The organism is Nonomuraea sp. NPDC049695, assembly GCF_040674955.1.
Taxonomy (GTDB): domain Bacteria; phylum Actinomycetota; class Actinomycetes; order Streptosporangiales; family Streptosporangiaceae; genus Nonomuraea; species Nonomuraea helvata.
In genome coordinates this window covers 1-84,355 of the sequence record NZ_JBFANV010000044.1, presented here as the reverse complement: position 1 = coordinate 84,355, position 84,355 = coordinate 1, and the positions used below count along the sequence as shown (strand labels likewise).

At 69.1% G+C, this 84,355-nt stretch carries 90 protein-coding genes and 1 tRNA gene; 30 read left to right on the top strand and 61 right to left on the bottom strand.

Annotated elements, in window-relative coordinates:
- Nucleotides 1–566: 566 nt before the first annotated feature.
- From AB0J64_RS32305 to AB0J64_RS32290, 4 genes are all read right to left on the bottom strand, one after another.
- The gene (locus tag AB0J64_RS32305) at nucleotides 567–1,064 is read right to left on the bottom strand and encodes a hypothetical protein (RefSeq protein ID WP_364035223.1); all 498 of its coding nucleotides are present in this window, start codon (nucleotides 1,062–1,064) and stop codon (nucleotides 567–569) included.
- Entirely contained in the window at nucleotides 1,061–1,561 is a 501-nt protein-coding gene (locus tag AB0J64_RS32300; protein ID WP_364035220.1) for a hypothetical protein, read from the bottom strand. The genes AB0J64_RS32305 and AB0J64_RS32300 overlap by 4 nt, the downstream gene beginning before the upstream one ends.
- Nucleotides 1,562–1,774: 213 nt before the next feature.
- On the bottom strand, nucleotides 1,775–2,776 hold the full coding sequence (locus AB0J64_RS32295; RefSeq protein ID WP_364035217.1) for an ABC transporter ATP-binding protein: 1,002 nt from the start codon (nucleotides 2,774–2,776) through the stop codon (nucleotides 1,775–1,777).
- A gap of 106 nt (nucleotides 2,777–2,882) precedes the next feature.
- Nucleotides 2,883–3,410, bottom strand: a complete 528-nt coding sequence (locus AB0J64_RS32290; protein ID WP_364035214.1) for a TetR family transcriptional regulator — start codon at nucleotides 3,408–3,410, stop codon at nucleotides 2,883–2,885.
- Nucleotides 3,411–3,554: 144 nt separating this feature from the next.
- Here AB0J64_RS32290 and AB0J64_RS32285 point away from each other — a divergent pair, with 144 nt between their 5' ends.
- Nucleotides 3,555–3,950 (top strand): nuclear transport factor 2 family protein, encoded by a 396-nt coding sequence (locus tag AB0J64_RS32285; protein ID WP_364035211.1) that lies wholly within the window; start codon nucleotides 3,555–3,557, stop codon nucleotides 3,948–3,950.
- A 43-nt stretch (nucleotides 3,951–3,993) separates the two neighbouring features.
- On the opposite strand, the gene AB0J64_RS32280 is transcribed toward AB0J64_RS32285, so the two are convergent.
- The 9 genes from AB0J64_RS32280 to AB0J64_RS32240 all read right to left on the bottom strand — a co-directional run bounded on the left by AB0J64_RS32280 (nucleotide 3,994) and on the right by AB0J64_RS32240 (nucleotide 10,897).
- Nucleotides 3,994–5,931 carry a glycosyltransferase family 39 protein gene (locus AB0J64_RS32280; RefSeq protein WP_364035208.1) on the bottom strand — a complete coding sequence of 646 codons (1,938 nt, stop codon included), beginning with the start codon at nucleotides 5,929–5,931 and terminating at the stop codon, nucleotides 3,994–3,996.
- A gap of 151 nt (nucleotides 5,932–6,082) precedes the next feature.
- Nucleotides 6,083–6,475 carry a 50S ribosomal protein L7/L12 gene (rplL, locus tag AB0J64_RS32275; protein WP_364035205.1) on the bottom strand — a complete coding sequence of 131 codons (393 nt, stop codon included), beginning with the start codon at nucleotides 6,473–6,475 and terminating at the stop codon, nucleotides 6,083–6,085.
- Between the two features lie 72 nt (nucleotides 6,476–6,547).
- Nucleotides 6,548–7,072: a 50S ribosomal protein L10 gene (rplJ, locus tag AB0J64_RS32270; RefSeq protein ID WP_364035202.1), complete on the bottom strand. Its 525-nt coding sequence runs from the start codon at nucleotides 7,070–7,072 to the stop codon at nucleotides 6,548–6,550.
- Between the two features lie 236 nt (nucleotides 7,073–7,308).
- Complete coding sequence (locus tag AB0J64_RS32265; RefSeq protein WP_364035199.1) at nucleotides 7,309–8,130, bottom strand: LppX_LprAFG lipoprotein; 822 nt, start codon at nucleotides 8,128–8,130, stop codon at nucleotides 7,309–7,311.
- 183 nt (nucleotides 8,131–8,313) lie between these two features.
- Complete coding sequence (gene rplA / locus AB0J64_RS32260; protein ID WP_364035196.1) at nucleotides 8,314–9,033, bottom strand: 50S ribosomal protein L1; 720 nt, start codon at nucleotides 9,031–9,033, stop codon at nucleotides 8,314–8,316.
- Nucleotides 9,034–9,094: 61 nt separating this feature from the next.
- Nucleotides 9,095–9,526 (bottom strand): 50S ribosomal protein L11, encoded by a 432-nt coding sequence (gene rplK, locus AB0J64_RS32255; RefSeq protein WP_127939574.1) that lies wholly within the window; start codon nucleotides 9,524–9,526, stop codon nucleotides 9,095–9,097.
- Nucleotides 9,527–9,651: 125 nt separating this feature from the next.
- A complete protein-coding gene (gene nusG / locus AB0J64_RS32250) occupies nucleotides 9,652–10,416 on the bottom strand; it encodes a transcription termination/antitermination protein NusG (RefSeq protein ID WP_364035193.1) in 765 nt (254 codons plus the stop codon).
- A gap of 83 nt (nucleotides 10,417–10,499) precedes the next feature.
- The gene (gene secE / locus AB0J64_RS32245) at nucleotides 10,500–10,745 is read right to left on the bottom strand and encodes a preprotein translocase subunit SecE (RefSeq protein WP_344997633.1); all 246 of its coding nucleotides are present in this window, start codon (nucleotides 10,743–10,745) and stop codon (nucleotides 10,500–10,502) included.
- A gap of 79 nt (nucleotides 10,746–10,824) precedes the next feature.
- Nucleotides 10,825–10,897 (bottom strand) — tRNA-Trp (locus AB0J64_RS32240).
- Nucleotides 10,898–11,068: 171 nt separating this feature from the next.
- Between AB0J64_RS32240 and AB0J64_RS32235 the strand changes: the two genes are divergently transcribed.
- Complete coding sequence (locus AB0J64_RS32235; RefSeq protein ID WP_364035189.1) at nucleotides 11,069–12,277, top strand: pyridoxal phosphate-dependent aminotransferase; 1,209 nt, start codon at nucleotides 11,069–11,071, stop codon at nucleotides 12,275–12,277.
- A gap of 15 nt (nucleotides 12,278–12,292) precedes the next feature.
- Here the strand turns inward: AB0J64_RS32235 and AB0J64_RS32230 are convergent, their stop codons facing one another.
- Genes AB0J64_RS32230 through AB0J64_RS32215 form a run of 4 tightly spaced genes read right to left on the bottom strand, consistent with a single transcriptional unit; the run spans nucleotide 12,293 to nucleotide 14,792 of the window.
- Nucleotides 12,293–12,820, bottom strand: a complete 528-nt coding sequence (locus AB0J64_RS32230) for a hypothetical protein (protein ID WP_364035186.1) — start codon at nucleotides 12,818–12,820, stop codon at nucleotides 12,293–12,295.
- A 10-nt stretch (nucleotides 12,821–12,830) separates the two neighbouring features.
- Nucleotides 12,831–13,361 (bottom strand): hypothetical protein, encoded by a 531-nt coding sequence (locus AB0J64_RS32225; protein WP_364035183.1) that lies wholly within the window; start codon nucleotides 13,359–13,361, stop codon nucleotides 12,831–12,833.
- A gap of 43 nt (nucleotides 13,362–13,404) precedes the next feature.
- Nucleotides 13,405–14,295 carry a PASTA domain-containing protein gene (locus AB0J64_RS32220; protein WP_364035180.1) on the bottom strand — a complete coding sequence of 297 codons (891 nt, stop codon included), beginning with the start codon at nucleotides 14,293–14,295 and terminating at the stop codon, nucleotides 13,405–13,407.
- The gene (locus AB0J64_RS32215; protein WP_364035177.1) at nucleotides 14,292–14,792 is read right to left on the bottom strand and encodes a SigE family RNA polymerase sigma factor; all 501 of its coding nucleotides are present in this window, start codon (nucleotides 14,790–14,792) and stop codon (nucleotides 14,292–14,294) included. The genes AB0J64_RS32220 and AB0J64_RS32215 overlap by 4 nt, the downstream gene beginning before the upstream one ends.
- 69 nt (nucleotides 14,793–14,861) lie before the next feature.
- Here AB0J64_RS32215 and AB0J64_RS32210 point away from each other — a divergent pair, with 69 nt between their 5' ends.
- Nucleotides 14,862–15,884 (top strand): adenosine deaminase, encoded by a 1,023-nt coding sequence (locus tag AB0J64_RS32210; RefSeq protein ID WP_364035174.1) that lies wholly within the window; start codon nucleotides 14,862–14,864, stop codon nucleotides 15,882–15,884.
- On the opposite strand, the gene AB0J64_RS32205 is transcribed toward AB0J64_RS32210, so the two are convergent.
- Nucleotides 15,873–16,640, bottom strand: coding sequence for a hypothetical protein (locus AB0J64_RS32205; protein ID WP_364035171.1), 768 nt, complete (start codon nucleotides 16,638–16,640; stop codon nucleotides 15,873–15,875). The genes AB0J64_RS32210 and AB0J64_RS32205 overlap by 12 nt on opposite strands.
- A complete protein-coding gene (locus tag AB0J64_RS32200; RefSeq protein ID WP_364035169.1) occupies nucleotides 16,627–17,166 on the bottom strand; it encodes an RNA polymerase sigma factor in 540 nt (179 codons plus the stop codon). The genes AB0J64_RS32205 and AB0J64_RS32200 overlap by 14 nt, the downstream gene beginning before the upstream one ends.
- Nucleotides 17,167–17,343: 177 nt before the next feature.
- Between AB0J64_RS32200 and AB0J64_RS32195 the strand changes: the two genes are divergently transcribed.
- On the top strand, nucleotides 17,344–18,036 hold the full coding sequence (locus tag AB0J64_RS32195; protein WP_364035166.1) for a methyltransferase domain-containing protein: 693 nt from the start codon (nucleotides 17,344–17,346) through the stop codon (nucleotides 18,034–18,036).
- 3 nt (nucleotides 18,037–18,039) lie between these two features.
- Here AB0J64_RS32195 and AB0J64_RS32190 read toward each other — a convergent pair whose 3' ends face one another.
- The 5 genes from AB0J64_RS32190 to AB0J64_RS32170 form a co-directional block, all read right to left on the bottom strand.
- Nucleotides 18,040–18,921, bottom strand: coding sequence for a carbohydrate ABC transporter permease (locus AB0J64_RS32190; RefSeq protein ID WP_364035163.1), 882 nt, complete (start codon nucleotides 18,919–18,921; stop codon nucleotides 18,040–18,042).
- Entirely contained in the window at nucleotides 18,921–19,805 is an 885-nt protein-coding gene (locus AB0J64_RS32185) for a sugar ABC transporter permease (RefSeq protein ID WP_364035160.1), read from the bottom strand. The genes AB0J64_RS32190 and AB0J64_RS32185 overlap by 1 nt, the downstream gene beginning before the upstream one ends.
- Before the next feature lie 66 nt (nucleotides 19,806–19,871).
- On the bottom strand, nucleotides 19,872–21,149 hold the full coding sequence (locus AB0J64_RS32180; RefSeq protein ID WP_364035229.1) for an extracellular solute-binding protein: 1,278 nt from the start codon (nucleotides 21,147–21,149) through the stop codon (nucleotides 19,872–19,874).
- Nucleotides 21,150–21,355: 206 nt separating this feature from the next.
- Nucleotides 21,356–23,227 carry an acyl-CoA dehydrogenase family protein gene (locus AB0J64_RS32175; RefSeq protein ID WP_364035157.1) on the bottom strand — a complete coding sequence of 624 codons (1,872 nt, stop codon included), beginning with the start codon at nucleotides 23,225–23,227 and terminating at the stop codon, nucleotides 21,356–21,358.
- Nucleotides 23,228–23,293: 66 nt separating this feature from the next.
- Nucleotides 23,294–24,523, bottom strand: a complete 1,230-nt coding sequence (locus AB0J64_RS32170) for an amino acid permease (protein WP_364035154.1) — start codon at nucleotides 24,521–24,523, stop codon at nucleotides 23,294–23,296.
- Nucleotides 24,524–24,604: 81 nt separating this feature from the next.
- On the opposite strand from AB0J64_RS32170, the gene AB0J64_RS32165 reads away from it, so the two are divergent.
- The 4 genes from AB0J64_RS32165 to AB0J64_RS32150 all read left to right on the top strand — a co-directional run bounded on the left by AB0J64_RS32165 (nucleotide 24,605) and on the right by AB0J64_RS32150 (nucleotide 27,564).
- Entirely contained in the window at nucleotides 24,605–25,060 is a 456-nt protein-coding gene (locus tag AB0J64_RS32165) for an Lrp/AsnC family transcriptional regulator (RefSeq protein WP_344997661.1), read from the top strand.
- Nucleotides 25,061–25,129: 69 nt separating this feature from the next.
- Nucleotides 25,130–26,521, top strand: coding sequence for a serine hydrolase domain-containing protein (locus AB0J64_RS32160; protein ID WP_364035151.1), 1,392 nt, complete (start codon nucleotides 25,130–25,132; stop codon nucleotides 26,519–26,521).
- Between the two features lie 9 nt (nucleotides 26,522–26,530).
- Entirely contained in the window at nucleotides 26,531–26,962 is a 432-nt protein-coding gene (locus AB0J64_RS32155; RefSeq protein WP_364035148.1) for a hypothetical protein, read from the top strand.
- Nucleotides 26,959–27,564 (top strand): TetR family transcriptional regulator, encoded by a 606-nt coding sequence (locus AB0J64_RS32150; protein ID WP_364035145.1) that lies wholly within the window; start codon nucleotides 26,959–26,961, stop codon nucleotides 27,562–27,564. Before AB0J64_RS32155 ends, AB0J64_RS32150 begins: the two co-directional genes overlap by 4 nt.
- Before the next feature lie 75 nt (nucleotides 27,565–27,639).
- On the opposite strand, the gene AB0J64_RS32145 is transcribed toward AB0J64_RS32150, so the two are convergent.
- The 6 genes from AB0J64_RS32145 to AB0J64_RS32120 all read right to left on the bottom strand — a co-directional run bounded on the left by AB0J64_RS32145 (nucleotide 27,640) and on the right by AB0J64_RS32120 (nucleotide 33,910).
- Entirely contained in the window at nucleotides 27,640–28,785 is a 1,146-nt protein-coding gene (locus tag AB0J64_RS32145; protein ID WP_364035142.1) for an acetyl-CoA C-acetyltransferase, read from the bottom strand.
- An 81-nt stretch (nucleotides 28,786–28,866) separates the two neighbouring features.
- Entirely contained in the window at nucleotides 28,867–29,520 is a 654-nt protein-coding gene (locus AB0J64_RS32140) for a hypothetical protein (RefSeq protein ID WP_364035139.1), read from the bottom strand.
- A 34-nt stretch (nucleotides 29,521–29,554) separates the two neighbouring features.
- Nucleotides 29,555–30,310, bottom strand: a complete 756-nt coding sequence (locus tag AB0J64_RS32135) for a class F sortase (RefSeq protein WP_364035136.1) — start codon at nucleotides 30,308–30,310, stop codon at nucleotides 29,555–29,557.
- 5 nt (nucleotides 30,311–30,315) lie between these two features.
- Nucleotides 30,316–31,626: a hypothetical protein gene (locus tag AB0J64_RS32130; RefSeq protein ID WP_364035133.1), complete on the bottom strand. Its 1,311-nt coding sequence runs from the start codon at nucleotides 31,624–31,626 to the stop codon at nucleotides 30,316–30,318.
- Nucleotides 31,627–31,766: 140 nt separating this feature from the next.
- The gene (locus tag AB0J64_RS32125; RefSeq protein ID WP_364035130.1) at nucleotides 31,767–32,552 is read right to left on the bottom strand and encodes a class F sortase; all 786 of its coding nucleotides are present in this window, start codon (nucleotides 32,550–32,552) and stop codon (nucleotides 31,767–31,769) included.
- On the bottom strand, nucleotides 32,552–33,910 hold the full coding sequence (locus AB0J64_RS32120) for a hypothetical protein (RefSeq protein ID WP_364035127.1): 1,359 nt from the start codon (nucleotides 33,908–33,910) through the stop codon (nucleotides 32,552–32,554). The genes AB0J64_RS32125 and AB0J64_RS32120 overlap by 1 nt, the downstream gene beginning before the upstream one ends.
- Nucleotides 33,911–34,096: 186 nt before the next feature.
- Between AB0J64_RS32120 and AB0J64_RS32115 the strand changes: the two genes are divergently transcribed.
- A complete protein-coding gene (locus AB0J64_RS32115) occupies nucleotides 34,097–35,242 on the top strand; it encodes an acyl-CoA dehydrogenase family protein (RefSeq protein WP_364035124.1) in 1,146 nt (381 codons plus the stop codon).
- 31 nt (nucleotides 35,243–35,273) lie between these two features.
- On the opposite strand, the gene AB0J64_RS32110 is transcribed toward AB0J64_RS32115, so the two are convergent.
- Together AB0J64_RS32110 and AB0J64_RS32105 are read right to left on the bottom strand one after the other, a co-directional pair.
- Entirely contained in the window at nucleotides 35,274–35,918 is a 645-nt protein-coding gene (locus tag AB0J64_RS32110) for an SDR family oxidoreductase (RefSeq protein WP_364035121.1), read from the bottom strand.
- On the bottom strand, nucleotides 35,915–36,613 hold the full coding sequence (locus AB0J64_RS32105) for a TetR/AcrR family transcriptional regulator C-terminal domain-containing protein (RefSeq protein WP_364035118.1): 699 nt from the start codon (nucleotides 36,611–36,613) through the stop codon (nucleotides 35,915–35,917). Before AB0J64_RS32105 ends, AB0J64_RS32110 begins: the two co-directional genes overlap by 4 nt.
- Before the next feature lie 98 nt (nucleotides 36,614–36,711).
- Between AB0J64_RS32105 and AB0J64_RS32100 the strand changes: the two genes are divergently transcribed.
- On the top strand, nucleotides 36,712–36,873 hold the full coding sequence (locus tag AB0J64_RS32100; RefSeq protein WP_357595755.1) for a hypothetical protein: 162 nt from the start codon (nucleotides 36,712–36,714) through the stop codon (nucleotides 36,871–36,873).
- On the opposite strand, the gene AB0J64_RS32095 is transcribed toward AB0J64_RS32100, so the two are convergent.
- Nucleotides 36,870–37,298, bottom strand: a complete 429-nt coding sequence (locus AB0J64_RS32095) for a MarR family transcriptional regulator (protein WP_364035115.1) — start codon at nucleotides 37,296–37,298, stop codon at nucleotides 36,870–36,872. The two genes, AB0J64_RS32100 and AB0J64_RS32095, sit on opposite strands and share 4 nt — an antisense overlap.
- A 20-nt stretch (nucleotides 37,299–37,318) precedes the next feature.
- On the opposite strand from AB0J64_RS32095, the gene AB0J64_RS32090 reads away from it, so the two are divergent.
- Nucleotides 37,319–37,669 (top strand): MarR family transcriptional regulator, encoded by a 351-nt coding sequence (locus tag AB0J64_RS32090; protein WP_364035112.1) that lies wholly within the window; start codon nucleotides 37,319–37,321, stop codon nucleotides 37,667–37,669.
- Here the strand turns inward: AB0J64_RS32090 and AB0J64_RS32085 are convergent.
- The 3 genes from AB0J64_RS32085 to AB0J64_RS32075 form a co-directional block, all read right to left on the bottom strand.
- Nucleotides 37,659–38,411, bottom strand: a complete 753-nt coding sequence (locus AB0J64_RS32085) for an alpha/beta fold hydrolase (RefSeq protein WP_364035109.1) — start codon at nucleotides 38,409–38,411, stop codon at nucleotides 37,659–37,661. The two genes, AB0J64_RS32090 and AB0J64_RS32085, sit on opposite strands and share 11 nt — an antisense overlap.
- A 16-nt stretch (nucleotides 38,412–38,427) precedes the next feature.
- Nucleotides 38,428–40,644: a SpoIIE family protein phosphatase gene (locus AB0J64_RS32080; protein WP_364035106.1), complete on the bottom strand. Its 2,217-nt coding sequence runs from the start codon at nucleotides 40,642–40,644 to the stop codon at nucleotides 38,428–38,430.
- Between the two features lie 123 nt (nucleotides 40,645–40,767).
- The gene (locus tag AB0J64_RS32075; RefSeq protein WP_364035103.1) at nucleotides 40,768–41,472 is read right to left on the bottom strand and encodes a metal-dependent transcriptional regulator; all 705 of its coding nucleotides are present in this window, start codon (nucleotides 41,470–41,472) and stop codon (nucleotides 40,768–40,770) included.
- Between the two features lie 101 nt (nucleotides 41,473–41,573).
- Between AB0J64_RS32075 and AB0J64_RS32070 the strand changes: the two genes are divergently transcribed.
- On the top strand, nucleotides 41,574–42,191 hold the full coding sequence (locus AB0J64_RS32070) for a UdgX family uracil-DNA binding protein (protein WP_364035100.1): 618 nt from the start codon (nucleotides 41,574–41,576) through the stop codon (nucleotides 42,189–42,191).
- Nucleotides 42,192–42,211: 20 nt separating this feature from the next.
- Here the strand turns inward: AB0J64_RS32070 and AB0J64_RS32065 are convergent, their stop codons facing one another.
- Nucleotides 42,212–43,393, bottom strand: coding sequence for an MFS transporter (locus AB0J64_RS32065; protein ID WP_364035097.1), 1,182 nt, complete (start codon nucleotides 43,391–43,393; stop codon nucleotides 42,212–42,214).
- A gap of 64 nt (nucleotides 43,394–43,457) precedes the next feature.
- A complete protein-coding gene (gene pdxH / locus AB0J64_RS32060) occupies nucleotides 43,458–44,111 on the bottom strand; it encodes a pyridoxamine 5'-phosphate oxidase (protein WP_344997710.1) in 654 nt (217 codons plus the stop codon).
- 183 nt (nucleotides 44,112–44,294) lie between these two features.
- Here pdxH and AB0J64_RS32055 point away from each other — a divergent pair, with 183 nt between their 5' ends.
- Nucleotides 44,295–45,401: a citrate synthase 2 gene (locus AB0J64_RS32055; RefSeq protein WP_364035093.1), complete on the top strand. Its 1,107-nt coding sequence runs from the start codon at nucleotides 44,295–44,297 to the stop codon at nucleotides 45,399–45,401.
- Between the two features lie 19 nt (nucleotides 45,402–45,420).
- Here AB0J64_RS32055 and AB0J64_RS32050 read toward each other — a convergent pair whose 3' ends face one another.
- Complete coding sequence (locus AB0J64_RS32050; protein WP_364035090.1) at nucleotides 45,421–48,033, bottom strand: hypothetical protein; 2,613 nt, start codon at nucleotides 48,031–48,033, stop codon at nucleotides 45,421–45,423.
- A gap of 145 nt (nucleotides 48,034–48,178) precedes the next feature.
- Here AB0J64_RS32050 and serC point away from each other — a divergent pair, with 145 nt between their 5' ends.
- A complete protein-coding gene (gene serC, locus AB0J64_RS32045) occupies nucleotides 48,179–49,291 on the top strand; it encodes a phosphoserine transaminase (protein WP_364035087.1) in 1,113 nt (370 codons plus the stop codon).
- A gap of 131 nt (nucleotides 49,292–49,422) precedes the next feature.
- The gene (locus AB0J64_RS32040) at nucleotides 49,423–50,031 is read left to right on the top strand and encodes a TIGR00645 family protein (RefSeq protein WP_364035226.1); all 609 of its coding nucleotides are present in this window, start codon (nucleotides 49,423–49,425) and stop codon (nucleotides 50,029–50,031) included.
- On the opposite strand, the gene AB0J64_RS32035 is transcribed toward AB0J64_RS32040, so the two are convergent.
- From AB0J64_RS32035 to AB0J64_RS32000, 8 genes are all read right to left on the bottom strand, one after another.
- The gene (locus AB0J64_RS32035) at nucleotides 50,032–50,652 is read right to left on the bottom strand and encodes a rhomboid family intramembrane serine protease (RefSeq protein WP_364035084.1); all 621 of its coding nucleotides are present in this window, start codon (nucleotides 50,650–50,652) and stop codon (nucleotides 50,032–50,034) included.
- Between the two features lie 153 nt (nucleotides 50,653–50,805).
- Complete coding sequence (locus AB0J64_RS32030) at nucleotides 50,806–51,570, bottom strand: crotonase/enoyl-CoA hydratase family protein (RefSeq protein WP_364035081.1); 765 nt, start codon at nucleotides 51,568–51,570, stop codon at nucleotides 50,806–50,808.
- A 7-nt stretch (nucleotides 51,571–51,577) separates the two neighbouring features.
- A complete protein-coding gene (locus tag AB0J64_RS32025) occupies nucleotides 51,578–52,351 on the bottom strand; it encodes an SDR family NAD(P)-dependent oxidoreductase (RefSeq protein ID WP_364035078.1) in 774 nt (257 codons plus the stop codon).
- A 49-nt stretch (nucleotides 52,352–52,400) separates the two neighbouring features.
- Entirely contained in the window at nucleotides 52,401–52,739 is a 339-nt protein-coding gene (locus AB0J64_RS32020; RefSeq protein ID WP_051112646.1) for an STAS domain-containing protein, read from the bottom strand.
- 95 nt (nucleotides 52,740–52,834) lie between these two features.
- Nucleotides 52,835–53,584, bottom strand: a complete 750-nt coding sequence (locus tag AB0J64_RS32015; RefSeq protein ID WP_364035075.1) for an ABC transporter ATP-binding protein — start codon at nucleotides 53,582–53,584, stop codon at nucleotides 52,835–52,837.
- Nucleotides 53,566–54,321 carry a cobalt ECF transporter T component CbiQ gene (cbiQ, locus tag AB0J64_RS32010; RefSeq protein WP_364035072.1) on the bottom strand — a complete coding sequence of 252 codons (756 nt, stop codon included), beginning with the start codon at nucleotides 54,319–54,321 and terminating at the stop codon, nucleotides 53,566–53,568. Before cbiQ ends, AB0J64_RS32015 begins: the two co-directional genes overlap by 19 nt.
- 3 nt (nucleotides 54,322–54,324) lie before the next feature.
- Nucleotides 54,325–55,326: an energy-coupling factor ABC transporter permease gene (locus AB0J64_RS32005; protein ID WP_364035069.1), complete on the bottom strand. Its 1,002-nt coding sequence runs from the start codon at nucleotides 55,324–55,326 to the stop codon at nucleotides 54,325–54,327.
- Between the two features lie 71 nt (nucleotides 55,327–55,397).
- Nucleotides 55,398–57,176: a glycosyltransferase family 2 protein gene (locus tag AB0J64_RS32000; RefSeq protein ID WP_364035066.1), complete on the bottom strand. Its 1,779-nt coding sequence runs from the start codon at nucleotides 57,174–57,176 to the stop codon at nucleotides 55,398–55,400.
- Nucleotides 57,177–57,529: 353 nt separating this feature from the next.
- On the opposite strand from AB0J64_RS32000, the gene AB0J64_RS31995 reads away from it, so the two are divergent.
- From AB0J64_RS31995 to AB0J64_RS31980, 4 genes are read left to right on the top strand one after another with little or no spacing between them, the layout of a single operon-like run.
- On the top strand, nucleotides 57,530–57,871 hold the full coding sequence (locus AB0J64_RS31995; RefSeq protein ID WP_364035063.1) for a hypothetical protein: 342 nt from the start codon (nucleotides 57,530–57,532) through the stop codon (nucleotides 57,869–57,871).
- Nucleotides 57,872–57,889: 18 nt separating this feature from the next.
- Nucleotides 57,890–58,255: a ClpX C4-type zinc finger protein gene (locus tag AB0J64_RS31990; RefSeq protein WP_364035060.1), complete on the top strand. Its 366-nt coding sequence runs from the start codon at nucleotides 57,890–57,892 to the stop codon at nucleotides 58,253–58,255.
- A 51-nt stretch (nucleotides 58,256–58,306) separates the two neighbouring features.
- Nucleotides 58,307–58,453 (top strand): hypothetical protein, encoded by a 147-nt coding sequence (locus AB0J64_RS31985; RefSeq protein ID WP_364035057.1) that lies wholly within the window; start codon nucleotides 58,307–58,309, stop codon nucleotides 58,451–58,453.
- A 34-nt stretch (nucleotides 58,454–58,487) separates the two neighbouring features.
- On the top strand, nucleotides 58,488–59,432 hold the full coding sequence (locus tag AB0J64_RS31980; protein WP_364035054.1) for a D-2-hydroxyacid dehydrogenase family protein: 945 nt from the start codon (nucleotides 58,488–58,490) through the stop codon (nucleotides 59,430–59,432).
- Nucleotides 59,433–59,524: 92 nt separating this feature from the next.
- Here AB0J64_RS31980 and AB0J64_RS31975 read toward each other — a convergent pair whose 3' ends face one another.
- Complete coding sequence (locus AB0J64_RS31975) at nucleotides 59,525–60,091, bottom strand: CGNR zinc finger domain-containing protein (RefSeq protein ID WP_364035051.1); 567 nt, start codon at nucleotides 60,089–60,091, stop codon at nucleotides 59,525–59,527.
- 72 nt (nucleotides 60,092–60,163) lie between these two features.
- Here AB0J64_RS31975 and AB0J64_RS31970 point away from each other — a divergent pair, with 72 nt between their 5' ends.
- The 4 genes from AB0J64_RS31970 to AB0J64_RS31955 all read left to right on the top strand — a co-directional run bounded on the left by AB0J64_RS31970 (nucleotide 60,164) and on the right by AB0J64_RS31955 (nucleotide 64,217).
- A complete protein-coding gene (locus tag AB0J64_RS31970; protein WP_364035048.1) occupies nucleotides 60,164–60,922 on the top strand; it encodes a methyltransferase domain-containing protein in 759 nt (252 codons plus the stop codon).
- Nucleotides 60,923–60,961: 39 nt separating this feature from the next.
- The gene (locus AB0J64_RS31965) at nucleotides 60,962–62,020 is read left to right on the top strand and encodes a dihydrodipicolinate reductase (protein ID WP_364035045.1); all 1,059 of its coding nucleotides are present in this window, start codon (nucleotides 60,962–60,964) and stop codon (nucleotides 62,018–62,020) included.
- Nucleotides 62,017–62,514: a carboxymuconolactone decarboxylase family protein gene (locus AB0J64_RS31960; protein WP_364035042.1), complete on the top strand. Its 498-nt coding sequence runs from the start codon at nucleotides 62,017–62,019 to the stop codon at nucleotides 62,512–62,514. The genes AB0J64_RS31965 and AB0J64_RS31960 overlap by 4 nt, the downstream gene beginning before the upstream one ends.
- Before the next feature lie 86 nt (nucleotides 62,515–62,600).
- Nucleotides 62,601–64,217, top strand: coding sequence for a GMC oxidoreductase (locus tag AB0J64_RS31955; protein ID WP_364035039.1), 1,617 nt, complete (start codon nucleotides 62,601–62,603; stop codon nucleotides 64,215–64,217).
- Nucleotides 64,218–64,230: 13 nt separating this feature from the next.
- Here AB0J64_RS31955 and AB0J64_RS31950 read toward each other — a convergent pair whose 3' ends face one another.
- Together AB0J64_RS31950 and AB0J64_RS31945 are read right to left on the bottom strand one after the other, a co-directional pair.
- Nucleotides 64,231–64,551, bottom strand: a complete 321-nt coding sequence (locus tag AB0J64_RS31950; RefSeq protein ID WP_364035036.1) for a multidrug efflux SMR transporter — start codon at nucleotides 64,549–64,551, stop codon at nucleotides 64,231–64,233.
- 30 nt (nucleotides 64,552–64,581) lie between these two features.
- Nucleotides 64,582–64,926 carry a multidrug efflux SMR transporter gene (locus AB0J64_RS31945; protein ID WP_364035033.1) on the bottom strand — a complete coding sequence of 115 codons (345 nt, stop codon included), beginning with the start codon at nucleotides 64,924–64,926 and terminating at the stop codon, nucleotides 64,582–64,584.
- A gap of 106 nt (nucleotides 64,927–65,032) precedes the next feature.
- On the opposite strand from AB0J64_RS31945, the gene AB0J64_RS31940 reads away from it, so the two are divergent.
- Entirely contained in the window at nucleotides 65,033–65,497 is a 465-nt protein-coding gene (locus AB0J64_RS31940) for a MarR family transcriptional regulator (RefSeq protein ID WP_364035030.1), read from the top strand.
- On the opposite strand, the gene AB0J64_RS31935 is transcribed toward AB0J64_RS31940, so the two are convergent.
- The gene (locus AB0J64_RS31935) at nucleotides 65,494–66,159 is read right to left on the bottom strand and encodes an alpha/beta fold hydrolase (protein WP_364035027.1); all 666 of its coding nucleotides are present in this window, start codon (nucleotides 66,157–66,159) and stop codon (nucleotides 65,494–65,496) included. The two genes, AB0J64_RS31940 and AB0J64_RS31935, sit on opposite strands and share 4 nt — an antisense overlap.
- A 72-nt stretch (nucleotides 66,160–66,231) precedes the next feature.
- On the opposite strand from AB0J64_RS31935, the gene AB0J64_RS31930 reads away from it, so the two are divergent.
- Entirely contained in the window at nucleotides 66,232–66,852 is a 621-nt protein-coding gene (locus tag AB0J64_RS31930; RefSeq protein ID WP_364035024.1) for a TetR/AcrR family transcriptional regulator, read from the top strand.
- Here AB0J64_RS31930 and AB0J64_RS31925 read toward each other — a convergent pair.
- From AB0J64_RS31925 to AB0J64_RS31915, 3 genes are all read right to left on the bottom strand, one after another.
- Entirely contained in the window at nucleotides 66,807–68,150 is a 1,344-nt protein-coding gene (locus AB0J64_RS31925) for a hypothetical protein (protein WP_364035021.1), read from the bottom strand. The genes AB0J64_RS31930 and AB0J64_RS31925 overlap by 46 nt on opposite strands.
- The gene (locus tag AB0J64_RS31920) at nucleotides 68,147–68,461 is read right to left on the bottom strand and encodes a hypothetical protein (RefSeq protein ID WP_364035018.1); all 315 of its coding nucleotides are present in this window, start codon (nucleotides 68,459–68,461) and stop codon (nucleotides 68,147–68,149) included. The genes AB0J64_RS31925 and AB0J64_RS31920 overlap by 4 nt, the downstream gene beginning before the upstream one ends.
- A 66-nt stretch (nucleotides 68,462–68,527) precedes the next feature.
- Complete coding sequence (locus AB0J64_RS31915) at nucleotides 68,528–69,799, bottom strand: hypothetical protein (RefSeq protein ID WP_364035015.1); 1,272 nt, start codon at nucleotides 69,797–69,799, stop codon at nucleotides 68,528–68,530.
- Nucleotides 69,800–69,979: 180 nt separating this feature from the next.
- On the opposite strand from AB0J64_RS31915, the gene AB0J64_RS31910 reads away from it, so the two are divergent.
- The 3 genes from AB0J64_RS31910 (at nucleotide 69,980) to AB0J64_RS31900 (ending at nucleotide 72,290) form a co-directional block, all read left to right on the top strand.
- A complete protein-coding gene (locus tag AB0J64_RS31910; protein WP_364035012.1) occupies nucleotides 69,980–70,462 on the top strand; it encodes a sigma-70 family RNA polymerase sigma factor in 483 nt (160 codons plus the stop codon).
- Nucleotides 70,459–70,911, top strand: a complete 453-nt coding sequence (locus AB0J64_RS31905; RefSeq protein ID WP_364035009.1) for a hypothetical protein — start codon at nucleotides 70,459–70,461, stop codon at nucleotides 70,909–70,911. The genes AB0J64_RS31910 and AB0J64_RS31905 overlap by 4 nt, the downstream gene beginning before the upstream one ends.
- 170 nt (nucleotides 70,912–71,081) lie before the next feature.
- Nucleotides 71,082–72,290 carry an SGNH/GDSL hydrolase family protein gene (locus tag AB0J64_RS31900; RefSeq protein ID WP_364035006.1) on the top strand — a complete coding sequence of 403 codons (1,209 nt, stop codon included), beginning with the start codon at nucleotides 71,082–71,084 and terminating at the stop codon, nucleotides 72,288–72,290.
- A 67-nt stretch (nucleotides 72,291–72,357) separates the two neighbouring features.
- Here AB0J64_RS31900 and AB0J64_RS31895 read toward each other — a convergent pair whose 3' ends face one another.
- From AB0J64_RS31895 to AB0J64_RS31875, 5 genes are all read right to left on the bottom strand, one after another.
- Entirely contained in the window at nucleotides 72,358–72,696 is a 339-nt protein-coding gene (locus tag AB0J64_RS31895) for a DUF6300 family protein (protein WP_364035003.1), read from the bottom strand.
- Entirely contained in the window at nucleotides 72,693–76,247 is a 3,555-nt protein-coding gene (dnaE, locus tag AB0J64_RS31890; protein ID WP_364035000.1) for a DNA polymerase III subunit alpha, read from the bottom strand. The genes AB0J64_RS31895 and dnaE overlap by 4 nt, the downstream gene beginning before the upstream one ends.
- A 220-nt stretch (nucleotides 76,248–76,467) precedes the next feature.
- Entirely contained in the window at nucleotides 76,468–77,547 is a 1,080-nt protein-coding gene (locus tag AB0J64_RS31885; protein ID WP_364034997.1) for an ABC transporter substrate-binding protein, read from the bottom strand.
- Nucleotides 77,544–78,077, bottom strand: coding sequence for a SigE family RNA polymerase sigma factor (locus AB0J64_RS31880; RefSeq protein ID WP_364034994.1), 534 nt, complete (start codon nucleotides 78,075–78,077; stop codon nucleotides 77,544–77,546). The genes AB0J64_RS31885 and AB0J64_RS31880 overlap by 4 nt, the downstream gene beginning before the upstream one ends.
- A 123-nt stretch (nucleotides 78,078–78,200) precedes the next feature.
- Nucleotides 78,201–79,403, bottom strand: a complete 1,203-nt coding sequence (locus AB0J64_RS31875; protein WP_364034991.1) for an MFS transporter — start codon at nucleotides 79,401–79,403, stop codon at nucleotides 78,201–78,203.
- 223 nt (nucleotides 79,404–79,626) lie between these two features.
- On the opposite strand from AB0J64_RS31875, the gene AB0J64_RS31870 reads away from it, so the two are divergent.
- Together AB0J64_RS31870 and murJ are read left to right on the top strand one after the other, a co-directional pair.
- Nucleotides 79,627–80,151, top strand: a complete 525-nt coding sequence (locus tag AB0J64_RS31870) for a protein kinase (RefSeq protein ID WP_364034988.1) — start codon at nucleotides 79,627–79,629, stop codon at nucleotides 80,149–80,151.
- 106 nt (nucleotides 80,152–80,257) lie between these two features.
- Complete coding sequence (murJ, locus tag AB0J64_RS31865) at nucleotides 80,258–81,853, top strand: murein biosynthesis integral membrane protein MurJ (protein ID WP_364034985.1); 1,596 nt, start codon at nucleotides 80,258–80,260, stop codon at nucleotides 81,851–81,853.
- A gap of 446 nt (nucleotides 81,854–82,299) precedes the next feature.
- Here the strand turns inward: murJ and AB0J64_RS31860 are convergent, their stop codons facing one another.
- Together AB0J64_RS31860 and AB0J64_RS31855 are read right to left on the bottom strand one after the other, a co-directional pair.
- Nucleotides 82,300–83,541: a serine hydrolase domain-containing protein gene (locus AB0J64_RS31860; protein ID WP_364034982.1), complete on the bottom strand. Its 1,242-nt coding sequence runs from the start codon at nucleotides 83,539–83,541 to the stop codon at nucleotides 82,300–82,302.
- A gap of 148 nt (nucleotides 83,542–83,689) precedes the next feature.
- On the bottom strand, nucleotides 83,690–84,355 hold a 666-nt coding region (locus AB0J64_RS31855; RefSeq protein ID WP_364034979.1), incomplete at its 5' end, for a serine hydrolase domain-containing protein.

The window sequence follows — 84,355 nt, the reverse complement described above, 5'->3', positions numbered from 1 at the left end:
CCGAGCAGCCAGTCGAAAGACTCGGTCTGCAGGGCCAGAAGGTCAGGAACTTCGAGGGGCTCCTGGATACGCGCGAAAGAGACGCGACGGGGACCAGCGGGTACGGCGGAGGCGTTGCGCGAGGCTGCCAACAGATGTCCTTCCGAGGGCTCGCGGCGGACTGACTACACGCACGCCAGACAACCTCGCAACGTGAGCAAGCGGAGCGGGTCGTCAAAGGGCAGCGCAAAGGGGCAGTGTAGCCGAACGGCACACGCCTGTCCACTTCGCTCTCTCTGCATGCTCCACGTTGGTCGCAGCATCGCCCGTTCAGACGGAAACGTCAAGCCCACAACCCCGACTTTTAGCCGACTAGGGGGCCGGACGCTGGGTTTTCTCCCCTGCGTGACTGGTCGCCTACCGCCAGGCCCAAGACGATACCCGCGAACGGGGGCGGTTAACGCTCCGTCACACCGGGGGTCGAACCGATGCCGACAACCGGTGTAGCTGTGACTGAGGTACCCGTTCCAAAGGCTTCGCTAAACCTGATTTTTGGTAACAATTGAAGGAAGCGGCGCGCTGAGGGGTCAAGCGGTGCCGAGGAGCGTCGACATGTCGGCCACCAGCCAGCGCGAATCTTGCCGGACCATGACGAACCTGGCCCGGTTCTGGGTGAACTGTTGCTCGAGCCCGGTCTTGCCCGCGTCCTGCTTGACCGTACCCGTGTTCACGAAAAGCAGAACCTCTACCCGGTCGGGCTCGGCCCGCTCGACTCCCACGCCCGCCACGGACACGGTCTGCACGATCTTCTGCGCCTTGGCCCTGGACACCAGGGACGTGGTGAGCTCCTTGTAGTGCTTGGTCAACTCGCCGGTCGTGTGCGTGCCGGCCCGCGCCAGGTCCGCCTCCACCGTCCGGTAGTCGTACGAGAGCAGATCGGGTGCCACCTCCTTGGCCGCCGTCATCGCCTCCGCCCCGGCCGCGTCCGCCGCGCGCAGGTCGCGCAGGTTGAACCACATCGTCGGCACCAGCACGCCCGCCGCGACCACGAGGACGCCCAGCAGCACGATCGTGAACGTCCTCACTTCACCTGCACCGCCTTCGACACCAGCCAGACGCCGCCGACCTTGGTCACCTCCATCGACCACCGGTAGTACCGCTCCTGCGGCGGGCTCTTGGAGCCGTCCCAGCGGATCTCCACGTCGGCCACCACCAGCACCTTCGCCGTGGCGCCTGCCATGGAGACCAGCCCCGTCGCGCGCAGCACGCCGTGCTGGATCACCTTGTTGCCGACCGTGGTGGACTTGAGCCTGGCCTCGTTGGCCTCGTACTCCGCCCTGGCCGTCCCGGTCGAGGTGTCGAGGATGCGCTTCACGTCGGCGTCGACGGTCTTGTAGTCGAGCGAGACCAGGTTCTTCGCGTGGGTCCCCGCGGCCAGGAGCGCTGCCTGCTTGTCGCCTGCCCTGCCCTGCTCCTCGCGCGCCTGCGCGGCGATCCACACGCCTGAGCCGACCAGCACCGCGAGCACTCCGCTGAGCGCGGCGATCAGGATGCGGGCGGGCCGGGCGGCGAGTCCTGCCACGTCTGCTCACCCCCCACTCGGCCGGTCCGCCGGGATCATAACGCGCTGTCCGGTCCTGGAGCCCCCGAATCAACCGAGGCGGTAGAGAACTCTGGGCAAATTCGGTCAAGTTGCCTAGATCTCCGTAAATGCCTTCAGACGGCTCTCAGAGGCTCGCTGAGCGTCCGGCGCCGGTTCTGGGGGTGAAAGACCGGGCAGCGCGCTCAGGAGGCTTCAGCGGGTGCCGTGGAGGTACGCGTTGACGAGCCGGGGGTACTCCTCCAGCCAGTTACGACCGCGTTCGTCCACGAACGACCCCGGCGGCGGGATCACCCCGTTGGCTGCCAGCCACGTGCCCGGAGGCTGCTGGGTACGGCGGATCCGGTTGCCGGTCGGCATGAGCTGCGGCGGGATCGGCGGCAGCATGCCCGGGTCGAGCCCCATCTGAGCCTCGGCCTCCAGCTCGGAGAGGTCCTTCTCCTCCGACATCCCGATCGGGCCGTGCCTCCTGGCGTTGAGGAACTGCCGCACCACCGGCTCCTCGCTCGACAGCAGCATCTCGCGCGGGCCGAACATGACCAGCTCGCGCCGGAACAGCATCCCGATGCTGTCGGGGACCGTACGGGCGGTGTTGATGTCGTGCGTCACGATCAGGAACGTCGCCTCGATGTCGGCGTTGAGGTCGACGATGGTCTGGTTGAGCAGCGCGGTGCGGACCGGGTCGAGGCCGGAGTCGGGCTCGTCGAACAGGATGATCTCCGGATCCAGCACCAGCGCCCTGGCCAGCCCCGCACGCTTGCGCATGCCACCGGAGATCTCCCCGGGCAGCTTGGACTCGGAGCCGAGCAGGCCGACCAGCTCGACCTTCTCCATCACGATCTGGCGGATCTGCGACTCGCTCTTCTTGGTGTGCTCGCGCAGCGGGAAGGCGATGTTGTCGTAGAGGTTGAGCGAGCCGAACAGCGCGCCGTCCTGGAAGAGCACGCCGAACAGCCGGCGCAGCTCGTACAGCTTGTTCTCGTTGCAGTTGGCCAGGTCGTAGCCGTCGATCCAGATGTGACCGCGATCAGGCCGCAGCAGGCCGACCAGCGTCTTGAGGAAGACCGACTTTCCGGTGCCTGAAGGGCCGAGCAGGACGGAGATCTCGCCCGCGGGCAGCGTGAGCGAGACGTCCTCCCAGATGACCTGCCGGCCGAACGACTTGGTCAACCCGTCGACCACGACTTCGACTCCCACTGGACACCTTCCGATCGCAGTGAGTATCCGCCGGATAACGTGACGTCCTCACCGTAATCGGGTTCGGCCGCAGGGGAACCCGTCCCCATAACTTGTTACTGCCCGGTTATGAAACCGCCGGCCCGCGCTCCTCCTGGGCGCCGGTCAGCGCCCGCAGGCTGGGCCGCAGGAGTCGCGCGATCTCGTCCTGCGGCACCTCGCGCAGCTCTTCGAGCTCCAGCAGCTGGTGCCCGACGGCGATGCCGAGCATGATCGTGGTCATCAGCGCCGCGCGCAGCCGCGCGTCCTCCGCGGGAATGGCCTCAGCCAGCCGGTCGATCTGGCTCCCCAGCACCTGCCGCGCCGACGCGGCCGCCTCGGGGTGGGTGAGCATGGACCGCATCATCGCCAGCGAGCTCTGCGGCAGCGCGCCCATCTTCACGTTGAGCGTGCCGAGCAGCTGTTCGACGAGCTCCTCGGCGGTCAGCTCGCCGTCGCCGACCGGGGTCACCCGTACGGCCTGCTGGAAGAGCTGCTGTTTGCTGCCGAAGTACTGCATCACGAGCGCGGGGTCGACCTCGGCCGCCTTGGCGACGGCCCTGATGGTGGTCCGCTCGAAGCCCAGCTCGGCGAAGAGCGCCCGGGCAGCGTCCAAGATCTTTCCTTCGGTACGGCGCCGCCTCTCGGCCCGCGGAAGCACTCTCTCGCCCACGCTGCCGACTCTACACGCGTTGACCGAACCTTCCCTTTCGCTCTACGCTCGTTGAGTCAACACCTGTTGAGCGAAAGGGTTGCTCCCATGTCCATCGAGGAGATCGTCACCGCCTATCACGCGGCCATGCTGCACAAATCCGCCGACGAGCTGGCCGACCTCTACGCGGAGGACGGGCTGCACGAGTTCCCGTTCGGGGGGCTGGCGCCGTACAAGGGGAGGGAGGAGATCCGCGCGGGTTACCGCGCGAGGTGGGGCGCGACCGCGTTCGAGGCCCAGGAGGTGCGGCGCGTGTCGCTCTACCGGACGACGGACCCGGAGGTCGTGGTGGTGGAGCAGAACGTGTTCGTCGCGGCCGGCGACCAGCGGATCACCGTCCCCGGCCTTCTGGTGCTGCGGGTCAGGAACGGCCGGATCGTCCACGCCAGGGACTACATGGACACCAGCGCCGTGACCCAGGTCCGAGCCGCCGCTGCCTCCTGATCTCCCCCGCGCCCCCGCCCGATCGGCGGAGATGTTCAGGGGGTCAGGGCTGGGTGAGGTCGAAGATGGTCGTACCGCCGACGGTGGTGCCGGTGAAGGTGTCCTGGACCCAGGCCGCGATCTGGGCCGCGTCATCGCTGCCTCCCGTGCTGCCACGCCCTTCGCCCATGCCGGTGCCGATGAAGTAGTGGATCTTCTTCGCGGCGACGTACTGCTTGAACTGCTCGAGTGTGGGCGCCGGATCGGTGCCGTTGAACCCGCCCACCGCCATCACCGGCTGACCGCCGGCCAGCTGGTATCCGGCCGCGTTGTTGGAGCCCACCGTCGCCGCCGCCCACGTGTAGGCGGAGGCCCCGGTCTTCAGCAGCGCGGTCAGCTCGGCGGCCGGGGTGCCCGCGTTGAGCAGCCCGCCCATGCCCATCCCGCCACGTCCCATGCCACGGCCGCCGAACCCGGCGCCGCCCTGCCCCTGCGTGCCGCCCGGCGGTTGCCGCAGCGCCTGGCCGCCTCCAGGTTGCTGACCCGTACCTGCACCCCATCCAGGCAGCTGGCGGAACGGCCGGCCGCCTCCCCCGCCCGGACGCGGGAACCCGCCGCCGAAGCCGCCGGTGGAAGGCCCGGCGGTCGGGATCGCCCCGGTGTGCGGGGACGCGGCCGTGTCGACGGCGTAGGCCGCCGGACCAGCCAGAGCCGCCAGGCATGCCACCGAGGCCACGGCCACCACGGCCAGGGCCCGGCGCGCGAACAGCATCGCCAGCGCCGCCCCCAGCCCCGCCACCAGCACGACCACGCCCAGCCAGGAGTTCCAGTCCGCGCTGCGCGACAGCAGCACGTACGACCACACCGCCGTCCCCGCCGTCACCATGGCCAGAAATCGGAACGAGCGCCGCTCCCACAGCATGGCCGCCCCCATGCCCACCAGCACCGCGATGGCCGGGGCGAGCGCCACCGTGTAGTACGCGTGGAAGATCCCCTGCATCAGGCTGAAGACCAGCCCGGTCACGACCAGCCAGCTCCCCCACACCCAGAAGGCGGCACGGACCGGATCGACCCGCGGCGCCCGACGGGTGAGCCAGGTGGCGGCGGCCAGGAGCACCAGCGCCGACGGGAGCAGCCAGGAGATCTGCCCGCCCGCCTCCGTGTCGAACATCCGCAGCCATCCGGCCTGCTGGTTGAGATTGCCCAGCCCGCCGTAGTCGGCGCCGTTGAGCCGCCCGATCCCGTTGTAGCCGAGCGCCAGCTCCAGCACGCTGTTGGTCTGCGACCCCCCGATGTACGGCCGCTCCGACGCGGGCACCAGCGCCACCGCCAGGAGCCACCACCCGGCCGAGACCACCATGGCCGCGCCGGCCAGCAGCAACTGCCGCACCCGCCGCCAGAACGCCACCGGCGCGGTGATCAGATAGACCAGCGCGAAGCCGGGCAGGACCAGGAACGCCTGCAGCATCTTCGCCAGGAACGCGAACCCGATCGCGGTCCCCGCCAGCACCAGCCACCGGGTGGCCCCACGTTCCTGCGCCCGCACCACGCAGTACCCGGCGGCCGTCAGCAGCAGGACGAGCAGCGCGTCCGGGTTGTTGAACCTGAACATCAACACGGCCACCGGGGTGAGCGCCATCACGGCCCCCGCCAGCAGCCCGGCCCAGACGGTGAACAACCTGCGCACCGACGCGTACACCAGCGCCACCGCACCGACGCCCATGAGCGCCTGGGGAACGAGCATGGCCCAGGAGTTGAGCCCGAACAGCCGCACGCTGAGCACCATCGGCCACAAGGAGGCCGGGGTCTTGTCGACGGTTATGGCGTTGGCGGCGTCGGAGGATCCGAAGAAGAACGCCTTCCAGCTCTGGCTGCCCGCCTGTACGGCCGCCGCGTAGAAGGAGTTGGCCCATCCGGAGGCGCCCAGGCCCCAGACGTACAGCACCGCGGTGCCCAGGAGGAGGGCAGCCGGCGCCCATCGAGACTTAGCTTCGGTAACCACACCCCGCACGCTAGGCAGGCCGGTTGGCGAGGCGATGAGACGAACATGAGAATCTCCTGAGCCGTACAGGCCCGGGAACGCGAAAAGAGGCGGCACACCCGGCACCAGGGTGTATCCGCCTCTTCCCGAAGAGCTCGCGTGAAGGGGAAAGTTACTTCACGGTCACGGTGGCGCCGGCGCCCTCGAGGGCAGCCTTGGCCTTCTCCGCCTGCTCCTTGTTGACCTTGCCGTCGAAGACGGGCTTGGGAGCGCCGTCCACCAGGTCCTTGGCCTCCTTGAGGCCCAGGGACGTGAGGGCGCGGATCTCCTTGATGACCTGGATCTTCTTGTCGCCGGCGGCCTCGAGGATGACGTCGAACTCGTCCTGCTCCTCAACGGCGGCGGCCTCGCCACCGCCACCGGCGGCGGGGGCGGCGGCAACCGCGACGGGGGCGGCGGCCTTGACGTCGAAGACCTCTTCGAACTGCTTCACGAACTCGGACAGCTCGAGGAGGGTCATCTCCTTGAACGAGTCGAGCAGCTCGTCGGTGCTGAGCTTCGCCATGATCTTTTCCTTACGTTTAGGACTTGCAGAAAACTAGGAACGGGACCGCGGTATGTTGCGGCAACCCCCGTGTTACTCGCCCGACTCTTCGCGCTTCGCGCGGAGAGCGTCGGCCAGCTGAGCCATCTGCGTGGGCAGCGCGGCGAACATAGCGGCAGCAGCGCTCTGCTTCGCCTTGAGCGCGCCAGCAAGCTTCGCGAGGAGGACCTCGCGGGACTCGAGGTCGGCGAGCTTGGTGATCTCGGTGGCGTCGAGCGTCTTGCCCTCGAGGACACCGCCCTTGATCACCAGAAGGGGATTGGCCTTGGCGAAGTCACGCAGACCCTTGGCCGCCTCGACGACGTCGCCCTTGACGAAGGCGACGGCGGTCGGGCCGAGCAGCAGGTCGTCCAGACCCGTCACGCCTGCCTCATTGGCGGCGATCTTGGTCAGGGTGTTCTTCGCCACGGCGAACTTCGCATTCTCACCGAGAGAGGTGCGCAGCTCCTTGAGCTGCGCGACGGTGAGACCGCGGTACTCGGTCAGAACGGCGGCGCTGCTGCCTTCGAACTCGCTCTTGAGCTCGGCAACCGCTGTCGCCTTATCCGCCCTCGCCATGGGCCTCCTTCCAGATGTGCCACCGGCGAAGGCCCAGAAATGAGAACAGCCCCGGCGCAGGGGCGCACGGGGCTCACACATGGATCAGACCATATGGGAAACTCGCATCACACCTGCGCAGGCCGTCCACATGACGTGGATCCTTCGGTCGCCAGGCATTTGAGGCACCTGACGACGACCGGCGGTCTTCGGCAACGACCAGAGTACGTGCTGGCCGCCGAGTTTCCAAATCGTTCTCAGTTGGTCGTGCCCTTGGGCAGCTCTCCCACCTGGTCGGCGGGCGGGGCCTCGATCGTGACCGGCTGGTTGAAGCCCTTGAAGAGCAGGGTGGCGTCGAGCGTGGCGCCTTCCTTGGAGCCGTTCAGCACGAGCTTGCGCGGCAGGCCGTCGGCGGCCACCCAGATGTCGAACTTGACGTCCTTGAGCTCGGCCAGGTTCGTACGGGCCTGCTCCTGCTTGTCGGCGGGCAGCAGCTGCACGGCCGCGTCGACGGGGAACGTGCCGGTGTAGTGCGTGGTGTCCTCACCGTTGACGCTCTCGTTGCCGGCCGACTTGACGTCCTTGGAGGCCGTGACGAGCTTGGTCACATTGCCGAGGTCGAACTGCTGGATCTGGCTCAGGTACTGGTTCACCTGGCCGGAGTCGCCCATCTCGCTGAGCGGCACCTTGATCCACGGCTTGGTGGCCCCGAGGAGGTCCTTGAGCGCCTCGACCTTGACGTAGACGGTGTCGCCCTGCAGAACGGCGTGCACGCCGCCCGGCAGGCTCTTCCCGCCCATGTCCACGGTGTCCAGGGTGAGGTCCACGGCGAGCTGGGGCTTGCTCTGGTAGAGCATGCGCCCCTGCACCTTGCCGTTGCCCTCCTGAGGCTGCGTGACGTTGACGACGGCGTCGACGGTGTAGCTGGTGACCTCTGCGGTCTTCTGCGCGGCCTGCGCGAGCACCTCTGAGGCGGCCAGGTTGACCTGGATGGGCTGTGCGTTCGATCCGCACCCGGCAACCGCCGCTACGACGAGCGCGGCACTGGCCGCGGTGAGACTTATCGTGCGCTTCAGCATGTCTTGACCCTACTTTTAGGTTTCGCCGCTGTAGCGACTTCCCCGCACAATTAGGGGAAAACCCAGGGTTCTCCCCCACACACTTCACACATTCCCTGCACAACCCGGCCTGACGCCGCGGAAGCCCAGGACACGCAAGAGCCCCGCCCGGGAACCGGGCGGGGCTCTTTTCGCAAAGAGAGGTCAGGCCTCGAGCTCAGCGGTGAGGCCACGGGTGACGTTGGGGTCGACCGGGACGCCCGGGCCCATCGTCGTGGAGAACGTGACCTTCTTCAGGTAACGCCCCTTGGCCGCGGACGGCTTGAGACGCAGCACCTCGTCAAGGGCGGCGGCGTAGTTCTCGATGAGCTGGCGCTCGGGGAACGACGTCTTGCCGATGATGAAGTGCAGGTTGGCCTGGCGGTCGGTGCGGAACTCGATCTTGCCGCCCTTGATCTCCGTCACGGCCTTGGCGACGTCGGGCGTCACCGTGCCGGTCTTGGGGTTGGGCATGAGACCGCGCGGACCGAGCACGCGGCCCAGGCGACCCACCTTGCCCATCAGGTCGGGCGTGGCCACCACGGCGTCGAACTCGTTGAGCCGGTTGCCCTTGGAGATCTCGTCGATCAGCTCGTCGGCGCCGACGATGTCGGCGCCCGCCTCGCGGGCTGCCTCGGCACGGTCACCGGTCGCGAAGACCAGGACCCGGGCGGTCTTGCCGGTGCCGTGCGGGAGGTTGACCGTGCCGCGCACGATCTGGTCGGCCTTGCGAGGGTCGACGCCCAGCCGCAGCGCGACCTCCACGGTGGCGTCGAACTTGGTGGTCGACGTCTCCTTGGCCAGCTTCGCGGCCTCGACGGGCGTGTAGAGCTTGTCGCGGTCGACCTTGGCGGCCGCGTCCTTGTGCGCCTTGCTGCGCTTCATTGCTTTGACTCCTAGTGGTCTGCGGGCCCGAGGGCCCTCCCACGATGTCTGGGAAAGGGTGTTACTCGGCGACGGTGATGCCCATCGACCGGGCGGTGCCGGCGATGATCTTCTCGGCCGCCTCGATGTCGTTGGCGTTGAGGTCGGGCATCTTCGTCTCGGCGATGCTGCGCAGCTGCTCGCGGCTGAGCTTGCCCACCTTGTCGCGGTGCGGGACCGCGCTGCCCTTGTCGAGACCGAGGGCCTTCTTGATCAGCTCCGGCGCCGGCGGCGTCTTCGTGATGAAGGTGAAGCTGCGGTCCTCGAAAATGGTGATCTCAACGGGGATGATGTTGCCCCGCTGGGCCTCCGTCGCAGCGTTGTACTGCTTGACGAAGTCCATGATGTTGACGCCGTGGGGACCGAGCGCGGTACCCACCGGCGGCGCCGGGGTGGCCTGGCCAGCGGGGAGCTGGACCTTCACCAACGCGGCGATCTTCTTCTTCGGAGGCATTTGTCCTTCTCCGGGTCCTGATTGCGATGCCTGTCAGGACCGCGGATTGCGGCCCTGACATGTCGGAGGCCGCCCAGCCAAAAGCGACAGGCGGCCGACCGAACGTCTAAGTGTATGTGATCGTCCTAGATCTTCGAGACCTGGTTGAACGAGAGCTCGACCGGAGTCTCGCGACCGAAGATCGAGACGAGCACCTTGAGCTTCTGCGACTCGGGGCTGATCTCGCTCACCGAGGCGGGCAGCGTCGCGAACGGGCCGTCCATGACCGTGACGGACTCGCCGATCTCGAACTCGACCGCCGGGCCCGTGGCCGTCTTGGCCGCGGCCTTCTTGGTCTCCTCGGTCGGCTCGGGCGCCAGCAGCTTGGCGACCTCGTCGAGGCTGAGCGGGCTCGGCTTGTTGGACAGGCCGACGAAGCCGGTCACGCCGGGCGTGTTACGCACGGCGGCCCAGGACTCGTCGGTGAGCTCCATGCGCACCAGCACGTAGCCGGGCAGCACGCGCTCCTTGACCGGCACCTTCTTGCCGCTCTTGAACTCCTGGACGGTGTGCGTCGGCACCTCGACCTGGTAGATGTAGTCCTCCATGTTGAGCGAGACGTTGCGGCTCTCGATGTTGGACTTCACGCGGTTCTCGTAACCGGCGTAGGAGTGAATGACGTACCACTCGCCGGGAAGGCCGCGAAGCGAGCTCTTGAACTCCTCGACGGGGTCGACGTCAGGAAGAATCTCACCGTCTTCGACGGCGGAAGCCTCGACATCGGCTGCCTCGTCGCTCTCCGCGACCTCGGCCTCCTGGAGCGCCGACTCGGCGGCCTCCTCAGTGGCCTCTTCCAGCTCGTCGCCCCACTCCTCGCGGGACTCGTCCGCCGGAACTGAAGGATCGGACACGGTGACTCTTCCTCTTTCGTCTCTTCGCGATTCGGCTCGTATCGGATGGCGATCCCGTCAAGCGACACCGACTGACGGCTGGATCAGCCGCCGCCGAAGACCTTGAGGATCACCCATCCCAGCGCGGTGTCAAACCCGTACACGATCCCGACCATGATCAGAACGAATACCAGGACGACCGTGGTATAGGTGATGAGGTCCTTGCGTGTCGGCCAGATGACCTTGCGAAGCTCGTTGACGACCTGCCGGTAGAAAAGGGCAGGTGAAGTGCGTGTCTTCTTCTCGCCACTCGGCTTGCCTGCGGTCTCGCCGCGCGTGTCGATCGCCACAGTCCTCACCCGAAATCTGTCGTATCCAACGCAGTTTTGCGGCGCGCTTACACGCCCATTATTGCGCGGACCGCACTCGCAGGGCACGAGGGACTCGAACCCCCAACCGCCGGTTTTGGAGACCGGTGCGCTACCAATTGCGCCAGTGCCCTATGTCGTTAGACCAGACTACCCTGATCGACCCACTGCCCGGACCGAACCGCTCGCCGACATGCTGTGCGGAAGGACCAGCCGAAAGCATACGGGGGATTGCCCGGCACGTCGAACCGAATACCCATCGCCCAGGTCACGACCGCGCAACGGTCGCGTGGGAGCATGGACGCATGTCCACCCGACCTCGTATCTCCGCAAGAATTTCCGCGATTTCCGAGTCCGCCACGCTCGCCGTGGACGCCAAGGCCAAGGCGATGAAGGCGGAGGGCCGTCCCGTCATCGGCTTCGGCGCGGGCGAGCCCGACTTCCCGACGCCCGGCTACATCGTCGAGGCGGCGATCCAGGCGGCGCGCGAGCCCCGCTTCCACAAGTACACGCCGGCGGGCGGCCTGCCCGAGCTCAAGCAGGCCATCGCCGACAAGACGCGGCGCGATTCGGGGTACGCCGTCGAGGCGTCGCAGGTGCTGGTCACCAACGGCGGCAAGCAGGCGGTCTACGAGGTGTTCGCGACGCTGCTCGACCCGGGCGACGAGGTCCTGGTCGTGGCCCCGTACTGGACCACCTACCCCGAGGCGGTCAAGCTGGCCGGCGGCGTGCAGGTCGACGTCGTGGCCGACGAGTCCACCGGCTACCTGGCGAGTGTCGAGCAGCTCGAGGCCGCGCGCACCGAGCGCACGAAGGTCCTGCTGTTCGTCTCGCCGTCCAACCCGACGGGCGCCGTCTACTCCCGCGAGGAGACGGAGGCGATCGGCCGCTGGGCCGCCGAGCACGGCCTGTGGGTGGTCACCGACGAGATCTACGAGCACCTCGTCTACGGCGGCGCCGAGTTCACCAGCATCGCCACGGCCGTCCCCGAGTTGGGCGACCGGGTCGTGATCCTCAACGGCGTGGCCAAGACGTACGCGATGACCGGCTGGCGCGTGGGCTGGCTGATCGGCCCGTCCGACGTGGTCAAGGCCGCCACCAACCTGCAGTCCCACGCCACCTCGAATGTCGCGAACGTCTCGCAGATGGCCGCGCTGGCCGCCGTTTCCGGCGACCTGTCGGCGGTGGCGGAGATGCGTGCGGCGTTCGACCGGCGCCGCCAGACGATCGTCAGGATGCTCAACGAGATCCCGGGCGTGTTCTGCCCGGAGCCGAAGGGGGCGTTCTACGCGTATCCCTCGGTCAAGGAACTGATCGGCAAGGAGCTGCGCGGCAAGCGGCCGCGTTCGTCGAGCGAGCTGGCCGAGCTGATCCTCGAGGAGGCCGAGGTGGCGGTGGTGCCGGGAGAGGCGTTCGGCACGCCTGGTTACTTCCGGCTGTCGTACGCGCTGGGCGACGACGACCTGGTCGAGGGCGTCAGCCGCATGGGCAAGCTGCTGTCGGAGGCTCGCTGAGGCCCGTGGCGGCCGTCAGGGCGCGGGGCTGAGGGCGACCCTGGCGGCGATCCGCCTGATCTCGCCGGTCAGGCCGGGCGTCGCGCCGATGTAGACGGCGGTGCCCGGCCGCTCCAGCCACATGAAGTTACGCAGGCCGGTACGCGTGTTCCAGCGCAGTGCCGGCCTGCCCTTGTACACCGTCAGCGTCGACCTGGCGACCAGCGTGGCGAACTGCTCGGCCGTCCGCACCCCGCAGACGACGCCGACGTACAGCTCCTCGTCGTTCTCCCGCCAGATCAGGCCGCTGACCTCGAGCCGCCTGGTGAGCGACTCCAGACGGGCGAACGAACCCCTCCTGGTCAGCCCCTCCCGCATCGCCGGCAGCCGCACGTCGGTCGGCCCGCAGGCCAGCGTGCGACCCTCGTGCGGTACGGGCGTGGGCGGCGGCATGGCGTGGGACTCGGGCTCGGCCACGGGCGTGTCGCCACTGCCGCACCCCGCCAGCGCGAACACGAGGAGCACCGCTGCCAGACACCGCATCGGACCCCCCAAGAAACGCACGGAAAGGCTCCTAGTCTCCTACAGGACCTCTGGCGGAAGCGGCAATCGCGACCAGTTCGCGGCCGAGCGGCTCGCTGACCCGGACCCACGCGCCTGTGCCCGCGCGTTCCAGCCAGACGATCAGCAGGCCGCCTCCCGGATGCCTGCCCGCCACGGCGGGCCTGCCGCGCACGGTGGTGGCACGGGCGTCCGCGACCTGCCTGCGGTAGCTCGCCCAGTCGGGGGCGGGCTCGATCCTGGCCTCCACGAACCGGTCGCCCGAGCCGAACCTGGCCCACGCCCCCGCCACCCCGATCGCTCCCCCGCCGCTGCGCGCCAGCCCGGCGGGCAGGTAGGTGAGCCAGAAATCGTGGGAGACGACCGCGAGGCCGGCCTCCGGCGGGGTCCGTACGGGGACGGCGGCGGCCACGGCGGCGGGCCGTGGGCGCCCGAAGCCGGAGGAGAAGAGCAGGTAGATGATGCCGGCCGCCACCCCGAACGCCAGCGCCGCGAGCGCCGCACGCCGCCCCTCCCCGATGCCGCCGGGATCCTCAGGGATCATGCCTGGTTGATCCCCCGTTCGGCCCCGTCCGTACCGCGAGGGTTCAGTTGATCGCCCGGATGCCCCTCGCGATCTTCTTCAGCTCGGTATGGACACGGTTGCCGACCGCTATCTCGTAGTCGGGGCTGACCCGCAGCTTGACGGCCAGGTCGTCGCGGAGTTTCCAGGCCATCGTGAGCGTGCTCTTGTCCGTGAAGAACGGTTCGACCTCGCCCGCTTCGCTGAGGTTGGCCAGTCGCCCCTCCTTGCCGTTGACGTCCACGATTTGTGCCCCCGTCCTGGGGAAACCGGTGTAGACGCCCTTGACGGCCACGCCCTCGTACACCATCACCTCGATCCAGTAGGTCTCGTCGTCGGCTGCCGGCTTGTCGAAACCCGTCGCGTAGCCGGCCCCGAGCCAGTCCTTGCCCGACCACCTGCCCCATGTGAACCCGTCCGGCAGGTAACCCACGCGGACGGCGCCGAACTTCCGCCCGTCGCCCAGGTCGCCGAGGTCCTGCGGCGGCGGTTCGACACCGATCTCGACATGGGAGCGGGGGCCGACCTTCTCGCCCGCCCCTGGGCTCTGGCTACGGACAAAGCCGTTCCTCATCTCGGTTGCGACGCTGTCGACCCTCAGGCCGACGTTGCGGAGTTCGTAGATCGCCTCGGCGGCGCGCTCGCCCGTCACCCTCGGAACGGTGACACTGCCGGTCTCCACCACGGACTGGCCTCGGCCGCTGGCGGTGTTCGCGGTGCCCGCGAGTTCGGCCGAGTTCAGCGTCACGGGCACGGCCACCGCCAGCGCCGCCGTGACGAGCGCGGCGCCCGCCACGCGGAACCGGACCGCGCGGGAGCGGTGGCGGCGCCGTACGGACCGGCCCAGGTCCGGCGGGGCCTGTACGTCGGCGACGTGCGCCGTCATGGCGTCCGCGAGGTCGTTCTCGATCCTCATCCGATCACTTCCTTAGCGAGATTCAGGTTTTCGCGGATCCTGGCGAGCCCCCGTGCCGCCTGGCTCTTCACGGTCCCTACCGAGCAGCCGAGCAGGGTCGCGGTGCTCTCCTCGCTCTGGTCCTCCCAGTAGCGCAGGACGAGAACGGCCCGCATGCGGGGCGGCAGCCTGCGCAGCTCCTGGATGAGCGTGTCGCGCAGGTCGAGGTCGGGAGAGTCGGCGGCGGTGTCCGGCGGGCGGGCGAAGGTGATCTCCTGGACGATCTTCCGCCGCCGCGCCCTGCTGATCGCCGCGTTGACGACGATCTTCCTCGCGTACGCCTCGGGGTTGTCGCCCCTGATCCGCGGCCAGTGCCGGTAGACCTTCTCCAGCGCGTGCTGGACCAGGTCCTCGGCGTCGTGCCTCGTCGCTCCGCAGACCAGGATCGCGGTACGCAGCAGCGACGTGCTCCGAGCGGCGAGAAACTCGTCGAACGCCGCTTCGTCGTCATCTGACATGAGTGAGGGTCCCCTTTCGCCCTCCCCAACGCGCGAGTCCCGCCCGAGGTTGAGTGGCAAGATATGCAAATGGCAAGGCCCCTGATCGCGCTACCCAAGGCCCACCTTCACCTGCACTTCACCGGATCGATGCGGCATTCCACGCTGATCGAGCTGGCCAGGGACCAGGGTCTGCACCTGCCCGACGCGCTGGAGGACGACTGGCCGCCCAAGTTGCGGGCCACCGACGAGCGAGGGTGGTTCAGGTTCCAGCGGCTGTACGACATCGCCAGGTCCGTGCTGACCCGGCCCGAGCACGTCTACCGGCTGCTGCGCGAGACGGCCGAGGACGAGGCGGCGGCCGGGTCACGGTGGCTGGAGATCCAGGTGGACCCGTCGGGGTACGCGCAGCGCTTCGGCGGGCTGACGGCCACGCTGGAGCTGACGCTGGACGCGGTGCGCCAGGCGGCAGAGCACGCGGGGATCGGGATGGCGGTGATCGTGGCGGCCAACAGGACCCGCCATCCGCTCGACGCCAACACCCTGGCCAGGCTCGCCACCCAGTACGCCGGCAAGGGCGTGGTGGGGTTCGGGCTCTCCAACGACGAGCGGCGGGGCGCGGCCAGGGACTTCGAGCGGGCGTTCAGGATCGCCAAGCGCGGCGGACTGCTGGCCCTGCCGCACGGCGGCGAGCTGATGGGGCCGCGGAGCGTGGCGCAGTGCGTGGACGACCTGGGAGCCGACCGCGTCGGGCACGGCGTGCGGGCGGCGGAGGACGAACGGCTGATGGAGCGGCTGGCCGACCGGCAGATCTGCTGCGAGGTCTGCCCCACCTCCAACGTCGGGCTGGGGGTGGCCGAGGAGCCCGCCGACGTGCCGGTGCGGCGGCTGTTCGACGCGGGGGTGCCGCTCGCGCTGGGGGCCGACGACCCGTTGCTCTTCGGCGCGCGGCTGTTGCGGCAGTACGAGCTGGCTCGGGAGGTTTACGGCTTCAGCGACGCGGAGCTGGCCGAGCTGGCCCGCCAGTCCATCCGGTCGTCCGCGGCCCCCGATCCGGTGCGCAAGGAGCTGCTCAAGGGTGTGGACGACTGGCTGACGGGCTCACTGGAGTGACGTGGCGACGCGGATGGCCTCTTCCTTGGTCCTGAGGCCCTCCAGGCGGTAGTTCAGCGTGTCCTGCTGCCAGATGAGGGTGGGTCCGGCCTGGCGCAGGGGGACCTCGGTGCCGTCCTGGCGCAGGATGTAGCCGAGGGGGTGCTTTCCGGGGACCCACCAGGCTTGGTACGGGCCGACCCTGGCGTAGTCGGGCCACGGCGGGCCGAGCTTCTTGAAGAACACCGGGTCCAGGGTGCCGTCGAACTGGTCGAGCCGGACGCCGTTCGGCCAGAACATCGACACGACCCTGCCGTTGTCGGCGACCGTGACACTCCTCGGGTCGCCGAGCGCCTTCACCGTCTTGACCTGGAACTTCACCTGGCCGCTGACCCTGCCCGGCGGCACGGTGTGCTCACCCGGCATGGGCGCCGTGGTGGTGACCGGCGGCGGGGTGGTCTCGCCGACCTGGAGCTCGATCCCGGCGAAACGCAGGATCCGCACCACGGCCGCCCTGCCCTGGGGGGTGGCCGCCGTGATGGCGATGACGACGAGGACGACGGCCGTGACGATCTTCCATCTCGCCCGCCGAGGCCGCCGCGCCGGAGTGTGTGGGCGGACGGGGATGGGATCTGCTCCGTGCGCGGGGTCGGGTTCTTCGAGGCGGGCGCGGACGGCGGAGGCCACGTCGGCAGGCGGCGGGTTGGGGACGTCCAGGAGGTCCCCGAGCGCCAGGAGTTCGGCCTCCAGGTCGTCGAAAGGCTCACGCGAGTTCATTGCCCACCTCCTCCCTCAGCCGGGCCAGCCCCCGATGCGTACTGGACTTGACGGTGCCGACGGGCCAGTCGAGCACCTGCGCCGTCTCCGCCTCGCTCAGCTGTAAGAAGTACCGGCACACGACGGCCTGGCGTTCCCGATCTGGCAGCCGCCGTACCGCCTCCAGCAGGCGGGAGCGCCGGTCGGTGGCCACCGCCGCGCCCTCCGGGTCGTCGGGCGCGGCCACGGAGGCCGTGGCGCCCAGCCGCAGCGTCAGCTCGGAGCGGCGGCCCCGCGACCGGGTCAGGTTGTGGGTCTCGTTGGCCACGATCCGCAGCAGCCACGGGCGGAAGGGCGCGTCCCTGCGGAAACTTCCCAGGTGCCGGAACGCCTTGACGAACGCCTCCTGCACGACGTCCTCGGCTTCGTCCCCCGCCCCGAGCATGGAAGCGGTACGGTGGGCGAGCGCGCTGTAGCGGGCGACCAGCACCTCATAGGCGGCCAGGTCACCGGTGAGCGAGCGCTCGATCGCCTCGTCGTCCTCCATGACGAGTCAGATTTCACCCCATCCGAGGGGCCTCGCGGAAGGGTCTTTCACGCATCAGGTGACCCTCACCGGTGATCGGGGCATTAGACTCGGGCAATCCATGAGCTCCCTTGAAGGAACTGGACAATGTCTTCTGGGTATGACCGTGTAGTACAACCGGCCGCCGGTGACGAGGCCTTGGAGAACCACCTGGGTGGCGACGAGGCCAAGAACTATCGGCAGTACGAGTTCGACATGGTCGCCCCGCATGTCGGCCGTTCGATGCTGGAGATCGGCTCGGGCCTCGGCCACTTCGCGGAGCAGTTCCTGCCGCGCCTCGACAGACTCGTCGTGAGCGACTTCGACCCCTACTGCGTCGAGCAGCTGGGCAAGCGCTTCGCGGATCGCGACGACATCAGCGTCCTGCAGTTCGGCCTGCCCACCGACATCCCGCTCGAGGACAAGGTCGACACCGTCGTCATGATGAACGTCCTGGAGCACATCGAGGACGACGCGGAGGCGCTGCGCTCGCTGGCCCGCGTCACGCTGCCGGGCGGGCGGATCATCATCTGGGTGCCGGGCTACATGCAGCTCTACGGAGACTTCGACCGCAAGGTCGGCCATGTCCAGCGCTACACGCCCAAGACGCTGGGCGCGACGGTCGCCAGGGCGGGCCTCGACATCGAGGTGCTCAAGCCGATCAACTTCCTGGGCGGCATCGCCTGGTGGGCGGCCGTGCGCCGGGGCGGCGTCGGCTACCCCGACCCGCGCCTGGTCAAGATCTACGACCGCACGGTGGTCCCGACGACCCGCTTCATCGAGCGGTTCATCAGGCCACCGTTCGGCCAGACGGTCTTCTGCGTGGCACGGGTGCCCCAGCCCAAGGCGTAGGCGCTACTTGATGGACCCGGCCGTGAGGCCGCCCACCACTTTTCGCTCGATCAGCGCGAAGAGGATGATCACGGGGATGGTGGCGATCACCGACCCGGCGAACAGGTTCTGCCAGTCCACCTGGTACTGACCGATGAACGAGTTGAGCGCCACCGTGAGCGGCTGGTTCTCCGGCGTCGTGGCCAGGGTCGAGGCGACCACGAACTCGTTCCACGCGGCGATGAAGGTGAAGATCAGCGCCGTGATGACGCCGGGCATGGCCAGCGGCAGCGTGATCCTGAACAGCGCCCCGAAGCGCCCGTTCCCGTCGATGAACGCCGCCTCCTCGAGCTCGCGCGGGATCGAGGCGAAGTACGCGTTCAGGATCCACACCGCGAACGCCAGGTTGAACCCGCCGTTCACGAGGATCAGCGACCAGGTCGAGTCCAGCCCGAACTGGAAGAACTCGCGGTAGATGCCGACCAGCATGGCCGTGGGCTGGAACATCTGGGTGATCAGCACGAGGATCAGGAACGCCGTGCGCCCCCTGAAGTTGTGCCTGGCCGAGTAGTACGCGGCCGGCAGCGCCACCAGGAGCACCAGCACGGTCGAGCCGCCGGCGACCTTGAGCGTCACCCACAGGTTGCCGGCCAGGCCGCTGGTCCAGAAGTTGGCGAGGTTCGACCACACCCACTCCTTCGGCCAGAACGACACCTCGCGCAGCGACTCCTGCGAGCGCAGCGAGGTGAGCAACATCACCACGTACGGGAACAGGAAGACGAACGCGACGACGTACGCGGCGGCCGCGACGAGCACGGTCTTGAGCTTCGGCATCGTGCGCCGCGCCGCCGGCCTGACGTGCTGCCGCGGCCGGGTGGCCTGCGACGGCAGGGTCTTGATCGCCATCACGCCACCTCCTTGTTCCAGCGGGAGACCTTGAGGAAGATCGCGGTCAGGATGATCACCATGCCGAAGTTGACGACGGACATGGCCGCCGACTCGCCGATGTTCGAGCCCTTGAGGATGTACATGAGAACCGTCGAGGTGGCCGTGGAGTAACCAGGCTGGCCGCGCGTCATGGCCCAGATGATCGGGAAGCTGTTGAAGACGTTCATGACATTGATGAGCGCCGCCACGGTGAGCGCGGGCCGCAGCAGTGGCAGCGTGATCGACCAGTACGTCCGGAACCGAGTGGCTCCGTCCATCTTGGCCGCCTCATAGACGTCGGCGGGGATCGTCGCCAGCCCGGCCAGCAGCGCGTACGTGGTGAACGGCACCGACACGAAGACGGCCACGAACACCAGCCACGGCATCGCGGTGGAGGCGTCGCCGAGCTGGTCGGCCGAGGCCCCGCCCATCGCGTCGATCAGCCCCAGCTTCAGCCGGACCTGGTTGATCACGCCGACCTCGGGGTCGAGCATCCACTTGAAGATGATCGCCGTCATCAGCACGGACGCGGCCCACGGCGCGATCAGCGCCCACCGGGCCACCTTGCGCAGCGGGAAGCGCTGGTTGAACAGCTGGGCGAGGGCCAGCGAGATCAGCACGGTGAACGCGACGACCGCGACCACCCAGACCACGCTGCGGACCATGATGTCGGCGAAGTCCTTCTCGCCGAACAGCTTGTCGTAGTTCGCGAGCCCGTTGCTCCCCTGGACCACGCCGAAGCGGCTGATCTTGAGGAACGACGACCTGATCATCTCGATCACAGGCCAGAGCACGACCAGCGCGATCAGCACCACGGCGGGCCCGACCCACGCGAGTGGCTCGAGGACGCGCAACCTTCTCATGAGCAACCTTCCAAGACGGTGCGGCCGGCACCGGTGACAGCGCCGGCCGCACGGGCCCCCGATCGATCAGCCGGCCGATTCGGCGGTCTTCTGGAGCTCACCGAGGACCTTGGCCGGGTCGTCCTTGACGGCCCCGCCGATGGTCTGCTTGATCGCCGGGTTCACCTCGGCCCACTTGGGGTCCTGGAAGGGGTAGAAGCTGGCGTTCGGCAGCGCGTCGAGGAACGGCTTGAGCTTCTCGTCGCCCTCGAGCTTCTTGATGCCGCCGTTGGTGACAGGCAGCAGCTTGTAGGTGTCGGAGATCTTCTGCGCGGCGCTGCCGGTGTAGAAGAAGTCGAAGAACTTCTTGATCTCGGCGGCGTGGCCGTTCTTGTTGAACGCCATGATCCAGTCCATGACGCCGAGCGTGGTGTCGAGCGGTCCCGCCTTGCCGGGGATGGGTGCGACGCCGTAGTTCTTCAGCCCGGCCGCGTCGAAGATCGGGATGGACATCGGGCCGCCGTTCACCATGCCGACCTTGCCCGCGCCGAAGTCCTCCCAGACCGTCTTACGGTCCTTGGTGCCCGGGTTGGGGGTGGTCAGGCCCGCGTCGACCAGGCCCTTCATGTACGTGAACGTCTCGACGTTCTGCGGCGAGTTGATCGCCCACTTGCCGGAGGCGTCCTTGTAGCCGCCGCCGTTGCCGAGCATCCACAGGAACGACTCGCCCTGGGCCTCCTCCTGGCCCAGCGGCAGGCCGAACGGCTGCGTGACGCCGGCCTTCTTCAGCTTCTCGGCGTCGGCCTTGAGCTCGTCCCACGTCTTCGGCGGCTCGGCGATGCCGGCCTTCTGGAACAGGTCCTTGTTGTAGAACAGGGCGCGGGCGGAGGAGACGAACGGGATGCCGTACGCGGTGCCGTCGACCTTGCCGAACTCGGCGAACTTCTGCAGCATGTCGCCGGAGACGTTCGGCGACAGCACCTCGTCCACCTTGTAGAGCAGCCCGTCCTTGACGAAGCCGGAGTAGTCGCCGGTCTGCAGGATGTCGGGCACCTGGCCGTTCTGGACCATGGTGGCGACCTGCTTGTCGATGTCGTTCCAGTTGATGACCTGGACGTCGACCTTGATGTTCGGGTTGGCCTTGGTGAACTCGTCGGTGACGCCCTTCCAGAACGTCTCACCCGAGTTCGGCTTGCCGGGGCCGTCGCCGTAGTCGGCGGCGACCATCTTCAGCGTGACCTGCCCGCCGCCCGCCGCCTTGTCGTCGCCACCGGAACCGCCCGAGCCACCGGAGCCGCCCGATCCGCAGCCGGTCAGGACCAGCATCGTGGCAAGGCCGAGAGCGGCGCCGCCCACAAGCTTCATGTTCACTGGAGATACCGCCTTCTCGCCGGGCGGGTCGCTGGTCCGTACCAGCTGACGACCCCGCCCTGGGGGATGAGGCGCGCGAGCACGCGGCCCGACGCGTTTGCGCCAGCGTAAGCCTGGCTCACGGAGCCGGTCTATACCGGCTCGTATCAGTTTGAAAACATCAGAGACCCAGAAACCTCACAACCGGTCTAGACCGGGCGTCAGAGGATCTTTCTCCGCACGCTCTCCCCGCCCTCCGGCGTGCCGATCCACGGGCCCTCGATGGACGGGTCGAGGATGCCCTCCTCGAGGAAGCCGTAGCGGCCTTCGAGGACGTACTCGGCCAGCCGCACGTCGCCCGCGTCGGTGTTGTCCCAGAGCCGGTCGAACAGCGAGTCCACGCGCTGTCTTGCCTGGTGGCAGAAGGTGTCGGCCAGCTCGTACGGCCGGCGTCCCAGGTCCGCGGAGTCCTCCTCCGCCTTGACGCAGGCGGCCGTCATGGCGAACAGCTCGGCCCCGATGTCCACGATCCGGCCGAGGAACGACTGCTTGTGCTCCAGCCTGCCCTGCCAGCGGGACATGCCGTAGAAGGTGGACCTGGCCAGCTTCCTGCTGGTCCGCTCCACGAAGCGCAGGTGCTGGGCGAGCGGGCCGAAGTCGCCGTACGACGTGGGCAGGTTGCCGGTGCCGGCCACCAGCGTGGGCAGCCACTTGGCGTAGAAGCGGCTGGCCCTGCGCAGGGCCTGGGCGCGTTCCTGGCGCGATGCCTCCGGGTTGACCAGCTCACCCGCGGCCGACAGGTGCGCGTCCACCGCCTCGCGCGTGATCATCAGGCGCATGATCTCCGAGGAGCCCTCGAAGATGCGGTTGATGCGGGAGTCGCGCAGCATCTGCTCGGCGGGCACGCCGCGCTCGCCGCGCGCCACGAGCGACTCGGCGGTCTCGTAGCCGCGGCCGCCCCTCATCTGGACCAGTTCGTCGAGCGCCTGGTACGACATCTCCGACGAATAGAGCTTGGCCAGCGCCGCCTCGATCCTGATGTCGTTGCGCTGGTCGTCGGCCAGGCGGCTGGTGAGCTCGCTGACGGCTTCGAGCGCGTACGCGGTGGCCGCGATGAAGGAGATCTTCGTGGCCACGGCCTCGTGCCGGCCGACCTTGCGCCCCCACTGCACGCGCTCGTTGCCCCACTCGCGGGCGATCTTGACGGCCCACTTGGCGTTGCCCGCACAAGTGGCAGGGAGCGACAGGCGACCGGTGTTGAGCGTGGTGAGGGCGATCTTCAGCCCCTGACCCTCGCGCCCGACCATGTTCTTGGCAGGCACCCTGACCTGGGTGAACTCGGTGACCCCGTTCTCGATGCCGCGCAGCCCCATGAAGCCGTTGCGCCGCTTGACCGTGATGCCGGGAGAGTCGGCCTCCACCACGAACGCACTGATCGTCTTACCGGTCCTGGCCATGACCACGAGCAGGTCGGCGACGACGCCGTTCGTCGTCCACAGCTTGACACCGTCGATCACGTAGTCGTCGCCGTCGCGGACCGCGGTGGTGGACAGGCGGGCCGGGTCGGAGCCGACGTCGGGCTCGGTCAGCAGGAAGGCGGAGATCTCGCCCCGCGCGCATCTCGGCAGGAACTCCCGCTTCTGCTCCTCGGTGCCGAACAGCTTGAGCGGCTGCGGCACCCCGATCGACTGGTGCGCCGACAGCAGCGTGGCCAGCGCCGGGCAGTACGAGCCGACGAGCATGAGAGCGCGGCAGTAGTACAGGTAGGGAAGGCCGAGGCCGCCGTACTCCTCGCTGATCGTGATCCCGAACGCGCCGAGCGCCGCCAGGCCCTTGACCACCTCGTCGGGCACCTGCGCGGTCCGCTCGATGAGCGCCGGATCGACGCTCGCGTCGAGGTAGCGCCGCACCGCCCTGACGAACTCCTCACCTCGCCTGGCCGCCTCGTCGGACAGGGACGGCACGGGGTACACCAGATCCAGCCGGAAGTCGCCGAGGAAGAGCTGCTTGGCGAAGCTGGGCCGCGTCCACTCCTTCTCGCGGGCCTGCTCGCCGACCTCTCTTGACTCCGCGTACTTGGCGTGCTCGGTCATAGCACCTCCCGACGATGCGCCGTCTGTGCTATGAGTACTGCCCCGCCTGACAGCGACCTGCGCGGTTCATAGCCGGAATTTGTACGAACGCCGGGCATTCGCTTTCAGCGCCCCGAGCGCCACCAGGGCCAGCACGGCGGGCACCACGAGGTAGACCCCGCAGAACGCCAGCGCCACCAGCGACAGTCCGGCGCCCACGACGGCGGTGGTCCTGTGCCGCCCGGCGGGCAGCATCCGCACGGCGGCGGCCACGCCCGCGACCGTGACGGCGGCCAGGCACGCCGAGGTGGCCCGCATGAGCAGGTCCAGGTCCACCGCCCACACCAGCACGGGCACGCTCAGCACGGCGAGCAGCCCGAGGCTCCGGTACGGCGTCATGCCCGGCGACCCTCCCCTGGCGAACCAGCCCGGCAGCGCCCCGTCCCTGGCCAGGGCGGCGCCCAGCCGGGCGGCCCCGGCGATGTAGGTGTTGACGGCCCCGAAGGTCAGCAGCACCGCCACCACCCCGGTGACCGGCCGCGCCGCCGGGCCGATGCCGATCTCCAGCATGGTGGTGAGCGGCACGCCGGGCATGTGGGCGCCGAGCACGCCCACGGAGACGACGGAGACGCCCACGTACAGCAGGGCGATCACGACGAGGGTCACCACGGTAGCTCTGACCAGGCCGTTCTTGCCGCCGGCGAACTCCGCGGACAGGTGGCTGGCCGCCTCCCAGCCGACGAAGGCGAACATGAGCACGCCTGCCGCGCTGGCCACGCCCGCGGCGCCGTACGGGGCGAAGGGGGTGAAAGCGGCCGGGTCGGCGTGCGGCGCGGCGGTGATCACGGCCGTCGCCAGCAGCGCGACGAGCAGGGCGACGAAGCCGATCTGCAGCCGCCCCGAGGTACGCAGCCCGGCGACGTTGGCGGCGAAGGCCGCGGCCAGGATCAGGCAGGCGGCCAGGGTGGCGTTCATGCCCAGGGTGGCCTCGACGTACTGGCCGCCGATCAGCGCGCCCGCGACGGTGCCGATGGGGACGGCCCCGTAGAACCACCAGCCGACCACGGCGGAGGCATGCCGGCCGAACGCCAGCCCGGCGAAGCTCGCCACTCCGCCGCCGTCGGGGTACCTGGCGCCGAGCGTGGCGAAGGTGAGCGCGACGGGCACGCTGAGCGCGAGCAGCCCCGCCCAGGCCAGCACGGACGCTGGCCCCGCGGCGGAGGCGGCGAGGTGCGGCAGCACCAGCATCCCCGGCCCCAGCACCGCCCCCACCAGCATCGCCGTGCCCTGGCCCGCTCCTATGCGATGTTCCGTCATACGGGTGAAATTAGTGCATTCATTCGGCTCGCCTAGGTATGAGCCGAACGTACGGCCGGAAGATCATGCGAGGATCCACTCATGGACGAACTAGATTCGGAGATCGTACGGCTCCTCCAAACGGATGCGCGGCAGTCCAACAGGGAGCTCGCGCGTCAGCTCGGCATCGCGCCCTCCACGTGCCTCGAGCGGGTCAGGGCGCTCACCCGGCGCGGCGTCATCCGCGGCTACCACGCCGACATCGACCCGGCGGCGCTCAACCGGAGCGTCCAGGCCATGGTCATGGTCCAGGTACGGCCGCTGAGCCGGGCGGTGATCAACGCCTTCAAGTCGTCGGCCGCGGCGATGCCGGAGGTGCTCAGCGTGTTCGTGCTGGCGGGCGGTGACGACTTCCTGCTGCACGTGGCGGTGCAGGATCTGGACCACCTGCACTCGTTCCTGCTCGACCGGCTGAGCAAGCGCAAGGAGATCGTCGGCTTCCGCACGTCGGTGATCTTCCAGCAGGTGCACAACACCGTCCCCGAGCGGCTGACCTGACTTTCGTCAGGGTCGGCACTGGACGGACGGCCGATCCGGAAGGGGGTGGTCTCTCTTTAGGTTTCTCGCGTGAACACCTTCCTGATCAGCCTTTTCACGGCGGCGACCCTCAGCGCCCCGACGCCCTCCATGACCCCGGCCACCATCGACGCCTACGTGCGCGGCGCCGTCGAATCCACTGGATTGCCCGGCCTGTCCGTGGTCGTCACCCACAACGGCAAGGTGGTGCACGCCGCCGGGTACGGCCACGACTCCGAAGGCCACGCGGTCACCCAGAACACCCCGATGCGGGTGGCCTCGGTGAGCAAGTCGTTCACCGCGATGGCCGTGATGACGCTCGTGGAGCGCGGCAAGATCGCGCTCGACGGGCCGGTGGCCGCGCAGCTGCCCGGCTTCAGGATGGCGGACCCGCTGGCGGCGAAGATCACCGTACGGCAGCTGCTGAACCAGACCTCCGGCCTTTCGGACTCCACGGTCGACATCGCCGCGGTGGAGAACGCCACCTCGCTCGCCGACTACACCTCCCGGCTGTCCGGCTCCGCGCTCCGCGCCGACCCGGGCACCCACTGGGAGTACTGCAACGTCAACTACGACCTCGCCGCCAGGCTGGTGGAGGTGGCTTCCGGGCAGCGGTTCGGCGACTATCTGCGGGAGCGGGTGTTCGGCCCGCTCGGCATGAAGTCCAGCGCCGTCAGCGACCAGGTCGTCAAGCCGGCCGACGGCTACAACTCGATCTTCGGCGCCTGGCTCCCGCGCCCCGAGCTGTCCGGCTTCCTCAACGACAGCGGCTCCGGCGGGGTCATCACCACCGCCGCCGACATGGGCCGATGGCTGATCGCTCAGACCGGCGACGGCCGCCCGCTGGTCAAGCGGCAGAGCCTCGACGTCATGCACACGCCCATCAAGACCAGGGACTACGGCATGGGCTGGGGCGTGGACCAGGACACCGGGCTGCTCACGCATTCGGGGAACCTGTTCACGTACAACGCGGTCGAGGCCATCTCCCCCAAGACCGGGTACGGCTTCGCCGTCATGGCCAACGGTGCCGCCCTGACCGACGACACGTACGCCATCATGGAAGGGTTGGCCGCGCTGAGCGAGGGCCGGACGCCCGAGACGCCCGGCGGCGACCGGCAGCTCTACGAGCTGGTGCTGGGCGCGATCGCGGTGGTCGCGGCGGGCCTGGGCACCATGGGCGTGCTGCGCGCCAGGCGCTGGGCGGCCAGGCGACCGCGCTGGCCGTGGCTGCGGCTGGTGCCGCTGCTGCTGCCCGCGGCGGTGCTGGCGGCCTACCCGGATCTGGTCTCGTTCCTCATGAACGGGCGGGCGGTGACGTGGGCCCAGCTCACCTACTTCGCCGCGCCTCTGTCGATCATGCTGCTCGTGACGGCGCTCGCGGGGACGGTTGCGGCGGTGGCCCGCATTTGCGTACTGTGTAAGCTTACGAGGTACACAAATTAAGGAGCAGCCGTGCACACGATCGCGATCGTCGTTCCCTTCTTATGGCTGGCCTGGCTCGTCGTCACCGAATGGGTGCCGATGTTCCCGCTCAACGACCTCACCGGCGGCAACGTCCGCCACCGGGTCCTGGCGGCCGCGATCAACTACCCGTTCCCGCTGCTGATCGCGGCCGGCGTCGCGCTGGGCCGGACGTGGTCGCTCGTCACCGCCACCGCGCTCTGCGTGCTGATCCTGATCGGGCACGTCACCAACTGGTGGCTGCCGTACTTCGGCGTCAGCACCGCCGACCAGCGGGCGACCTACCAGCGGGACTACGGCCGCACGCTGAAGCTCCTGCCCACCGAGGGCCACGACGTCGTGATCGACGTCCAGCACATGGTCGTGGGCGTCCTGTCCCTGATCATGATGGCGACCACGCTCGTCGTTACGCTGGCCGGGTGAACGAAGGCAGGAGACGTGCGGGACGGCCCGCGGTGCTCACCACCGACCGTGTCGTGACCGCGGCCATCGAGGTCCTGGACGCCGAGGGCCTGGACGCGCTGACCATGCGCCGCCTCGGCGCGCGGCTCGGTGTCGCGGCCATGTCGCTCTACCGCCACGTTCCCAACCGCGAGGCACTGCTCGCGGAGATCGTCAACCGGCTGTTCGCGGAGGCCGTGGCCGGCTACGCGCCCGCGACGGCCTGGCCGGAGGCGCTGGCGGGGTTCGCGGTGGCGTACCGGCGGGTCCTGCTCGCGCACCCGCACGCCGTGCCGCTGCTCGCCACCCACCCCGTGGATGTCGATCTCGGGAAGGAACTGCTCACCGGACTGCTGGCCCGCTTCGAGGCCGGCGGGATCCCACAGGAGGACGTGATCACGGCCGTGCAGTCGGTCGCCGTGTACGTACTCGGCCACGCGCTGGCCCAGGTCGGCACCCCGCCCGGGGGCACACCCGCGCCCACTGACGAGACGGCCACGGCCTTCTACGACCAGTGGTTCGACGCGGGCCTGGCCGCCATGGTGACCGGCTTCGAGCACCGGCTCGCCGGCGACCGAAGATGACCGGTTACCCGCGCCGGCGCCTGAGGCTCTGAACACCATGGCGCCCCGGCGGGCGGGGCGCCATGGCTGTCCGCGTCAGAGGCGCTCGATGATCGTGACGTTGGCCTGGCCGCCGCCCTCGCACATCGTCTGCAGCCCGTACCGGCCGCCCGTGCGCTCCAGCTCGTGCAGCAGCTTGGTCATGAGGATGGCGCCCGTGCCGCCGAGCGGGTGTCCGAGCGCGATGGCGCCGCCGTTCGGGTTGACCTTGGCGGGGTCGGCGCCGAGCTCGTGCGTCCAGGCCAGCGGCACCGGGGCGAAGGCCTCGTTGATCTCCACGACGTCGATGTCGTCGATCGACATGCCGGCCTTCTCCAGCGCCCGCCGTGTGGCGGGGATCGGGGCGGTCAGCATGTAGACGGGGTCGTCGCCCTTGAGGGCGAGCTGGTGGATGCGGGCCCGTGGCGTCAGGCCGTGGTCCCTGACCGCCTGCTCGGAGGCGATCAGCAGCGCGCCCGAGCCGTCGGAGATCTGCGAGGAGGTGGCGGCGGTGATCTGGCCGCCCTCCTTCAGCGTCTTCAGCGAGGCCATCTTCTCCAGCGTGGTGTCGGCCCTCGGGCCCTCGTCGTCCTCGACGCCGTTGACGGGAGCGATCTGGTCCTTGAAGTGGCCGTTCGCGATGGCCTTGGCGGCCCGCTGGTGGGACTCGAGCGCGTACTGCTCGAGCACGTCCCTGGTGTAGCCCCACTTCTCGCACATCAGCTCCGCGCCGCGGAACTGCGAGATCTCCTGCTTGCCGTACCGCTCGACCCATTTCTCGCCGAACGGGAACGGCATGCCCTTCTCCAGCGCGGCCGTGATCGAGGAGCCCATGGGGACGATGCTCATCGACTCGACGCCGCCCGCCACCACCAGGTCCTGGGTGCCGGACATGACGCCCTGGGCGGCGAAGTGGATCGCCTGCTGCGAGGAGCCGCACTGCCGGTCGATCGTGACACCGGCGGTGGTCTCGGGCAGCCCCGCCGACAGCCAGGCATTTCGCGCGATGTCCATGCTCTGGGGGCCGAACTGCATGACGCACCCCAGGATGACGTCCTCCACCGCCGCGGGGTCGACGCCGGTGCGGTCGATCAGCGCCTTCAGGGTATGAGCTGCCAGGTCAGTGGGGTGGACGGTGGAAAGGCCGCCCTTTTTCTTGCCGACCGGGGTACGGACCGCCCCGACGATGTACGCCTCTGCCACAGTGCCTCCTGAAACCGAGCATTATTCGGTTACTAAGGGCAGCCTACAACAGAACGACGTTCTGCTCATCTGGGCGGGGCCTCAGGCAGGCGGGACCAGATCCTCCGCGGCGTCCACCCTGAACCGCCACCGGTCCACGACCAGCCCGTTCAGCGCCTCGGCCAGCTCGAGGGCCAGCGCGCCGAGCTTGGCGGGCTCGTCGCCGCGCAGCTCGATCGCGGTCAGCTCGGTGGCGAACGGCAGCAGCTCCTGCACGGCCGGCGGCTGCCCCTTCTGCGGTACGAGCGCGGCCCGGACCTCACCCGCCGTGAAGGTGAAGTCGTCGTCCTCGTCCGGCTCCAGCAGGGGCGCCAGCTCCTCGGCGGTGGGACGTACCGGGAGGATGACGGCGGGGCCGCTCTCCTGGTCGTCGGCCGGATCGCTCACCTCACCCCGGCACACCGAGAGCCCCTTGAGCCGGAAGGCCAGGCCCTCGGCGAGGAAGCGGTCGAAGAAGTCCAGCGGCAGCGGTCCCTCGGCGGCCACCCGGACCGCCCACACCTTCTCCAACTCGCCGCCGGTCAGCTCGGTGTCGGCCTCCACGGGCGCGCACACCCGCACGTCGGTGGCCACGATGTCGTCGCCGTCCTGCCGCGCGCCCGGGTCCGCGAGCCGCACGATGCGCAGCAGCTCGGCCGGGTCCGGTTTCGCCGGCAGGGCCGCCGTCGGGCCAGTACGCAGTCTCCGCTTCGCCATCCAGCCCATAGCCCGCCTCCGCGCTTCAGCTTTCTCAGCTTCTATAGGAGCTCGTCATCGTCGCATAGACGATGATGTTGTCCATGTAGTGCCCGATGGACCGATCGTAGGTGCCACCGCAGGTGATCAGGTGCAGTTGGGCGTTCTCCTGCGGCCCATAGACCCGCTGGGTCGGGAAGGTCTTCTTGCTCGCCTGCTCGACCCCGCCGACGGTGAACACCGCGGTGGTCTTGTCCTGCCGCTTGACCTCGATGGTGTCGCCGTTCTTGATCTCGAACAACCGGCTGAACACGGCGCTGCGCGTCCTGGTGTCCTTGTGCCCGAGCATCACGGCCGGTCCCGCCTCACCCGGGGTGGACATGTTCCGGTACCACCCGACCAGGTTGGGGTCGTTCCCCGGGGGCACCTCGATCGTCCCGTCCTTGGCCAGCCCGACCGACTTGACCGGCGCGTTGATCCCCAGCCGCTTGATCACGATCCGTACGGGCGTGGAGGGCATCATGGGGGGCGCCGGGTTGATCTGCGGCAGCGGCGGCGGCACGTCGGGAGCGGCCTGGAAGAGCGCCTGCTCGGGCTGCCCGCTGGCCTTCCCGTTCGGCTGGGCCTGCAGGTTGAGGGCGTCGCGGTTGGCGGCCAGGCCGTATTCGTCGGGGGACTTGATCACGATGAGCAGCCCGGCCACGACGGTGACGACACCGGCGATGGCGGCCACGATCAGCACGGTCCTGAGCGCCGTGCTGCCCTTGTCCTGAGGCGGCTGGCCGCCGCCATAGGGATAGTGCCCCGACATATCCGTCAACTCCGGATAGAACGTCGACGCATGATCAGCCCGCCTACGGCGGCGGCCCCGATCAGCGCGGTGCCGGTCAGGATGAACAACCGCCCGTCAGGCCCCATCTCACCGCCACCGCCCGTGTCGGCACCGGCCTTGGGGGTCTTGGACTTGGTGGTCTTCTTGCTGGACGGGGTGACGGTCACCGTGTGGGTGCTGGTCTTGGTGGGCTTGGGCGAGGTGGTGGTAGGGGTGGGGGTCGGAGTGGGGGTCGGGGTACCGGTGGAGCTGCTCACCGTGAGCGTGTAGGTCTTGAGCGCGCTCTCGTTCTCGACGGTGCACTCGATGGCCGGCTGGGTGCCGGTAGAGGCGTTCGAGCCGAAGTTGATCTTCCCAGGCTTCACCGTCGCGGTGCCCGCGGTGTTGGCAGTCGTCTTGAGGTCGATCGTCGTCGACGCCGGCAGCGTGATGATGCCACCGGCGGTGATCGCGCCGGTGCTGCCCTCACCCGTGGCGGAAGTCAGACCGCTGATGCCGGTCAGCGACGCGTAGGGGAAGATCTTCGGGCTGATCGTCTGTCCTGTGGTGGGAGCCTTCAGCTCCTTGCCCGCCGTGTAGGTGCCCTTCCACTTGATGGAGAACTGCTCGCCCACCTTGGCGGAGGTCGGCATCGTCAACTCCACCTTGATCTCGACGTCCTGCCCGGTGAGGGAATCGACGCCGCAGTCATACTCGACGATGTCGGTACCACTGGTGCCACCACCCCCCGTTTGGACGGGGACCGAGATGCTTGTGGGTGTCGCCGACACATAGGTGCAGGTGGTCGCCTCGCCGGCCACCGTGATAGTCAGCAAGCTAGTGCCGGTCGTCACCGGCGCCAGAACCAAATTGCCACCCGTAGTGGCGGTCACATTGACCGACGCCGTCATCTCCGGCGGCGTGTATGTCAGGCCGGTCTGGACTGCAGTGGTTACCGTGCCACTGCCGTTACCCTTCAGCGGCGTCGGCGTGCCTCCTGTCACTGTGAGGTCGCCGCCGCTGGTCGTGACCGACGCCGAGGCGGCGATCGGCTTGGTCGCCGCTATCGCGGGGAACGTCCACTTGATCGACGCCGTCTTGGAAGGCTCGACCGAGGTGGGTGCAGTAACCGTCACCTGGACAGATTCGGCCGCCAGAGAGCCGCCGGTGCACTTGTATGTAATCTTCAGCGGATCGACGGCGGCGGCCTGCGCCGGGGACGACAGGGCTAACACCGAGCCAACAAAGAGGACGAGCGTGCTAATAAGCCCCACGGCCGACGTCTTTTGGGCGAGGCGGCGCCACGCCTGGGCCATAAGCACGGGTCCATCTCCGATCAAAGCCAGTATCAACAGTCGTGCCAGAATTCCAGCCGTTGGTCACGGTTAGGTTGAGATCCTACGAACTGATCCTGTCAACTTCCCGTAAAACGCCAAATCGGCGCAACCCAAACCCCTCAAACCTTCTTCTTCGACAACGTCGCGTACACAACAATGTTGTCCGTGTAACTGTGCGCCGCCTGGTTGAAGACCCCACCACAGGTGATGAGCCTCAGCTGAGAGTCCTTGGTGTTCCCATAGACCCGAGCGGTCGGGAACGACGTCTTGCTCGCCTGCTCGATCCCGCTGACCGTGAACCGGGTGACCTTCCCGTCCGACCGGTACACGTAGATCTGGTCGCCCTTGGCCAGTTCGCGTAGGCGGTCGAAGACGGCGGGGCCCTTGCGGGTGCTCACGTGGCCGTTGATGATCGCGGGGCCGACCTCGCCGGGCACCGGCGAGTCGCGGTACCAGCCTGTCTGGCCGGGCTTGGTCAAGGGTGGGGTGCCGAGCTTGCCCGCCTTGTCCACGGTGACGGCGCCGATGGGCGCGTTCACCTTGATCTTGGGGATCTTGATGCGGGTGGGCCTGGACCGGGCGGTCTTGGCCTTGGCCGTGGGGATCGGGGCCACGACCGGGACGGCCGCGAGGGGTGGGGGTGCGTCGGGGCGGGCCGGGGTGAGGGGGACGTTCTTGCCGCCGGGGCCCACGGTGGGCGGGAGCACGAACGCGCCCGCGTTCGCCATCTCCTGCACCGGCGTCGGCGTGTCCTGCGCCGCAGCGGGCAACGAGCCCGAGCCGTCGTCCATGGTGGGCACCAGCGAGAGCAGCGTCACCATGACCAGGCCGACGCCGCCCAGCGACCCGGCGATCAGCAGCCCGGGCTGCGCCCGCTGCATCGGTGTCTTCTGCTGTTCGGTCATCAGAGAACTCCTCCCGCGTGCGCGGCCCTGCGCCGGCGCAGCAGCAGCCCGCCGCCTCCGCCTGCCATCACGAGTGCCGCCATCAGCCCGTACGGCCGGGTCTCACGATCCGGCGCCTCTCCGCTGTCCACGCCGCCCTTGGGCGTCTTGGCCACCTGTGCCTTGTAGTACTTGGTCGCGGTCGGCCCGGTGGTCTTGGGCGTGGCCGAGCCGGAGCTGGTGCCGGTCGCGCTGGGCATCACGATCACGTGGCCGAGGCCACCGTCGTTGGAGCCGCCGTTCGGCGTGGTGTTGGTCGCGGTGGGCGTTGGTGAGGGGCTGTTCGTCGGGGTGTTGTCGGTGGGCGGGGTGACCGTGGGGCTGTCCGTCGGCGTCGGCGAGGGGCTGTTCGTCGGGGTGCTGCCGGGGATGGTGACGTCGATGGCACCGGGGTCGCCGAGGAGCGTGCAGGTGGCCTGGTTGTAGATCGGCGGCTCACCCACCTCGCCGGTGGTGACCTTGAAGGCGTCCAGATAGGCCGGCTTGTCCTCGACGTTGACGATCTCGATCGTGTGCGGGCCGTAATCCAGCTTCGGCGACTCCCAGAGGACCACCTGGGTCTCCGTGCCTATCACGGGCTTTCCGCTGCGGTCCTTGCCCAGCTCCACCAGGGGGTCGGTGACGGGATGCCCGTCGAGGAGCACGCGGATCGGTCCGAGTCCCGGCGCACGCCTGCCGATGTAGGCCACCTGGGTGCCGATGAACTGGAGCTTGGCGACCTCACCATGCGTGCTGGTCTTCTGCACGTCGTTGAGGTGGTCGTTGTACTGCTCCTGGGTGTACTCCCACTCCCAGCCGCCCGTGTACTCCACGTCGGTCTTGTTGTTGACCATCACCTCGCCCTTGGCGGGCGTGAAGCGGACGAACAGCGCGCCGGGCTTGAAGCGGACCTTGCCCGAGCGCTTGATGGAGCCCTGGTCGGACAGTCCCTCGGGAAGTTCCAGGTACTGGCCGGGCACCAGCTCGGGCTGGTCCTTGCTGCCCCTGGGCAGGAGCCGGCCGTTCCAGGCGCCGCTGATGTCCACGGTGCCCTCAAGAGCCAGCGAGGAGCCTTTGGGGAAGAAGCCTGGCGAGCCGAACTCCCGCCCGTCCGTCTTGTACGACATGTCCCAGCGGACGTACATCTGCCCGCCTGCCTCGACCTGCGGGGTCATCCGGGCCTCGAGGTCCACCCCGGCGCCCGCGATGCCGCCGGTGCACCGGTAGTTGGCCACCAGCGAGGCTTCAGCCTGGCCCGGGGTCGAGGATGTCACGAGTAACGCCGCAGAGGCGGCCACCCCCACCGATGCGGCGATCAACGCCTTGTGCCAGCGACTCACGGGAGACTCCGATCACGCCACAAAATAGACCGAGGGTAGATCTTAGAGTCGAAAACACCCGCAACACATACCGAACACGGCAACGTCCGACACTTGTGATGAAGCCGTGTCCACAAGCTCCCGTCGTACCCGGAAAACGGGTATACCTGCCAGTAACAGAACTCTATTCGGGAGGCGAGGCGACCGATGCGGCGAGACCTCTTCGACGAGGAGCACCTGCTCTTCCGCGAGACCGTGCGCGAGTTCATGGCCCGCGAGGTCGTGCCGCACCACGCTGAGTGGGAGAAGGACGGCATCGTCCCGCGCGAGGTCTGGAAGAAGGCCGGGGAGCTGGGGATGTTCGGGTTCTCGGTGCCGGAGGAGTACGGCGGCGCGGGGGTCAAGGACTTCCGGTACAACGCGGTCATCGTCGAGGAGATCATCCGGCATGGCGCCTCCGGGCTCGGGTTCTCGCTGCACAACGACGTCATGGCGCCGTACCTGGTGGATCTGACGAACGACGAGCAGAAGCAGCGGTGGCTGCCCGGCTTCGTCGGCGGCGAGCTGATCACGGCGATCGCGATGAGCGAGCCCGGGGCCGGGAGCGACCTCCAGGGGATCAGGACCACGGCCATCCGCGAGGGCGACCACTATCTGGTGAACGGCCAGAAGACGTTCATCACGAACGGTGTCAACGCCGACCTCGTCGTCGTCGTGGCCAAGACCGATCCCGCCGCGGGCGCCAAGGGGACGACCCTGGTCGTGGTCGAGCGCGGCATGGAGGGCTTCGAGCGCGGGCGGAACCTCGAGAAGATCGGGATGAAGGCACAGGACACGGCCGAGCTGTTCTTCGGGAACGTACGGGTGCCCGTCGCCAACCGCCTCGGCCCGCGCGACGGCGAGGGCTTCTTCCAGCTCATGAACAACCTGCCGCAGGAGCGCCTGTCGATCGCCGTGGGAGCGGTGGCCGCGGCGGAGGCCGTCCTGGAGGAGACCGTCGAGTACTGCAGGACCCGCAAGGCATTCGGGCGGAGCATCGGCTCGTTCCAGAACACCCGGTTCGTCCTGGCGGAGCTGGCCACCGAGACCGAGATCGCCCGCCACTACGTGGACAAGTGCGTCCTGGCGCTCAACGCCGGCGAGCTCACCGCGGTGGACGCGGCCAAGGCCAAGTGGTGGACCACCGAGCTGCAGAACAAGGTCATCGACCGCTGCCTCCAGCTCCACGGCGGGTACGGCTACATGACGGAGTACCCGGTCGCCAAGGCGTGGCTCGACAGCCGGGTCCAGACCATCTACGGCGGCACCACCGAGATCATGAAGGAGATCATCGGCCGGTCGTTCGGGTTCTGACCCGGGCCTCCACTCGGGCAGGTGCGCGGCGTTACTCGGCGATCGTCGGAGCGGCGTGCGACCAGCGGTGCTCGCGGAGCTCCTGGGTGATGAACCGGGCAAGGTCGCTACGGGTTGTCTTCCAGCCGCCCTCGGGAGTCTCGTCGTCCAGAACGCGATAGGCACCGGTGGCCGGGTCGTCCAGGAGGCGGGCCGGGCGGACGAAGGTCCAGTCGAGACCGGCCTCGCGGATGATCGCCTCCATGAGACGCATGTCGTCGTAGGCCTCCTTCAACAGCGTGCGGGCGACGAAGCGGTACCAGAGCGCGAAGTGCGGGTCGTCATGGCGCACGCCGGCGGAGGTGACGGCGATGATGCGGGCGACACCGGCATTCCGCATCGCCGTGACGAGGGTCCGCGCCCCGTCGGAGTAGAGACCGAGCGAGCGTCTGCCCGCGTGGCCGATGGCGGAGATCACGGTGTCGTGTCCTTTGACGGCGGCCTGAACGCTGTCAAGGTCACGGATGTCGGCGCGCGTGATGTCGAACGTTCCCACGCCCTCTTGGTCCCGGCCGGTGAGCGGCGGGAAGCTCTCTGGTGCCCGCACCGCGGCGGTGACGTCGTGGCCGGCGCGCAGCGCCTCCTCGACGATCAGGCGACCGGTGCGTCCGTTGGCGCCGAAGACCACCACGCTCATGCCTGGCCCTCCTTTCGCGGGATGGGCGTGTGCAGGACGCCGTTGATCAGCATCTGGAAGCTCCAGGAGAGCCGGGCCTCCGGCGAACCGGACAGCAGCTCGGTGGCGCGGGCGGCGATGTGCGGGTGCGCACTGCCGGACACGCCGTGCAGCGCCCGGGACAGGGCGTCCCACTGATCCTGGGCGTCGATGCCCTCATCGCGAGCGGACTGCTCGGCGGCGAGTGCCGTGGCGAACTGCAGCAGCAGGTCCACACCCCATGCGGCCTGCCCCGGCGGGACGTCTCCCTCGTCGAGCAGCGCCAGCAGCGCCTCGATGAGGTCGATGTAGTGCCGCCCGCTCGGGCGCGTCACCAGCGCGGAGTGGGCGAGGGCGGGATGCCCGAAGAGCACGAGGGCGTAGGAGGTGAGCACCTGCTCCAGCCGGTCACGCCAGTCGCCGCCGCTCGGGCGCAGGTCGACGGTCCCGAGCAGTTCGTCCAGGATCGCCGCGTGCAGTTCGGCGGTGTTGCGCACGTAGACGTACAGCGAGGCCGGGCCGGTGTCGAGCGCTTGCGCCAGGCGGCGGGTCGTCACGGCCTGCAGCCCCTCGGCCTGCATGATCTCCATCGCCGCGGCCACGATGCCGTCTCGCGTCAGCGCCGGTTTGGCCGGCCGTTCGCGCCGGCTGCGCGGCGTTCTGGGGGACGTTGTCATGCCAGCAGTATAACGAACGCGTTCGTTACGAACGCGTTCGTCAAGCCTTTCGGTCTCATGCCGCGCGGCGAACCCCTCGACACCGCATACTGGACGGCATGGACAGCGGCCTGATCCTCCTGGTTTTCCTGGCATTGCTGTTCGCCTGGGGCCTCAACCGCGTGCGCCGGGCGTTCCGCCTGGGGCCGGTCGGCTATGCCGGCGTGATGATCGTCTTCGTCATCGCCATGCTGCTCGTCTGGGGCCAGACCAAGATCTAACCGGGCATGCCCTCGACGAAGCGGGTGAGCAGCCTGGCGAACTCCGCCCGCTCCGCCGCCGTCCACCCCTCCGTGGCCGCCGCGAACGCCGCCTGCCTGCTGCGGTGGGCCTGCTCCAGCGCCGCCCGGCCCGCGTCGGTCAGCACGAGCCACGCCCTGCGCCCGTCAGCCTGATCGGCCTCCCGCCTGACCAGGCCGGCCGTCACGGCCGCCGCCACGAGACGGCTGGCCCTCGGCTGGTCGACGTTGAGCGCCTGCGCGACCGTGGAGACGGTGGCGGCCTCGCCGGCGCCCTCGATCACGTCGAGCACCTCGAACTCCGGTGCCGTGGCGCCCTGCTGCCGCGCCAGCACCCGCCTGCTCTGCCGCCGCCTGATCGCGACCATCGCCCGCTCGATCGCGGCAATGTCCTTGTCTTTATACATATAATTGCTATCCTACATTCATGGACAAACCGATCGGCCACTGGCTGAAGCATCTCGACAACCTCCTGGAAGACGCCATGGGGCAGGCGCTCCAGACCACCACCCGCCGGGAGTGGCAGGTGCTCAACCAGGCGGCCCAAGAAAGCACTTACACCATGCCGTTCACCGGCGTGGACGAAGCAGTGGAGCGGCTTACCGCCAAGGGCTGGCTGGCGGACGGCAGGCTCACCGACGCGGGCAGGGCCGCACATGAGGAGATCTCCGAGAAGGTCGGGCATTTCAGGCAGCAGGTGCTCGTGGGCGTGAGCTCGCAGGAATATCTGGCCACCGTCGACGTGCTCCGCCGCATGTCCGCCAATCTCACGAAGTAGCGCTAGCTTCCAGGATGACGCGGGCCACGAGCTCGGGATCGTCGCTCATCGGCACGTGACCGCAGCCCTTCAGCAGCTTGACCCGCTGCCCCGACCACCGGGCCGCGCGTACGGCCTGGCGGCGCAGCAGGAGCCGGTCACGCTCGCCCCACGCGATCGTGATGGGCGACTTGGGCGGCGCGGGCGGCATCAAGCCGGCGAACGACTCAAGCGTCTCGTCGAAGCCGCTCGCCCCGCTCAGCGCCTGCGCGGCCGCCGACAGCGCCTGCGGCTCCAGCCTGGACGGGTGGGCGACGAGGATCCCGGCGGATGCGCCGCTCAGGAACGGGGTGGCGCCGAACCTGGTCCCTGCCTTCAAGGCACGCAGCACGGCCTGAGCGTAGAGCAGCTCAGGGCGGGACCAGAAGCCGGCCGGAGACAGCGCCGTCGCCGAACGTACGACGCCACGCGAGGCCAGCTCGAGCGCGATGTAGCCGCCGAGCGAGTTGCCCGCCACGTGCGGCTCGCGGACGCCGAGCCGCGCGCAGAACGACTCGACCGCGTCGGCCAGCGACTCCGCGGTGTAGGGGATGCCTTCAGGCAGCCCCGGCGAGACTCCGAAGCCGGGCAGGTCGATCGCGATCACCGTGCGCGAGGCGGCGAGCCGGTCCATCACCGGCAGCCAGGCCTGCCAGTGGTGACCGATCCCGTGAATGAGGATCAGCGGCGCACCGGTGCCTCGTCGCTCGAACGCCAGCTCCATAGGGCCAGCTAATCACTCACCTGCCGCGTGTGGGAATCTCGAACCAGACGGCTTTGCCTTCCCTGGTGGGACGCGATCCCCAGCGTCTGGCCAGCTGGTCGACGAGGTAGAGGCCGCGCCCGCCCTCGTCGTTCTCCCCCGCGCTGCGGATGCGCGGCAGGCGCAGGTCCTGGTCGAAGACCTCGACCCAGACCGACTCCTCGCCTCTGCGCAGCCTCAGCGTGAACTCCTTGTCGCCGACCACCTCGTCCTCGAAGCCCGGCACGTCCCAGGACTCCTCGAACGGCAGCGGCGGCCCCTCCACGACCAGCTCCCTGCGCGGGATGCTGGCGGTGGCCGCGTGGAGCACGACGTTGGTCACGACCTCGGAGACGAGCAGGCAGGCCAGCTCGGCCCGCTCCTCGGGGACGTTCCAGCTCGAGAACGCCTCCGATGCCATGCGGCGCGCCTCCCCCACCATGATCGGCTGGGCGGGGAACGTGCGCTCCTCGACGGCGAGGTCGACGTCGCTGGAGCGGACGACCAGGATCGCCATGTCGTCGTCGATCTCGCCCGGCACGGCCACCGTGGCGGCGTCGGCGATGCGCTCGACCTCGGCGCCGGACATCTTGGCGAGCTCTTCGCAGAGCACGCCGAGCGTCTCCTCCTCGCTCGGCGGCCGGCCGTCGCGGCCCGGGCGGCGGTCGACCAGGCCGTCGGTGTAGAGCAGCAGCGCGGCGCCCGGCGGGAGGGTGCGCGTCTCCTCCTTGTAGACCAGGTCGGCGTGCAGGCCCTTGGCCCGGACGCCGAGCGGCTGGCCGACCTCTTCGATGTCGAGCTCGACGCACTGCCCGTCGACCAGCAGCAGCGGCGGGGCGTGGCCCGCGTTGGCGAACGACAGCTGGCGCGACCAGGCGTCGTAGACCAGGTACTGGCAGGTCACGATGGGCGGGATGCTGACCTCGGCGCCGTTGTCGTCGTGCTCGGGCGTGGCGATGATGCGGGTCCACTCGTCGAGCCTGGCCAGGATGTCGGCCGGCGACTTGTCGTCCTGGGCGAAGGCCCGCAGCGCCGCCCTGAGCTGGCCCATGATGGCCGCCGCCTTGGCGCCCCTGCCCTCGACGTCGCCGATCACGATGCCGACCCGGCCGGCCGAGAGCGGGATCACGTCGTACCAGTCGCCGCCGACCTGGGTCTGGATGCCCTGCCCGTGGGAGGCCAGCGGGGCCGCCGGGTAGTAGCGCACCGCGATGTCCAGGCCGTCGAGCTGCGGCAGCGCCCGGGGCAGCAGGTATTTCTGGAACGACTCCGCCGTGTGGCGCTCCTCCTCGAACAGCAGCGCGTTGTCGATGGCGAGCGCGACCCTGGTGGCGATGGCGCCCACGAAGTCACGGTCGAAGGCGTCGTAGTGGGGGCTGCGCCGGTCGGTGAGGTTGGACAGGCCGAGGTACATCAGCCCGAGCGTCTCGCCGCGCACCAGCAGCGGAGCGACGATGGCGGAGGTCATGCCGATCTCGCCGCACAGCCGCGCGCTGCCCTCGCTGGGGGCCGGGTAGCTGTTGGAGGAGAAGCTCTCGACCAGGATCGTCTCCTGGCGGCGCAGCGCCGTGTCCGCGTAGTGGCCGGCGGGGTAGCGGATCTCCGCGCCCACCGGCTTCCATGTGCCCGACGGCGGCGCCCACCCCTGCACGTGCTGCGAGACCCGGCGAACGAGCCTGTCGCCTTCCATCAGCTCGATGAAGCAGTGGTCGGCGAACTGCGGGACCAGCATCTCGGCGACCCGCTTGAGCGTCTCCTCGACGTAGAGGGAGCCCGCCAGCCGCTCGCCGATGCGCTCGAGCAGGCCGAACCGGTCTTTCTCCCGCTCGTTGCTGCGCAGCGCCTCGCGGGCCATGATCACGATGCCGGTCACCGAGCCCGAGGGGTGGCGCAGCGGCACGGCCTGGGCGCGTACGTAGACGATGGTGCCGTCGCCGCGCCGGACGTCGAACGTGCCCTCCCACACGCCGCCCTTGAGCACGTGCTTGGCCAGGTCGATGGCGAGCGGGTGGTCCTTCTCCAGAATCCCGAGGGACAGGAGGGGGATGTCACGTGACGGCGACTTACGGCCGAAGAGCTTCTCGGCGAACGGGTTCCAGTAGAGGAGATTGCTGAAACGGTCGGTGACGACCACGGCCATCTCGGTGTGGTCAAGCACAGATCCGGCATCAAGGTGGTCAGCCGTTTCCTGCGACAGATCCCCCCAACGGTTCATCCGGAGACCACTCCTCGGGGTGGCATGCACGCAAAGCGGACCACGGGCGCTCCTGCAACAGTCTTGGCCAGGGGAGAGTGGAGGGCCTCCCAGGAGGGATTCAACCAAGCAGCCGCGCGCGCGTCAGCGCTTGGAGACAAATACGTGCGCAGCGACATCGCGCGGAAGCTCCGCGGGAGTGTCGTTCGCGTCACCGTCACCTGTCACCCGCACACCGTCGTCGCTCGCCGCGAGCGTCACCTCGCGTCCGGGTTGTATCCCAACTTGCTTGAGTTTAAGCATCACAGCAGGATCGCTTTGCACTTGTTCGCTAATTCGCCGCACGACGACGGGTGTGTCTCTCGGGCCTGCCAGCTCCGACATCGAGGCCAGCACGTTGGCGCCGCCCTCGGCGACCTCCTTGGCGCCCAGCTCGCCCAGCCCAGGGATGGGGTTGCCGTGGGGGCAGACCGTGGGGTTGTCGAGCAGCGTCACCAGGCGCGACTCGACCGACTCCGACATGACGTGCTCCCAGCGGCACGCCTCGATGTGCACCTCTTCCCACGGAAGGCCGATCACCTGGGTCAGCAGGCACTCGGCGAGCCGGTGCTTGCGCATCACCCGCGTGGCCAGCGTGCGGCCCAGGTCGGTCATCGACAGGTGCCGGTCGCCCTCGACGCGGACGAGGCCGTCGCGCTCCATGCGGGCGACCGTCTGGCTCACGGTGGGCCCGCTCTGCTGCAGCCGCTCCGCGATGCGGGCGCGAAGGGGGACGATGCCCTCCTCTTCGAGCTCGTAAATCGTGCGGAGGTACATCTCCGTGGTGTCGATCAGGCCGTGTGCGGTCAAGGCAGTCCTCCCAAGTAAATGGTACGCCGGTCGGGGTGGGACTGAGCCCGTCCGCAGCGGGCACAGGAGTCACAGGAACCCTATTGGGAGAACGACCGACGATGGATAAGGACGGCAACAAAGGGGCGGCCGAGTTCCTTCCCGACCGGCTCGATCTCGACTCTCTTCGCCACGCGGCGGCCGGCTGCGAGGGCTGCGGTCTTTACCGGAACGCCACGCAGACCGTGTTCGGCGAGGGTCCGAAGGAGGCCAGGTTCATGCTCGTGGGCGAGGTGCCCGGGGACCAGGAGGACCGGCAGGGACACCCGTTCGTGGGCCCGGCGGGACGGCTTCTCGACAAGGGGCTGGAGGAGGCGGGCATCGAGCGCGACGACGTGTACGTCACCAACGCGGTCAAGCATTTCTCCTTCACGCTGCGCGGCAAGCGGCGCATCCACCAGAAGCCGACGGCCGCCGAGATCACCGCCTGCCACCCGTGGCTCGACGCCGAGCTGGCCGTGGTGCGGCCGGAGGTGATCGTGGTGCTCGGGGCGACGGCGGCCAGGTCGCTGCTGGGGCGGGAGTTCCGGGTGACCCAGCGGCGGGGCGAGCCGGTGCCGCTCGGGGACGCGCTCGCCGTGGCCACCGTGCACCCGTCGGCCGTGCTGCGCGCCCCCGACAGGGACCTCGCGTACAAGGGCTTCCTGGCCGACCTGAGGGTGGCGGCCACCCTGGCGTGACGCCGAGGGGCCTCGTACCGCTAGCGGGCCCGGTAGTTACGGAAGCCGGCCACCGAGAGGCCGACGGCCAGCACCACGACGGCGCAGGCGATGCCGCCGCCCACCCAGGCTCCGGTCAGCCCCAGCGCGGTCGCCGTGGCCCCGGCCCGCAGGTCGCCGAGGCGCGGCCCGCCGGCCACGACCACCATGAACGCCCCCTGCAGCCGCCCCCGCATCTCGTCGGGCGCGTACAGCTGCAGGATGGACTGGCGCCACACCGACGAGATCACGTCCGCCACGCCGCCCACGGCCATGAACGCCAGAACCAGCCAGAGCTCGTGCGCGAGCCCCGCGGCGGCCACGGCCAGGCCCCAGACGGCGATGACCACGACGAGCGCCACACCCTGCCGAGAGACCCGGCCCACCCAGCCGGAGAACAGCGCCCCGGCGACCGAGCCGAAGGCCATGGCGGAGGTCATCAGGCCGAGCGCCAGGCTGGAGCCGCCGAACCGCTCGGCGGTCAGCTCGGGGTAGAGCGCGCGAGGCATGGCGAACACCATCGCGATGATGTCCACCACGAACGACATCAGCAGCACCGGGCTGCTGACGATGAAGCTGAGCCCCTCGAGCACCGCCCGGGCACCCGGACGTGTCACCTCGCCCAGTGGGGGCAGTGAGGGCAATCTGAGCGCCGCGTAGAGGCTGCCGGTGAAGAGCAGGGCGTCCAGCGCGTACGCCGCCGCGTACCCGCCGGCGGTCAGCGCGACCGCGCCGATCATCGGGCCCACCACCGCGCCCATGCTGAAGACGAGCGAGTTGAGCGCGTTGGCCGCGGGCACCAGCTCCTTGTCCAGGAGCCTGGGGATGATCGCGCCCCTGGTCGGGCTGGTGATCGCGAAGCCGGTGGCGTTCACGGCGACCGCGGCGAAGATCAGGTAGATGTTCCCCAGGTTGAGCAGCGCCTGGGCGAGGATGAGCAGCGTCGCCGCCCAGGCGATGAACGAGCCGATGATGAGCAGCTTGCGCCGGTCCACCGCGTCGGCGACCGCCCCGCCCCACAGGCCGAAGACGATCAGCGGGATCAGGTTGGCCATGCCCAGCAGCCCGACGTAGAACGACGAGTGGGTGAGCTGCCAGACCTGCTGTCCGACCGCGACGACGGTCGCCGCGACGCCGACGTGCGAAACGGACTGGCCAAGCCAGAGCCGCCGATAGTCACGCACACCCAGCGGACGCGTATCTACCAGATGTCGCTTAACCAGCTCCGCAATTGCCACTCGAAGCACATTAAGGCGCAAGCCTTTCCAGGGCCCAGCCGGGTCTCGTACGCCGGTAACGGAGCCGGTCATGCATCCGGTCGAGCTGTCCCTGCCAGAACTCCACCTCGATCGGATGGACCCGGAAACCGCCCCAGAAGTCGGGCACCGGCGGATCCTCCGGCCAGCGGGCCGCCAGCTCCGCGTAGCGGTCGTCCAGCTCCTCCCTGGAGCGCACGACCGCCGACTGACGCGACGCCCAGGCCCCGATGCGCGAGCCGTAGGGGCGGGAGTTGTAGTACGCGGCCGACTCCTCGTGGGAGATCCGCGTCACAGTCCCCTCGACGCGTATCTGGCGCCGGATCGGGTGCCAGGGGAAGAGCAGCGACGCCCGGGCGTTCTCGCCCAGATCGCGGCCCTTGCGCGACTCATAGTTGGTGTAGAAGACGAAGCCGCGTTCGTCATAGCCCTTCAGCAGGACCGTCCTGGCGCTGGGCCGGCCGCCGGCGGAGGCGGTGGCCAGGACCATGGCGTTGGGTTCTGGCAGGCCGGCGTCGAGCGCGTCCTGGAACCACATGGTGAATTGCTCTATCGGGTCGGACGCGAGGTCGGATTCGAGCAGCGGCTCGCCCTCGTACGTACGGCGAAGCCCCGCCAGCACGGGCGGGCGCGGGGTGGCATCCACGAGACGGTATTCTTGCGCGCTTGTGTGGTAGATCCCATGCACCCCCCTCACCAGCGGGTTTGGCCTTACAGCGGGTCCGGAGACCGAGCACCACCTGGGAAGGGGTTAAATTGACCCGCCGGTATCTCGACATCAAGGCATCGCATTGCCGAAACATGGCAAGGGAAAGGGAGGCGGCCGAGTATGTCCGACTTCAAACCCGGACTCGAAGGCGTCGTAGCTTTCGAGACCGAGATCGCGGAACCGGACAAAGAAGGGGGCGCCCTTCGATACCGGGGCGTCGACATTGAGGAACTGGTCGGCCGTGTCCCGTTCGGGGCTGTCTGGGGCCTGCTGGTCGACAACACGTTCCAGCCGGGCCTGCCCCCGGCGGAGCCGTACCCCATCCCTGTCCACTCCGGTGACATCCGCGTAGACGTACAGAGCGCGCTGGCCATGCTCGCTCCCGCCTACGGCTTCAAGCCCCTGCTCGACATCAGCGACGAGGAGGCCCGCGACCAGCTCGCCCGCGCCTCCGTCATGGCTCTCTCGTTCGTCGCGCAGTCCGCGCGCGGCCTCGGCCTGCCCATGGTGCCGCAGAGCCGGGTCGACGAGGCCAAGACCATCGTCGAGCGCTTCATGATCCGCTGGCGCGGTGAGCCTGACCCGAGGCACGTCAAGGCCATCGACGCTTACTGGACCTCCGCGGCCGAGCACGGCATGAACGCCTCGACGTTCACCGCCCGAGTCATCGCCTCCACCGGGGCCGACGTGGCCGCCGCGCTCTCAGGCGCCGTCGGCGCCATGTCGGGCCCGCTGCACGGCGGCGCCCCGGCCCGCGTCCTGCACATGATCGAGGGCGTCGAGCAGCTCGGCGATGCCAAGAAGTACGTCCAGAGCGAGCTCGACAAGGGCAACAGGCTCATGGGCTTCGGGCACCGCGTCTACCGCGCAGAGGACCCGCGTGCCCGCGTGCTCCGCCGCACCGCCAAGGAGCTCGACGCGCCCCGCTACGAGGTCGCCGCGGCGCTGGAGCAGGCCGCGCTGGAGGAGCTGCACGCGCGCAAGCCCGACCGCGTGCTGGCCACGAACGTGGAGTACTGGGCGGCCGTGGTGCTGGACTTCGCCGAGGTGCCGTCGCACATGTTCACCTCGATGTTCACCTGCGCCCGCACGGCCGGCTGGGCCGCGCACATCCTGGAGCAGAAGCGCACGGGCCGGCTCGTCCGGCCGAGCGCCAACTACGTCGGCCCCGCCTCGCGTCCCCTGAGCGACGTGCCCGGCGCCGCCGAGGTCACCGGCAAGTTCTGACGGGATCGGCCCCGGCGCGTCAGCCGAACGAGCACTTCACCTCGAGTTCGGCGGTCCCCGGGGCCTTTTCGTCGACCGTGCAGCCGCCCTGCGACACCACGCCGTTCGCGGAGGAACCCGCGGCGGGGTCCGTGGAGAACAGCCAGAGCCCGCGCGGGAGCGCGGAGTGCGACTCCGCGTCCTCCGAGAAGTAGAACTTCCCGCTCGCGCCCTGGATGAGGCCGTCCACACCGAGCCCACGCAGGTTGTACGCGACGCTCTCCGCGATGTTGACCGATTCGTCGACGTCCGATGCCTTGATCTTGTTGAGCGCCGAGGTGACGGCCAGCAGCGCGTCGTAGCCCAGCCACGCGTGCACGCGCGACACGCCCTTCGCCCTGGCGCTCTCGATCCAGCTCTCGATCTCCGTCTGGGTACGGTTGGCGCCCTGCCCCTGCCGCATGTCGTTGAGCGCGACGAACGAGATCGCCGGCTTGTTGGTGAAGTCCTCCCTGCCCAGCAGCTCCACCAGCTTCTCGGTGACGTCGTCGCCCGCCAGGATCTGCACGTTGTCCGGGCACTGGTGCTCGCGGGTGTCGGCGACGGTGTTCAGGTAGGTCGCCCTGCCGGTGTAGAGCAGCACCTCCGCGTGCTCCTGGCAGGCCAGCTGGACCTTGTCGGCCAGCTCGTCCTGGTTGGCGAACCGGTAGGGCTTGGCGGACCCGTACGGGCCCTTGGCCAGCCCCTCCGCGAGGTCCTCGCTGTAGAGCTCGTGGTCGTCCGCGTCGCTCTCGACCAGGACGGCGACCCGCCGCGGATCGACCGGCTTCCTGCCGGGCAGCCCGTGCGCGAGCCACATCTCGAACGCCCGCGCCTGCGCGGAGTTGGGCGCCGCCATGCGGAAGAAGTACGGCGAGGGACGGTCGTTGTAGACCAGCGGCGTCTTGTCGGCCGAATTCGTGGTGCTGAGCATCGGGATGTGCGTGTCGCCGAGCACCCGGATGGCGTCCTGCGTCTCGGTCCTGCTCCACGCGAGCCCGATCACCCCGGCCACGTCCGGGTCGCCGGCCGCGCGCTGCCTGATCATATCGGCGGCGAACTTGGCATAGCGGAAGGACTGCCCGGCGTTGGCCAGCTCCACCTTGATCTGCCAGCTGCCGAGCCGGTTGTAGGCTCCCTGGCGGGCCGCGATGCCGGACAGTTCGCCGGCCGAGCCGCCCACCTGGTCATCGCCCGGATGCGACGTGGTGAGCGGGCCGAGATAGAAGATCGTGATGACCCGCTGTCTCGTGTCGATGTCCTCGTTCTGCTGCTTGATGCGTTCGAGGATGGGGAGCAGGACCGGGTGCGGGGCGATCTCGGCGAGATTGTCGCCCAGGCCGACGCACTGCTGTTCCGCCCGCATCATGCCGGGGCCGCAGCCGAACCAGTTGCTGCCGTAGACGGCCAGCGGCGGGGCGAGCAGCAGCGCCAGCATCGCGAGCCAGTAGCCGACCGCACGGACCCTGACCTTGCCCAGTCGAGGCCGGTAGGGCTCGGTCAGCCTCAGCTTGTCGGAGGCGAGAGGCAGCCGCGGCTCCGGGCCGCGCAGGGCCACGCGCGAGCGCCAGAGCTTGACGTCGTCGGCGACGGTCCGGGGCTGCTCACCGGCCCGCGTCCGACCCGGCTGTCCGGTCAGCCCCGGCTGCCCCGGGTCCTCGGCGATCACCAGCAGCGGCGGCACGATGCCCGTGTCGTGCAGGACCTCTTGATAGACCTCCAGGAACCGCGCGTGACACTGGTCGGCCGTGTTGAGCACCAGCAGCGCGTACAGTCCGCGCCCCCAGCTCGGCCACGGGATCCGCGGCCACTTGCGGTACGCCTGGCGCAGGTCCTCCAGCATCGCGTAGACCAGCAGCAGCTCGATCCTCGGCTCCGGCGCGTTCATCAGCTGCAGCGCGTAGGCCTGGCGGCTGTCGCCGACCTTGCGCCGTAAGTCCTCGTACCGGTGGCGGCGGAACCACCGGGAGAAGGCCGAGCCGCGGATGTAGCGCACGGCCTGCAGCCCGATCGCGCCGGCGCCCAGCAGCAGCGCGAGCAGGCCGGGCGCCAGCGGGATCAGATCGGTGATCCCGGCGTCCAGCCACCAGGCGAGCACGGTGGCGACCGGCACGAAGAAGACCGCGGCCCGCACCAGGAAGTCGCCGGCCGCCCACCGCTTGCGGCTGTCGGCCTTCAGGCTGGGGCGCACCCCGAACCTGGCGCTGAAGCGCTGTTTGAGCTCCTCCTGCCCGTGACGCGAGTCGGGGACCGGCGGCCACCGCTCCCCCTGCGGCCACTGCTCCGGCCTGCGCTCCTTGGCGCGCTGCGCCCAGGCCCACAGCACGAACTCCGTCAGCGGGAAGCGTGGCGCGGGCAGCAGGGTGTTCCTGACCCTGTTGCCGCCGAGAGCGCCCTTGGGACCGGCCAGCCCGTCCACGAGGTTCGCCAGTGATCTGTGCGCGCCTTCGACCGGCCTCGCGTACGGCAGGCGCCCGTTGAAACGCTCGGCCAGCTGCCCGGCCCTGCCGGCGGGCGCTCCGGTGATGACCAGCACGGGCAGCGGGAGGTCCCGCCAGAAGGGCCGCAGCAGCAGGCCCTCCACCACCTCGCGCGAATCCCGTTCAGTGGGCATGGACCACCGCCGCTCTCACATACGAACATGGCAGATCCCCCGGCCCTTTCCATTCTGCGGCATGGACGATCTTTTGGTTGTGGGGTTCTTCTCAGATTCCCGCCCCGGTCCCGGACCATCCGCGCGAACTCAGTACCCTGGTCACGTGGCTGACATCGTGATTCCCGCTGACATCAAGCCCGCCGACGGCCGATTCGGCTGCGGGCCCTCGAAGGTGCGCACCGAGCAACTGGCCGCGCTCGCCGCCTCCGGCGCGAGCCTCATGGGCACCTCCCACCGCCAGAAGCCGGTCAAGAACCTGGTCGGCCGCGTACGATCCGGCCTCGCCGACCTGTTCTCGCTCCCCGAGGGCTACCAGGTCGTGCTGGGCAACGGCGGCACCACCGCGTTCTGGGACATCGCCGCCTTCGGGCTGATCCGCGACAAGTCGCAGCACCTGTCGTTCGGCGAGTTCTCCTCGAAGTTCGCCGCGGTCACCAAGAAGGCCCCGTGGCTGTCCGAGCCCAGCGTCATCAAGTCCGAGGTCGGCACCTACCCCGACGCCGTGGCCGAGGAGGGTGTGGACGCGTACGCGCTCACCCACAACGAGACCTCGACCGGCGTCGCGATGCCGATCAAGCGCGTGGGCTCCGGCGACTCCCTCGTCCTCGTCGACGCCACCTCCGGCGCCGGCGGCCTGCCCGTCGACATCACCGAGACGGACGTCTACTACTTCGCCCCGCAGAAGAGCTTCGCCTCCGACGGCGGTCTGTGGATCGCGATCATGTCGCCGCGCGCCCTGGCCAGGGTCGAGGAGATCGCCGCGACCGGCCGCTACGTGCCGGAGTTCTTCAGCCTGCCGGTCGCCATCGACAACTCCGCCAAGGACCAGACCTACAACACGCCGGCCGTGGCCACGCTGTTCCTGCTGGCCGACCAGCTCGACTGGATGAACTCCCAGGGCGGCCTGGCCTGGACCACCGCCCGCACGGCCGAGTCCAGCCAGCGCCTCTACACGTGGGCCGAGAAGTCGTCGTACGCCACGCCGTTCGCCGCTCCGGAGTTCCGCTCCCAGGTGGTCGGCACGATCGACTTCTCCGACTCCGTCGACGCCGCGGCCGTGGCCAAGGTGCTGCGCGCCAACGGCATCGTCGACACCGAGCCCTACCGCAAGCTGGGCCGCAACCAGCTGCGCATCGCGATGTTCCCGGCCATCGACCCGGCCGACATCGAGGCGCTCACGGGCTGCGTCGACTACGTGGTCGAGCGCCTCGGCTGAGCCGACCGGCGCGACGGCTCCTCCAGGAGCCTTCTCGACGCTCTGCGCGAATCCGGCCGGCATCGGCATCCCGCCGTTGCCGGCCGCTCCGTCACGCCCGGCTCGAATAGCTAGGAAACTTCTTGTCCGACATGCTCAGACCCGGCCAGAGGACCACCCGGCCGAAGAGCCTCGGCTATCTGATGTTCGCCAGCCGATGGCTCCAGGTCCCCCTTTACCTGGGCCTCATCGTCGCCCAGGCGGTGTACGTGTGGCAGTTCGCCCTGGAGCTCTGGCACCTGATCGAGACGGTGCTCCTCCACTCCGCGCCGGTCCCTGAGAACGCGCCCTCCTCCGAGGTCGTGGTCATGCTCACCGTCCTGGGGCTCATCGACGTGGTGATGATCTCCAACCTGCTGATCATGGTGATCATCGGCGGCTACGAGACCTTCGTCTCCCGCATCAAGCTCGAGGACCATCCCGACGAGCCGGAGTGGCTCTCCCACGTCAACGCGAACGTGCTGAAGGTCAAGCTCGCCACGGCGATCATCGGCATCTCGTCGGTGCACCTGCTGCAGACGTTCATCAGGGCCCAGACGACGTCCAACGACAAGATCATGTGGCAGACGATCATGCATCTGGCGTTCGTGGCCTCGGCCATCGGCCTCGCCTACATCGACCGCCTGCTGTCCTCCTCGCCCGCGGAGCACACGCGGGCGCATTCGCCGGCCGGCACGCGTCCTGACCAGTACGCGTCCTGACTAGTACGCCGGGATCTCGCGCTTGCGCCGCAGCACCCAGCCGGCCACCACGCCGCCGATGAGCCCGAACAGGTGGCCCTGCCAGGAGATGCCCTGCTGGTTGGGGAGCAGCCCCGCCAGGATCCCCCAGTACGCGAACCCCACGCCGATGGCGATGGCGATGTCCAGCAGCCTGCGGTCGAACAGGCCGCGGGCCAGGATGAAGCCGAAGTAGCCGAAGACCAGGCCGCTCGCGCCGACCGTGTAGACGCCGGGGCTGGTCAGCCAGGTGCCGAGACCGCCGATGAGGATGATCAGCACGCTGGCCCACAGGAACTTGCGCAGGTCGCGGAGCCCGGCCAGGAAGCCCAGGATCAGCAGGGGCAGCGAGTTGGCCATGAGGTGGCCGAATCCGCCGTGCAGGAACGGGGCGAACAGGATGCCGATCAGGCCGTCGGGCTCCCACCCGATGATGCCGAACTCGCGGTCGAGCGCGCCGTTGAGGAAGTAGTCGACGCCCTCGACGACCCACATGACGGCGAGCATGGCGATCACGACGGCGAGGGCGCTCAACGCACCGGAAAGGAGAGCACCGGCGCCGCGCTTGGCCGACTCGAACCTGGAACCCGAATAGTCCCTCATGCGCCTCTCCTGGTACGTTGCTTTCCCTTTCTTTACCGTAGCCAGGAAGGCTTATGCGCGCGCTAAAGGCGCTCTCGTCGCGCCGCACGTCGCCGGGGCCGCGCGAGACCTCTCAGTGATCGGGGAGGGCACCGGCGGGGCGCCCTCCCCATGTCATTCGCCCTTCCACCGAGGCGGGCGCTTCTCGGCGAAGGCGGCCGCGCCCTCCATGGCGTCCTTGGAGCCGAAGACCGGCCCGACGATCGCGCTCTGCTTGGCGAACATCTCCTCCAGCGACCAGTCCGCGGACTCGATGATCACCTTCTTCGTGGCGGCGAGGGCCAGTGGCGCGTTGCCGGCGATCTTCCGCGCCAGCTCCAGCGCCCCCTCGAGCGCCTCTCCCGGCGGCGTGATCCGGTTCACCAGCCCCAGCTCGTACAGGCGCGAGGCCGGGTAGTGGTCGCCGGTCAGGGCGATCTCCATGGCCATGTGGTACGGGATCCGGCGCGGCAGCCGCATGATGCCGCCAGCGCCCGCCACAAGCCCGCGCTTGGGCTCCGGCAGGCCGAACGTGGCCTCCGACGACGCCACGACGACGTCGCACGACAGCGCCAGCTCGAACCCGCCCGCGAGCGCGTACCCCTCCACGGCGGCCACCAGCGGCTTCTTCGGCGGCGACTCGGTCAGCCCGCCGAAGCCGCGCCCCTCGACCACCGGGAAGTCGCCGGACAGGAAGCCCTTGAGGTCCATGCCCGCGGAGAAGGTGCCGCCGGCGCCGGTCAGGACATAAGCGGAAATGTCGGGACGAGCGTCCAGCGTGTCCAGCGCCTCGGCGATCCCCCGCGCCACCGCCCCATTCACAGCATTACGCGCTTTGGGGCGATTTATCGTGATGATGGCGACGTTCTCGGACTCCTCGACGAGCACTTCGTCAGACAACGAGACCTCACTTGGGCTGGAAGCGGATGCCGCCGTCGAAGCGGACGACCTCGGCGTTCATGTAGTCGTTCTCGATCAGCGACCGGACCAGGTGCGCGAACTCGTCGGGCCGCCCCATGCGCTTGGGGAAGACCACCGGCGCCACCAGCTTGGCCTTGAACTCGTCCGCGTTGGCCGAGAAGCCGTAGATCGGGGTGTCGATGATGCCCGGGCAGATCGTGTTCACCCGCACGCCGATCGCGGCCAGATCGCGCGCCGCGGGCACCGTCATGCCCACGATGCCGCCCTTGGAGGCCGAGTACGCGAGCTGCCCCGTCTGGCCCTCGAGCGCGGCCACGGACGCCGTGTTGATCACCACGCCCCGCTGACCGTCGGCGTCGGCCGGCTCGGTCTTGGCGATCGCGGCGGCGGCGATGCGCATGAGGTTGAACGTGCCGATCAGGTTGACCTCGATGACCTTGCGGTAGGTCGCCGGGTTGTGCGGGCTGCCGTCGCGGTTGACCGTACGCTCGGCCCAGCCGATGCCGGCGCTGTTGACCACCACGCGCAGCGGCTTGCCGGTGGCCACGGCGGCGTCCACGGCCGCCTGCACCTGGTCGTCGTCCGACACGTCGGTCCTGACGTACACCCCGCCGATCTCGTCGGCGACCGTCTTGCCGCGCTCCTCGTTGAGGTCGGCGACGACCACGGTGGCGCCCACGCGGGCCAGCTCGCGGGCCGTGGCCTCGCCGAGGCCGCTGGCGCCGCCGGAGATGATTGCTGCAGATCCGTTCACGTCCATATCCCGGACCCTAACCCGCAGACCGAATGAAGTTCTACTCGGGGTGCGGTCAAATCTCGCCCACGGCACTGTCCACGTCGGAGTAGACCTTGATCCGCCGGTCGAGCCCGGTCGTGCGCAGAATGCGCGCCACGGGCGCCTGGGGCGCCGCCAGGGACACGCCTCCGCCCTCTCCGGTCGCCAGCCGCCAGGCCTCGATCAGCACCGACAGACCGCTGGAATCCATGAACGACAACTGCTGCAGGTCGAGCACGAGCTTGGCGCCGTCCTGCTTGATGGCGTCACGCACCTCGTCCCGCAGGAACGGTGCGGTGAACAGGTCGAGCTCGCCCTCAACGGCCACCACCACGGCATCGCCAAGAGCGTGTCGCGCAAGCCGCAGCTTCATTTGGCCCCTCCTCGATGAGCCACTGTACTTCGACATCCCCGGATACCGGGCACGCACAAACTACGAAGATGCGGACGAGGTGCCGTAAATAGGCCTCATACCGCGGGGATGGCGAAGCCGTACGGAAGCTCCAACCGGTGCTCTGCCAGCAGTTCTGTGTCGGAGAGCAGCTCTCGCGTGGGGCCGTCGGCGGCGATCACGCCTCCGGAGAGGATCAGCGAGCGTTCGCACAATTCCAGCGCGTACGGAAGGTCGTGCGTGACCATGAGCACCGTCACGTCGAGCGAGCGCAGGATCTCGGCCAGCTCCCTGCGGGCGGCCGGGTCCAGGTTGGACGAGGGCTCGTCGAGCACCAGGATCTCCGGCGACATGGCGAGCACCGTCGCCACCGCCACCCGGCGACGCTGGCCGAACGACAGGTGGTGCGGCGGCCGGTCGGCGAACTCCAGCATGCCGACCCGCTCCAGCGCGTCCTTGACGACGCGGTCGAGGTCCTCGCCGCGCACGCCCGCGTTGGCCGGGCCGAAGGCGACGTCGTCCCTGACCGTGGGCATGAAGAGCTGGTCGTCCGGATCCTGGAAGACCAGGCCGACGCGCTGCCTGACCTCCTTGAGCGTGTCCTTGCGCACCGGGGTGCCGGCCACGGTGACGCTTCCGTGCCCCGCGGTGAGAATCCCGTTGAGGTGCATGACGAGGGTGGTCTTGCCGGCGCCGTTCGGGCCGAGCAGGGCCACGCGCTCGCCGCGGGCGATCGACAGGTCCACGCCGAACAGCGCCTGCGTGCCGTCGGGATAGGCGTAGGCGAGCTGCCGTACTTCGAGAGAGTTCACCAGGAGAGTCCCCATACTGCGAGGGCCGTGGCCGGGAGGGCGAGGGCGAGGGCCCATTGGCCTGCGGATGCTGAAAAATCTTGAATAATCGGCATCTGTCCTGAGTATCCCCGACTGAGCATCGCGAGATGTACGCGCTCACCCCGCTCGTACGACCGGATGAACAGCGCCCCGGCGGACCGGGCGATCACCGGGATGTGCCGGAAATTTCGCGCTTCGAACCCCCGGGACTCCCGGGCTACCCGCATCCGCCGCATCTCATCCATGATCACGTCCATGTACCTCAGCATGAACATGGCGATCTGCACCAGCAGGCTCGGCAGCCGGAGCCGCTGTGCCCCGACGAGGATCACCCGCGGCTCGGTGGTGGCCGCGAGCAGGATGGAGGCGATCACGCCGAGCGTGGCCTTGACCAGGATGTTCCACCCCGCCCAGAGGCCGGGCACGCTCAGGGAGACCCCCAGGACGCTGGTCCGCTCCCCCATCCCGACGATCGGGATGAGGAACGCGAACAGCACGAAGGGCACCTCGATCACCATCCGCCGCAGGACGTATGTCACCGGCACCTTCGCCACCACCGCCACGGCCCCCAGCAGCGCGGCGTAGACCGCGAAGGCCCAGAACCGCTCCCGCGGCGTGGCCACCACGACGATCGCGAAGGCGAAGACGGCCAGCAGCTTGCACTGCGGCGGCAGCCGGTGCACCACCGAGGCGCCCGGCAGGTAGAGCTGGTGATGGTGCCCCGCGCCCATGGATCAGGCCTCGACCTTGGTACGGCTGCGCGCGGCGTAGGCCACGGCACCGGCGATGATCAGCACGAGCCCGACGCCGACGACGCCGGCCACGCCGACGGGGATGCCGCCCACCTCGCCGTAGTCGGCCAGCCCCCACGTCACCACGTGGTCGCTCGCCTGCGAGAGGAAGCCCTTGTTCTCCGCAACCGCCTCCAGCCCGTCGGGCGAGGACGAGGCGAAGAACGACACGACCCCGGCCAGCACCAGCGTCAGGCCGACCCCGCCGAGCAGGAACGGCCTGAGCCTGCCGGGCGCGGCAACGACGGGCTCCTGCTCGTCGACGACGGTGCTCGCGCCCTCCGCGCCGCGCAGGACCAGGGGCCTGGCCAGGCCGCGGGCGCCGTACACGAGGTCGGGCCTGACCGCGAGCACCGCGCCGACCGTCAGCGCGGTGATCAGCGCCTCGCCGATCCCGATCAGCACGTGGACGCCGCCCATGGCCGCCGCCACCGCGCCCACCTGGATCGGCGCGGTCCCGCCGATCCAGAACAGCAGCGAGAACACCAGCGCGGAGGAGGGCACCGAGACCAGCGCCCCCAGGAAGGCCGCCACCACGACCTTGCCTCTGGACAGCCTCATGACCAGCCGGAAGATCGCCCACCCGATCAGCACGGTGACGATGCCCATGATCGTGATGTTGATCCCGAGCGCGGTGAGCCCGCCGTCGGCGAAGAACACCCCCTGCACGAGCAGGACCACGGCCATGCACAACACGCCCGTATAGGGCCCGACGAGTATCGCCGCCAGTGCCCCGCCCAGCAGGTGTCCGCTGGTGCCGGCGGCGACGGGGAAGTTGAGCATCTGGACGGCGAAGATGAAGGCCGCGACGAGCCCGGCCATGGGGGCGGTCCTGTCGTCGAGTTCGCGCCGCGCCCCGCGTAGACAGACCGCGACACCGGCTGCGGCCACGACTCCGGCCGAGACGGATGTCGCCGCATTGAAGAAGCCATCGGGTACGTGCACGGCCAACCTCCTGCAAGAGCCAAACGGTCCCTACTTTAGGACATCGTCTTGCACCTGCACATAGATGGCAATTAGCGCATGATCCTTCTGATGATCGTCCGCGCCGTCAGCCGCCGCACCACCGTGCTCAGCCGCCCCTTCCCCGAGGTCGCGTACGGCCGCACGGTCCTGAGCACGGCCGCGCCCCACCACCTGCGCGGCGCCGCGACCGTCTCGGCGTCGGTCTCGATCCTGAACCGCGCGGGCGGCCCGCCCAGATCGAGCTCCAGGTACGCGTCCCAGGTCCCGGGCGGCAGCCAGCCGATCGCGACCCTGGCCGCGAAGCCGCCGCCCGGCAGCGCCAGCACGCCCTCGGTCCGCTCGCGTCCGGTGCGCCGCTCGCGCCAGACGATCTGCTTGACCGCCGAGACCGCCGGGGCGGTGCCGACGACGCTGACCTCACCGTCGATGAGCAGCCGGTGCCCCAGCCCCCATCTCGTCCTGATGAGGCGCACCGTGCCCGGCACCGCGACCACGTGGCCTCCGACGTCGATGCTGAGGTTGCCGTTGTCCCTGGTGAAGTAGGGCAGGGCCACCACGCCGTCGATCAGCCGGGACGGCGGGAGGGCGAGGCCGCTGTCGCGTTCGGCCCCGAGCCTGCCGAACCGCACCACGCCCTCGAGCTCGACCGCCACCCGCAGGTCCCAGATCCCCGAGGCGAGCGCGGAGACGTCCACCCGCACGGTGAACTCGCCCCCCTTCCGCTCGGCCGGGATGACGATCTCGGCGGCCGGGTCGTGCCGCGCGCGCAGCACCACGGCCAGGCCGTCGTCACTGCTGATGCCGTCCAGTCGGGCGGAGCCCGTCACCACCAGGCGGTCGCCGTCCCAGCGCAGCCCGGTCAGCCTGCGCCGCACGGTGGCGTTCTCGATGCGGGCCAGGCGTACCAGGCGGTCGATGTCCCCGAGCGCGGTCGCCCGCTGCCGGTCGATGCTGTTGAGCAGCTCGTGCACCCCGGGCGTGTACCACTCGTCGCAGAGGGCGGCCACCTCCCTGGCGATGTCCTTGCGACGCACGTCGTCGCTCTCCAGGAACACCGCCCCGAGCTGCGCGAACGCGTCGAGCCTGAAGTGCCTGCGGAGCAGGTGGTCGCGGAGCGGGCCGGGCTCGACGTGCTCGGCCATGAGCCGGATCGGCCGCCTGATCATGGCCAGCCAGGCCAGCGGGTCCCTGCTGCCCTTCTGCTGCATGATGCTGCTGCCGTCGGGCCTGGACACGAGGTGGTAGCAGTCGTAGTCGGCCACCACGGAGATGACCCCGGCGTGGCAGTAGGCGTGGACGGCGAACATGATGTCCTCGCCGACGAGCATGCCCTCGCCGAACCTGATGCGGTGGCGTTCGAGCATCTCCCGCCTGAACAGCTTGAAGCAGCACAGGCTGTTGTAGACGTTGCTGTCGCCGAGGCCCACGCGGTCGGCGCTCTGCTGGAACATCGAGACCGGCGCGCGCCGGCCGTGGCCCACGATCTTGCCGAGGACGATGTCGGAGCCGTTCCTGTCGGCCATGGCGACCATGCGCTCCAGCGCCTCGGGGCCGAGGTGGTCGTCCGCGTCGCAGAAGAACACGTACCGGCCGGTGGCGTGCTCGATGCCGACGTTGCGCGGCCGGCCCGCGCCGCCGCTGCACTCGATGTGGACGACCTTGACGCTGTCCTTGTGGTACGTGGCGTAGAGGTCGAGCAGCTCGCCGCTGCCGTCCGTGGAGCCGTCGTCAACGACGACGATCTCCTTCTTCACGCGCTGCACGAGCGCGGAGGTGAGGCATCTGTCGAGGTATGCCCGGCAGTTGTGCGCGGGGATGACGACGCTCACGTCAACCGCGTCGTCTTCGTTCCCCGTTGCCGACATCGCCACCACCGCCGCCTGAGTCACGTTCCGCTGATGTTCGGTCTCAGTATGTGACCGCGACCGGTCTTCATGGGGGCGGATCGGGCGTCTTCATCCCCGGCTTTTGCCGAGAGCGGAGATTTACGGCATTCCACTAATAGCCGCTGAAGTACCTCATTTGGCCTGGACCGAACGAGTTTCAGGGACGAGGTTTTCCTACTGGGGAATAGAAAACCTTCCACCAGGATCATTGAGATACCTCCGCACGTCGGCGGGTGATCCGCCTCCGAGAGTCGCGCGTCTACAGTTAGGCATCCTTGACCGGGAGGTGGCGGTAAATGAGATCGGATCTCCGCAGGCGGGCGGCGCACGAGTCGCCCGAGCACTCTGCCGAGTTCATCGCCTCGGCGGCTCGACTGGAAGAGCTGCACGAGTGCTCCGCACTGCTTCGCCGTACGAGGATGCGGGCCGAAGAGATCGTGGACGAGGCGCGTGCCCTACTGGCGGAGGCCGAGCAGCGCGGCGAGACCGACCGTGTTCTGGAGCTGCGCCTCCAACTGGAGCAGGCGCGCGGGCTGTACCGCAAGGTGCTGCACGCGTACGTGACGATCTGCCACAAAATCACCGAGGAACGCCAGGAGATCTTGCGGGAGCACATGGGGTTGTCAGGAGCAGCCTGACGGTAGTAGCGTCAGGCCATGCCTGACTGGAAGGAAAAGATCCGCTGCTCTTTCTGCCACAAGAAGAGCACGGAGGTGACCAAGATGGTTGCCGGTCCTGGTGTGCACATTTGCGACCAATGCATAGGGCTGTGCAATGAAATCCTCGAAGGGGAAAAACTTGCCTCCTCCACCGAGCCCCGGCTCCCGATGTGGGAGTCGATGACCGAAGAGCAGATACTCGAGCACCTCCCGAAAATCGCCGCCGTGCAAGCACAGGTGGACGACAATCTGCGCGACTGGGTGGCGCACCTGCGCACCAGGGACGTCAGCTGGGAACGCATCGGCACCTCGCTCGGCATGACGCGGCAGTCCGCGTGGGAACGTTTCAGGACCGAGACCTGATCCGTGAACCGTTGTGGCGCGTGGGACGTCCTATAGCCAGGGAGGCCCAACATGCGCGCGCTCGACGGTCTCGCGGCGCCTGATCTCCAGGAGCTCCAACTGGAGCTGCTGCTGATCCTGGCGCTGCATGAAGAGGCGGAAAAACGGGCTCCAGCTCCCCGGGACGCGCCCGGGGAGCTGGAGCAGGGGGACGGGTAAGAGCGCTTGCCGGACACCTCATAGGATTCCGGCCATGCTGCGTTGCGCCGTGCTGGACGACTATCAGGGAGTGGCTCTCGGCCTGGCCGACTGGTCCAGAGTGCGGGCGCAGAGCTTCCGCGGCCACTTCACCGACCGGGACGAGCTCGTGGCCGCCCTCCACGACTACGAGATCGTGGTCGCCATGCGGGAGCGCACGCCGTTCCCGGCCGAGGTGCTCGACCGGTTGCCCAACCTCCGGCTGCTCATCACCACGGGCATGCGTAACGCCGCCATCGACCTGGACGCGGCGCGGGCGCGCGGCGTCACGGTCTGCGGCACGGGCAGCGGCTCGGCCCCGCCGGTCGAGCTGACCTGGGCGCTGATCCTCGGCCTCAGCCGCCACCTGGTGTCGGAGTCGACGGCCCTGCGCGCGGGCGGCCCCTGGCAGAGCACACTGGGCACGGACCTGCACGGCCGCACGCTCGGGCTGCTGGGGCTCGGCAAGATCGGGTCCAGGATGGCGGAGATCGGCCGGGCGTTCGGCATGGACGTCGTGGCGTGGAGCCAGAACCTGACCCGGGAGCGTACGGACGCCCTCGGGGTGCGGCTCGCCCCGGGCAAGGACGCGCTGCTGGCCGAGGCCGACATCGTCTCCGTCCACCTCGTGCTGAGCGAACGGACGCGGGGACTCATCGGCGAGCGGGAGCTGTCGCTGATGCGGCCGGACGCGTACCTGGTGAACACCTCGCGGGCCGCGATCGTCGACCAGGAGGCGCTGGCGGCGGCGTTGCAGGCGGGGCGGATCGCGGGGGCGGGGCTGGACGTGTTCGAGACCGAGCCGCTGCCCGCCGGCCACGAGCTGCGCACGCTGCCCAACGTGCTGGCCACGCCGCACCTGGGTTACGTGACGGAGCTGAACTACCGCACGTACTTCCGCGAGGCGGTCGAGGACATCGACGCCTTCCTCGCCGGCGCCCCCGTCCGCCGCCTGGCCTGACCTCAGACCCGCTCCTGGCCCCGGCGTGACCTCAGGCCCTGCTCCTGGCCCCGGCGCGACCTGCAGGCCCTACTCCTGGCCCTGGCGTGGCCTCAGGCCCTGCTCCTGGCCCGGAAGGCGGCCGTCTTGACGCGGTTCTGGCAGGCCGTGGAGCAGAACCTGCGGGTACCGTTGCGTGACACGTCCACGTAGACGCGGTCGCAGTGCGGCGCCGTACAGACTCCCAGGCGGTCGCTGAACTCGCTGCCCAGCACGATCGCGAGCCCGGTGGCGCAGCTCGCCCCCCACTCGCCCGCCAGGGTGCCGCCGCGGCCGTGGAAGTGCAGGTGCCACGGCTCGCCGTCGTGCCGCTGGAGCATGGGTCTGGCGTGGGTCTCGTCCAGCAGCGCGTTCACCTGACCTGCCGCGGCGTCGATGTCGCCGGCGGCCACGGCGGCGAAGACCGTCCGCAGGCGGGCGGCCACCTCGGCCAGCTCGGCGCCCTCCGGCTCGGCGATCTGGCGGTGGTCCGGATAGACGGTACGCAGGCCCTCGGTGGCGGCGGCGCCCGGCCTCTCGGGCGCCGGATGGTCGCGCCCCCGACTCTCACCTGGGGTGAGCGCGTTGACGAGCGCCACCGCTGCTCTGACCACTCCATCGGCGTGACTGTTGAAATCCACTTGACCGGTTACACCTTCGTGTTTTAGCTTGTGACTGCCCAAAGCTTAGACGACAGTTACAAGGAGCCGTACATGCTCACTCACGATGCCGCATTGACGTGGATGGCGCGCTGGGACCGTCAGCAGGAGGGCTACCTGCCGGATCGCGAGGAGCGGTTCACCGCCCTGATCGACGCCGTGGAGGCGCTGGGACGGCCGGATCCGGTGGTGATCGACCTGGGCTGCGGCCCCGGCTCCCTGTCCGCCCGGCTGCTCGACCGCCTCCCGGAGGCGAGGGTGATCGCGGTGGACGCCGACCCGCTGCTGATCGGGCTCGGGCGTGCCGCGTACCCGCAGCTCACGTTCGTCTCCGCGGACCTTCGTACCGGCGGGTGGACGGATCTGCTCGGGCTGGACGGGCCCGCCGACGCCGCGATCAGCACGACGGCGCTGCACTGGATCTCCGCCGCCGACCTCAAGGGCATGTACGGCGAGGTCGCGTCCGTGCTGCGACGAGGCGGGCTGCTGCTCAACGGCGACCACCTGGACACCGACGACGCCACCCCGGCCCTCGCCCGCCTGGAGCACGCCGTTCACGACAGGGAGACGGAGCGGAGGTTCGGGGCGAACCCGCCGGAGGACTGGCGGGCCTGGTGGGACGCGGTCCAGGCGGACCCCGCCTTCGCCGAGCTCAATGAGGAGCGGCGCACCACGGCCGGGGCCTCCCACAACGGCTCCGAGTCCCGGCTGTTGTCGGAGCACGTCCAGGCGCTCCGGGAGGCCGGCTTCTCGGAGATCGGCACGCTCTGGCAGCGGGGCAACAACCGCCTGCTGTGCGCCGTACGAGGCTGACCTCTATACAGTCAACCAAGCGCTTGCTACGCTCCGGCCATGATGTCCACGGTCGTCTGGGGCACCGGCAACGTCGGCCGCGCGGCCATTCGCGCCGTCGCAGCCCACCCGGAGCTGACGCTCTCAGCCGTACTCGTCCAAGACCCGGGCAAAGTGGGCCGGGACGCCGGGGAGCTCGGCGGGCTCGGCCACCCGCTCGGGGTCGCGGCGACCGACGACGTCGAGGCGGTGCTGGCCGCGAGCCCCCGGGCCGTGGTGTACGCGGCCTCCGGCGACCTCCGCCCCGATGAGGCGCTCGCCGACGTCACCCGGGCGATCCGGGCGGGGGCCGTCGTCGTCACCCCCTCCCTGTACGCGCTCTACGACCAGCTCGGCGCCCCGCCGGAGCTGCGCGAGCAGGTGCTGGCCGCCATCGGCGAGGGCGGCGGCTCGCTGTTCGTCTCGGGCATCGATCCCGGCTGGGGCAACGACGTGCTGCCGCTGCTGGTCAGCGGGCTCGGCACCGCCATTGACGCGATCCGCTGCCAGGAGATCTTCGACTACTCCACGTACGACCAGCCGGACTCGGTCCGGTACCTGGTCGGCATGGGCCAGCCGATGGAGTACGAGCCGCCCATGATCGCGCCGACCGTCCCGACGATGGTGTGGGGCGGGCAGATACGCCTGATGGCCAGGGCTCTCGGCGTCGAGCTCGACGAGATCCTCGAGACCCGGGACCGGCGCCCGCTCGACGCCACCGTGGGCGAGTACGAGGCGGGAACCCAGGGCGCGGTGCGGTTCGAGGTGCAGGGCATCGTCGGGGGCGAGCCCCGCATCGTCATCGAGCACGTCACCCGCATCCACCCGTCCTGCGCGCCGGACTGGCCGGCGCCCCCGAACGGCGTGGGCGCGCACCGGGTGATCATCGAGGGCCGTCCGCGCATCGAGGTCACGGTCGAAGCCACGGACGAGGGCGGCAACGGCTCCGCCGGCGGGAACGCCACCGCGGTCGCCCGGCTGGTGGGCGCCATCGGCTGGCTCGCGGACGAGGAGCCAGGACTGTACGACGCGCTCGACGTCCCGCTGCGCCCCGGCAGACTCGGAGGTAACCGGCCGTGAACATCGACATCCCCCAGGGCAGGGACCCGATCGAGTACGTGTGGGGCGAGATGGTGCCCGGCATCGGGATCGCCGCGTCGAAGTTCTCGATGTCGGTGTACGCCCACAGCACGCTCGGGCTGCGCGAGTTCGAGGCGGCCCGGCTGCGCATCGCCCAGATCAACGGGTGCGCCTTCTGCCTCGACTGGCGCACCGAACGGGACGGGGAGAAGGTCGAGGAGGAGTTCGCCGAGTCGGTGACGCAGTGGCGCACCACCGACGCCTTCGACGAGCGCACCCGGCTGGCCGCCGAGTACGCCGAGCGGTACGCCCTCGACCACCACGGGCTCGACGACGAGTTCTGGGCGCGGATGACCGCGCACTACAGCCAGCTCGAGATCGTGGAGCTGAGCATGTGCCTCGGCTCATGGCTGGCGTTCGGCCGCCTCAACCACGTGCTGGGCCTCGACACCGCTTGCACGCTGACCGGCGGCTCCTCACCCACACCCGCTTAGGGCGCCCGGCACCCGCACCGGCTTCGGGGTGATCGGCACCCACATCCACTTCGGGGGATCGGCACAGCCCAGGAAGTGAGGACCACATGAGCAACAGCGACAGACCCTCGGGCAACGGCATCTCGCGCCGCGGCTTCCTCGCCGGGGCCGGCTCCGTCCTGGGGGTCGCGGCCCTCGGCGAGCCCGCCACCGCGGCGGCGGGCCCGATCGCGAACGGGGCCCACGTGCCGGTCCTGGTGATCGGCACCGGGTACGGCGGCTCCGTCGCCGCCCTGCGCCTGGCCCAGGCGGGCGTGGACGTGCACATGGTCGAGATGGGCATGGCCTGGGACACCCCGGGCTCCGACGGCAAGATCTTCTGCAACACGCGCGAGCCGGACTACCGCTCCTACTGGCTCCGTACCAGGACGAAAGCCCCGCTCAACTACTTCCTCGGCTTCCCCATCGACCGGGACATCCCCCGCTACACCGGCGTCCTGGACGCGGAGGACTTCAGCGGCATCACGGTCTACCAGGGCCGCGGCGTCGGCGGCGGCTCGCTGGTGAACGGCGGCATGGCGGTCACCCCGAAGCGCGCCAACTTCCCGTCCATCCTCCCTTCCGTGAACCCGGCGGAGATGTACGACACCTACTACCCGCGCGCGAACGCCGGCCTCGGCGCGGCCACCGTGGACCCGGCCTGGTTCGACTCCACCGACTGCTACCAGTACGCCCGCGTCGGCCGCAAGCACGCCCAGCGCTCCGGCTTCCCCTTCGTTTTCGTGCCGGACGTCTACGACTGGAACTACATGCAGCAGGAAGCGGCGGGGACGGTCACCAGATCCGCCCTGGCCGGCGAGATCCTCTACGGCAACAACCACGGCAAGAAATCGCTGCAGAAAACGTACCTCGCCCAGGCCAGGGCCACCGGCAGGGTCGCCATCTCACCCCTGCACAAGGTCACCTCGGTCACCCCGGCGGCCGGCGGCGGCTACACGGTCGTCATCGACCAGCTGAACACCAATGGCGACACCACGACCACCAAGACCGTGACCGCCGATCGGGTGTTCTTCGCCGCCGGCAGCGTGGGCACCAGCAAGTTGCTGGTCAGGCTGAAGGCCACCGGCGCGCTCCCCAACCTGAACGACGAGGTCGGCAAGGGCTGGGGCGACAACGGCAACGTCATGTGCGGCCGCGCCAACCACCTCTGGGACCCGACAGGCGCGCTCCAGTCGGCCATCCCGTGCTCCGGCATCGACAACTGGAGCGCGGGCGGCGCATTCGCCGAAGTCGCCCCGCTGCCCACCGGGATCGAGACCTACGCCTCGTTCTACCTGTCGATAACCAACAACCCGAACCGCGCCCGGTTCTCCTGGAACGCCGCGACCGGCGCAGTGGACCTGAGCTGGCAGACGTCCTGGAAACAACCGGCCATCGACATGGCCAAGACCATATTCGACAAAATAAACGCGAAGGAAGGGACGATATACCGCACCGACTTATTCGGCGTCTACAAAATCTGGGGTGACCATCTCACCTACCACCCGCTCGGCGGCGCGGTGCTGAACAAGGCCACCGACAATTACGGCCGCCTGACCGCCTATCCCGGTCTTTACGTCATCGACGGCGCGCTGATCCCCGGCAACACCTCTGTCAATCCGTTCGTCACCATCACCGCACTCGCCGAACGGAACATCGAACGGATCATCGCCGCCGACCTCTGAAACGGACGGCGGGTCAGGCTCCGGCGGCCAGTTTGAGGGTGATGGCGCCGAGGATGATGGCGGCGAACGACAGCACCTTGGGCAGAGTGATCTTCTCCTTGTAGATCAGGGCCCCCAGGATGACGGTGCCGATGGAGCCCAGACCGGTCCAGATGGTGTAGCCGACGCCCACGTCCAGGGTCTTGAGCGCCAGGCTGAGGGTGAAGATGCCGCCGGCGGCGGCCAGCAGGGTGAAGATCGAGGGCCAGAGCCTGGTGAAGCCCTGGGTGGCGTTGGTGCCGAGCGCGAAGGCGATTTCGAAGACGATGGCGATTGCCAGGTAGATCCAGGCCATGACGGTGTGCTCCTTGATCGAGGTGAGTGGTCAGCCTGCGGCGGCCTGGTTCTTGGTGAACTTGTCGGCGAGCTTGAGCCCCAAGACGCCGCCGATGATGAGGACGAAGGCGAGCGCCTTCCAGATGTTCATCGACTCATGGAAGATCACGGTCCCGAACACCACCGTGCCGACCGAGCCGATGCCCGTCCACACGGTGTAGCCGACGCCCACGTCCAGCGTTCTCAGTGCCTGGCTGAGGAAGAAGATGCCGCCGGCGGCGGCCGCGGCGGTGAGGAGGGACGGACCGAGTTCGGTGAAGCCGTTGGTCGCGTTGGTGGCCAGGGCGAACACCACCTCGAAGACCGAGGCGATCAACAGGTAGATCCAGGCCATGTGTGCCGCTCCAAAGTAGTTGCATGTATGTACAAGTAGTCTCGACTCGAAAAAGTATGCATGTACAAGTAAACTCGTGTCAATCGCCGCCGAAGGAGACCACGTGATGCCGTCAACCGCTCAGATCGCCCCGAGCGAGACCGGGGATGGGCTCATGTGGAACCACATGCTGACCTTGTACGCGCATGTCGAGCACAGCCTCGGCACCGCCCTCCAGCGCCGGCACGGCCTCGGCCTGTCCGAGTATCGCGCGCTCGACCTCCTGGCCGGCGCCGACGACGGCGAGCTGCGCATGCAGGACCTGGCGGCGCGCCTGGGGCTGAACCAGAGCTCGGTCACCCGCCTGGTCAGCCGTCTGAACGCCGCCGGATACACGTACCGCGACCTGTGCCCCGACGACAAGCGGGGCGTCTACACCGTCATCACGGATGCCGGCCGCGCCCGCCACCGCGAGGCGCGCAGCACCTATGCGCAGGTCCTGTCGACCGCCCTGGACGAAGCCGCACAGCAGAACCCGCTGCTCAGCACCCTACTGACCACCGCCAGGCCGCTGTTCACCACCAGCCCCTAGGACGGGCATTGACCGTCCAGAGCGCTGATCACCCCGTCGATGAACACCTGTGACTTGGGCTCGTCGGCATGGGCCACCCCTGGGAACTCGGCCCTGCACCACACCCCGTCGATGACGTCGTTGCGTGTCTCGTCGAGCGAACTCGCCAGCAGCGTGTACCGGACAGGGTCGGGGGTCGGGTCGCCGCCGTTGAGCCGGCTGAGGAAGGTGCTGGAGGGGCACATCTGCCCGCCCTGGTTCGCCGGCAGGAGGCAGGCGGGCCAGTAGCCGCGCTGCCCGGTGCCCATCGAGACGTAGCTCAGCGTCGCATCGGCGCCGCCGAGGAACTTCAGGTAGTGGCGCGCCGACAGCCCTCCCATGCTGTGCCCGACGAGGCTGACCTTCCCACCGCCGTGCTCCTGTCGCACCTGCGTCACCAGGGTCCTGATGGCTTCGGCATTGGCGACGTTGTCCCCGCCGGGCAGGGCGATCGCGTACGCCGGATGGCCGTCCTGCTCCAGCGCCGCCTCCATCTGGGTGAACTCGGTCGGCGAGCCGTTCCAGCCGTGGATCAGGATGACCGGCTCCCGCTCCGCGGCCTGGGCCGCATGGGCGGTGCCCGACCCGGCGAGCAAGGTGCCCGCGACGACCAACACCCCTATGTGCCGGCGCTTCCATGACATGGGCCCACCTCGCCAATCCAGAGGGAATTCACTTAGCGAGTGCTCGGTAAGTGATGGGCTAGATTTAACACTGTGCCCCGGAGTAGGCAAGACCCAAGCAGACAGGAACGCGCCCGCCTGCGGCGAGAAGAGATCATCGCCGTGGCCGCGGAGATGTTCGCGCGCGGCGGCTACCGCGGCACCTCGTTGGCCGACATCGCGGCCCGGGCGGGCATCAGCGAGCCCGGCCTCCTCCATCACTTCGGCAGCAAAGCAGGCCTGCTCCTGGCGGTGATCGAGCGGCGCGACCTCGACAGCGAGATGTTCGCGATGGAGCTCCTGGGCATGGAGCCCACCGGGCGACTGCGGGCCATGCCGGAGTTCGCGCGCCGCAACAAGGACCGGGTGGGGCTGGCCAAGCTCTTCACCGTCCTCGTCGCGGAGAGCCTCGAGCCCGGCGCTCCCGGCCATCAGCACTTCGTCGACCGCTACCGCGCGATGCGCGCCATCGTGGCCGACAGCATCCGTTCCGCACAGGCCGCCGGCCTCACCCGCGAGGACATCGACCCCGCGGCCAAGGCGGCCGAGATCATCGCGACGCTCGACGGCCTGCAGACCCAGTGGCTGCTCGACCCCGACATGATCGACATCGTGGCCGGCGTCGAGTCCTACGCCCGCACCCTGGAGCACGACCTCACATGCGGCCTCCCGTGACACCGTGAAAGCGCTTCATGGACGTCGGCCGCGGGCGGGCGCTCGGCGGGGTCGTCGGCGAGCAGGGCCGTCACCAGCCTGCTCACCTCGGCGGGCACCGAGATCCCGTCCAGAAGCTGCCGGAGGACCGCGCCCAGCGCGTACAGGTCCTGCTCGACCACCAACGTGGTGAACGGCCACTCCGGCGGCACATGCCCGGGGCTGCCCCACGGCCACGGGTCGGGGTCGCTGATCGGACACGCGCCCTCGAGGTCGATGGCCCGTACCCCGTCCGGCGCCGCGATCAGATTGGTCACCTTGCAGTCGCGCCACGCCCAGCCCGCGGCATGGATGCCGGCCACCACCTCGGCCACGCCCGCGGCGGCCCGTACCCGCTCGCGTTCACCCGGCAGCTCCAGCAGGGCGGGACCGTCGAGATGCTCCATGACGATGTAGTGGTTCTCCTCCCACGCGAAGGAGTCCAGCAACGCCGGCACGCGGGCGCCGGCGGCTGACAGTTCCGCCAGCACCCGGGCCTCGTGCGCGACGCGGTCGCGGCCGTCGCGCCCGTCGAAGTCGGTCTCGCCGTGCCTCCTGCCCTCCTTGAGCACCACCCGTTCGGCCGGTGACGATCTCAGGTCGAGCGCGAGGTACGTGCCGCCCTTGCCGCGCTGCGCGATGGACTCGTAGGCCAGGTAGGTACGGGCGAGCGGACCTCCCGGCGGCTCCGGCGGCGCCGCCGGGAACAGGTCCTCCACCCAGCCGGGTACGGCCTCGGCACGCCGGTCGGGGCGCAGCTGACCGTCGGGAGCGATCAACGCGTCCACGCGCACGCCGTCCACCTCGACCTGGCTGACCGGATGGAACGCTCCATAGCGGTAATGCACCACGCTGCCCGGCCGCAGCCGGCGGTCGAAGGGCACCCGGGGGCCGAGCACGCCGCGCAGCTCGACGTCCAGCCTGCTGGCCAGCGACCTGGCCCGGTCGGCGTCGCCGGCGTACGCGGTGATCACCTTGCCGATCTGCGTGTAGCCGTAGAACAGACCCGAGTTCAGGCGGCGGATGTCGACCATGGACCCTGGCGCCTTCCACAGCACCGACATCTCGGCCAGCACCGGAGCCACCCTGCGAAGCACGTCGGCGGCCGAGCGCGAGGTCGCCGACACGTGGAGCTTCCAGCCCTGCGTGCCGTCGGCCCGGGAGCTGGACGGCCGGTTGAACCGCCAGATCGACTCCGGCGCGGCATGCGGCAGGTGCTCTGCCACCAGCCCGCGCCACTCCTGCTCGGCGGCGGCGATGACGTCCTTCGGGGCGATCACTCGGTGGCCTCCAGGGTGACCGGCGCCGTGGTCGTGGTCGTCGTCGTGGTGGTCGTGGTGATCGTGCAGGCAGCCGTGGTGGTCGTGGTGGTGGTCGTCACCGTCAGCGAGGTCGTTCCCAGCTCCTCCTCGCTCGCCGTCGGCGCCATCCGGGCCAGCGCGTCGGGCGACTGCGCGAAGTACCCGATGAGCTCCTGCCACGCCGCGCCGGTGAACCCCTCCCTGGCCACGGCCATGCTCTTGTCACGCAGCTCCTCCGCGAAGGCGGTGTCCTGGAGGGCGCGGTCGATGACTTCGTCGATCTTGGACATGGTGTCTGTCTCCTCTCTGCCCTCAGGGTCGCCCGCCTGCGTAGACATCACATGAGTAACCCCTACCTAAGCGCCGAGCCGGGCGAGGAACGGCGTCAGCGTGTTCAGCATGGTGTTCTTCCCGGGGGTCGCCAACAGCGGGTCCAGATGGGTCATGGCGCCGTCCTCGGCATACGTCACGTCGTCGATCCGCGACTGCGCCACCACCCACGCGGCGGCCTTGTTGACGGTGCCGCGCGTCAGACCGCTCTGGAAGGAGTACAGCGGTACGTCGATCTCGCGGGTGTGCGTGAGCCGCAGCCCCAGCTTCCGGGCGACCGGGGTGTCGTCGAACGGGTCGGCGGCCTCGAGGTCGAGGCTGAGCCGGTTCGGCCAGTACCACTCGAACAGTGCGGGCACGGGGCCGGCCAGCGCGCGGGCGAGGGTGGCGGTCGAGGTGTAGGCCGGGTTCACGCTGATGTCCGGCACCAGCGGATGGGTGGCGAACAGCCACTCGACCAGCCCTTCGTTGGTCACCTTGGCCGGTGGGCGCAGCTGGGCCGGCAGGTGGCCGGCCACCGCCGAGGGTTCGTCCGCGCGTGCCGCCGCGTACTTGCCCGCGAGCTGCTGCAGGATCGCGAACGTCTCGGTCCGGCCCATGGTGAGCGACTCGTCGAAGACCTCGCCATCCGCGATCTTGGCGAGCCGGGCATCCGCCTGGTCGGCGGTGAGCCGGTAGGTGTAGCCCTCCCCGGCGAAGGCGTCGTGCACACCGCCGTCGATCAGCACCAGACCTGACAGGTCGCGGTAGCCGGGGTGGCCGTCGAAGTCCCAGCCGGCGTACGCGAGCGCGGTGGTCGCGCCCCACGAGTGCCCGCCCAGGATCACCCGGCGGCGTCCGCCGTCGGCTGCCGCGAGCACCACCTTTCGCAGGTCGGCGAGTTCGACGCCGAGACCCCATTTCCCGACGTACGGCACGCTCTGTGGCGTCCGCGCCCGGTAGCGCCCGCCGAGGTAGTAGTCGGCGGCCCGGTCCGGCGAGCGGCGGAACCCGCGCAGATCGGCCAGGTTCTGCTCCCGGCGATCGACGGCCCAGACCTGGGTGCCGGGGAGCCGGGCGGCCAGCTCCCCGGCGAGCGGCCCGAAGCCGCCCGCGGCGCCGAACTGCCCCGCCACCAGCACCACGACCTGCCGGGCGTCGGCGGACCCGACTTTCAGCACATGGACCCGGTCATCGGCGGCGGGGCCCGGCGCGTCGACCCCGGGCATCGACACGTAGGCCTCCTGGACCTTCCCTGTGGCGGCCCCGGTGGTGAGGGCCAGGGCCATCGTGATCGCACAGATCCACGGAACTCTCATCGCTTCCTCCTTGTGGATGTCTCGACCCGGAAGAGCGCTCGGACCGCCCGGACGTTCCACGTGTTCCGCGTCACAGGGCCCGCTGAAGACGGCAGGGAACCTCAGCGGCGGAGAGCGCCTCTTCCTGGTTGACGTCGCCCGGCAGAGGCGGCCCGACGAGTTGCTGACAGGATGCGTCAAGTGAACGATCTGGTGAGGGCGGCGCAGCGTGGCGACACCATGGCGATGAACGAGCTGCTCGACCTGCTCACGCCGTACGTCACCCGGATCTGCGGCCCGATCGCGCTGGCCGATGGGCCGGACGCCGCGCAGGAGGCGCTGATCGCCATCTTCAAGGGCCTGCGCGGCCTGCGCGAGCCCGCCGCACTGTACGGCTGGGCCAGGGCGATCGCGGTGCGTGAGGCGGTGCGGGTGGCCAAGCGGAGCCGTCACACGGTCGAGTTCGAGGACGACCTGCCCGCACCCGCCGACCTGGAGCAGGCCGCGGACATCAGGGACCTGCTCGCCCGGCTCTCGCCTGAGCACCGGGCGGTGCTGATGCTTCGCGACGTGGAGGGACTCGACGAGCGGGCGGCGGCCGAGCTGCTCAGGGTGCCGGTGGGGACGGTCAAGTCGAGGCTGTTCAGGGCCAGAGACAACTTCAGGAAGGCGTGGTCGTCATGAGTGGTTCGTGGCCGGTGGCCGAGCTTGACCCCGTCCGCAGGCTGCACGTGCTCGCCTCGGCGATCTCGGGCGCGGCGGTGGCGTCCCGGGTCATTCCCGCGCCGTTCGAGCAGGTGTGGCAGGTTGCGGGTGACCTGGAGCGGGGGCTCGGCACGTTCGAGCCGGACATGCGATCCGTGCGCGTCGAACACACCGAATCCGGACTTGTCGCCCACGCTCGCAGCCGGTACGGCTTCCGCGCCCGCTTCGAGGTGGACCTGCGGCCGGGCTGGGTCTGGATGCAGAGCCGGTTCCTGCTGATCGGGCTCGCGGCCGTACCCATCGCCGGGGGGACGCTGTTCGCGGCGACGGGCGGCGTACGCGTGCCCGGTCGCGCCGGCCTCGTCCCCCTCCTCGTACGGCGGGCCAACGAGCGTGCGCTCGAGCGCCTGGCCGCCCGGTTCGGCTGAACGAGCCGTCCCTTCGGTCGATCGGCGATGCCGCAGATCAGCCGTACGGCCGATTACCGCCCACTCGGGCATTCGGAACACTCCTGTGATCGTCAGCTTGCGACAACGGGAGTGCGTTCCAGATGAAAGTTCCGAGATGGGCTGTGGTGTTGGGCGTGGCGGTGGCTGCGATGGCAGCGACCGCACCCGCCGCGACGGCGGACGCCGGCCCGCCGTCGTGGACGGCGGCATGGGGTGCGGCGATGCAGCGGCCCACACCCGGCACCGCGGACAACGGGCCGAACTGGTCGGTCAAGGGCTTCGAAGATCACACGCTGCGACAGGTGGTCAGGGTCACCACAGCCGGACCAAGGGTCCGCATCCGGCTGTCCAACCTCTATGGCACAAAGCCCTTGACCATTGGTGGCGCCCGGGTCGCCCGGTCGGCCGGAGGCGCCGTGGTGTGGCCCGGCAGCGCACGCCAGGTGACCTTCGCCGGAAAGCCGGCGGCGACCATCCCACCCGGAAAGGAGCTGGTCAGTGACCCCGTGGCGCTGACCGTCTCGGTCCTGGAACGGTTGGCCGTCACGATCCGCGTGCCCGGCGCCACAGGGCCGGCCACCTTTCACCGGTTCACCACTGCCACGTCATACCGGGCCCGCGGCGGCCACCTCGATGATGTAGCCGGTGACGCGTTCGGCCAGACCACCTCCGCTTGGTACTACTTGACCGGCGTCGAGGTCGAAGGCGCGGCGGCCACCGTGGTGGCGTTCGGCGACTCGCTGGTCGACGGCGTGGGGTCCAGCGCCGGCGCTGACGTCCGGTTCGTCGACCAACTGGCCGAACGGCTCAGCACCGCCGGCCGTCCACTCGCCACGGTCAACGCGGGGATCGCGGGCGGGCGCCTGCTCAAGGCATCCCCGTGCTATGGCGACAAAGCCACCGACCGCTTCCAGCGGGATGTGCTGGACCGGCCGGGAGTGCGGGCGGTGATCGTTCATCTCGGCGCCAACGACCTGGGACTTCCGCAGGTCGGTGGCGCATGCGTCGGATCGACCGCCAAGGTCACGGTCCAGCAGCTCATCGACGGACACCGGACGTTGATCGAGAAGGCCCACGCACGCGGCGTCAAGGTGGTCGGCGTCACCATATTGCCGCTGCGGGGAGCCTTGTTCCCGTTCTGGAACAAGGAGGTGGAAGAGGCAAGAACCGCGCTCAACCGATGGATGCGGACAAGCGGTGCGTACGACGCGGTGCTCGACGCAGACCGTGCGATGGCCGACCCTGCCGCTCCCGACCGGTCCAAGCTGGGCTACCTCTTCCTGGACGGCCTGCATCCCAACGACGCCGGGCAACACGCCATCGCCGCCGCCCTCAACCTGCGGCCGATAACCGGCTGAGAGACGTGTTCCGCGGTTCGCCGGACCCCGCCCCCAGCGTCTGGCTGGGGACGGGCTCCTACGGGGGTCAGGAGTTGTCGCGCCGCCACCGCTCGACCTCGTCCTCCAACGCCTGCTCATCCAGCTCCGGCACGAACACACTGGTCGCCCACGCCACGAGGAGCCGTACGAACTCGGCGTCCTCGTGGTCGGTCCGGCCGTTGACGTGGAACCAGGTGATCAGCGCGGCGGCGTGCGGGGTGCGCGCGTCACAGCCAGGGCACAGGACGACCCCGCTGCGGCCGTCCACCCGCTCGCCGGCGGCGTTCTCCCAGCTGTGCGGTATCCGTGCCGACAGCAGCCCCTCGCCGCCGCAGCGGGGGCACGCCGGCGCGTCGTCGGCGGTGACGACATCGATCCGCCTCACAGCGAGAGCGCTTCGGGACCGAGCAGCGCCTTGATGTCGGCAGCGAAGCTCGGTGCGCCGTTGACCGGCCACTCCGGCAGCGCCATCACCATGACCTTGCCCGCCGGCCGCCGTACGTTGATGTGCAGCGGGACCTGCCCGTGGTGCGTCTTCAGCACCTGCCGCAGCTCCTCCAGCAGGGTCGGGGTGATGCGTTCCTCCCGCAGCAGCAGGGTGATCGGAGCGCCGGATTCGCTGTTGACGCCGGACACGTCGATGAGGGACATCTCCTGGGCGAAGACCGAGATGGCGCCGTCCCGGTTGTTGATCTGGCCGCTCACCGACACCACGATGTCCGGCCGCAGCTCCGGCCCGTACAGCTCGTAGTTGCGGGGGAAGAACAGGCACTCGATCGCGGCGTCCATGTCCTCCACGGTGAGGATGGCCCACGTGTTGCCCGCCTTGTTCACCCGCCGGTCCACCTTGGTGACCAGGCCGGACACCCGGACGTCGCCGCGGTCGTCACGGCCGCTGTCCAGCAGGTCGGCGATCGTGGTGTCCCGGTTCCTGGCCAGCAGCCGCTCGGTGCCGGCCAGCGGGTGGTCGGACACGTACAGGCCGAGCATCTCCCGCTCGAAGTCGAGCTTGGTCTTCTTGTCCCACTCCCCGTCCGGGACGGCGATGGAGAACACCTGGTCGTCGCCGTCGTCGGCCAGGCCGCCGAAGAGCGAGTCCTGGCCGTGCGCCTCGTTCTTCTTGATGTCGATGACGGACTCGACGGCCTGCTCATGGATCATGAGCAGGCCCTTGCGCGGATGTTCGAGGGAGTCGTACGCGCCCGCCTTGATCAGCGATTCGATGACCCGCTTGTTGCAGGCGGTCAGCGGCACCTTGCCCAGGAAGTCGTTGAAGTCGGTGAAGCGGCCCTTCTCGGTGCGGGCCTTCACGATGCCGTCGACGACGTTCTCGCCGACGTTGCGGACCGCGCCCATGCCGAACCGCACCTGGGTGTCGCCGACCGCGACGAAGTCGAGCTGGGAGTCGTTGACGTCGGGCGGGAGCACCTGGATGCCCATCTTGCGGCACTCGGCCAGGTAGATTGCCGCCTTGTCCTTGTCGTCGCCCACCGACGTGAGCAGGGCGGCCATGTACTCGGCGGGGTAGTTGGCCTTCAGGTACGCGGTCCAGTAGGCGACCAGTCCGTAGCCGGCGGTGTGTGACTTGTTGAACGCGTACCCGGAGAACGGCAGCATGACGTCCCACAGCGCCTGAATCGCCTCGTCGCTGTAGCCGTTGCCGCGCATGCCGGCCTGGAAGTTCGCGAACTCCTTGGCCAGGATCTCGGGCTTCTTCTTGCCCATGGCGCGGCGCAGCAGGTCGGCGCCGCCGAGGGAGTAGCCGGCGAGTTCGCGGGCGACGGCCATGATCTGCTCCTGGTAGACGAGCAGATGGAAGGTGGGGCCGAGGATCGGTTCGAGCGCCTCCTTGAGCTCCGGGTGGATCGGCTCGATGTCCTGGCGGGCGTTCTTCCGGTGGGCGTAGTTGGTGTGCGCGTTGGCCGCCATCGGGCCCGGCCGGTACAGGGCGAGCACGGCGGCGATGTCCTCGAACCGGGTCGGCTCCATCAGCTTCAGCAGCGACCGCATGGGCCCGCCGTCGAGCTGGAACACGCCCAGCGTGTCGCCGCGCGCCAGGAGCTGGTAGGTCTTGGCGTCATCGAGCGGCATTGTCAGGGTGTCGAGCTCGATGCCCCGGTTCTGCTTGATGATCTTTATGGCGTGGTCGATGATGCCCAGGTTTCGCAGCCCCAGGAAGTCCATCTTGACCAGACCCATGTCCTCACAGGACGGGTAGTCGAACCCCGTGATCACCACGCCGTCCTTGTCCCGCATGTGCATGGGGATCAGGTCCAGCAGCGGCGTCGACGACAGGATGACGGCGGCGGCGTGCACGCCGGTGCCGCGGATCAGCCCTTCGATGCCCCGGCCGGTGTCGATGACCTTCTTGACGTCGGGGTCGTTCTCGTACAGGGCGCGGAGTTCGGTGCCCTCGTTGTAGCGGGGGTGGCTCTCGTTGAACATGTCCGCGAGGGGGACGCCCTTGCCCATGACGTCCGGCGGCATCGCCTTGGTGATCTTGTCACCCATCGCGAACGGGTAGCCGAGGATCCGGCTCGCGTCCTTCACGGCGGCCTTGGCCTTGATCGTGCCGAACGTGTTGACCTGAGCGGTGTACTCGCTGCCGTACTTCTGGGTGACGTAGGCCACCATGCGGTCGCGCTGGCGGTCGTCGAAGTCGAGGTCGACGTCCGGCGGGTTGATCCGCTCGGGGTTGAGGAAGCGCTCGAACAGCAGGCCGTGCTCCAGCGGGTCGAGCTCGGTGATGCGGGTGGCGTAGGCCACGATCGAGCCGGTGGCGCTGCCACGGCCGGGCCCGACCGGGATGCCGTTGTCGCGGGCGTACTTGCAGATGTCGGCCACGACGAGGAAGTAGGAGGAGAACCCCATCGGGCCGATGACCTTCATCTCGGTCTCGTACCGCTCCATCACCTCGGCGGGGACCGGGGTGCCGTACCGCATCGCCAGCCCGGCCTCGCACTCCTTGCGCAGCCAGGACTCCTGCGTCTCCCCCTCGGGCACGTCCGGGTAGTCGGGCATCCGGTCCACCTGGGCGAACACGTCGCCGTAGTCGCCGACCATCTCGGCCACGAGCAGCGTGTTGTCGCACCCCTCGGGCAGTTCGGGGAAGAGCGCGTACATCTCGTCGGCCGGCTTGAGGTAGTAGCCGGAGCCGTTGAACCGGAACCGGTTGGGGTCGTCCTTGTTCTTGCCCACGCCGACACACAGGAGGCTGTCGTGGGCGTCGGCCTGGTCCTCGGTCACGTAGTGGGAGTCGTTGGTGACCAGCAGCGGGATGTTGAGCTGCTTGGCCAGCCGCAGCAGGTCCTCCCGCACCTCCCGCTCGATGCTGATGCCGTGGTCCATCAGCTCCAGGAAGTAGTTCTCCTTCCCGAAGATCTCCTGGTACTCGCCGGCGACCTTGACCGCCTCGTCGTACTGGCCGAGCCGGATCCGGGTCTGCACCGCCCCTGACGGACAGCCGGTCGTGGCGATGATGCCGGCAGCGTGCTGGGAGATCAGGTCCTGGTCCATGCGTGGCTTGGAGTAGTAGCCCTCGAAGCTCGCCATGGACGACAGCCGGAACAGGTTACGCAGTCCGTCGGCGTCCTTGGCCCACATGGTCATGTGGGTGAACCGGCCGCCGCCGGAGACGTCCTTGCCGCCCTCGCCGTCCGCCACGCCGGTCTCAGCGCGCTGCCCCCAGAACACCGGTTTCTTCACGAACCGGCTGTGCGGCGCCACGTACGCCTCGATGCCGATGATCGGTTTGACCGGGGAGCCCGACGCCACCTTCTGGAACTCGTACGCACCGAACATGTTGCCGTGGTCGCTCATGGCGATCGCCGGCATGTCCAGCCGCTCAGCCTCCTTGAACAGCGGCTTCAGCTTCGCCGCGCCGTCCAGCATGCTGTATTCGGTGTGCACGTGCAGATGTACGAAGGACTTGCTCACCCGGTCCCCTAAACGCTAGCCCCATCCAGACTTACCGTTCGAACCTATTCCGTCTCATGGGGCGGTTGGGACGACGCGCGCAAGGGACAGACACCCTGTTTCGAGCTGTTGCCAGACTGCATGCCGTCCCGGACCGCGGCGTGGCGCCGGTTGGTGGCGCCGGTTACCGGCCGGGGCAGAGCACTGACGCGATGCGGTCGCCGCCCGCATATGGAACGGCTCATCCGCCCTTCACGACGGCGCTCCCCAGGTCTGCCGGGCGCTTGATCATCTTGTAGGCGAGGGCCAGATCGGCGACCCGCTGGAGTTCTGTCAGGTTCAGCTCGGCCGGATAGGAGCCGAGCGCGACGCCTGCCCGCACCGCCCTGGAGATCCTCATGTAGCGGGGCAGCGCGTCGCGCACCTGCTGAGGGTCGCTCGCGATCAGGCGCTGCGCCTTGGCCAACGCGCGCTGAAAGGCCGCCAGTGTGCGGGGGTTTCGCCGGATCCACTTGTTGGTGGCCGTCATTCCCGCGGTGTACAGGTTCGCGAGTTCCCCGGTCATCGCGTCCTCCACGATCCGCGTGTGCTTGCTCTCACGGGCCACGGTGACGAACGGCTCGGGCAGCAGGGCGGCGTCGACCTGCCCCGCGCTCATCGCGTTGAGCATCTCGGGATAGGGCTTCTCGACCTGCACGACGTCATTCAATGTCAGCCCGGCCCGCTTCAGCACGGCTGCCAGCGTCAATGTCCCGAGCCCCGCGAGATTCGGGACCGCGACCCTCTTGCGCTTGAGTTCGGTCGCCGTCCTGATCTTCGACTTGGCGGTCACGACGACCGCGAAGCTCCCTTGCGCGGCCTGGTACAGGCTGGAGACGATGGTGAATTTCTTGCCCACCTCGTTCACCCTGAAGACCGTGGTGTAGTCGGTCTGCGCCAGGTCCAGCGCGCCACTTTCGACCTGGGGCACCGCCGCCGCCGCTCCGGTGATGATCTCCGGCTCCACCGTCAGCCCTTCCTCCTCGAAATAGCCCCTGGCCAGGGCCACGAACACGGGCGCCGACTCCACACTCGGCACCACCCCGACCTTGATGGTGGACAGCTCGGGTGGGGTGGACGGGCGCGCGGCGGCACGCGGCTCCGCGGGCAGTGCCCGTACCGCGATGGTGGCGGCGAGCACGGTGACGACGACCACCGCGGCGGCGGCGAGCGCCATGAAGTTGCGCCGCCTGCGCCGATGGATCTCGATCGCCCTGGCGCCCAGGTCGCGCTCCGGCATGTCATCCGCGATGCGGTCGAACTGTTCTCCGAGCCAGGTCATCGGCGTGCCCCCTCACTACGAGCCGGGTCGTCCAGTACGGGCAGTCGCGGCGCCAGCTCGGGCGCCAGCGCTCGCAGACGGGCCAGGGCGTGGTGGGCCTGGCTCTTCACGGTGCCGACGGAGCATCCCAGCAGGTCGGCGACGTCACGTTCGGTACGGTCCTCGTAGAAGCGCAGGACGAGCACCGTGCGCTGCTTGGGCGTCAGCCGCATGAGCGCCTGACGCAGGACGACCCGCAGGACGGCGGAGTCCTCGGGCGAGTACGCGCGGTCGGGCGGCTCGGCACTCGGCACCTCGGCCGAACCACGGCGCCGCCGCCACGAGATGTACTGGTTCACCATGGTCTTACGCGCATAAGCGTCAAGGTTGTCGATGTGGCGTAACTTCGACCACCGGCCGATCATGCGGACCAGCACACTCTGCAGGAGGTCCTCTGCGAGGTGGACCTCTCCGGTGAGCAGGTAGGCCAAGCGCATCAACGGGCGTTGGTGAGCATCCACGAACGCCCGGAAGCCGGCATCGCGATCCAACGTCTCTCCTCATGTCGGTACCCTCCAGACGCCGTGGCCGCGGCAAAAGGTTGGCACTCCTGAGAAGCGGGCGCACGGAAGTGACAGCTGCTCCCACTGCATGCCAGGACGACCGCATCGGCTTCATCCGAACGGCGCAGTCCGGACATCGGGCGTTGCGGCCAGCAGGAGCGCCGACAAAGCCATGAAAGCGGCCGCACCGACGAAGACCAAACCCGGTGACGCGTACGCCAGTGACCACCCGAACACCGTGCCGGCCGCAACCGGCACCACGGTCTCCGCGACGGCGCCGATCCCGGTCAGCGCGCCCTGCACGGTCCCCTGCTCGTCGTCCCGGACGTTGCGAGAGATCCACGATTGCGCGGCCGCACCGCCGACCGAGCCGAGCACGCCGACCGCCTGCAGGACGTAAAGCAGCCACGGCACGGACACGAACGCCGTACCCGTCAGCGCCGCGACGCTGAGCAGGCTGCCGGCCACCGCGGCACGCTTGTCGCCGAGCCGTCGGACGACCGGCCCGACGGCCCGCGCCTGGAAGACCGCGCCGGCGAGCGCGCCCGCCGCCATCACGACGCCGACGTGCGCGGGGCTCCAGGAGAACCGGTACGTGAGGAAGAACGTCCAGATGGACTGGTGGGTCATCCGGGCGACGTCGGCGCAGAAGCGGGCGTACGCGAGCCGCCCGAGCACCGGCCGATGCAGGACGACGGCGACGGCGGCGACCGGGTTCGCCATCCGCAGGGTCAGCGGGGTCGTCCGGTCACCGGGACGCGACTCGGGCAGGACGAACCAGCCGTACGCGACGTTGGCGAAGGACAGCGCGGCCGCGGCGAAGAACGGCAGGCGTACGTCGACGGCGCCGAGCAGGCCGCCGATCGTCGGCCCGGCGACGAAGCCGAGCCCGAACGCGGAGCCGATCAACCCGTACGCGCGAGCCCGCGACTCGGGTTTCGTGACGTCCGCGATGTACGCGTTGACCACGGTGTTCGTCCCCGCGCACGCGCCGGCGAGGGCGTGGAACACCAGGAGCGTCCAAGGGCTGGGCGAAACCGCATGAGCCAGCCAGTCGACGCCGAGGCAGGTCAGCGACGCGAGCAGGACAGGCCGTCGGCCGTACCGGTCGGAGAGCCGCCCGAGCAGCGGCGAGACGACGAACTGCAGCAGGCCGTAGATCGAACCGAGCAGGCCGGACCAGAAGGCAGCGGCGGTGGTGTCCTCGGTGACGGCCGTCATCAGGGCCGGCACGATCGGCACGATCAGGCCGAGCCCGAGCATGTCGAGGAAGACGGTGACGAGGAGGAAGGAGAGGGCGGGCGCCCGGCGCATTGCGGCTCCTGAGTCTTGAGAGGGCAGGGCCCCCTCGCGACTCACGGTCCGCCGAAAGCACGGAGGATCAGAATATCTTTGCTGTCAAATCGTTTTTCGTCATCGCACTGCGGGCGTGGCGCTGCGCAGTGCGATGCTCCAGGTTTCCTGGGTTGCGCCGACAGGACAGGGCAAGGCAGTCGGATGTGACAACTTTGGGCGAAGAATCTCCATCTAACGCGCCGTGGATGCACTGGGCGCGGGGGATCCGCATCACATCGGGGATTACTGGCTGGCGGGACGCCTTGGTTCAGGCGGTCAGGGAGTCGTGTACGAGGCCTACGACCCCGAGGGACGCAGGGTCGCCATCAAGGTGCTGCACGCATCGGACGACGGCGGCAGCCGTGACCGCTTCGCCAAGGAGGCGACCGCGGCCGACAGGGTGGCCTCGTTCTGCACGGCCCGGGTGCTCGCCGCCGACCTGCAGGCGAGCAAGCCGTACATCGTCTCGGAGTATGTGGCGGGGCCGAGCCTGCGCAAGGCCGTGATGGAGGGGCGCAGGTTCACCGAGGACGACCTCCACCGGCTGGCGACGGCGATCGCCACGGCGCTGACGGCGATCCACGACGCGGGCGTCATCCACCGCGACCTGAAGCCGGACAACGTGCTGCTCGGCCCGGACGGCCCGCGCGTGATCGACTTCGGCATCGCCCGTACCGTGGACATGTCGCTGACGAGGACAGGAGAGGTCTCGGGCACGAAGCCCTAGTGAGCTGGTCTTGAGTGCAGGGATCACCACATGAGGCGCATCCGGTTCCAGATTTCCTGCTGAAAAGGTCTCGAGGACGGCTTCCCGGATGAAGGAGAGATCACCCATGCCTGATCAACCAAGACTCCTGCGGACAGGCCGGGCGATGGCGATCGCCACTATCGTCGCGAGAGTCACCGGCTTTGTCCGCACTTTGGCGCTGGTCGCGGCCCTCGGGCTGGGCACCCAGCTGCTGGACGCCTACACCGCGGCGAACGTCACTCCCAACACCATCTATGAGCTTGTCTTTGGTGGTGCGCTGGCGAGCGTGCTCGTTCCGCTGCTGGTTCGTACGGCCGCTGATGGCGACATCGACGACGACCTGTTCGCCCAACGACTGCTGTCATTGGTCATCTATGGGCTTGGAGCCGTGATGATCCTGACGATCATCGCCGCACCGTTCATCGTGGACCTCTACGCTCCCGGGTTCAGCCCTGATCAGCGGCAGCTGGCAGTCATCTTCACCCGGTACTTCATGCCCCAGATCCTGTTCTACGGAGTGAGCGCGACCTTGGCCGCGATACTCAACGCACGCAGCCGCTTCGTCTCCCCCATGTGGGCACCGGTGGCCAACAACCTTGTCGTCTTCGCCACCGCGTCGGTCTTTCTGCTGATAGGCGGCACCGCAAAGCTGGAATCGCTGACTCACGCTCAGACGCTGCTGCTGTCGATCGGCACCAGCGCCGGGGTCGCCGCCCAGATGATCGTTCTCGCAGTGGTCAGCCGGCGAACCGGATTCCGGCTACGGCTGCGCGCCGACCCGCGAGGCATCGGAGTCCGTCGCATCGTCGTCCTGGCCGGATGGACCATCGCATCCGTCGCCGCCGCCCAGGCCGTATTCATCGTCATCACCCGGATCGCCTCGCAGACCGGGCCCGGCGCCGTCAGCGTCTACTCCAACGCCTACACCCTGTTCCAACTGCCCTACGCCGTCATCGCGGTCACCGTCATCACCGCAGTCCTGCCGAGGATGAGCCAGGCAGCGGCCGACCGTGACCTCGCCCAAGTCACCGCCGATCTATCCCACAGCCTGCGGCTCACCGGCGTGGTGCTGGTCCCCACAGCCGCAGCACTCATCGTGCTCGGCCCGCAGCTGACCACCGTCCTGCTCGCCCACGGCAACGCCTCACCCTCCGCCGCCCATCTCACCGGCTCGGTGCTCGCCGCCTACGGCCTTGCGCTCGTCCCCTTCGCCGGCTACCAGATCATGCTGCGGGTCTTCTACGCCCTTGGCGACACCCGCACCCCGGCACTTCTGAGCGTCGGCGTCTCCGCCGTCACCATCGCCACCTGCCTGGCCGCCGCCCAACTCACGCCCGGCCCGAACCTGGTGATCGCCCTCGCCGCCTGCTCCGCCATCGCCTACACCGCCGGGCTACTCGTCACAGCCCAGATGTTGCGCCGCCGGATCGGCAGAGTCGACGGACACCGCCTCCTCAACACCCACATCCGGATACTCGCCGCAGCGATCGTCGCGGGCCTCGCCACGTCCATCATCAACCGCGTCCTCGCCACCACGGTCGGGACAGACTGGACCGGCTCGCTCATCACCGTCTGCACCGCAGCCGCGACCGGAGCCGCCCTCTATGCCCTGGCCACGCGAGTCCTCCGCATCACCGAGTTCAGAGCCCTCACCACCGCCCTGCGGATCAACAACACCTGACCACCACGACACACCTGCTGAAGGGAGACCGGCGCGTCGACCCGAAGCCATCTCCAGCGATCTCCTGGGAAACAGTCCCCGGTGGCTCCCAAAGACGCCGAAGACACCGGTTGTAGATCGGAAAGCAGAAGGCCCCTGGCGGCGTAATGCCTGCGCAGGGGCCTCACACTTGCAGAGCCGACGAGGGGAATCGAGTTGAGCGGTGAGTGTCCGCGGGAACGGGTCGGGGGCCGGTGTGTCGCCGGCGATCAGCCGAGAACGGGTCTTGGCGAGGACGTCCCGGCCCATGTAGTGGCGGGCTTCGGTCCATTCGTCCGGAACGGTCCGGTGAGCCCGTGGTACTCATGCTCCGGCTCGACTTCCCCGCCTTGTCCCTGGCGACCGGCAGGATCGCCGACCGTCAGGGAGCGGGAGTCGGTGTGGCACACCTGGCCGGTCCGGCCCCGTCAGTCAACCCTGGTCTGCCCGCCGCAGAACTCCTCCTGGACGAGCCTGTCCACCAGCTTCTGGAAGTCCTTCGCCGGGCCCCTTGTGGCGTCGTCCACCCAGGTCACCGAGGCGGTCAGGGTCTTGCTGCCGTCGGGTGAGCTGTACATCAGCGCCCCGTAGCCGTGCGGGGGGCTGCCGTTGTGCTGGTAGACGGTGCCGCAGTTCGGGCCCAGGTCCTGCACGAACAGCCCGAAGCCGTAGCCGAGCTTCCCGTACGGCGTGCGCATCTCGGCCAGCAGCGGGGCGGGCAGGAGCCTGCCGCCGTTCAGCGCGGAGATGAACGTGGCCAGATCCTGGGTGGTCGAGATCAGGTCACCGGCGCCGGCCAGCAGGGACAGGTTCTGGCGGGAGATGTCGACCACCTTCTGCCGGCCGTCCTCCTCATACCGGTAGTAGCCGTGGGCGTGCGGCCCGGGCAGCTCGGTCCGGTTGCCCGGCACCACGGTGCCGCGCAGCCCGAGCGGCCGCAGGATCCGCCGCTTCATCTCCTCGGCGTAGGAGCGGCCGGTGACCTTCTCGATCAGCAGCAAGGCCACCGTGTAGTTGGTGTTGGAGTAGTTCTGGTCCGTCCCCGGCTCGAACCGCGGCTTCTTGGACAACGCGAACCGCACCAGCTCTTCGGGCCGGTAGGAGTGGAACCGGTTGTCCAGCCATTCCTTGCCGGTGGCGGGGAGCCCCGGCACGTACGTCCCGTCGTCGTAGGTCTCGCCGCCTGCGTAGTTGAACAACCCGCTGGTGTGCTGCAGCAGCATCCGTACGGTGATCCGCTTGTCCAGCCCGAACTCGGGCAGGTAGCCGGCCACCGGGTCGTCCAGCCCGATCCTGCCCTCGGCCACGAGCTGCAGCACCAGGGTCGCGGTGAAGGTCTTGATGACGCTGCCCGTCCAGAACGACCCGTTCGTCGACGGCTTGGCGGCCTGGCCCAGCTCGCGCACCCCGGCGCTGCCGGCCCACTCACCGCGCTGATCGCGCACGCGCACCTGGATCCCGGCGAAACCGGCATCGATGAACGCCTGGGTGGCCTCCTGCAGCTCCGGGCGGTCCTGCCCGGCAGCCGCCCTCGGCACGGCCCTGCTGGCGTCCGCGGCGGCCGTCCCGGGTGCGGCCGTCCCAGCCAGCAGCGCGGCCGCCAGCGCCGTGACCGCCACTCGCCGCAGGACCTTGGTCTGCGTGATCGCTGGTGGGGATTGGGGTGTCATGATTCCTCGTCTTTCGGTGTCGCGCTCAGGCGAACAGCTCGCCGAGCGATTCGGGGTCGATGGGGATGGGGGCGGGGCGGTGGACAGGCGGCTGCTCGCGTACGGGGAAGTCCCGGGCGCGCTGGTGCAGGCAGTCGATGAGCCCCGTCTACTGAGCCGGCTCGGCCGCGTCAGCCGATCCGGCCTGCCCGCCGCCGAACACCTCCTTGACGAGCATCTGCGTCACCTTCTGGAACGCCCCTCCCAGCGACAGCGCGGCATCGTCCACATAGTTCAGCGCGGCGGTCAGGGTCTTGCTGCCGTCGGGCGTGCTGTACATCAACGCCCCGTGGCCCGCGATGCCGCCGTTGTGGGTGATGACGGTGCCGCCGCCGTCCGTGGTCACCACGAACACCCCCAGGCCGTAGTCCATGTTCGGGATGCCCGTCGGGTGCGGCGTGCACATCTCGGCCAGCAGCGGAGCCGGGAGGAGCTTGCCACCCATCAGCGCGGAGATGAACGTGTGCAGGTCCTGGACAGTCGAGATCATGTCGCCGCCGCTGGAGATCCAAGAGGGGTTCTGGCTGGTGACGTCGACCACCTTCTCCTGGCCATCCTCCTCATACCGGTAATAGGCGTGCGCGTGCGGCTCGTGAAGCTCCGTCTGGGTGGTGGGCGCCACGGTGTCCGACAGCCCGAGCGGGCCCAGAATCAGCCGCTGCATCTCCTCGGCGTACGAGCGGCCGGTGACCTTCTCGATCAGCAGCCTGGCCAGCACGTAGTTGGTGTTGGAGTAGCTCCAGCCCGTCCCCGGCTCGAACCGCGCCGGCTTGGA

Excerpts from the sequence above, each read along its gene's own strand:
- AB0J64_RS32165 (WP_344997661.1), top strand. The coding sequence starts at position 24,605 with ATGGACGAACTAGATTCGGAGATCGTACGGCTCCTCCAAACGGATGCG.
- AB0J64_RS31940 (WP_364035030.1), top strand. The coding sequence starts at position 65,033 with ATGCCGTCAACCGCTCAGATCGCCCCGAGCGAGACCGGGGATGGGCTC.
- AB0J64_RS32185 (WP_364035160.1), bottom strand. The coding sequence starts at position 19,805 with ATGAGAAGGTTGCGCGTCCTCGAGCCACTCGCGTGGGTCGGGCCCGCC.
- AB0J64_RS31985 (WP_364035057.1), top strand. The coding sequence starts at position 58,307 with ATGCGCGCGCTCGACGGTCTCGCGGCGCCTGATCTCCAGGAGCTCCAA.
- rplJ (WP_364035202.1), bottom strand. The coding sequence starts at position 7,072 with ATGGCGAGGGCGGATAAGGCGACAGCGGTTGCCGAGCTCAAGAGCGAG.
- AB0J64_RS32170 (WP_364035154.1), bottom strand. The coding sequence starts at position 24,523 with ATGACGGAACATCGCATAGGAGCGGGCCAGGGCACGGCGATGCTGGTG.
- AB0J64_RS32210 (WP_364035174.1), top strand. The coding sequence starts at position 14,862 with ATGGCAAGGCCCCTGATCGCGCTACCCAAGGCCCACCTTCACCTGCAC.
- rplA (WP_364035196.1), bottom strand. The coding sequence starts at position 9,033 with ATGAAGCGCAGCAAGGCGCACAAGGACGCGGCCGCCAAGGTCGACCGC.
- rplK (WP_127939574.1), bottom strand. The coding sequence starts at position 9,526 with ATGCCTCCGAAGAAGAAGATCGCCGCGTTGGTGAAGGTCCAGCTCCCC.
- AB0J64_RS31990 (WP_364035060.1), top strand. The coding sequence starts at position 57,890 with ATGCCTGACTGGAAGGAAAAGATCCGCTGCTCTTTCTGCCACAAGAAG.
- AB0J64_RS32025 (WP_364035078.1), bottom strand. The coding sequence starts at position 52,351 with ATGGACGTGAACGGATCTGCAGCAATCATCTCCGGCGGCGCCAGCGGC.
- AB0J64_RS31875 (WP_364034991.1), bottom strand. The coding sequence starts at position 79,403 with ATGCGCCGGGCGCCCGCCCTCTCCTTCCTCCTCGTCACCGTCTTCCTC.
- AB0J64_RS32080 (WP_364035106.1), bottom strand. The coding sequence starts at position 40,644 with ATGAACCGTTGGGGGGATCTGTCGCAGGAAACGGCTGACCACCTTGAT.
- AB0J64_RS32015 (WP_364035075.1), bottom strand. The coding sequence starts at position 53,584 with ATGGGGACTCTCCTGGTGAACTCTCTCGAAGTACGGCAGCTCGCCTAC.
- AB0J64_RS31920 (WP_364035018.1), bottom strand. The coding sequence starts at position 68,461 with ATGTCCAAGATCGACGAAGTCATCGACCGCGCCCTCCAGGACACCGCC.
- AB0J64_RS32175 (WP_364035157.1), bottom strand. The coding sequence starts at position 23,227 with ATGACCGAGCACGCCAAGTACGCGGAGTCAAGAGAGGTCGGCGAGCAG.
- AB0J64_RS31945 (WP_364035033.1), bottom strand. The coding sequence starts at position 64,926 with ATGGCCTGGATCTACCTGTTGATCGCCTCGGTCTTCGAGGTGGTGTTC.
- AB0J64_RS32105 (WP_364035118.1), bottom strand. The coding sequence starts at position 36,613 with ATGACAACGTCCCCCAGAACGCCGCGCAGCCGGCGCGAACGGCCGGCC.
- AB0J64_RS32035 (WP_364035084.1), bottom strand. The coding sequence starts at position 50,652 with ATGAGGGACTATTCGGGTTCCAGGTTCGAGTCGGCCAAGCGCGGCGCC.
- AB0J64_RS32220 (WP_364035180.1), bottom strand. The coding sequence starts at position 14,295 with ATGAGGATCGAGAACGACCTCGCGGACGCCATGACGGCGCACGTCGCC.
- AB0J64_RS32110 (WP_364035121.1), bottom strand. The coding sequence starts at position 35,918 with ATGAGCGTGGTGGTCTTCGGCGCCAACGGACGCACCGGTCGCCTGATC.
- AB0J64_RS31900 (WP_364035006.1), top strand. The coding sequence starts at position 71,082 with ATGGCAGCGACCGCACCCGCCGCGACGGCGGACGCCGGCCCGCCGTCG.
- AB0J64_RS31965 (WP_364035045.1), top strand. The coding sequence starts at position 60,962 with ATGATGTCCACGGTCGTCTGGGGCACCGGCAACGTCGGCCGCGCGGCC.
- AB0J64_RS32205 (WP_364035171.1), bottom strand. The coding sequence starts at position 16,640 with ATGAACTCGCGTGAGCCTTTCGACGACCTGGAGGCCGAACTCCTGGCG.
- AB0J64_RS32140 (WP_364035139.1), bottom strand. The coding sequence starts at position 29,520 with ATGGCGAAGCGGAGACTGCGTACTGGCCCGACGGCGGCCCTGCCGGCG.
- AB0J64_RS31950 (WP_364035036.1), bottom strand. The coding sequence starts at position 64,551 with ATGGCCTGGATCTACCTGGCAATCGCCATCGTCTTCGAAATCGCCTTC.
- AB0J64_RS32055 (WP_364035093.1), top strand. The coding sequence starts at position 44,295 with ATGTCCGACTTCAAACCCGGACTCGAAGGCGTCGTAGCTTTCGAGACC.
- AB0J64_RS31915 (WP_364035015.1), bottom strand. The coding sequence starts at position 69,799 with ATGAGAGTTCCGTGGATCTGTGCGATCACGATGGCCCTGGCCCTCACC.
- AB0J64_RS32115 (WP_364035124.1), top strand. The coding sequence starts at position 34,097 with ATGCGGCGAGACCTCTTCGACGAGGAGCACCTGCTCTTCCGCGAGACC.
- AB0J64_RS32040 (WP_364035226.1), top strand. The coding sequence starts at position 49,423 with ATGCTCAGACCCGGCCAGAGGACCACCCGGCCGAAGAGCCTCGGCTAT.
- rplL (WP_364035205.1), bottom strand. The coding sequence starts at position 6,475 with ATGGCGAAGCTCAGCACCGACGAGCTGCTCGACTCGTTCAAGGAGATG.
- AB0J64_RS32125 (WP_364035130.1), bottom strand. The coding sequence starts at position 32,552 with ATGACCGAACAGCAGAAGACACCGATGCAGCGGGCGCAGCCCGGGCTG.
- AB0J64_RS32095 (WP_364035115.1), bottom strand. The coding sequence starts at position 37,298 with ATGTATAAAGACAAGGACATTGCCGCGATCGAGCGGGCGATGGTCGCG.
- AB0J64_RS32135 (WP_364035136.1), bottom strand. The coding sequence starts at position 30,310 with ATGTCGGGGCACTATCCCTATGGCGGCGGCCAGCCGCCTCAGGACAAG.
- AB0J64_RS31860 (WP_364034982.1), bottom strand. The coding sequence starts at position 83,541 with ATGACACCCCAATCCCCACCAGCGATCACGCAGACCAAGGTCCTGCGG.
- AB0J64_RS32085 (WP_364035109.1), bottom strand. The coding sequence starts at position 38,411 with ATGGAGCTGGCGTTCGAGCGACGAGGCACCGGTGCGCCGCTGATCCTC.
- AB0J64_RS31970 (WP_364035048.1), top strand. The coding sequence starts at position 60,164 with ATGCTCACTCACGATGCCGCATTGACGTGGATGGCGCGCTGGGACCGT.
- AB0J64_RS32285 (WP_364035211.1), top strand. The coding sequence starts at position 3,555 with ATGTCCATCGAGGAGATCGTCACCGCCTATCACGCGGCCATGCTGCAC.
- AB0J64_RS31905 (WP_364035009.1), top strand. The coding sequence starts at position 70,459 with ATGAGTGGTTCGTGGCCGGTGGCCGAGCTTGACCCCGTCCGCAGGCTG.
- AB0J64_RS32020 (WP_051112646.1), bottom strand. The coding sequence starts at position 52,739 with ATGAAGCTGCGGCTTGCGCGACACGCTCTTGGCGATGCCGTGGTGGTG.
- AB0J64_RS32180 (WP_364035229.1), bottom strand. The coding sequence starts at position 21,149 with ATGAAGCTTGTGGGCGGCGCCGCTCTCGGCCTTGCCACGATGCTGGTC.
- AB0J64_RS31955 (WP_364035039.1), top strand. The coding sequence starts at position 62,601 with ATGAGCAACAGCGACAGACCCTCGGGCAACGGCATCTCGCGCCGCGGC.
- AB0J64_RS31935 (WP_364035027.1), bottom strand. The coding sequence starts at position 66,159 with ATGTCATGGAAGCGCCGGCACATAGGGGTGTTGGTCGTCGCGGGCACC.
- murJ (WP_364034985.1), top strand. The coding sequence starts at position 80,258 with ATGCCTGATCAACCAAGACTCCTGCGGACAGGCCGGGCGATGGCGATC.
- AB0J64_RS31885 (WP_364034997.1), bottom strand. The coding sequence starts at position 77,547 with ATGACCTGGCTCGGAGAACAGTTCGACCGCATCGCGGATGACATGCCG.
- AB0J64_RS32130 (WP_364035133.1), bottom strand. The coding sequence starts at position 31,626 with ATGGCCCAGGCGTGGCGCCGCCTCGCCCAAAAGACGTCGGCCGTGGGG.
- cbiQ (WP_364035072.1), bottom strand. The coding sequence starts at position 54,321 with ATGGGCGCGGGGCACCATCACCAGCTCTACCTGCCGGGCGCCTCGGTG.
- AB0J64_RS32200 (WP_364035169.1), bottom strand. The coding sequence starts at position 17,166 with ATGGAGGACGACGAGGCGATCGAGCGCTCGCTCACCGGTGACCTGGCC.
- AB0J64_RS31995 (WP_364035063.1), top strand. The coding sequence starts at position 57,530 with ATGAGATCGGATCTCCGCAGGCGGGCGGCGCACGAGTCGCCCGAGCAC.
- AB0J64_RS32100 (WP_357595755.1), top strand. The coding sequence starts at position 36,712 with ATGGACAGCGGCCTGATCCTCCTGGTTTTCCTGGCATTGCTGTTCGCC.
- AB0J64_RS32225 (WP_364035183.1), bottom strand. The coding sequence starts at position 13,361 with ATGATCCCTGAGGATCCCGGCGGCATCGGGGAGGGGCGGCGTGCGGCG.
- AB0J64_RS32050 (WP_364035090.1), bottom strand. The coding sequence starts at position 48,033 with ATGCCCACTGAACGGGATTCGCGCGAGGTGGTGGAGGGCCTGCTGCTG.
- AB0J64_RS32215 (WP_364035177.1), bottom strand. The coding sequence starts at position 14,792 with ATGTCAGATGACGACGAAGCGGCGTTCGACGAGTTTCTCGCCGCTCGG.
- AB0J64_RS32090 (WP_364035112.1), top strand. The coding sequence starts at position 37,319 with ATGGACAAACCGATCGGCCACTGGCTGAAGCATCTCGACAACCTCCTG.
- AB0J64_RS32190 (WP_364035163.1), bottom strand. The coding sequence starts at position 18,921 with ATGGCGATCAAGACCCTGCCGTCGCAGGCCACCCGGCCGCGGCAGCAC.
- AB0J64_RS32265 (WP_364035199.1), bottom strand. The coding sequence starts at position 8,130 with ATGCTGAAGCGCACGATAAGTCTCACCGCGGCCAGTGCCGCGCTCGTC.
- AB0J64_RS32070 (WP_364035100.1), top strand. The coding sequence starts at position 41,574 with ATGGATAAGGACGGCAACAAAGGGGCGGCCGAGTTCCTTCCCGACCGG.
- AB0J64_RS32235 (WP_364035189.1), top strand. The coding sequence starts at position 11,069 with ATGTCCACCCGACCTCGTATCTCCGCAAGAATTTCCGCGATTTCCGAG.
- AB0J64_RS31980 (WP_364035054.1), top strand. The coding sequence starts at position 58,488 with ATGCTGCGTTGCGCCGTGCTGGACGACTATCAGGGAGTGGCTCTCGGC.